General features: G+C 36.7%; 101 protein-coding genes (2 of these 101 only partly in view). 42 read left to right on the top strand and 59 right to left on the bottom strand.

Annotation, left to right across the window (positions count from 1 at the left end; translation table 11 throughout):
- The 5 genes from EG342_RS17895 to EG342_RS17875 all read right to left on the bottom strand — a co-directional run.
- Positions 1 to 144 carry the 5' portion of a DoxX family protein gene (locus EG342_RS17895; protein WP_103292446.1) on the bottom strand. 240 nt of this gene lie to the left of the window's left edge, so 144 of the gene's 384 nt are visible here — the first part of the coding sequence; it begins with the start codon at positions 142 to 144; its stop codon lies beyond the left edge, outside the window.
- 161 nt (positions 145 to 305) lie between these two features.
- Complete coding sequence (locus EG342_RS17890) at positions 306 to 809, bottom strand: TlpA family protein disulfide reductase (RefSeq protein WP_246008653.1); 504 nt, start codon at positions 807 to 809, stop codon at positions 306 to 308.
- Position 810: 1 nt separating this feature from the next.
- Entirely contained in the window at positions 811 to 1,239 is a 429-nt protein-coding gene (locus EG342_RS17885) for a rhodanese-like domain-containing protein (protein ID WP_103292448.1), read from the bottom strand.
- Positions 1,240 to 1,342: 103 nt separating this feature from the next.
- On the bottom strand, positions 1,343 to 1,609 hold the full coding sequence (locus EG342_RS17880) for a hypothetical protein (protein WP_103292449.1): 267 nt from the start codon (positions 1,607 to 1,609) through the stop codon (positions 1,343 to 1,345).
- Positions 1,610 to 1,674: 65 nt separating this feature from the next.
- Complete coding sequence (locus EG342_RS17875; protein WP_103292450.1) at positions 1,675 to 3,048, bottom strand: aldehyde dehydrogenase family protein; 1,374 nt, start codon at positions 3,046 to 3,048, stop codon at positions 1,675 to 1,677.
- A 164-nt stretch (positions 3,049 to 3,212) separates the two neighbouring features.
- On the opposite strand from EG342_RS17875, the gene EG342_RS17870 reads away from it, so the two are divergent.
- A complete protein-coding gene (locus tag EG342_RS17870) occupies positions 3,213 to 4,892 on the top strand; it encodes an FAD-binding dehydrogenase (protein ID WP_103292451.1) in 1,680 nt (559 codons plus the stop codon).
- 12 nt (positions 4,893 to 4,904) lie between these two features.
- On the top strand, positions 4,905 to 5,708 hold the full coding sequence (locus EG342_RS17865) for an SDR family oxidoreductase (protein WP_103292452.1): 804 nt from the start codon (positions 4,905 to 4,907) through the stop codon (positions 5,706 to 5,708).
- 144 nt (positions 5,709 to 5,852) lie between these two features.
- On the opposite strand, the gene EG342_RS17860 is transcribed toward EG342_RS17865, so the two are convergent.
- The 5 genes from EG342_RS17860 to EG342_RS17840 form a co-directional block, all read right to left on the bottom strand.
- Positions 5,853 to 6,662, bottom strand: a complete 810-nt coding sequence (locus tag EG342_RS17860) for a phosphatase PAP2 family protein (protein ID WP_103292453.1) — start codon at positions 6,660 to 6,662, stop codon at positions 5,853 to 5,855.
- 21 nt (positions 6,663 to 6,683) lie between these two features.
- Complete coding sequence (locus EG342_RS17855) at positions 6,684 to 9,101, bottom strand: TonB-dependent receptor domain-containing protein (RefSeq protein WP_103292454.1); 2,418 nt, start codon at positions 9,099 to 9,101, stop codon at positions 6,684 to 6,686.
- 43 nt (positions 9,102 to 9,144) lie between these two features.
- The gene (locus EG342_RS17850; protein WP_103292455.1) at positions 9,145 to 10,179 is read right to left on the bottom strand and encodes a sulfite exporter TauE/SafE family protein; all 1,035 of its coding nucleotides are present in this window, start codon (positions 10,177 to 10,179) and stop codon (positions 9,145 to 9,147) included.
- 95 nt (positions 10,180 to 10,274) lie between these two features.
- A complete protein-coding gene (locus EG342_RS17845) occupies positions 10,275 to 11,561 on the bottom strand; it encodes a sensor histidine kinase (RefSeq protein WP_103292456.1) in 1,287 nt (428 codons plus the stop codon).
- A 136-nt stretch (positions 11,562 to 11,697) separates the two neighbouring features.
- Positions 11,698 to 12,372 carry a response regulator transcription factor gene (locus EG342_RS17840; RefSeq protein ID WP_103292457.1) on the bottom strand — a complete coding sequence of 225 codons (675 nt, stop codon included), beginning with the start codon at positions 12,370 to 12,372 and terminating at the stop codon, positions 11,698 to 11,700.
- Between the two features lie 303 nt (positions 12,373 to 12,675).
- Here EG342_RS17840 and EG342_RS17835 point away from each other — a divergent pair, with 303 nt between their 5' ends.
- Together EG342_RS17835 and EG342_RS17830 are read left to right on the top strand one after the other, a co-directional pair.
- The gene (locus tag EG342_RS17835; RefSeq protein WP_103292458.1) at positions 12,676 to 14,277 is read left to right on the top strand and encodes a tetratricopeptide repeat protein; all 1,602 of its coding nucleotides are present in this window, start codon (positions 12,676 to 12,678) and stop codon (positions 14,275 to 14,277) included.
- Between the two features lie 103 nt (positions 14,278 to 14,380).
- On the top strand, positions 14,381 to 16,228 hold the full coding sequence (locus EG342_RS17830; protein WP_103292459.1) for a chloride channel protein: 1,848 nt from the start codon (positions 14,381 to 14,383) through the stop codon (positions 16,226 to 16,228).
- A 194-nt stretch (positions 16,229 to 16,422) separates the two neighbouring features.
- On the opposite strand, the gene EG342_RS17825 is transcribed toward EG342_RS17830, so the two are convergent.
- Positions 16,423 to 17,370, bottom strand: a complete 948-nt coding sequence (locus tag EG342_RS17825) for an aldo/keto reductase (RefSeq protein ID WP_103292460.1) — start codon at positions 17,368 to 17,370, stop codon at positions 16,423 to 16,425.
- A 345-nt stretch (positions 17,371 to 17,715) separates the two neighbouring features.
- On the opposite strand from EG342_RS17825, the gene EG342_RS17820 reads away from it, so the two are divergent.
- From EG342_RS17820 to EG342_RS25225, 6 genes are all read left to right on the top strand, one after another.
- Positions 17,716 to 18,192, top strand: coding sequence for an RNA polymerase sigma factor (locus EG342_RS17820; RefSeq protein WP_103292461.1), 477 nt, complete (start codon positions 17,716 to 17,718; stop codon positions 18,190 to 18,192).
- Between the two features lie 118 nt (positions 18,193 to 18,310).
- Positions 18,311 to 19,132, top strand: coding sequence for a FecR family protein (locus tag EG342_RS17815; protein ID WP_103292462.1), 822 nt, complete (start codon positions 18,311 to 18,313; stop codon positions 19,130 to 19,132).
- Between the two features lie 85 nt (positions 19,133 to 19,217).
- Positions 19,218 to 22,433 (top strand): SusC/RagA family TonB-linked outer membrane protein, encoded by a 3,216-nt coding sequence (locus EG342_RS17810; protein WP_103292463.1) that lies wholly within the window; start codon positions 19,218 to 19,220, stop codon positions 22,431 to 22,433.
- Positions 22,434 to 22,452: 19 nt separating this feature from the next.
- Positions 22,453 to 23,853, top strand: coding sequence for a RagB/SusD family nutrient uptake outer membrane protein (locus EG342_RS17805; RefSeq protein ID WP_103292464.1), 1,401 nt, complete (start codon positions 22,453 to 22,455; stop codon positions 23,851 to 23,853).
- A 10-nt stretch (positions 23,854 to 23,863) separates the two neighbouring features.
- Positions 23,864 to 24,751 (top strand): glycerophosphodiester phosphodiesterase family protein, encoded by an 888-nt coding sequence (locus EG342_RS17800; RefSeq protein WP_103292465.1) that lies wholly within the window; start codon positions 23,864 to 23,866, stop codon positions 24,749 to 24,751.
- A gap of 14 nt (positions 24,752 to 24,765) precedes the next feature.
- Entirely contained in the window at positions 24,766 to 24,909 is a 144-nt protein-coding gene (locus EG342_RS25225; RefSeq protein ID WP_164465202.1) for a T9SS type A sorting domain-containing protein, read from the top strand.
- A gap of 87 nt (positions 24,910 to 24,996) precedes the next feature.
- Here the strand turns inward: EG342_RS25225 and EG342_RS17795 are convergent, their stop codons facing one another.
- The 5 genes from EG342_RS17795 to EG342_RS17775 form a co-directional block, all read right to left on the bottom strand.
- Positions 24,997 to 26,805, bottom strand: coding sequence for a hypothetical protein (locus tag EG342_RS17795; RefSeq protein WP_103292466.1), 1,809 nt, complete (start codon positions 26,803 to 26,805; stop codon positions 24,997 to 24,999).
- Between the two features lie 426 nt (positions 26,806 to 27,231).
- Entirely contained in the window at positions 27,232 to 28,383 is a 1,152-nt protein-coding gene (locus EG342_RS17790) for an efflux RND transporter periplasmic adaptor subunit (protein ID WP_103292467.1), read from the bottom strand.
- A 7-nt stretch (positions 28,384 to 28,390) separates the two neighbouring features.
- Positions 28,391 to 32,728, bottom strand: a complete 4,338-nt coding sequence (locus EG342_RS17785; protein WP_103292468.1) for a CusA/CzcA family heavy metal efflux RND transporter — start codon at positions 32,726 to 32,728, stop codon at positions 28,391 to 28,393.
- 198 nt (positions 32,729 to 32,926) lie between these two features.
- Positions 32,927 to 33,289, bottom strand: a complete 363-nt coding sequence (locus EG342_RS17780; protein ID WP_123868130.1) for a hypothetical protein — start codon at positions 33,287 to 33,289, stop codon at positions 32,927 to 32,929.
- Between the two features lie 232 nt (positions 33,290 to 33,521).
- Positions 33,522 to 34,130 (bottom strand): hypothetical protein, encoded by a 609-nt coding sequence (locus tag EG342_RS17775; protein WP_103292470.1) that lies wholly within the window; start codon positions 34,128 to 34,130, stop codon positions 33,522 to 33,524.
- 221 nt (positions 34,131 to 34,351) lie between these two features.
- Between EG342_RS17775 and EG342_RS17770 the strand changes: the two genes are divergently transcribed.
- Positions 34,352 to 35,701: an MATE family efflux transporter gene (locus EG342_RS17770; RefSeq protein ID WP_103292471.1), complete on the top strand. Its 1,350-nt coding sequence runs from the start codon at positions 34,352 to 34,354 to the stop codon at positions 35,699 to 35,701.
- Positions 35,702 to 36,006: 305 nt separating this feature from the next.
- Here the strand turns inward: EG342_RS17770 and EG342_RS17765 are convergent, their stop codons facing one another.
- A complete protein-coding gene (locus EG342_RS17765; RefSeq protein ID WP_103292472.1) occupies positions 36,007 to 36,789 on the bottom strand; it encodes an AraC family transcriptional regulator in 783 nt (260 codons plus the stop codon).
- Between the two features lie 71 nt (positions 36,790 to 36,860).
- Here EG342_RS17765 and EG342_RS17760 point away from each other — a divergent pair, with 71 nt between their 5' ends.
- Both EG342_RS17760 and EG342_RS17755 read left to right on the top strand, forming a co-directional pair.
- Positions 36,861 to 38,066: a CynX/NimT family MFS transporter gene (locus EG342_RS17760; protein ID WP_246008652.1), complete on the top strand. Its 1,206-nt coding sequence runs from the start codon at positions 36,861 to 36,863 to the stop codon at positions 38,064 to 38,066.
- A gap of 103 nt (positions 38,067 to 38,169) precedes the next feature.
- A complete protein-coding gene (locus EG342_RS17755; protein ID WP_246008651.1) occupies positions 38,170 to 38,373 on the top strand; it encodes a winged helix-turn-helix transcriptional regulator in 204 nt (67 codons plus the stop codon).
- Positions 38,374 to 38,394: 21 nt separating this feature from the next.
- Here the strand turns inward: EG342_RS17755 and bioA are convergent, their stop codons facing one another.
- The 5 genes from bioA to EG342_RS17730 form a co-directional block, all read right to left on the bottom strand.
- Positions 38,395 to 39,678 carry an adenosylmethionine--8-amino-7-oxononanoate transaminase gene (bioA, locus tag EG342_RS17750; protein WP_213083888.1) on the bottom strand — a complete coding sequence of 428 codons (1,284 nt, stop codon included), beginning with the start codon at positions 39,676 to 39,678 and terminating at the stop codon, positions 38,395 to 38,397.
- A 302-nt stretch (positions 39,679 to 39,980) separates the two neighbouring features.
- On the bottom strand, positions 39,981 to 40,970 hold the full coding sequence (gene bioB, locus EG342_RS17745; protein ID WP_103292474.1) for a biotin synthase BioB: 990 nt from the start codon (positions 40,968 to 40,970) through the stop codon (positions 39,981 to 39,983).
- Positions 40,967 to 41,578 (bottom strand): dethiobiotin synthase, encoded by a 612-nt coding sequence (bioD, locus tag EG342_RS17740; protein ID WP_103292475.1) that lies wholly within the window; start codon positions 41,576 to 41,578, stop codon positions 40,967 to 40,969. The genes bioB and bioD overlap by 4 nt, the downstream gene beginning before the upstream one ends.
- Before the next feature lie 56 nt (positions 41,579 to 41,634).
- Positions 41,635 to 42,744 (bottom strand): aminotransferase class I/II-fold pyridoxal phosphate-dependent enzyme, encoded by a 1,110-nt coding sequence (locus EG342_RS17735; protein WP_103292476.1) that lies wholly within the window; start codon positions 42,742 to 42,744, stop codon positions 41,635 to 41,637.
- Positions 42,737 to 43,360, bottom strand: a complete 624-nt coding sequence (locus EG342_RS17730; protein ID WP_103292477.1) for a hypothetical protein — start codon at positions 43,358 to 43,360, stop codon at positions 42,737 to 42,739. The genes EG342_RS17735 and EG342_RS17730 overlap by 8 nt, the downstream gene beginning before the upstream one ends.
- Positions 43,361 to 43,425: 65 nt before the next feature.
- Here EG342_RS17730 and EG342_RS17725 point away from each other — a divergent pair, with 65 nt between their 5' ends.
- The 6 genes from EG342_RS17725 (at position 43,426) to EG342_RS17700 (ending at position 54,420) form a co-directional block, all read left to right on the top strand.
- Positions 43,426 to 44,913 (top strand): aminotransferase-like domain-containing protein, encoded by a 1,488-nt coding sequence (locus tag EG342_RS17725; protein ID WP_103292478.1) that lies wholly within the window; start codon positions 43,426 to 43,428, stop codon positions 44,911 to 44,913.
- Positions 44,914 to 45,216: 303 nt separating this feature from the next.
- Positions 45,217 to 47,448 carry a TonB-dependent receptor gene (locus tag EG342_RS17720; RefSeq protein WP_103292479.1) on the top strand — a complete coding sequence of 744 codons (2,232 nt, stop codon included), beginning with the start codon at positions 45,217 to 45,219 and terminating at the stop codon, positions 47,446 to 47,448.
- A 206-nt stretch (positions 47,449 to 47,654) separates the two neighbouring features.
- Entirely contained in the window at positions 47,655 to 49,172 is a 1,518-nt protein-coding gene (locus EG342_RS17715) for a pyridoxal phosphate-dependent decarboxylase family protein (RefSeq protein WP_103292480.1), read from the top strand.
- Positions 49,150 to 51,573 (top strand): GNAT family N-acetyltransferase, encoded by a 2,424-nt coding sequence (locus tag EG342_RS17710; protein ID WP_103292481.1) that lies wholly within the window; start codon positions 49,150 to 49,152, stop codon positions 51,571 to 51,573. Before EG342_RS17715 ends, EG342_RS17710 begins: the two co-directional genes overlap by 23 nt.
- 211 nt (positions 51,574 to 51,784) lie before the next feature.
- Positions 51,785 to 53,098 (top strand): lysine N(6)-hydroxylase/L-ornithine N(5)-oxygenase family protein, encoded by a 1,314-nt coding sequence (locus EG342_RS17705; protein WP_103292482.1) that lies wholly within the window; start codon positions 51,785 to 51,787, stop codon positions 53,096 to 53,098.
- Positions 53,074 to 54,420, top strand: a complete 1,347-nt coding sequence (locus tag EG342_RS17700) for an MATE family efflux transporter (RefSeq protein ID WP_103292483.1) — start codon at positions 53,074 to 53,076, stop codon at positions 54,418 to 54,420. Before EG342_RS17705 ends, EG342_RS17700 begins: the two co-directional genes overlap by 25 nt.
- A 169-nt stretch (positions 54,421 to 54,589) precedes the next feature.
- On the opposite strand, the gene EG342_RS17695 is transcribed toward EG342_RS17700, so the two are convergent.
- The 4 genes from EG342_RS17695 to EG342_RS17680 form a co-directional block, all read right to left on the bottom strand.
- Positions 54,590 to 55,402, bottom strand: coding sequence for an alpha/beta hydrolase (locus EG342_RS17695; RefSeq protein WP_103292484.1), 813 nt, complete (start codon positions 55,400 to 55,402; stop codon positions 54,590 to 54,592).
- A 248-nt stretch (positions 55,403 to 55,650) separates the two neighbouring features.
- Positions 55,651 to 56,229 carry a Crp/Fnr family transcriptional regulator gene (locus EG342_RS17690; protein WP_103292485.1) on the bottom strand — a complete coding sequence of 193 codons (579 nt, stop codon included), beginning with the start codon at positions 56,227 to 56,229 and terminating at the stop codon, positions 55,651 to 55,653.
- Between the two features lie 58 nt (positions 56,230 to 56,287).
- Entirely contained in the window at positions 56,288 to 56,809 is a 522-nt protein-coding gene (locus EG342_RS17685) for a GNAT family N-acetyltransferase (RefSeq protein WP_103292486.1), read from the bottom strand.
- Positions 56,810 to 56,824: 15 nt separating this feature from the next.
- Positions 56,825 to 57,406 (bottom strand): 5'-methylthioadenosine/S-adenosylhomocysteine nucleosidase family protein, encoded by a 582-nt coding sequence (locus EG342_RS17680; protein WP_103292487.1) that lies wholly within the window; start codon positions 57,404 to 57,406, stop codon positions 56,825 to 56,827.
- 155 nt (positions 57,407 to 57,561) lie between these two features.
- Here EG342_RS17680 and EG342_RS17675 point away from each other — a divergent pair, with 155 nt between their 5' ends.
- Positions 57,562 to 58,560: an alpha/beta hydrolase family protein gene (locus tag EG342_RS17675; RefSeq protein WP_103292488.1), complete on the top strand. Its 999-nt coding sequence runs from the start codon at positions 57,562 to 57,564 to the stop codon at positions 58,558 to 58,560.
- A 138-nt stretch (positions 58,561 to 58,698) separates the two neighbouring features.
- On the opposite strand, the gene EG342_RS17670 is transcribed toward EG342_RS17675, so the two are convergent.
- The 3 genes from EG342_RS17670 to EG342_RS17660 all read right to left on the bottom strand — a co-directional run bounded on the left by EG342_RS17670 (position 58,699) and on the right by EG342_RS17660 (position 61,576).
- Positions 58,699 to 59,400, bottom strand: a complete 702-nt coding sequence (locus EG342_RS17670; protein WP_103292489.1) for a DsbA family oxidoreductase — start codon at positions 59,398 to 59,400, stop codon at positions 58,699 to 58,701.
- An 80-nt stretch (positions 59,401 to 59,480) separates the two neighbouring features.
- On the bottom strand, positions 59,481 to 60,641 hold the full coding sequence (locus EG342_RS17665; protein ID WP_103292490.1) for an MFS transporter: 1,161 nt from the start codon (positions 60,639 to 60,641) through the stop codon (positions 59,481 to 59,483).
- An 8-nt stretch (positions 60,642 to 60,649) separates the two neighbouring features.
- Positions 60,650 to 61,576, bottom strand: coding sequence for an alpha/beta hydrolase (locus EG342_RS17660; RefSeq protein WP_103292491.1), 927 nt, complete (start codon positions 61,574 to 61,576; stop codon positions 60,650 to 60,652).
- A gap of 160 nt (positions 61,577 to 61,736) precedes the next feature.
- On the opposite strand from EG342_RS17660, the gene EG342_RS17655 reads away from it, so the two are divergent.
- Positions 61,737 to 62,114, top strand: a complete 378-nt coding sequence (locus EG342_RS17655) for a winged helix-turn-helix transcriptional regulator (RefSeq protein WP_103292492.1) — start codon at positions 61,737 to 61,739, stop codon at positions 62,112 to 62,114.
- 20 nt (positions 62,115 to 62,134) lie between these two features.
- Here EG342_RS17655 and EG342_RS17650 read toward each other — a convergent pair whose 3' ends face one another.
- Entirely contained in the window at positions 62,135 to 63,316 is a 1,182-nt protein-coding gene (locus EG342_RS17650) for an MFS transporter (RefSeq protein ID WP_246008650.1), read from the bottom strand.
- A gap of 223 nt (positions 63,317 to 63,539) precedes the next feature.
- On the opposite strand from EG342_RS17650, the gene EG342_RS17645 reads away from it, so the two are divergent.
- A complete protein-coding gene (locus EG342_RS17645) occupies positions 63,540 to 64,298 on the top strand; it encodes an NUDIX hydrolase (RefSeq protein WP_164465201.1) in 759 nt (252 codons plus the stop codon).
- A gap of 84 nt (positions 64,299 to 64,382) precedes the next feature.
- Positions 64,383 to 65,114: an MBL fold metallo-hydrolase gene (locus tag EG342_RS17640; protein ID WP_103292671.1), complete on the top strand. Its 732-nt coding sequence runs from the start codon at positions 64,383 to 64,385 to the stop codon at positions 65,112 to 65,114.
- 14 nt (positions 65,115 to 65,128) lie between these two features.
- Here EG342_RS17640 and EG342_RS17635 read toward each other — a convergent pair whose 3' ends face one another.
- The 5 genes from EG342_RS17635 to EG342_RS17615 all read right to left on the bottom strand — a co-directional run bounded on the left by EG342_RS17635 (position 65,129) and on the right by EG342_RS17615 (position 71,853).
- Positions 65,129 to 65,470 carry a helix-turn-helix transcriptional regulator gene (locus EG342_RS17635; protein WP_103292494.1) on the bottom strand — a complete coding sequence of 114 codons (342 nt, stop codon included), beginning with the start codon at positions 65,468 to 65,470 and terminating at the stop codon, positions 65,129 to 65,131.
- 554 nt (positions 65,471 to 66,024) lie between these two features.
- Positions 66,025 to 68,169, bottom strand: coding sequence for a DEAD/DEAH box helicase (locus tag EG342_RS17630; RefSeq protein ID WP_103292495.1), 2,145 nt, complete (start codon positions 68,167 to 68,169; stop codon positions 66,025 to 66,027).
- Positions 68,166 to 69,482: an ATP-binding protein gene (locus tag EG342_RS17625; RefSeq protein WP_103292496.1), complete on the bottom strand. Its 1,317-nt coding sequence runs from the start codon at positions 69,480 to 69,482 to the stop codon at positions 68,166 to 68,168. Before EG342_RS17625 ends, EG342_RS17630 begins: the two co-directional genes overlap by 4 nt.
- Complete coding sequence (locus EG342_RS17620) at positions 69,475 to 70,953, bottom strand: tellurite resistance TerB C-terminal domain-containing protein (protein ID WP_103292497.1); 1,479 nt, start codon at positions 70,951 to 70,953, stop codon at positions 69,475 to 69,477. The genes EG342_RS17625 and EG342_RS17620 overlap by 8 nt, the downstream gene beginning before the upstream one ends.
- Before the next feature lie 273 nt (positions 70,954 to 71,226).
- Positions 71,227 to 71,853 (bottom strand): chloramphenicol acetyltransferase, encoded by a 627-nt coding sequence (locus EG342_RS17615; protein WP_103292498.1) that lies wholly within the window; start codon positions 71,851 to 71,853, stop codon positions 71,227 to 71,229.
- Positions 71,854 to 72,008: 155 nt separating this feature from the next.
- Here EG342_RS17615 and EG342_RS17610 point away from each other — a divergent pair, with 155 nt between their 5' ends.
- The 3 genes from EG342_RS17610 to EG342_RS17600 all read left to right on the top strand — a co-directional run bounded on the left by EG342_RS17610 (position 72,009) and on the right by EG342_RS17600 (position 74,251).
- Positions 72,009 to 72,464 carry a PPC domain-containing DNA-binding protein gene (locus EG342_RS17610; protein ID WP_103292499.1) on the top strand — a complete coding sequence of 152 codons (456 nt, stop codon included), beginning with the start codon at positions 72,009 to 72,011 and terminating at the stop codon, positions 72,462 to 72,464.
- Between the two features lie 48 nt (positions 72,465 to 72,512).
- Positions 72,513 to 73,097, top strand: coding sequence for a Crp/Fnr family transcriptional regulator (locus EG342_RS17605; protein WP_103292672.1), 585 nt, complete (start codon positions 72,513 to 72,515; stop codon positions 73,095 to 73,097).
- Positions 73,098 to 73,183: 86 nt separating this feature from the next.
- Complete coding sequence (locus tag EG342_RS17600; protein WP_103292500.1) at positions 73,184 to 74,251, top strand: SDR family oxidoreductase; 1,068 nt, start codon at positions 73,184 to 73,186, stop codon at positions 74,249 to 74,251.
- 152 nt (positions 74,252 to 74,403) lie between these two features.
- Here the strand turns inward: EG342_RS17600 and EG342_RS17595 are convergent, their stop codons facing one another.
- The 3 genes from EG342_RS17595 to EG342_RS17585 are packed head-to-tail and all read right to left on the bottom strand — an operon-like array spanning position 74,404 to position 76,423.
- Positions 74,404 to 75,207: a helix-turn-helix domain-containing protein gene (locus EG342_RS17595; protein ID WP_103292501.1), complete on the bottom strand. Its 804-nt coding sequence runs from the start codon at positions 75,205 to 75,207 to the stop codon at positions 74,404 to 74,406.
- Between the two features lie 18 nt (positions 75,208 to 75,225).
- Entirely contained in the window at positions 75,226 to 75,627 is a 402-nt protein-coding gene (locus tag EG342_RS17590; protein WP_103292502.1) for a GlcG/HbpS family heme-binding protein, read from the bottom strand.
- 4 nt (positions 75,628 to 75,631) lie between these two features.
- Positions 75,632 to 76,423, bottom strand: coding sequence for an SDR family oxidoreductase (locus tag EG342_RS17585; protein ID WP_103292503.1), 792 nt, complete (start codon positions 76,421 to 76,423; stop codon positions 75,632 to 75,634).
- 185 nt (positions 76,424 to 76,608) lie between these two features.
- On the opposite strand from EG342_RS17585, the gene EG342_RS17580 reads away from it, so the two are divergent.
- The 6 genes from EG342_RS17580 (at position 76,609) to pdeM (ending at position 84,855) form a co-directional block, all read left to right on the top strand.
- On the top strand, positions 76,609 to 78,057 hold the full coding sequence (locus EG342_RS17580) for a S41 family peptidase (protein ID WP_103292504.1): 1,449 nt from the start codon (positions 76,609 to 76,611) through the stop codon (positions 78,055 to 78,057).
- A gap of 266 nt (positions 78,058 to 78,323) precedes the next feature.
- A complete protein-coding gene (locus EG342_RS17575; protein ID WP_103292505.1) occupies positions 78,324 to 79,346 on the top strand; it encodes a ligase-associated DNA damage response exonuclease in 1,023 nt (340 codons plus the stop codon).
- Entirely contained in the window at positions 79,343 to 80,923 is a 1,581-nt protein-coding gene (locus tag EG342_RS17570) for an ATP-dependent DNA ligase (RefSeq protein ID WP_103292506.1), read from the top strand. Before EG342_RS17575 ends, EG342_RS17570 begins: the two co-directional genes overlap by 4 nt.
- A 1-nt stretch (position 80,924) precedes the next feature.
- Entirely contained in the window at positions 80,925 to 83,381 is a 2,457-nt protein-coding gene (locus EG342_RS17565) for a ligase-associated DNA damage response DEXH box helicase (protein ID WP_103292507.1), read from the top strand.
- 147 nt (positions 83,382 to 83,528) lie between these two features.
- Positions 83,529 to 84,131 (top strand): 2,3-bisphosphoglycerate-dependent phosphoglycerate mutase, encoded by a 603-nt coding sequence (locus tag EG342_RS17560; RefSeq protein ID WP_103292508.1) that lies wholly within the window; start codon positions 83,529 to 83,531, stop codon positions 84,129 to 84,131.
- A gap of 79 nt (positions 84,132 to 84,210) precedes the next feature.
- Positions 84,211 to 84,855: a ligase-associated DNA damage response endonuclease PdeM gene (gene pdeM, locus EG342_RS17555; RefSeq protein ID WP_164465200.1), complete on the top strand. Its 645-nt coding sequence runs from the start codon at positions 84,211 to 84,213 to the stop codon at positions 84,853 to 84,855.
- A 109-nt stretch (positions 84,856 to 84,964) separates the two neighbouring features.
- Here the strand turns inward: pdeM and EG342_RS17550 are convergent, their stop codons facing one another.
- Positions 84,965 to 85,918 (bottom strand): nitrilase family protein, encoded by a 954-nt coding sequence (locus EG342_RS17550; RefSeq protein WP_103292510.1) that lies wholly within the window; start codon positions 85,916 to 85,918, stop codon positions 84,965 to 84,967.
- Between the two features lie 64 nt (positions 85,919 to 85,982).
- The gene (locus EG342_RS17545) at positions 85,983 to 86,780 is read right to left on the bottom strand and encodes an AraC family transcriptional regulator (RefSeq protein WP_103292511.1); all 798 of its coding nucleotides are present in this window, start codon (positions 86,778 to 86,780) and stop codon (positions 85,983 to 85,985) included.
- A gap of 214 nt (positions 86,781 to 86,994) precedes the next feature.
- Here EG342_RS17545 and EG342_RS17540 point away from each other — a divergent pair, with 214 nt between their 5' ends.
- Positions 86,995 to 87,501, top strand: a complete 507-nt coding sequence (locus EG342_RS17540; protein ID WP_103292512.1) for a pyridoxamine 5'-phosphate oxidase family protein — start codon at positions 86,995 to 86,997, stop codon at positions 87,499 to 87,501.
- Positions 87,502 to 87,606: 105 nt separating this feature from the next.
- Here the strand turns inward: EG342_RS17540 and EG342_RS17535 are convergent, their stop codons facing one another.
- Genes EG342_RS17535 through EG342_RS17525 form a run of 3 tightly spaced genes read right to left on the bottom strand, consistent with a single transcriptional unit; the run spans position 87,607 to position 89,223 of the window.
- Positions 87,607 to 87,840 (bottom strand): thioredoxin family protein, encoded by a 234-nt coding sequence (locus EG342_RS17535; protein WP_103292513.1) that lies wholly within the window; start codon positions 87,838 to 87,840, stop codon positions 87,607 to 87,609.
- A 6-nt stretch (positions 87,841 to 87,846) separates the two neighbouring features.
- Complete coding sequence (locus EG342_RS17530; RefSeq protein WP_103292514.1) at positions 87,847 to 88,731, bottom strand: dihydrodipicolinate synthase family protein; 885 nt, start codon at positions 88,729 to 88,731, stop codon at positions 87,847 to 87,849.
- Positions 88,732 to 88,767: 36 nt separating this feature from the next.
- Positions 88,768 to 89,223 (bottom strand): cupin domain-containing protein, encoded by a 456-nt coding sequence (locus EG342_RS17525; RefSeq protein WP_103292515.1) that lies wholly within the window; start codon positions 89,221 to 89,223, stop codon positions 88,768 to 88,770.
- Between the two features lie 101 nt (positions 89,224 to 89,324).
- On the opposite strand from EG342_RS17525, the gene pdxR reads away from it, so the two are divergent.
- On the top strand, positions 89,325 to 90,755 hold the full coding sequence (gene pdxR / locus EG342_RS17520; protein WP_103292516.1) for a MocR-like pyridoxine biosynthesis transcription factor PdxR: 1,431 nt from the start codon (positions 89,325 to 89,327) through the stop codon (positions 90,753 to 90,755).
- Positions 90,756 to 91,086: 331 nt separating this feature from the next.
- Here pdxR and EG342_RS17515 read toward each other — a convergent pair whose 3' ends face one another.
- Complete coding sequence (locus EG342_RS17515; protein ID WP_394338008.1) at positions 91,087 to 92,166, bottom strand: Atu1372/SO_1960 family protein; 1,080 nt, start codon at positions 92,164 to 92,166, stop codon at positions 91,087 to 91,089.
- Between the two features lie 198 nt (positions 92,167 to 92,364).
- Here EG342_RS17515 and EG342_RS17510 point away from each other — a divergent pair, with 198 nt between their 5' ends.
- The gene (locus EG342_RS17510; protein WP_213083887.1) at positions 92,365 to 93,165 is read left to right on the top strand and encodes an AraC family transcriptional regulator; all 801 of its coding nucleotides are present in this window, start codon (positions 92,365 to 92,367) and stop codon (positions 93,163 to 93,165) included.
- A 28-nt stretch (positions 93,166 to 93,193) separates the two neighbouring features.
- Here EG342_RS17510 and EG342_RS17505 read toward each other — a convergent pair whose 3' ends face one another.
- The 5 genes from EG342_RS17505 to EG342_RS17485 all read right to left on the bottom strand — a co-directional run bounded on the left by EG342_RS17505 (position 93,194) and on the right by EG342_RS17485 (position 98,018).
- Positions 93,194 to 93,694 carry a CinA family protein gene (locus EG342_RS17505; RefSeq protein WP_103292673.1) on the bottom strand — a complete coding sequence of 167 codons (501 nt, stop codon included), beginning with the start codon at positions 93,692 to 93,694 and terminating at the stop codon, positions 93,194 to 93,196.
- Between the two features lie 127 nt (positions 93,695 to 93,821).
- Positions 93,822 to 95,957 carry a catalase gene (locus EG342_RS17500; protein WP_103292519.1) on the bottom strand — a complete coding sequence of 712 codons (2,136 nt, stop codon included), beginning with the start codon at positions 95,955 to 95,957 and terminating at the stop codon, positions 93,822 to 93,824.
- Between the two features lie 64 nt (positions 95,958 to 96,021).
- The gene (locus tag EG342_RS17495) at positions 96,022 to 96,402 is read right to left on the bottom strand and encodes a hypothetical protein (protein ID WP_103292520.1); all 381 of its coding nucleotides are present in this window, start codon (positions 96,400 to 96,402) and stop codon (positions 96,022 to 96,024) included.
- Between the two features lie 13 nt (positions 96,403 to 96,415).
- Positions 96,416 to 96,718: a hypothetical protein gene (locus EG342_RS17490; protein ID WP_103292521.1), complete on the bottom strand. Its 303-nt coding sequence runs from the start codon at positions 96,716 to 96,718 to the stop codon at positions 96,416 to 96,418.
- Between the two features lie 415 nt (positions 96,719 to 97,133).
- On the bottom strand, positions 97,134 to 98,018 hold the full coding sequence (locus EG342_RS17485; protein ID WP_103292522.1) for a DMT family transporter: 885 nt from the start codon (positions 98,016 to 98,018) through the stop codon (positions 97,134 to 97,136).
- Positions 98,019 to 98,114: 96 nt separating this feature from the next.
- Here EG342_RS17485 and EG342_RS17480 point away from each other — a divergent pair, with 96 nt between their 5' ends.
- The gene (locus EG342_RS17480; RefSeq protein ID WP_103292523.1) at positions 98,115 to 99,527 is read left to right on the top strand and encodes an aminotransferase-like domain-containing protein; all 1,413 of its coding nucleotides are present in this window, start codon (positions 98,115 to 98,117) and stop codon (positions 99,525 to 99,527) included.
- Positions 99,528 to 99,530: 3 nt separating this feature from the next.
- On the opposite strand, the gene EG342_RS17475 is transcribed toward EG342_RS17480, so the two are convergent.
- The 5 genes from EG342_RS17475 to EG342_RS17455 all read right to left on the bottom strand — a co-directional run bounded on the left by EG342_RS17475 (position 99,531) and on the right by EG342_RS17455 (position 102,832).
- On the bottom strand, positions 99,531 to 100,127 hold the full coding sequence (locus tag EG342_RS17475) for a Crp/Fnr family transcriptional regulator (RefSeq protein WP_103292524.1): 597 nt from the start codon (positions 100,125 to 100,127) through the stop codon (positions 99,531 to 99,533).
- On the bottom strand, positions 100,127 to 100,504 hold the full coding sequence (gene ytxJ, locus EG342_RS17470; RefSeq protein ID WP_103292525.1) for a bacillithiol system redox-active protein YtxJ: 378 nt from the start codon (positions 100,502 to 100,504) through the stop codon (positions 100,127 to 100,129). The genes EG342_RS17475 and ytxJ overlap by 1 nt, the downstream gene beginning before the upstream one ends.
- Complete coding sequence (locus tag EG342_RS17465; protein ID WP_246008649.1) at positions 100,501 to 100,962, bottom strand: DUF1569 domain-containing protein; 462 nt, start codon at positions 100,960 to 100,962, stop codon at positions 100,501 to 100,503. The genes ytxJ and EG342_RS17465 overlap by 4 nt, the downstream gene beginning before the upstream one ends.
- Positions 100,956 to 101,492: a YfiT family bacillithiol transferase gene (locus EG342_RS17460; RefSeq protein WP_103292526.1), complete on the bottom strand. Its 537-nt coding sequence runs from the start codon at positions 101,490 to 101,492 to the stop codon at positions 100,956 to 100,958. The genes EG342_RS17465 and EG342_RS17460 overlap by 7 nt, the downstream gene beginning before the upstream one ends.
- Before the next feature lie 197 nt (positions 101,493 to 101,689).
- Positions 101,690 to 102,832 carry a DEAD/DEAH box helicase gene (locus tag EG342_RS17455; protein ID WP_103292527.1) on the bottom strand — a complete coding sequence of 381 codons (1,143 nt, stop codon included), beginning with the start codon at positions 102,830 to 102,832 and terminating at the stop codon, positions 101,690 to 101,692.
- Between the two features lie 202 nt (positions 102,833 to 103,034).
- Between EG342_RS17455 and pncA the strand changes: the two genes are divergently transcribed.
- Positions 103,035 to 103,640, top strand: coding sequence for a bifunctional nicotinamidase/pyrazinamidase (gene pncA / locus EG342_RS17450; protein ID WP_103292528.1), 606 nt, complete (start codon positions 103,035 to 103,037; stop codon positions 103,638 to 103,640).
- Positions 103,641 to 103,916: 276 nt separating this feature from the next.
- On the opposite strand, the gene EG342_RS17445 is transcribed toward pncA, so the two are convergent.
- Entirely contained in the window at positions 103,917 to 105,098 is a 1,182-nt protein-coding gene (locus tag EG342_RS17445) for a pseudouridine synthase (RefSeq protein ID WP_103292529.1), read from the bottom strand.
- Positions 105,099 to 105,199: 101 nt separating this feature from the next.
- On the opposite strand from EG342_RS17445, the gene aroB reads away from it, so the two are divergent.
- Positions 105,200 to 106,246, top strand: coding sequence for a 3-dehydroquinate synthase (aroB, locus tag EG342_RS17440; protein ID WP_103292530.1), 1,047 nt, complete (start codon positions 105,200 to 105,202; stop codon positions 106,244 to 106,246).
- 98 nt (positions 106,247 to 106,344) lie between these two features.
- Here the strand turns inward: aroB and EG342_RS17435 are convergent, their stop codons facing one another.
- Entirely contained in the window at positions 106,345 to 108,201 is a 1,857-nt protein-coding gene (locus EG342_RS17435) for a tail fiber domain-containing protein (RefSeq protein WP_103292531.1), read from the bottom strand.
- 557 nt (positions 108,202 to 108,758) lie between these two features.
- Between EG342_RS17435 and EG342_RS17430 the strand changes: the two genes are divergently transcribed.
- From EG342_RS17430 to EG342_RS17415, 4 genes are all read left to right on the top strand, one after another.
- The gene (locus EG342_RS17430) at positions 108,759 to 109,403 is read left to right on the top strand and encodes a porin family protein (protein WP_103292532.1); all 645 of its coding nucleotides are present in this window, start codon (positions 108,759 to 108,761) and stop codon (positions 109,401 to 109,403) included.
- A 251-nt stretch (positions 109,404 to 109,654) separates the two neighbouring features.
- The gene (locus EG342_RS17425) at positions 109,655 to 110,242 is read left to right on the top strand and encodes a porin family protein (RefSeq protein ID WP_103292533.1); all 588 of its coding nucleotides are present in this window, start codon (positions 109,655 to 109,657) and stop codon (positions 110,240 to 110,242) included.
- Between the two features lie 437 nt (positions 110,243 to 110,679).
- On the top strand, positions 110,680 to 111,393 hold the full coding sequence (locus EG342_RS17420; protein ID WP_103292534.1) for a porin family protein: 714 nt from the start codon (positions 110,680 to 110,682) through the stop codon (positions 111,391 to 111,393).
- Between the two features lie 401 nt (positions 111,394 to 111,794).
- Complete coding sequence (locus EG342_RS17415; RefSeq protein ID WP_103292675.1) at positions 111,795 to 112,505, top strand: porin family protein; 711 nt, start codon at positions 111,795 to 111,797, stop codon at positions 112,503 to 112,505.
- An 86-nt stretch (positions 112,506 to 112,591) separates the two neighbouring features.
- On the opposite strand, the gene EG342_RS17410 is transcribed toward EG342_RS17415, so the two are convergent.
- The 3 genes from EG342_RS17410 to purF form a co-directional block, all read right to left on the bottom strand.
- Positions 112,592 to 113,539, bottom strand: coding sequence for a glycerophosphodiester phosphodiesterase family protein (locus tag EG342_RS17410; RefSeq protein WP_103292535.1), 948 nt, complete (start codon positions 113,537 to 113,539; stop codon positions 112,592 to 112,594).
- Positions 113,540 to 113,722: 183 nt separating this feature from the next.
- Complete coding sequence (locus EG342_RS17405; RefSeq protein ID WP_103292536.1) at positions 113,723 to 114,658, bottom strand: NADP-dependent oxidoreductase; 936 nt, start codon at positions 114,656 to 114,658, stop codon at positions 113,723 to 113,725.
- 164 nt (positions 114,659 to 114,822) lie between these two features.
- Positions 114,823 to 115,343, bottom strand: partial view of an amidophosphoribosyltransferase gene (purF, locus tag EG342_RS17400; protein WP_103292537.1) — the end only. It continues 979 nt past the right edge of the window; 521 of the gene's 1,500 nt are visible here — the last part of the coding sequence; the start codon falls outside the window, past its right edge; it ends in the stop codon at positions 114,823 to 114,825.

The following is a 115,343-nucleotide window of genomic DNA, read 5'->3' as shown; positions in this document are numbered from 1 at the left end:
AAGATAAAGCCCTACCGGACTGAATCCTATCGTATCCAGATACTGACGCCCGAAATTAGAAACATCCCCACTGGCAATAGAAATAACACTGTGCATCAATAAAATCACTGATAGTGCAAAACGGAGGTAAAAGTTTTTTTTCATACAACCAAATTAAGCATCAGAATCAGTGTTTACATTAGATGGCCTATTAATAGCAATTAAATGTATATCAATGGATTATTCTTCTCTTAATTCCTGTCTGTTTTAAATAAAAAAAGAGCAGTAAAATAGTTACCGCTCTTTTCAAAAATATGTGCTAAGCCTTAATTCTGACTTAAATTTTTCTTTAAAAACTCTTCCAGCTCTTTACCATGAAGATTTTTGGCAAGAATAGTTCCCTGTCCGTCAATAATAACATTGAAAGGAAGTTCATCAACTTCATATGTCTTGGCAACAGGGCTTTTCCAAAACTTCAGATCACTGATCTGTATCCAGTTGATACCAAATCTCTCAATAGCTTTCTGCCAGCTTTCTTTATTTTTATCTAAAGAGACCCCAAGAATCTCAAACCTATTATTTTTCACCTGATGAGAATAGGTTTCATAAAGTTTTTTCAACTCCGGTTGCTCTTCCACACATGGAGCACACCACGTTGCCCAGAAATCGATGAGTACAAGTTTCCCTTGTAATGAAGAAAGTGAAAAAGAACTTCCGTCCACTTTGGACATTGTAATTTCAGGAACCTTTTTCCCTACTTCTATTTTGCTTTGAGAAAAAGCATATCCTGAAAACGCTATTAAAAATAATAAGGTAAAACGAATCTTCATATTAATCATTTGTAGGATAATCTTTGTCTAGCCAGTCTGTTTTAATATTTTTAGGAAGATTCAGAAGCTTGGCATTTTTAAAGCCCATCTCCATCAATAATCCAAAAGCAGGGCGGATATTAGGACATTTCACAAACGGACAGCATCCACAATAGATAACAATTTCGCTGTCTTTTGGAACATTTTTAAGATAATTTCTTAATTTTTCCAGGTTTTCAGGTTCATGAGTAGGTCCGATATCCACAGAGCCTTTAATAATGGCTTCAGGTCCCACAGAAATGATCACCAGATCTTTTGTTTTATTCTTTACAATACGGGACGCCAATAATGCAGGATCCATCAGCTGACTGTCTTTCCACGGATCTTGTTTTTGCTGTGCCTGACTAAAAATGGAACAGACAAAACAAGCAATGATAAACAAATACTTCATACTTCTATTTTTCACAAAGATAAAAAGTTGAAGGTGGAAAATTAAACGTTAAAAAAGTTAATTTGAATATTTTTAACTTCTCACCCCCAATTTCCCATTGAATTTATAATTTTTTAGGGGTAATATGAATAACATTAGCTGCTCCGGGTTCTATAACAAGTTGAGTTCCCGATGCTCTTTCATCTTCACGACCCTGAATGGCAGATCCTGTGGCCAACGTTAATTTTCCTTTGAAAACAGGGTGCGGCGGAAGCAGAGAGATCTCAATTTCTTCCTCATCCATCTGGATAATAATAGTTTCAGCTTCAATAGGATGTCGTGTGCCGTCTTTTGTAATAGCAAATGCCTGGTAAGGATTTATTTCATTCATTTTGTTTACTTTTTTAACAAAGATAGAAAAAGCGCCGTACGATGAGATATCGGAATTGCTGTTTTTTAACTAAATACGCTCAGGTTTTTAGCAATATCTTTTCCTGCATACGGAGGAAAAACATCCAGTTCCAGATCGGGATTTCCAATGAGCATGGCTTTGGTATTGCTTAATGCATCAAATCCGGCTTTCCCATAATATTTACCCATACCCGAATACCCCACACCTCCGAATGGCAAGCTATCTATCCAGCAATGTAAATTGGTCTGATTGATACACCCGCCGCCAAAAGATACCGCATTCAGGAAATAATCTATATTGTTCTGATTTTTACTAAAAATATAAGCTGCCAGAGATTTGGGTTTACGTTTAATAATATTGGTAATTTCTTTTAAATCCGAATATACCATTACCGGTAAAACAGGTCCAAAAACCTCCTGCTGTAATGCCGGATCATCCCAGGTACTCGGATAAAGAACAGTAGGTTCCACATATCGCTGAGAAACATCAAAGCGTCCGCCAATAACTACCTTTTCAGGGATAATATAGGAAGCCACCCGTTCTGCATCATGCTCACTGATCATTCTTGCGAGATCCGGACTTTCCTGTGGGTTCTCACCGTACATTTTCCGGATAGAAGCTTTCAGTTTTTCAATAAATTCATCGGCTATGCTTTCATGCACGTAGACATATCCGGGAGCAATGCACCATTGTCCTGAGATCGCATTGTGTCCCCATGCAATTCTGTCTACAGCGATGTCAAGATTCGCTGTTTCATCAACAATAGTAGGGTTTTGGCCACCTAATTCAAGAATAACCGGAGTTAAATTTTCTGCAGCAGCACGCATGACTACTTTTCCGACATTGGAACTTCCTGTAAAGAAAATAAAATCAAAGGGAAGCTTCAGTAATTCTGTGATTTCTTCTCTGCCTCCGGTAACGGCTGTAACCGCTTCCGGCTCAAAATATTGCGGAACAGTTTCCCGAAATAATTGAGCCACCGCAGGAGTGGTATTCGCAGGTTTTAAAATAACGGTATTGCCCGCTGCAAGGGCTGCGATGGCAGGGTCAAGTAATAACAATACCGGAGCATTGAAAGGGCCGATTACCAGCGTAACTCCGTAAGGTTCTTTATAGATCATACCACTATTCCCTGTCTCTTCAAGTCCTTTGGGAATCTCAACAGATTGAGGAGTCATTAATTGTTGCAGATTTTCCTTGTAATATTTGATCACACCCAGAGGAACTGTGATCTCAAATAACTGTTCGAAAGGAGGTTTTCCAAAATCTTTTTCAAGAGCCTTGCAGAAAGCTTCCTGGTTTTCTATGAGAAACTTTTCCATTCTGTTTAGCTGGTCCATACGCCATTCATACGTTTTGGTACCATCGCTGAAGAAAAATTCTCTCTGGGTATCGAAAATGTTTTGATACTTGTTCATAACCTTTGTATTTTTTGATGTTATCACAAAGTTATATAAATGAATATCTTACCTATGGTGTACTTTTCGGAAGTTTAAAAAAAGTATAAAACAAGATAAAGAACAAGCCCTAAATATTTTATACATTTATATAAAGTATTGTTGAATAAAAACATCCGATAAAAATGGGGGAAATATTCCAGCCTGATGCGATTATTGTAGGAACAGGATTGGCAGGGTTAACTGCTGCCATGGAAATAACCAATGCAGGAAAAAAAGTACTGCTGCTGGATCAGGAAACTGAACAGAATATAGGAGGACAGGCATTTTGGTCATTTGGAGGACTCTTTTTGATCAATTCCCCTCAACAAAGAAAAATGGGGATCAAAGATTCTTATGAACTGGCCTTGCAAGATTGGAAAGGGACTGCAGGATTCGATCGTGAAGAAGATTACTGGCCCCGAAAATGGGCGGAAGCCTATCTGAAATTCGCTGCAGCTGAAAAATACGAATACATTAGTAAGCTGGGAATCAAACTGATGTTCATGGTGGGCTGGGCAGAACGTGGTGACGGATCGGCTACAGGTCATGGAAATTCAGTACCCCGCTTTCACGTCAGTTGGGGAACCGGAACCGGAGTGGTAAAACCTTTTGTAGAAAAGGCTTATCAGGCTAAAGAAAAAGGATTGCTTCAAATGAAATTCAGGCATAGAGTTACAGAACTTGTGGTAGAAAACGGTAAAGTAAAAGGACTTAAAGGCGATCTATTAGAAAACGATACTCAGGAAAGAGGTGTAGAAACCAACAGAAATGTAATCTCTCAATTTGAATATAAGGCATCTCATATTGTTATTGCTTCAGGTGGTATTGGAGCAAATCATGAATTGGTAAGGAGAAACTGGCCGGAACGATTAGGAAATCCACCCGAAAATATGGTCTGCGGAGTTCCTGCATATGTGGATGGAAAAATGATTGGAATCGCAGAACATGCAGGCGCCGATATTATCAACCGTGACCGGATGTGGCATTATACTGAAGGCATACAAAACTGGAATCCAATCTGGCCAAACCATGGGATCCGAATACTTCCGGGACCTTCTTCCTTATGGTTTGATGCTAAAGGAAAACGACTACCAGCCCCTTTTCTTCCCGGATTTGATACTTTGGGAACCTTGAAATACATACAAGATACGGGATACTCTTATTCATGGTTTATCCTGACTCAAAAGATTATTAAGAAAGAATTTGCCCTTTCAGGATCCGAACAAAACCCGGATATTACCAATAGAGACTACGCTCTTTTTCTGAAGAGGATTTTTGGTAAAAAGGCTCCCGGTCCTGTAGAAGCTTTTAAAGAACATGGGAAAGATTTTATTGTATCAGATAATCTTAAGGATCTTGTGGAAAGAATGAATCTTCTTTCCGGTAATCATCTTTTAAATTATGAAAAAATAAAGCTACAGATCGAAGCAAGAGACAGAGAACTGGATAACAAATTTTCAAAAGACACTCAAATCAATTATATCCGGAATACCAGAAATTATCTTGGAGATAAACTGGGACGTGTTGCAACCCCGCATAAGATACTTTCTCCTGAAAACGGGCCTTTAATTGCGGTACGTCTTAATATTTTAACCCGAAAAACATTGGGCGGAATTAAAACCAATCTCAACGGACAGGTTTTAAAGGCTGATGACAGTGTCATTGAAGGGCTTTATGCAGCCGGAGAAGTGGCTGGCTTTGGTGGCGGCGGAATGCATGGCTACCGGGCACTGGAAGGAACATTTCTTGGAGGATGTATCTTTTCAGGATTGAAGGCCGGAAAATATATTGCGGGACTGAAAATAAATCAAACCAACTTATAGATAGATTAAGTAATGAGTACCTATTTTAATAATAAAGTAATCTGGGTTACCGGGGCATCATCAGGAATTGGAGAAGCTTTGGTAAAAGAACTGGCTTTAAAGACAAATGCTAAAATCATCCTTTCATCAAGAAAAGAAAATCAGCTGTATGAGATTGCCGAAAATGCCGGACTTACTGTGAATCGGTATGCCGTCATCCCTCTAGATCTGGTAGATTATAAAAAAATGCCTGATATCGCAGACCAGGCCGTAAAAAAGTTCGGAAAAATTGATATCCTTATCAATAATGCAGGATTATCACAACGTTCTTTGGCTATGGAAACAGATATAGAGGTTGATAAGCATTTAATGGATGTAGATTTTATCGGAACGGTAGCCCTTACGAAAGCTGTTGTACCTTATTTGATTAAAAATGGTGGCGGACAAATTGCTGTGGTGTCTAGTCTTATGGGGGTATTCGGTGCACCTATGCGCAGTGGATATGCCGCAGCCAAGCACGCCTTGCATGGATTTTTTGATGCTTTGAGAGCTGAATTATATCAGGATAAAATCTCTGTCACGATCATTTGCCCGGGTTTTATACAAACCCATATTTCCATTCATGCGGTTACTGGAAATGGTTCACAGCAAGGAACTATGGATGATGCCACCATGAAAGGAATGCCGGTAGATATTTTTGCGAAAAAAATGCTTCATGCCATCGAGAAACGTAAAAATCAAAAAGCAATTGGCGGTAAGGAGGTGTTAGGAATTTATCTGAAAAGATTTTTCCCCGGATTATTGGCAAGGATAGTTCGCAAGGCAAAAGTGGTTTGATATATTCGTGAATTCTTTAATATCAAGGGCTCAATTGATGCCTTTTTATCAGGAAAATTTATAAATAAAAAAATCGTCATTCATTGCTGAATGGCGATTTTCTTTTTGATCTAAAAATTCTATTTTTTTAAGTAAACTTTATCATTAAAAATTTTTTACGAGGCCGATTCCTACTGTTTTATTTTGGTAAAATGGCATCACCATTGTGGAGGACAGGGTATTTTTACTTTTATTTTTTCCGCGCAGCAAGTTATCAATTCTTGGAAATAACCAATAGGCCAGCTCTGTAGAAAGTATTCCAAAGCCGGTGCCCGCAACCACATCTCCCAGCCAGTGTTTATCATTCAACATCCGGTATACTCCTGTAAAGATGGCAAAAGGATACCCGGAAAGGCTTAACCAGAAATTAGTATCCTTATATTCCCTGAACATAAATTGTGCATTTGAAAATGCCGTGGCAGCGTGTCCTGAAGGAAAAGACATTGTATTTGAACGGTCCGGCCTTTCTTCTTTCACCATATACTTTAAAGGAAGGGTAAAAGCAGCGGCGATCAGCTGTGAAGAGGCATAAATAATGGTACGGTCTCTTAAATTATGTTTTCCCTTTACTCCTGCAAAGTTGAGCCCGTATACCATCAGTCCCGGAAGATATTGGGTGTAATCATCAAACTTTATCCGGGTAGGCTGATGCTCGTTAATTTCTGTTCTGGTAGAAAGGTTCAGCTGTCTCAGATCTTTGATTGTCAAACCTGCTACTCCATAGGTAATGAATGCGGCAGGAATGATCAGACTTTTATAGTTCAGGCTCGTTTTCTGAGCTACAGGACTAATAATACTATCCTTTATTGATTCCTGAACTGCAATCGAATCATTATTGTTTTGGGCATTGATTTTACTAACGGCTGAAGTCAAAACAAGTAAATAAATCAGCATTTTCTGACGGTGGTTTTTCATCCTTAATTATGTTTTTTTATATTAAAATTTATAACTGTATCCCAATCGTACGACCTGGGTTTCGTAATAATCATTGCTTGTATACGCGAATCCCATTCCCTGAATTCTTTTCTTCATAACCATAGTATTGAGTAAATCTGAGGCATTTAAAAACAGTTCGCCCTTCCCTTTCTGAATGGCTTTTTTCACTCCCACATCCATGGAGAATCTTGAATTCATTTTTCCCTGCGGAATAATATCCGGTGCCAGATAAACCAGCGTACACTGGGCATCCAATCCCTGACTAAAATGGAAAATATGATTCATTTTGATATTTCCGGAAATAGCAGATTGCCTGTCTGCAGAAAAAGTATTAGGTTCCGGATAAAGGTTCAATACTGAAAACGCATCGATCTGATTTCGGTATACATTTCCGTTGATATTGAGGGAATATATATCGGAAAACTTTTGATTCCATATCGCTTCCAGGCCGGTATTATAACTTCTCCCTGCGTTTTGAAAAATCGCATAGATCAAAGTACTGTCGGGTACAATACTCGAAATTCTGGTAATTGTTCCTGTGGCAAAACGATGATACAAAGCAGAATATAAGTATCCGTTATCCCAATTGTATTTATATCCAAGTTCAATAGAGTTGGTGAATTGCGGACGCAATGCCGGATTTCCTACCTTAATGATCTCGGCATCATCATATTTCGGAAAAATTCTGATATCAACTTCGTTAGGACGGTCTACCCTTCTGTTGTAAAAGATAGAGAACTTATTTCGGTCATTAAGTTTATAGGCTAAACGGAAATTAGGAAACGGTTGGGTATAATTGTATCCATCACTTTTGTAAGTAGGATGATCAGGATTTACATCATACTGAATTTTTACATATTCTAATCTCAGTCCAAGCTCAGCTTCCCATTTTTCATTTTCAAAAACATAATTTCCATAGATGGCAGGAATGAATTCTTTATAATCGGCTTTTCCGCCTGCAGAAGCATCCAACACGGAATTGGTTCCAGGGATAAAATTCATATTTGTAGGGATACTTCTGTTTCTCAGCTTAATTCCTGTTTCAATTCTACCATATTTCAGAGGTTTTATATAGTCTACATTGAAATCGTAGACCTGCTCGTCGGACAATAATTTGAAAGCATCGGTTCCTGTGGAAGCAGGTAAATAATTATCATAGAAATACTTTTCATCTTCTCTGTGAAAAGTATAGTTGAATCCTGCATTCAACACATGTCCGGCTTCTTTAAACTTATGCTGATAAGAAGCGGTCCCCATGATCGTTGTTTTTAATTCATCTTCAAGAAACTGCCAGAGACGAAGACGTTGCGAAAAATCTCCGTTAAAAAAGGGCTGATCTCCGCGGTCAATAATTTTTTCACTTCCATACATCCCTGAAACAGTTAATGTATTTTGAGGATCGATATTCCAGTCTATTCCCGCTTTAGTCGTAAAGAAATTGGTATTTCTATTCCTTTTCAACTGAGAATTAATTACGGTTCCGTTATCATAAGTACGTGTCACAAATTCGTTTTTATTCAGGGTTTCCGTATATAAATTGTCTGCCTGTAGAAATACATTGACTTTATTTTTCCGGTAATTAAGGGATAACGAGGGATTAATTTTTGGAGTTAATGTATACTGAGGTCTGATGGTTGGTAGATTTTCTTTTCTTACCCAAAGTGAACCCAGTCCGGTTGTAAATCCTATTTTACCATTCCAGCCGTTTTGTTTGTTCTTTTTCATGATAATATTGATAATCCCGGCATTTCCATTGGCATCATATTTTGACGAAGGATTGTTGATGATCTCAATTTTATCAATGGAAGAGGCAGGAATATTATCTAATCCTGTCTGGCTCCCGAAACCTGTAAGTGCAGTCTGTTTTCCATCAATCAGAACGGTTACTTTATCATTTCCTCTGAGCTGTACTTTACCTTCCTGCACGGTAATTCCGGGAAGGTTTTGCATGCTTTGGAGTACAGATCCACCACTTTGGCTGATGTTGTCTGCAACGGAATATGTTTTTTTATCAAGACGACTATCGATCTCATTCTTTTTGGAAGCAGTGATGGTAATGGCCTCTATTTTAGTTTCTTTTTCCTGCTTTTGTAAAAGTTCAATAGCGGGAATATCCAGAAACTCAGAAAGACTTCCGATGAAAACAGGCTGTATCAGGGTGTCATATCCTGTTATGGAAGTTTCCAGAAGATAATGATCAGGATGTATTCCAACGATAGAAAATCTTCCTTCCTCATTGGTAATCGTTCCAGCCACAAAAGCACTGTCCTTTTCCTTCTTTAAAATAATACTGGCGTAAGGCAATACCACTTTTTCCTTATTGGTGATTTTTCCGGATACCGTTACCGAAGTAGTTTGTGCAAAGGCTACCGAAGAGATAATGCTAATCGGAAAAAGCAGCAGTTTTTTTTTATTCATAGTCTATATATTATTTTTTATTTCCCAATCATTCGTTCAATCATTATGCTTTAAACTTGGTAAGCACATTGTCTTTATAACAATAGAATTCATGGATGGTTTCTTTCCCAAAAGCATATACTTTTTCTATTTGAACATCATCGTAATGTTCCATAAGCTGATCATATTTTTGCTTAAGGTTTCCTGATAATTCGTCCGGTTGTACCGTTTTTTCAATTTCTAGCCCTTTACTGGCTTTATATTCAACGACCAGGCGTGTGTTTTTCCATGACATGGTATACACGCTTTTATTTTTTGTGGAGGAACGATTGACGACAATCTGATCCTGCTGAACTATTTTCCCCGAAGTACTTGTAAATAAAGTAATACCGGATACTACCATCGCTGCATAGCCTATCTTTTTGAACATATTTTCACTCAGATGCGGTAGAATATATTTCACAGTATATGAAGATACTATTGCCCCTACCGCAATGGCAATACCCATCCATAATGCAGTATTGGAATATAACCCAAGTGAAATATAAATGATAAGCTTAATCAGGTGAAGAAATACCTCATTAGCAGCGCGGGTTGCTACAATTTCCTCTTTTTTAAGCCCGAATTTTAAATAGAACCTGTTAAAAAGAAGTCCCACGGCTCCAGTAATTCCCGAAATAAAACCAGCCAGGAAACCAATTAAAGCCAATGCTGACTTCGGATAAGGTTTTTCAGATTCTTCTTTTTTATTTTTTGATGCGAAAAGTTGCGGCAGATTGGCAATCAGAAAGAAAGCAACAAGCAGTTGCAGGTAATTAGGGTTTACATATTTAATCAAATAGGCTCCCAATAAAACTGCAGGAATAGAAAACGGGACAAACCATAAGAATATTTTCCAGTTGACATGTTTTTTAAATACTGCAATTCTGGAGGCTGAGCTGGTGAAAGTACCGATCGTCAGCGAAAAAGGGACAAGAGATGTGGGAAGTAACAGATTAAGGATAGGAATCAAAATAAGACTGGCACCACCCCCACAAATAGCGCTGATCCAGAATGCCAGGATTGTTCCTGCGAATAAAAGGACAATTTTTAAAATCATTTTAAATAAAATTTACACTTCAGTATGTTTTCGATACAAAGGTGCAATCCGATTTAGAAGAAATTTTGAATTGTTCTGTTATGGGTATTTTTTAACTATAATTTAACGGAAAAAATGTGGTGCTTATTTTCAAATCTGTAGCTAATCGTCCAATGATGAAATTTGCAGATTTCCTGAATAATAGAAAGTCCCAAACCACTTCCGTTGTTATCAGCAGAAAGTTTTGAAAACCGTTTAAACAATAAATCCGTGTTGAGCTTTTCCGTTCCCGAATTGGAAATTTCCAAAAGAGAATCTGTCAATTGGATGTCAATAGAGCCGCCGGGTAAAGTATGTCTGATCGCATTGATGATGAGATTGTTAATCATAATTTCAATGAGGCTGCTATTTCCCTTTATCTGAATATCAGGTGAGATTTTTTCGTGGACAGCGATATTTTTTTGTTCAAAATGCTCCTGAAGAATATCAATACTTTGTTGAAGCAATTCATCCAATGCAATATTTTCAGAGTTATCAAACTGGTTATTGTCTATTTTAGCCAGTAACAGCAGGTTTTTATTAATACGGGAACTTCTGGTCAGGGCTTTATTCATCTCTTCCACTATACGGTATTGTTTCTCCGTTAAATCTCTATCCTGCAATAGAAGATCGAGTTTATTTTTTATAATCGCAAGTGGAGTCTGTAGCTCATGAGAAGCATTTTCTGTGAACTCTTTCTGGGTTTTATAAACGGAAACGTTGTGCTCTATCAGTTTATAAAGGGATTGATTAAGTTCTTCAAATTCTGTGGTATCAGAAGCCGGAAATTCAATCCTGGTCTGGCTGCTGAGTTTAAATATCTTCAAACGATTCAAGGTGTCCCGGAATGGTTTCCATATGGATGCCGATAGCCTTCTGTTTAGATATAAAAGGCCTACAACAATCATTACAAAGAAAAATATGGTAATCATGGCAATCACAGCTATGGTCTCGTGTGATTCCTCAATATTGGTTTGTATAGTAAACAAATAAGGTCTATCATGTATATAAATTACCTTTTTAAGACATCGATAACGTTCTTTTTTATCTTCAGATATAAATGGAAGATGTCTTTCATTTGTATAAACACTATCTCCTTTTATCTGATTTTCAGAAATCCTTTCAATATTTGTTTCAGGCTGGATATGATTCCATAGTTCCAGACTTTTTTCCAACTGTTCATCAGACAGTTTCAGTTGGTTGAATTCATATGCTGTTTTCTCTACAATAATCTGATTATGCTCGTCCAGTTCATTTTTCCAGATTGTATCTACCACAAGATAATACACAGGAATGCTTATCATCAGTACAATAAGGACGTAGATAAGGAAAGGCTTGGTGGTTTTGCTGAGTAGAGGTTTCAATAGAATTATGTTTTAATAGAAAGTTTATGTTGTATCGGCAATTTAATAGTAATCAGATGATTTTTTCTTAGGATACTATAACCAATTCCCATCAATCATCATCAATCATCAATCATTTATCATTGATAACAAGGGGCTACATTTCCCATTTATAGCCAGTTCCATAAACCGTTTTAAGGTAATGTCCGGAGCCGGCATCATATAGTTTTTTCTTTAGATTTTTTACGTGGGCGTATACGAAGTCATGATTATCAAGCATGTCTGCAAGATCACCGGAAAGATGCTCTGCCAAAGTACTTTTGGAGATTACCTTATTTTTGTTTCCAATAAAATAAATCAGAAGGTCAAATTCTTTTTTTGTTAAAGAAATGACTTCACCATTCACAGAAACGGTCTTGGCCAGAAGGTCAATTTCAAGTTCATTCTGTGTTACCACATTGGAGCTGCTGAATTGTTTTCTTCGAATAATAGAATACACCCTTGCCATCAGTTCTGAGAGGTGAAACGGTTTGGTAAGATAATCATCTGCTCCCATTTTTAATCCTTCGATTTTATCATCCAAAGCATTTTTAGCTGAAATAATGATCACACCATCCTGTTTATTCTGCTTTTTTAATTCTTCTAAAATTTTAAGGCCATTTCCGTCCGGCAGCATTATATCCAGTAAAATACAGTCGTAATGGAACATCTCTATTTTGGTCATGGCTTCATTAAATGTTGAGGCACATTCACACAGATAACTTTCCTCAGAAAGATATTCGGAAATACTTTTGGCCAGTTCAGCTTCGTCTTCGACGATTAGAATTTTCATGCGTTAAAACTATAATTAAATTTTGAAGAAATTTTGAATTTCAATAGATCCGCTCAATAAATTTACTATATAAAATTAACAAGACTATTTCTTTTTTGAAAAGCTTTGTTAGTTTAAATAGAAGACCATAAAATTTATTAATGCATTGTTCGAATAAAAAATCATTTAACAAAGTAAACACAATGTATTAAATTGTAGTTACTTACATTGTTTATTAGGGTTAATAAATTCAGAAAAAATTACACATATCTTCCAATTTTTCATTAAATTATTCTTTTATTGCGGGTTCAAAAAATACACATAATGAAAAATATTGCTCTCTTTTTATGCGGTTTTATTTTCGGAATTTCCCATGCTCAAGTATCTACTACACGACCTACTACATCACAAATTGACATTGACATTAATAAGGCCGAAAAACTATCCTGGGGAGACCCTGCCAAAGCCATCACGCTTGCTAATGATATTTTCAATAATTCTAAATCTATAGGATATAAAAAAGGAATGTTAGAAAGCGGTTCCATACTGATGAGCAAATATTTTGATACCGGTAATTTTAAAAAAGTCATCAACCTCAGTGAAGAAGTCGGAAAACTGGCAGCAGAAAGTATGAATGACGCTGTATTATCAAATACTTACCGGTTAAAAGCTTCGGCTTATACAGAATTAGGCTTTAATGATGAGAGTGTGAAAGAGTTTAAAAAAGCTTTACAAATCGCCGAGAAAATAAAATCTTCCAATGAAAAAAATTACTTAAAAGCGTTGATATATACTGGAATGGGTTCTTATGCAGCTCATGTTAATTTGCCGCTTGACTCGGTGATCTATTATCAGAAAAAATGTCTGGAAAGCACAAAAAATATAAAAGACGATAAGGATTTTGGCGCCAAAAAAGAACAAATGCTCGCATTATCTTATATTAATTTAGGCAAAACAAGCGTTGCTTCTCACAAAATTAATGAAGCAGAAGCCTATTTTTCTCATGCTTTGGAGATTAGTCATGATAAAAAATATACATCAGATAAGCATTTGGAAGTGACCATCTATAACGAGTTTGCATGGCTGTATTACGATCAGAAAAAATATGCAAAGGTGATACCCTATGCGGAAAAAGCAGAAGCGTTGGAAAAACAGATAAGATTACCCTACATTCGCAGAGATATCTATGAAGTTTACTTCAAATCCTATGTAGAACTTGGAGAAAAAGAAGCTTCCAGGAAATATATGAATTTGTACACCAAACTCAATGACAGCCTCGTGAATGTGGAAAAGAAAACAATCAATATTCCCGTAAAAAAGATGATGGATGAGAAAGATCGTATCCATACCACAGATATTAAGAAAATTGCCATGTTATCAATTGGGATTCTTATGGTTTTTCTTAGTGGAGGATTGTTCTTCTGGAATAGAAATCAGAAAAAGCTTCACAAGAAATATGATACGATCATCAAAAATCTGAAAGACAGAAAAAGGAATGCAGATGGCAAAGATGAATCATCAAATATAACCCCTGAAAAAGGGATAGGGATTACAGATGAAACTACCAACACCTTATTGCTAAAACTTGAAAAATTTGAAAAATCTCAGAAATTTATTAAAAAAGAGCTTAGTCTAACTTCTCTCGCCAATGATCTGGGAACCAACACCAGATACCTTTCAGAAATTATTAAACAATACAAAGAAAAAAGCTATAATAATTACATTAACAGTCTGAGAATAAATTACATTACTACAAAACTTTATGAAAACCCTATTTACAGAGAATATAAAATAAGTTATCTTGCGGAAGCCAGTGGCTTTTCTTCCAGAGAAGTCTTTGCAGTAGTCTTTAAAAAGGAAACTGGTGTAACTCCCTCCTATTTTATCAATAATTTTAAAAAAGACGATCATAGCCCCGTTGTATAAGCATTCTTATAATTGATAGATCTGCGGATACCCGATAAGTTGAAAAAAAACCTTAAATTTACGCTGCTATATCGATTAAAGACTAGCGTAAAATTCTTCCAAAGTGAAAATTCACAACAAAAAAAAATACCTCAGTTTCCTTAAATTTAAAAGAGATTTCCAGAAATACGGACTAGAAAAAGCACGCAGTTATGAGCTTATTTTACATTGGCTGAACAATCGGCTAAGCAGGAATCAGTTTCTTGTGCTTTCCGGTATTCTTGTTGGATGTACAGCGGGTCTTGCCGGAGTTATCTTGAAAACCCTGGTTCATAACATCCACTATTTTATTACCCATAAAGTTCATTTTGAATATCAGATTTTATTTTACATTGTTTTTCCCTTTCTGGGCATTGTTTTAACTACTCTGGTCGTACTGACTTTGTTTAAAGGTCAGGATCGAAAAGGAATCGGGGCTATTCTTTATGAAATTGCTCAAAATTCAAGTATTGTAGCTTCAGTTAAAATGTATTCTCAGGTGATACAGAGTGCAATTACCGTTGGACTGGGAGGTTCTGCAGGATTGGAAAGCCCGATAGCAGTTACCGGTGCTGCAATTGGGTCAAATTATGCCCAAACGTACAGACTGAGCTATAAAGAACGTACCCTATTACTGGCAGCTGGTGCTACAGCAGGTATTGCCTCTGCGTTCAATGCTCCAATTGCCGGGATTATGTTTGCTTTTGAAATTCTGTTGACCGGCGTTGTTTTTACAGACTTTATTCCATTGGTAGTGGCTGCAGTTTGCGGAAGTCTTTTGTCGAGGATTTTGTTGCAGGAGGATGTACTTTTCAGATTTTATACCAGAGAAGCTTTCAATTACAAGAATCTTCCCTACTACCTTATTCTTGGCTTGGTAACCGGATTGTATGCCCGGTATTTTGTAGTTATTTCTCAAAAGGTGGAGCATTTTATAAAAGGACTTCAACTTTCAAGAATGCGGAAAGCGATGTTCGGGGGAGCTGTTCTTTCATTTCTTTGTGTTCTTTTCCCACCCTTATTCGGAGAAGGATATGATATTATAAAAGCCTTTACCAACGGGAATACTCAAACTATTATTGAAAACAGTTTCTTCAGATATTTTGAAATCGGAGATTGGACGATTATTATATTTTTAGTCCTGGTTTTATTGTTAAAAGCATTCGCAACCTCTTTTACCATTTTCAGTGGCGGAAACGGAGGTAACTTTGCGCCTTCCCTTTTTGCAGGGGGTACTTTAGGGTATCTGTTTGCGTTAATTTGCCAACATTTAGGATTTACGGATGTTCCGGTTACAAATCTCGTTCTTGTAGGAATGGCCGGTGCTATGAGCGGTGTTCTCTATGCTCCTCTTACCGCGATATTCCTGATTGCAGAATCCAGTTTCGGGTATGACCTGTTTATCCCACTCATGACGGTTTCCGTGATGTCTTACCTTATTGCCAAATGGTTCTCTCCTATTTCTCCTGAATTAAAATCGCTGGCCGATGAAGGAAAAATATTCACCAATAAGCACGATAAAAATCTTCTTTTTGCTTTAAGAACGGAAGATTTTATCGATAAATATTCCCAGGTTATCAATGAAAATGCTTCCATCACAGAACTTTTTGAGTTGGTGAAAAACGGAAATAAAAATATCTATGCCGTTGTAGATGAAGACCGAAAATTAAAAGGAATTCTTACTTTAGACGATATCAGACCTTATCTTTTTAATAAAGAAACAGACTCCTCTCAAACCATTCTTCAGATTATGAAAGCTCCGCCGGCCATTCTTCACAGAGAAAATAAGCCGTTGGATATCCTCCAGACTTTCGACGACACCGGAGTATGGAATCTTCCGGTTGTAAGTGCAAACAATGACTTTATCGGATTTATTTCAAAATCTTCAATTCTGATGAGCTACAGACAATTGCTGAAAGAATATTCTGATTAAGTTACAAACGAATTGAAGCACTGTGCTAATGTTATCATCGATACACAACACATTCCCCTCTGCTGGAGGGGTGGCAAAAATTTAAAAAATTTTTGACGGGGTGGTTTTATAAACACTCTCATTTCAAAATAAATAAACCCTCCGTTCAGCATTGAACGGAGGGTTTATTTTTATCTAACAATGATTTATTTATTTTAATATTGACTGGCTGTATTCAATAAATCAATATCTTCCTGATCTAAAACCAGTCTAGGAGCATTGAACAATGTTTCAAGCTGTGATGCACTGGTCGCACTCACAATAGGAGCTGTGATTAGCGGATTGGCCAATAACCAGGCTAATGCAACTGTACTCTGCTGACTATCATGTTTTTCACTTACCTGATCCAATGCTTTTAAAACCTCATGACCTTTAGGAGTTAAATATTTTCTGATTCCTTCTCCCCTTGCACTTTTGGCAAAATCTGCTTCATCTCTGTACTTTCCTGTTAAGAAACCTGCAGCCAAAGACCAGTAAGGAAATACACTCAGATCAAACTGTTCTACCAAAGGAGCATAATTGGTTTCAAAACCTTCCCTCTCCATCAGGTTGTAGTGAGGTTGCAATGCTACATATTTGGGAAGATTATTCTTTTCTGCGGCTTCAAATGAAGCTTTTAAACGTTCCGGAGAAAGATTGGAAGCTGCGATATAACGTACTTTCCCAGCTTTAATAATCTCGTCATACGCCGAAAGCGTTTCTTCTACAGGAGTTACTTTATCGTCGAAATGTGTATAATAAAGGTCGATATGATCAGTTTGCAGCCTTTGTAAAGACTCATCAACCGATTTTAAGATATGCTTTTTGCTGATGTCAAAACCGTGTTCTTTTGTTTCAGAACCAACTTTAGTGGCCAGTACAATATCTTTACGATTACCGCGTGCCTTCATCCATTTACCTATAATCTCTTCAGATTGTCCACCTTTTCCGTTTACCCACCAGGAGTAGGTATCTGCAGTATCTACAAAATTAAAGCCTGCTTCCGTAAAACGGTCTAATATATCAAAGGATTGCTTTTCATCCAACGTCCATCCAAAAACATTTCCTCCGAAATTGATAGGTGCTATTGTTAAATCGGTGTTCTTGATCTTTCTTTTTTCCATAAAAATAATTTATTATTATCCTATACTTAGGAACCTCTAAGGTAAGGAATATCGGACAGAAAGGGAGATTTAAAATACCCATTTCCACTATAGTTATTATGAATGGAAATACCTGTTCCGACTGGATTATTTGTGTACATGTAGGTAATATTTTCATGTTTTAAAAAAGATCATTTTAAAATTTTCTATCGTTTTAAAATAATGAAGTATTCTGCCTTCATTTACCAATGTGTTACCTGTTTTTTATCAGATCTCATCAAAATTAACATATCTTTAAACTGTTTAAAAATCTTTTTAAATAGTTTTATGGCATTATAAATTGTACTGTAAAGTTGTCTTTATCCAATGGACTCATTTGAGAAAATATATTCTGAATATAAACATAAAGTCTACTTCTTCGTTAAGAAATACATTCAAAAAGAAGAGGATGCAGAAGATATTGTCCAGGATATTTTCGTACACGTCTGGAAACATCTGGATGAAAACGCACAAATCGCTGTAGAAGCAATTGTTTTTAAAACCTGCAAACAAGAGGTTTCTAATTTCTATCGCAAAAACAAGCTGTTGTTTACCTTTTCTGAAAAGGAAGTCGTGAAAGCCGAGGAAGAAGAAATCATAGATGAAAAGTACTATGAAGAACAAGTTTCAAAGATTGAAAGTCTCCTCGAAAAACTTCCTTTGAAGACCAAAGACTTATTTATTCAACACAAAATTAAAAACATAAGCTACTCTCAATTAGCCAAAGAAAATAATCTTTCAAAAACAGCGATCAGCAAGCAAATAAACAAAGCTTTGAGTTTCCTGAAAGGGAATTTCCAATAATTTACCCTTTATCATTCAATATGAACAAATTGTTAAGTCTCTCCATGTGGGGTGAACGATTTGGCTTTTCCGCGTATTTATAATAAAATGATTTTACGAGAATCATAATACACGCTGTATGAGCTTAGAAAAAGAATTTGAAGAAACCTGGAAAACCGTTTCTGAAGAACAACATACAATGGATGAGACCACAGACAGAAAAATCTGGGGGAATATCAACGCCAGAATCAGAGAAAAAAGAAATGTGAAAAAATGGTATTGGGCCGCTGCAATTGTGGTTCCCTTTTTCATTTTTTTAATGGTATATAACGGATCCCGGAATTCTGTGACAGGAGCAGAACAAAAATATGTTTACGAAAGCTTTAAAGCTTCAAAAACCATCCGGCTATCCGATGGAAGTATCATCAAGCTCTTACCGTACAGTAAGTTGACGATAAGCAAAGATTTTGGGGGAAAAAATCGTGAAATACTATTTACAGGACAAGGAAATTTTAACATTGCGAAAGATAAATCCAAACCTTTCAGAATCAATGCAGGGGATTTTCATGTACAGGTTTTGGGAACTCAGTTTTTTTTAGACCAAAAATCAGAGGAGAAAAAAGTAGAATTGTTTGAAGGAAAAGTAAAAGTAGAGCATCTTGGAAAAGTAACCTATTTAATGCCCAAAGAAATTTGGCTCAGCAATACCAATCATCCTGATTATCATTATTACAATCAGGAAAAACAGATGAGTTTTACCTTTGATCATTCCAATTATTCAGAGGCTATACAGCAATTGGAAGCGGCCTATAATGTCAGAATATCCTATCCGGATTTATATAGGAATCATAAAGTAAGTGGTTCATTTACAGGGAATCTTAATGATATCCTTTCCATAATCAGTTATCCGTTTAATCTTAAAATTGAAAAATTGAATGAAACAGAAATAAAGCTAAAATAAAAATGCACCGATAATGGGGGTTATCGATGCGGATTTAATCAACTTAAAAACCTAAAGAAAGTTTAAAAATTAATATTGCGAATTTATGAAAAAAACAGCAATTAGTATTGCTATGCTTGGGAGTTTGTACCTTTCTCAGCCTTTATGTGCTTCAGAAATACATTTCAATCTGCATATAATCTACACATCTCCACCGCCTGTTACAAAAGTGTTGGAAAAACTGAGTAAGACAACCAAAACACAATTCTTTTACTCAGTTTCAGATCTTGAAGATATCCAGGTGGACGATAAAGATATCAATTACAATTCATTACATCAGACACTTGAATATCTTCAAAAAAACTATCCTATTGAATTTGTTATTCAAAATAATACGGTTACTATCAGAAGAACATCTAAAAAAGTTCAACGGAAAAACAATGTGATTGTCGTAAATAATACTGCTAAAAAAGATACCATTGCAGACCGGGAGAAAAAGATTGATGAAGTTGTTTTGGTAGGCTACGGAAAGCAAAATAAAAAAGATGTTTCCGGTTCTATTGCTTCGTTGGGAGAAAAAGATCTGAAAAGTGTAGCTACAAGTAATTTTGGAGAGATGATTGCCGGAAAAGCAACCGGTATTCAAACTACTTCCGCGAATTCAAGTCCCGGATCTTCTCCTAACATCCGTATCCGTGGGATCGGAACCTTAACGGCGGGAGCCAATCCTTTGATTGTTGTTGATGGATTCCCATTGACGGAGGGAACAAATTTAAATTCAATTGATCCGAATTCTATTGCATCTATAGATATTCTGAAAGATGCTGCCTCAACGGCAATTTATGGTTCAAGAGGAGCCAACGGAGTCATCCTTATTCAGAGTAAAGAAGGGAAAAAAGGAAAACTGGAGGTGGTATTGGATTCCTATTATGGAATACAAACAAGAAGCGACAACGAAAAGTTTGTGAATGCCTATGATATGGCGACTTTCATGAAAGAATCCCGGGATAACAACTACCTTTCAAAAGGAAGCAACAGGAGTATTTCTGACAATACCACGACGAGAATATCAAAAGGAGCGACACTTCGGGAGCTTGTACCGGATTATTTGATTCCCTACCTTAATAAACAACCGGGACTGATTGATAATGACTGGTATACAACCGTATTAAAACCGGCACCCATGAGCAATACTTCGTTAAATGTTCTGGGTGGAAGTGATAATACAAAATATTCATTCACCGGAAGCTATCTGAATCAAAAAGGGATTTTAATCGGAACAGATTATGAAAAATATTCAGGAAACATCAATCTTGCTACCCATATTACGGATCAGTTGAAATTTGGTGTTTCCATGTCTCCGTCTTATTCACAAGGAAGTCTTTTTGATATGGTAAATGGTGGAAGAACGTATAATCTTCTTCAAATGGCTACGACCATGTACCCATTCTTTGCGCCAAGAGATGCCAACGGAAACCTTATCATTTCTCAGCAAATTAAAGTAAATGGCCCCACAGACGGAGCTATGGTTGAAAATCCTGTAGCTATTGCAGAAATGACCAGGAGAAAATATACCTTATTTAAAACCTTTGGAAATATTTTCGGAGAATGGAAATTTTTAGATGATTTTAAATATAAAATTTCAGCAGGTGGCGACTATACCAGCTACGATTACAACTTTTTTGACCCATCAACTGTAGGAAGTTATCGTACTGCAGCACCGGATGTTACCACTGCAAGCAAAACAGAATATATTACCAAAAATTACCTGATTGAAAACTTGTTAACCTATGATAAAAAGATAGGAAATCATACTTTTAACGCAATTTTAGGACAATCTTATCAGAATGAAACTTCAAATCAAACCACTACCCTGGCAACAGGTTTTCCGGATAACAGTATTGAAAATATTTCGGGAGGTTCTTCATTTAAGGTAGATGTCAATCAGTATAAATGGACATTGATTTCATATTTTACAAGATTCAACTACACTTACAACAGCAAATACAGTTTGATGGCTTCTTACAGAAGAGACGGATCATCAAAGTTTGGAGCCAATTCGAAATGGGGCGACTTCTATGCTTTATCATTAGGCTGGACTGTAAGTAAAGAAAGCTTTTTTCCTTCCAATAAATGGCTGGATCCTTTAAAACTAAGGTTTAGCTTAGGAACAAACGGAAATAACCAGATTCCAAACTTTGGTTCATTATCCTTAATGGAAAAAGAGAATTATGTTTTCGGAGGAATGATGGTTCCCGGGTACAGATCGTCTACAGCCGCCAGCTTTGATCTTTCCTGGGAAAAATCGAAGTCCGTGAATGCCGGGATTGATTTTAGCTTGTTTAATAAATATTTAAATGTCTCCGCAGACTATTACATTTTAAACCGAAACGGTTTATTGCTGGAGGTTCCTGTTCCTCAGCAATCCGGCTATTCCACATTGCTTCAGAATATTGGTAAAATCAGGAATAGCGGTCTGGAAGTACAGCTTTCGGTAAAACCTCTTCATATAGGAGACGACTTTGAATACTCCAATAATTTCAGCTTTTCTTTCAATACCAATAAGGTACTGGCTCTGGCCAACGGACAGTCACAAATTGTAGCCGGTGCCAACAATTTTGCAGTCACGAAAGTTGGAGGTTCTATTGCTGAAATGTATGGGTACAATATTCTGGGTATTTATAAAACTCAGGAGCAGATTGATAACTCCCCTCACATCTCGGGAACATTAGTCGGTGATTATATTATGGAAGACCTTAATAAAGATGGCAAAATTGATGCTAATGATAAGAAAAGCTTCGGTTCGGGAATCCCTAAATATGTAATGGGATTCACCAATTCATTCCGGTATAAGAATTTTGATCTCAGTTTTACTTTGTACAGTGAGTTGGGAAAGAAAATTTATAACGGTGATCAGGTAAGTAGTACAGAATCAGGAGAAGGTTTTGGAGTGGCTACTCAGAACTATTTTGACAACAGATACAATCCGGTGACCAATCCTGACGGCATATATGGACTTCCCAATATGAACTTTTCCAATAACAGAAAAGAAGCAAGGACATCGAGTATTTTCTTTAAAAATGGAGACTATGTAAGATTACGATCTCTGAGACTGGCCTACAACCTACCTCAAAGTCTTGTTTCTGCCTTAAAGGTAAAATCAATCCAATTGTATTTTGTAGGAAATAATCTATTGACCATCACTTCCTATAAAGGTCAGAATCTTGATGCAACTTCAGAAAGTGTACTGACACAAGGCTATGATAACGGATATTATCCAGTGGCAAGAGTATATTCTTTTGGAATGAATATGAAGTTTTAATAATCCTAATCTCAAAAAAATGAAAAAATTATATATCCCTTTGCTTTCAATATTCTTATGGCAATCCTGTTCATCAGACCTTTTGAATACTTCTCCCGAAAGCATTAAACAAACAGATAATTTTTATAAAGATGAAGCACAGCTTGAGCAAGGCGTCAATGCGGTTTATGGCTCATTACAATATGTCGGACAGTATCAGCTGGCCATGTTGGCAATTGGTGAAATCCCTTCAGACAATACCTATGATGAAGTTCCCGCCAATGATAGTTTTACGTATGGAGAACTCGATTTTTTTACCGTTCAGCCCAATAATTCTTTGCTGGCAAGTACATGGAAAGAAAATTATATAGGAATTCAACAGGCCAATATTGTTTTAAACAGGATCGGAAATGTTTCTATGAGCCAGTCACAGAAGAATATAAGAACCGGTGAAGTGAAGTTTTTAAGAGCATTGATGTATTTTAATATGGTCCGGATTTTCGGAGATATTCCTTTAGTAACAAAAGAAAGTGTAAATGTTAACGAATATTTCGGACAAGGAAGAACCCCCGCTGAAACAGTATATACCTTCATCGAGTCAGAACTTAAAGATGCCATTACCTTACTGCCTGAAACGACCGCTCAAAAAGGAAGAGTTACCAAAGGCGCCGCATTGGGAATGTTGGGTAAGGTTTTAGTTACAAGAAACAAATACAGTGAAGCACTTCCCTATCTGAAACAGGTTGAAGGATTGAATTACAGCTTATTAACAGATGTAACCAAAATTTTTGATGTAACTAATAAAAATAATGCAGAGATCATTTTTGATGTACAATTTACTTCAGGATTAAATGGAAATACGGAAGGTAGCCAGGCCTATCAGATGTTTAGTCCCTCAGGGTTTTCTGCTGGTGCAAAAGGTCATAATCTTCCTACAAAAGAGGTTTATAATACCTTTGCTGCAACGGATAAAAGAAGAGATGCCTACATTGGTTTAACGACGAATGGAGTTCCTTATTCTAAAAAATTAACAAAGCCTACTACAGCTCCCGCAGACGGAGGAAGTAATGTCGTCGTTCTCCGTTTGGCAGAAGTTTACCTTCTTATGGCTGAATGCTATGCAAAAACCAATGATCCGGTTAATGGAAACCTGTATTTAAATAAGATTAAAAACAGAGCCGGACTTACTTCTGTTACGATCGCAGATTCAACTGATTTATTGGACGAAATCGCTCTGGAGAGAAGAAAAGAACTTATCGGTGAAGGCCACAGATGGTTTGATCTGGTGCGAACGGGAAAGGCCATTCAGGTGATGACAGCTCATTTTCAAAACACACCCGGATATGGAACAGCACAGATTCAGCCTTATAATCTGCTTATGCCTGTTCCGCAAAATCAAATCAATACTGATCCTGCTATTAAACAAAATCCGGGATATTAAATCTAATCTTATGAAAAAAACATTGTTAAAAATCAATCTATCTCTTCTACTGCTGTGTTCTTCCGTTGCAGCTTATTCTCAAATCTCACTGAATACATTTCCGGATGATAAAATTATGGTGGTGGCACATCGGGCAGACTGGCGTGAGGCTCCCGAAAATTCAATCATGGCCATCAAAAAAGCGATTGAAAAAGGAGTCAATATGGTGGAAATAGATCTGGCGCTAACCAAAGATGGTGTTCTGATTTTAATGCATGACAAAACGATTGACCGAACCACTACCGGAAAAGGAAGTCCTTCTGATTACACCCTGGAAGAGATTAAAAAATTATATCTCAGAGACGGTCTAGGGGTTCCGACTCAAATGAAAGTTCCTACTCTGGCTGAAGTTTTAGATGTCACAAATGGAAAAATTTTCATCAATCTGGATAAAGCTTTTGATTATTTTGATCTCGTTTATCCTATTTTAAAAGAAAGAAAAATGTTTGATCAGATCCTGTTTAAAGGCACTGCCACTTATGATGAATTCAATAAAAAATATGGCAAGATTAAAGATGAGATTCATTATATGCCAATTGTAAGATTGAATTCAGGAGAAGGCTGGATAAAAGTGAATGAATATTTAAAAAACTATAAAGTCTATGGTTTTGAGCTTACGTTAGGAAAAGATGAAAAGAATCTTATTGACTTTAAAGAGATCCGTAAGAAACATGTAAAAGTATGGGTTAATTCTTTATGGCCGGAACTTTCAGCTGGTCATAACGACGATAAAGTACTTGAAAATCCCGATATGTACCAATGGTATCCCGATCATCAGGTCAATATTATTCAGACCGACAGACCAAAAGAATTAATTGAATTTCTAAAAAAGAAAAATCTTTATTCTTTTAGTAGATAACTACCGGAGCCTTAGTGAAAACGATTAAAGACGGCACTCAGAGCAAAGGAACTTATAAAGAACCGTTGAGCACGTCCGGCTGGGCTTCAGGAGTGTATACCTGTATTCTTCAGGCTGAGGGAAAAACGATAATGGCTAAGAAAATCATTGTTCCGTAATTTTATATTATAAACAAAAAACTGATATTTATATGAACAGCCTTCATCAGATGAAGGCTGTTTTTATATTTAATAATAAAAATTCTACTATTTTTCGACCTGTGGTATCTCAATAGCATCAAGCAATAATTTATTTTCCAGCAACTGTTGTTGTAAGGTTTGCCCATCTGTTGTAAAGAAAGAAGAAGTATCAAATAATTTGTGATAGTACTCTATTCCCTCTGCTATATTTTTTTTAAATATATTCCATTTTTTTGTTTGAGAATGAGTAATGATCGCAGGTGAATTCGCGATTTCCTTTTTCAGATAGTCAATATACATTTTCAGTTCATTGATAAACATGTTTGGACGTTGGTTATCCGAAAGGATATTCCTGTTTCCATAAATGTGCTGTACCATTTCCGAAAGAGAAACTTCCTTATCAAAAAAGGCAATATTAGGCCCCGGACAGATCACAACACCTTGTTTTTCCCCTTTAATCTTAATATTCTGTTCCATGTAAGCAGAATTCACCAGTCCTACACACAAGCAGGCTTTATCTGTAATTTCAGACTTTCTTTTATCAAATTCTTTTACAGTTAATGTGCCTTGTTCAGCCTGAAGTTCTTTCAATTTAATATCCTGATATTTTTTTGAAGCAGTACATGTTCCTTCCGGTGAGAATTCCTTGGATAATGCCAGAAGTTTCTTTGGGCATGAACTTCCAAATTTATCTTTGGCTTCTTTTTCATGCTTCAGTTTTTCGTTGGAAGTTCCTTTTACCGTATTAAAAGGCACTCCCAAAGGCGAAATAGTACTTAGGTAAAGATCTTCTTCTTTAGATCGTACAAGAAGATTTCTGGTCTCGGAATCTACAGAGGTAGCTTCAGGAACCAACAAAAACGGAGAACCCCATCCTACACTATCGGCTGTATAATGCGAGAGTAAAAACTGATGTTCTTCGGAAGTACCTACTCCACCTTGTACGGTAATTTTCATCTCCAAAGGTTTTGAAACAACAGGTTTCCCTTTCTGTTCCAAAGCATTGATCATCAGCGTATGTGCAGACTGTACCAATTCTTCTTTTTTGTGTTTGAATTCCTCCATGATCGGCCCCAGAAGCATTCCATCTGTGGCAAATGCATGACCTCCACAATTCAGTCCGGATTCTATTCTGTATTCTGAAACCCACAGTCCTTTTTTTGCCAGGAAATTCCCTTGAATCATCGCCGAACGGAAGTCGCTTACCTTAAGAATAATCTTCTTCTTTATAACTCCGTTTTGATCCGGGAAAAAGTCATCAAATTCCTCCATATAGCTGTACAAACGGGGGTTCATACCTGCAGACAATACCATTGAAGAAGATAATTTACTGTTGGCAAATCCTCGGAGTGACGCGTGAGCATCATTATACATGACCGGAAGCTGTCGCTTTTTTTGATAATTGTCCTTATCAACTTTGGTCATGATATTGACATCAATATTTCCCGGTTTAAGATTGGATTCAATGAAATTTCTGATCTGAGTACCCCAATTACTCTTTTGATTAATAAAAGATTGAAGGCTGTTTTTTACATCAGAGGTATTGGGAAGCATGGCTATAAAGTCCTTCAAGGTTTCTTTATTTTTGCATACTTCCTGTTTGAATGATTCAAATTTTTCATTCACGATATCATCCACCATATCAAGATAGGCGGTGATTCTTTTGGCACGATAATCTTCTGTTTTCGTTGTAATTTCAAAGTAATCCAGATTAAACTTTTGGGTATAAAAGTTTTTCATTTTTTCCAGAATCTCATCATCGATAATAGAAATCACAGAAGATATTCCATATTGGGCAACACGAATCGGGCTGTCTATCGTATAAGCCAGTCCCATTACCGGAATATGGAAGTTGTGTAACGGTTTAGTTGTCATTATGTTTCAATAAAAGTTTTTACTTAATGCAACTAAAAATTCCTAAAAACTAATTCACGGCCTAAAACTATCATTTTTAAATTAATTATGCATTAAATAATATCCACAATATTCAAAAGATGTTAAATATCATTTTATACTGTTGAACTCATTGCGTGCCTAGAGTAAATTTTCTCGCTGATTAAGCAGATTACGCAGATTGAGATAAAACTCTGCAGAATCTGCAAAATCAGCGTGTGATAAAATAAATTAACAGCATTCAATTTTATCTCAGATAAAATCTTCGCACCTTAAAGATATTCTCATTTAAATACTCCTTTTGCGTCTTTGTGATAGACCAATAATAATAAAAACAGAGGCTTCATTTACTCATAAGTAAACAAAACCTCTGCTTTTAAAAATTATATGATTTCCGAAGAAAATCTACTACTCTGCTTTATTCTTAAGCATCATTAAAAGGCCATAAGCTCCTTTCTGGACAATCTTTTTTTCCTTCAGAAAATCTGCTTTTATAACTTCTGTAAACTGATCATCCGAAATACCTGTTGTTACGGGAATCATTTTATAATTTGATTTTCCGAGATCTTCAAAAACGTAATTTTTATTTTCAAAAGAAACTACAGCCTCGTTTGGCAGGCCTTGTGTATTCCGGCTGCTGATGTTTACTTCAGCATTGATGTACATTCCTTTTACAAAATCAGAATTAACGGACGATAACCTGGCTACCGCAGTGGCAGAACCTCCGGTTTCAATACTTGGAACGATGCTTACAATTTTTGCATTGGATTTCACGTCAGGATTCTGATTGTTGTAAACCACAATTTCCTGTCCCACTTTTACATCATTAATATCGTTTTCAAAGACTTTTAATTCCAGCAATAATCCGGCTGGATTGATCAGCTCAAATAAAGTATCCGCCGGGTTGATATATTGTCCGTTATTAACCAGAATCTTGCTTACAAATCCTGTAAAAGGAGCATAAACATTGATTTTACTTCTGATATTTCCGGTATTTAATCCTTTAACACTAATTCCTATGATTCTAAGTTTTTCTTCCAGCCCTTTTAAAGTGGCATTCAACGTGGAATAATCAGCCTGGGCCGTTTGCATGGTCTTATCGCTGCTTGCTTTGCTGGTGTTAAGATCTTTTTGACGATTAAAGTTCAGTCTTGCCGCTTCAAGCTGTGCCTTAGTTACCAGATAATCCTGTTGAAGCTGAATAAACTGCGGATCTTCAACTATTGCCAATACCTGTCCTTTGCTGAAATGACTTCCATTGATGACGGTAATGGACTTGATGTGCCCACCCATAATGCTTGACAGCGAGCTGATATGGGAAGGCGCAATTTCCGCTTTCCCATTGAGGCGAACCAGCTTCTCCATATTTCTGTCCTGAATAGTGGTGGTTGTAATTCCTACGGATTGAGCCTGCTTTTCGGTAAGATGAACCGTATTTTCCTTGTTTTTGGTAAATTTTGTATTTTCATATACCGTTTTTTCTTCTTCTTTTTTTCCTGAACATGAAGATAGAACGAGTGCTAAAGCAAGGCTGTATATTGATAATATTTTAAAATGCATGACGCTGTTATTTTGAAATTAAGAAATTAAGTTCCGCTCCGATCTGATTAAGTCTTTCCAGCTGATCAATATAATCAGCTTTTGTTTTTACCGCCTGATTAACGAGTATCACCCAGTTCAGGTAATCAATTTCTCCGACTTCCATTTGCTTTTGTGCTGTCTTTAAGATAATTTCAGATTTTGGAAGCTGTTTTTGCTCATAATTTTCAATGATTCTCTGCTGGTTCATATAATTGTTGAGCTGTTGTCCCAGCCTGTTTTTGAGTTCGATTTCTTTTCGTTGATATTGATTTTCAGAAATGGCAATTTTTGTCTGTGCTGCCTTTGCCAAAGCCCTCTGTCCTTTCGTAAACAATGGAATTCCCACACCGACCTGAACAGAATTGAAACGGTTATTATTAATATTTTTCATACTCTGATTCGTATATCCTATAAGAAGATCAGGAAGCAGTCTGCTTTTTTCCAGCTGTACTTCGGCCTCTCCCACTTTGATTTGTTGCTGCAGATATTGAAGTTCAGGATGCTGTTTCACCATTTCTTCTGAAATCTGTAACCCGACATTCATAATAGGCTGATCCGCAACAGGTTCATAAGGTTTTTCAGATTGAAGAAGGAGTTGTAGCTGAAGTTTCGCTATATTAAGATCATTTTCTAGGGCATTCAACTGCACTTTCATCTGTTCTTTCTGGATTGCGGCAGTAGATTCTTCCAGAATATTAGCCTCTCCTTTTTTAAGTCGTAAAGCTGCTTTTTCAGCAAAACTATCATACAAACGGCTGATATATTCCAATACTTTTTTCTTTTCCTGAAGGACTACAATTCTGTAAAAAACATCTGTAACTTCTTTAGTGAGCTGTATTTTGGTCAGTTTTTGATTAATCACACCGGCCGTCCATTCAGCATCCAGCATCTGTTTTCTTTTCGAATATACAGTCGGAAAGCTGAACTTTTGAGAGATTCCGAATGAATTATCCGTTTCTTCTCCCTGGATTTGCCCGAATCCTCCCGTTACTTCCAGTTGTGGAATATCCAGGTAGCTTGCTTTTAATTTTTCCTGATATTCTGAGATTAATTTTGAGTTTTTAAGGGTTCCGTTCTGTTGATACGCCTTTTCCAAAGCCTGTTCAAAAGTAATGCTCTCCTGAGCCTGGAAACTTCCGAAAGAGATCATCAGCAGGAAAACGGATAATTTTTTATAGTTTATTTTTTTTGAGAATTTCATTTTATCTTTATTAATATGTTCAAATAGGACGTACAGAATTGGAAGAACGAATAAGGTTAATAATGTCGCCAGCATCAATCCGCCAATAACCACTGTTGCCAGCGGTCTCTGAACTTCAGCTCCGGCTCCGTTGCTTAATGCCATCGGTAGAAAACCTAAAGAAGCCACAAAAGCTGTCATTAAAACCGGACGTAATCTGATCCTTGTTCCCATCAGTACAATTCTGCTGGTATTTTTTATTCCGTTCTTTTTTAATCGGTTAAATTCTGAGATCAAAACAATTCCATTAAGAACAGCAACTCCAAATAACGCAATGAAACCCACACCGGCACTGATACTGAAAGGCATTCCTCTGAGTGCCAGAAAATAAACTCCTCCAATTGCAGATAAAGGAATTGCAGTATAAATCAGTAAACTATGCTTTACTGAACCAAATGCGAAGAATAACAGCAGGAAAATCATTACCAGTGAAATAGGAACCGCAATTCCCAGTCTCGCTTTAGCTTCATTTAAATTTTCAAATGCACCGCCATACGAAATAGTGTAGCCCGGTGAAAGTTTTAATTCTTTGTTGGTTTTCTGTTGCAGCTCCTCTACAATGCTTTGAACATCCCTTCCTCTCACATTAAAACCTACCACAATTCTTCTTTTGGTATCTTCTCTTTGAATTTGATTCGGGCTGTTTTTAAGCTCTACTTTAGCCAGTTGAGATAAAGGGATTTGCTCTCCGGAAGCCGTAGGAATCAATAAATTCTGAATGCTGGTAATGTCTTTTTTATGCTCATTATCCATTCGGACTACGATATCAAATTTTTTCTCTCCCTCGTATAAAGCTCCCGCGGTCTGCCCGGCAAAAGCCATATTGATTACTCTGTTGATTTCCGCAATAGAAATATTGTAGCGGGAAAGTTCTGCACGGTTATAATCAATTACCACCTGTGGAGCACCTACGACAGGCTCTAAATACAAATCCTGAGCTCCTTTCACCGTATTGATGATGCTCCCCAGTTTTTTAGCATAAATAGCCAGACTGTCCAGGTCTTCTCCGTAAATTTTACAAACCACATCCTGCCTCGCTCCTGTCATCAATTCATTGAAACGCATCTGTACTGGAAACTGGAATCCGGTCGTCAGTCCGGGAATCACTTTCAATGCTTCACTCATCTTTTGTGAAAGCTCCGGAAAAGACTTTGCTGAAGTCCATTCTTTTTTAGGTTTTAATACAATAATCATATCTCCGGCATCCATAGGCATTGGTTCTGTAGGGATTTCAGCACTTCCGATTTTCGTGACTACTTTTTCTATTTCCGGAAATTGTTTTAATAATATATTGGCAGCCTGAGTAGTTACCTTTTTTGTTTCATTGATATTACTTCCCTGCAGAATCCGCATTTCAACAGCAAAATCTCCTTCTTCCAGAGACGGAATAAATTCTCCACCCATTCTGGAAAGGGTAAAAACAGCACCTGCAAAAAGAATCAATACTCCGAAGATGATTGTTTTTCTGTATTTAAGTGCTTTCATCAGGAATTTTTGATGCCCTACCTCTACTTTGGTCATCACCCTGTCTGAAATATTGTCTTTTACTTTTTTCTTTCTGCTCAACACTAGAGAACTCATCATGGGAATATAAGTCAGTGAAAGTAAGAAAGCGCCAATCAGAGCAAATGCAACTGTTTGTGCCATTGGCTTAAACATTTTACCCTCAATTCCCTGAAGTGTAAAAATCGGAAGGTATACGATAAGGATGATAATCTGTCCAAAAACCGCACTATTTACCATTTTAGTGGCAGAATCAGAGACTTGCCCATCCATTTCCTTTTTGGTAAGTGTATTGTCTTTTCCGAAATGCTTTTTATGTGCTAGCTGATGCAGAACAGCTTCAACAATAATAACTGCTCCGTCTACAATAAGTCCGAAATCAAGAGCTCCGAGACTCATCAGATTTCCTCCGACTCCGAAGATGTTCATCATGATAATGGCAAAAAGCATTGCTAAAGGAATTACGGATGCCACCAATAATCCTGCTCTGAAATTACCAAGAAACAAAACAAGGATAAAGACCACGATCAAAGCTCCTTCCATCAGATTGGTTTTTACTGTACTGATGGTATTGTTAACCATTTTAGCACGATCAAGAAAAGGCTCAATTACAACTCCCTCAGGTAAAGATTCCTGAATTTTTTCCAGCCGCTGCTTGATATTGGTAATAACTTCGTTGGCGTTCTCTCCTTTAAGCATCAGTACGATGGCTCCGGAAACCTCGCCGGTATCGTTATAAGTCATGGCTCCATATCTTGTTGCATAACCGATCTTAACCGATGCAACATCTTTAATATGTACCGGAATTCCTTCTTTTGTATCGGCAACCTGAATATTCCCGATATCTTCCGTACTTCCCAAAAGTCCCTCACTCCTGATAAAAAGGACTGTTTCCTTCTTTTCAATATAAGCTCCTCCCGTATTTTGGTTATTCTTCTCCAGCGCGGAAAACACATCGTTAATATTGATGTTAAATGCCTGGAGTTTGTTAGGATTAATAGCTATTTCATATTGTTTTAGTTTTCCTCCAAAGCTGCTGACATCAGCCACTCCTTTGGTTCCCAACAACTGTCGTCTGACTACCCAGTCCTGAATTGTTCTGAGTTCTGTTTCGTCATACACATTTTCGTAGCCCTTTTTTGCTCGTACCACATATTGGAAAATCTCTCCCAATCCTGTAGAAATTGGTCCTAGTTCGGGCTTACCGATACCTTCAGGGATATTCTCTTGAACAAGCTGTAAGCGTTCCTGAACCTGTTGCCGGGCCCAATACACATCCGTTTTATCATCGAAAACGACAGTAACCAGAGACAAGCCGAAACGGGAGAAACTACGAAGTTCCGTAATTCCACTGATATTACTGGTGGCCTGTTCAATAGGAAATGTTACCAGCCGTTCTATATCAGCAGCTCCATAAGAAGGTGCGGTGGTAATGATCTGAACCTGGTTATTCGTAATATCAGGTTGAGCATCAATGGGAAGTTTAGTAGTCTCGTATACCCCAAAAAGGACGAGCGCTACCGTAAACAGTGCAATGATGAGTTTATTCTTTACAGAAAACTCAATAATTTTATTTAACATGGAAAAATATAATTGATAAACCCGATACTCTTTAGCTTTTATCACAAAGGGTTGTAAACACTGTAGTATTTAAACTTTTTGATGCTAACAAATAAGCTTTTGTGATCAACTATAAGACGTGAGGGGCTAATTGATATGTAACAAGAATTGAGTGCTTCAAACAGCAGTTTAAAGCATTAATTTTCAATCAGAGATCAATCAGGAAAGCCGTGGAGGCTGGAAAATTCTGGAAAGATATAGGTGTGAGAAGTCTTTTTCCTGATAAAAACTATTTTTCTGCTGAATAATAATTTCTTTAGGTTTTTTGATTTCAAAATTGAGATCCGGAAGTTGGGCGTGTACCGTCAGCACAATAGGTGGATTGATAAACGGCAGCTTTTGGTCGGTATCCCAGTCGGAATCTTTTTTGTGATTGTCATAGTGTTCCATCACAAATTCGGATAAACTTCCATGGTATTCAATATAATGCTCTACAAACATCGGCACCTTAAATACTTCCCCCGCATTGGTGGTAGCAAGTGCATACATCATCGAGCATAATATGGAGAACCATTTTAACATTAATGCAAATATAAGGTTTAAATTTTTTCTAAAAAGAATCTGGAACATTAAATTTCTTTAAAATAGCGAGTTTCAGAGGGCTAAGAACAATGTTTCATCAGGCTAATCTGTGATTTTATTTTCATCAGAAAGCTAAATATCAATACAATGAAAAAAGATTTTCATGATAAAGTGTGAAATTAAATAGTTGATGTTTCCGGAACTTTTATTTAAGTCAAAAAAGAAGTAATATTTAATCAAAATCCAAAAAGCCATCGGCAAGCTCTTTCCATTGGATCTTAGCAATTCCCATTATTCCACCCGCTGCAACCACAAGATTCCTGATGACATCGATGAATTTTGCTTTGAAGTTTGGAGATTCATTTCGCCCATATACTGCAGCTTTCAAATGAGTAGGATTTCTATAAACCATAAAGGTAGATGTTGCTTTGGAACTGTAAAAATGGGCAATATTTCTGTTTTTTTTGTTTTGAGGATCCTGGGAAGGCCTGCAGGTCATCATGACACTTTCTGATGTATTGTCCAGAGAAAAACACATGTCGGTAATTTCTACCCAATCATAGCCCTTCGCTTCGATTTCTCCCGGTCCCGGAATATTGATTCGGATGAAATCTCCTTTTTGAGGTTCCCGCACAACGGGAATGCCTTTGGAATCGTAGAGTTTAAATTCCGCAAAAGCCTCTCCACAATAACTTTTCCATTGATTGATATCGAAAAATCTTTTCTTTAATATTTCAAATTTTATCGGGATAAGTTCTGTTTCAAATTGCTTTCTGGTTTCAGTATCATGAAAACCACCTGATTTTTGTGGAGGAACTCCTTTGATTTGTTTTGGTTTCATATAAACTGTTTTTAACAAATTAATGAAAATATAAGTCCATATTTTATGAGTACAGTCACATGTGAATTGATTATTATTTCTCCTTTTGACGGAGTATTTATTCCGTTTTACAGATGTTATTTAGAGAATTTGCAATGTAAGTTTGTACCCTGTTGATTACCGTTAATCGGAAAATAATGTCACGGTAAAAACACGTTCAATTATATTTAATATCAAAGCAAATGGAACAACAAAGACAGCTTATTTTAAATGGAAAAATGTACAAGGTTATGTGGCAGATGTCGTGGCCGGCAGTAATTGCCATGGTATTGTATGGTCTCAATAATTTCCTTGACGGGATTTTTGTAGGACATCTGATCAGCAATACGGCTTTAGCAGCTGTAGGTGTTGCCTATCCTTTGGCACAATTTGCACAGGGCTTCGGAACATTGATTGGTACAGGAGTTGGTTCGGCGGTCAGTATCTGGATCGGCGCTGATGATAAGGATAAATTAAACAGAGCAATGGGAACAGTCAATTTTCTTACCCTGCTGTTTTCGGTGGCTATCACCATTCCATGCTATATTTTTGCTAAAGAACTCGTGTATATGATGGGAGGAAGAGGTGAAATCCTGACGTTGGGAACAGAATATTTCAGAGCAACCATTTTGGGGAGTTTTTTCTGGATTCATGGTCTTGCGCTCAATATGCTGATCCGTGCAGAAGGACGTATGCAGACTGCTGCCTGGATGATTGCGGTAGGTCTGATTGTAGATGTAGCACTAAAGCCTTTATTTATCAATACTTTCGGATGGGGAGTAAGCGGTGCCGCATGGGCTACCAATATTTCAATGATTATTTATATGGTATTGGGTGTTTGGTATTATGCATCCGGAAAAGCATCTTTCAGTACCCGTTTCTGGTCTTTAAAGAGGGATAAGATCATTATTAAAGAAGCCCTTTCGTTAGGAATGCCCGGTTTTATTATGATGGTAATGATTGTGATTCAGAATATTGTGGTATTTAATGTCATTGCAAAATATGGAAAAGAAGTCGATGTTACTTTCTTTACGGCGGTCAACAGATTCTATATTCTATTAAACACCCCGCTTTGGGGACTCATGAGAGCTCTTCAACCCGTTTCGGGTATGAATTTTGGTGCGGAGAAATACGAAAGGAGCATCAAGGCTTACCGGCTTTTTTCTTTCACCGGATTGGTTATCCTGATTCCCTTTTGGTTTTTTGTCATGTATTTCCCTGCCGGCGTATTGTCTGTGATGATTCCGAATGTTACCTTTACTCCCAATCAGCTTATGGATTTTCGGATTTATATGAGTGTACTTCCGGCATTACCCTTTATTTTCATGGCTATGGTTTGGTTTCCATCGGTGGAGAATGCAAGACCGGCTACTGTTATCAGCATCCTCAGACAAGTCGTATTGTATATTCCTGCCCTGCTTTTTATTCCCATGATGTATGGAATCCGTAGTATTTATACAATAAGCGCGGTTATAGAATGGATCGTCTTTTTCGGGGTTATATACGCTGTGTGGTCGAATTCCAGAATCCTAAAGAAAAGCAGGATCAATTAAAGGATAGTTATTTTTACTTAAAATAAATAATATTTAAAAAAAATGCACATATAATGTCTCGCATAATATAATTTTTACTTATATTTGTGAATCGAAATAATTTTTTTTCATCATTTGTGTTTTTTTAAGGTCTCCATTCTAGGGGGCCTTTTTATTTTTATTAGTATCATAATTGATTATTTAGTGCTGATATGGAAAAATGACAAAAGTGTGAAATATAAATCACACAACCTTCAGAAAACATAGTGATAATAATATATTAAATCCAGTTCATTTAGCAATAAATCCCTTTTTGAGAAATAAAATTATTTCATATTTTTCAAAAAATCCGTAGGACGGAATTGCATCACAGATTGAAAACTTCTTGTATACGCCTGTACACTCTTATATCCTACTTCATAGGCTGTTTCTGAAATAGTAAGATCTTTTAAACTCAACAATTCAAGGCTTTTTATAATTCGCAGGACCTGTTGATATTTACTTAATGTCAGGCCGGTTTCTTTCTTGAAAATGCGTTCTAAGGAGCGTGAAGAAAGCAGTGCCGTTTCGCCCAAATCTTCCATTTTAATTTCTGTGTGATAGTGATCATGAAGATATTCAATAACGCCTGTAAGACGTTTATCCTTGGGAAGGCAGATGTGAAGCTTCAGTGAATGCTCTACAAAACGGGGAAGCTCGTTAAAAAGTGCTTTTAAAAATACATTTTCGTCATGATCTTTTGTAAGCAATTTTGACCATTTTTCAGCATATTTTATCATTTCCTTTAAAACCGGAGGAACAGAAAAGACGTTGACTTCATGATAAAATGATTCTTTTTTCTCAACATCAGCAAACATGATCATCAGTTTGATTTTCTCAGAATGCGAGTTGGTTTTATGAATGACATCCGGCGGAATCCAGACGGCATGATTCTGAGGAAGCAGATAAATTCTTTCCTGAATCGTGATGTATTGAAAACCACTTTCCACATAGACCAGCTGGCCTTTTTGATGCTGATGGAGAACATCATCATGAATCCAGTTTTCTTCAAACCATACAAAATAAGGCTTTTTTAATTCATCAATTTTAATACTGTCATTTGCATTCATGTCGTTTCAGGTTAAAACTTTGGCAAAATTAAACAAAATTACTACACTAATTTTGTGGAAATTTTTTTATCATGATGAAGAATGAAGTAAAAAAGAATGCTTCCTATGTTTTATTAATTATTAATGTTCTGGTGGTTATCCTGATTTCCAGTAATCTTCGCTCACCTATCGTTGCAGTTGCACCGGTACTTGGCGACGTTCGGGATGCCTTGAAATTAGATAATTTCCAGGTGAGTATGCTGACCTCTATTCCACTTTGTATGTTTGCCGCGTGTTCGGTATTGGTAAGCAGGTTTTCAAATAAATTCGGGATCAGTAAGCTTCTGATGTATTCTATAATCATTTTAAGTTTCGGATTATTTCTAAGAATAACGGGATCTCTATGGCTGTTATTTTTAGGATCACTATTTATTGGCCTGGGAATATGTATTGGGAATGTGGTGACACCGGGATATGTTAAAAATAACTTCCCAAAACAAATTGGCTTAATGACCGGTATTTTTGCTGTTTCAATGAATCTTACTGCGGCATTAGCTTCAGGTTTCAGTGTGAAAATCGGTGAATGGACAGGTTTCGGATGGCGTGGTTCTCTGGGAATCTGGCTGGTGATTGCAGCCTTAGGTTTTCTGGTTTTAATCCTGGAATTCATTTTGAATAAAAGAAATACGGATCAACCAAAAGCAGCATTAAGTACTTCAGATTTCAATATGTTCAAATCCTCTCAGGCATGGAATATCAGTATTTTCATGGGATTACAGTCATTATTTTATTACTGTCTGGTAGCCTGGTTACCGTCATTTCTGGCAGATTATAATATGCAGGGTGAAAGCTCAGGATGGGTGTTTTTTGTTATTCAGATTACCATGATTCCTGTCACTTTCTTTTGTCCGATCATTGCCAGCAAAATGAAAGACCAGAGACTGATGATCTTTTTTGTATGTGCACTGATGTTTGTAAGTACCATGATGTTTGTATTTCTGAAATCCCAATGGATCTATATAAATGCAGTAATTATAGGGATCGCCAACGGATTATCCTTTAGTTTATCAATTTTATTCTTTTCTACAAGAACCCGAAGCAGTATCAATGCTGTAAAAATCTCAGGGATGGCACAATCGGTAGGCTATCTGATTGCAGCATTCGGGCCTCCGGTATTTGGAAAGCTGCATGATTGGGATGTGACCTGGAACAGTTCATTTTATTTTATGAGTACTGCAGTCTTGCTGATGTTATTTTTCGGAATGAAAGCAGCGAGAAATAAATATGTGGAAGATTAATGTTTAATAAACTTGCATAAAAAATGAGGTTGTTTCTTATAAAAATAACCTCAAAAGCAATCGAAGGTCATCAAAGGTTAACCATATTGTCAAATAATATGCTTTGCGGAACTTTGGAGTAAAATGCCCAGAGTATCTAAAAGTACTTGCAGAGCAGCTTAAACAACTGGAAGAAGATCATATCATTCAAAGGATTGAAGGCTATAATTTTCCTCCAGAGGTTTATGATAAGCTGACAGAAAGAGGTCAAAAGCTTGGCCCCATTCTATCCAAGTTGCATTCCCGGGGAAATGAACTCAGCTCGTAGTGTGTTTTTTAGGCTGTTTAATTATATCTGATCTAGAACTTCAAGAATATTCTGATAGACAAACTCCAATTCCCCGGAAGTAATGCAATACGGTGGCACCAGATATATTACATTCCCTAATGGTCTCATAATAATTCCTCTTTGCAGAAATTCATGATAAAGCTGCTTTCCGACCTCATTAAAATAAGAAGTTCCCTGGCCGGTTCTGCAGTCAAAAGCTAAAATAGTTCCTATCTGGCGTGCATTTTCCACATGAGGATGAGATGAAAGCACTTTTACAAATTCAGAATGTTGTTGAGTGATGCGCTTGATACTTGTCTGCGTTTCTTCTTCAAGCAGCAATTCCATACTGGCTAGACCGGCAGCACAAGCTAAAGGATTGGCCGTAAATGAATGCCCGTGAAATAAAGTTTTATGACGGTCATCAGACCAAAATGTATTGTAAATTTCATCAGAACAGGTGGTAATTCCCATCGGTATAGTACCTCCCGTTAATCCTTTTGAAAAACACATAATGTCCGGTTTTTCCGTAAGGTGATCGGCAGCAAAAAGCTTTCCTGTTCTCCCAAAACCGGTAAAAACTTCATCCTGAATCATCAGGAGTCCCTGCTCTCTGCAGAATTTCATCAGGTTGTCAAGATCTTCCGCCTCATACATCAGCATTCCCGCAGCACCCTGAACCAAAGGCTCATAAATAAAACAGGCAGCTTCATCTGCATGATCTTTAATCTTAGCCTTTAATTGTTCCAGGTTTTCAGAATTGGGAGTATCAATGAAAACTACTTCAAACAGCATGCTTTCAAATGGTTTGGTCCAAAAGCTTTTTCCGCTTACCGACATCGCCCCGAAAGTATCTCCATGATAAGCATTTTTGAATGCTAAAATTTTAGTCTTTTTTTTACCCTGATTATGAGCGTATTGAATACACATTTTTAAAGCCACTTCTACCGCAGTTGAACCGTTGTCAGAGTAAAATACTTTTTCCTGATTATCCGGCAGCAGTTGTAAGAGATTTTCTGAAAGCTGTATGGCAGGTTCATGAGTAAAACCGGCAAAAATAACCTGCTCAAGGGTGTTTAGCTGTTCAAAAACCCGCTGGGCAATATAAGGATGTGAATGCCCATGTAAAGTTACCCACCATGAAGAAACGACATCCATATATTTTTTATTTTCCTGGTCATACAGATACAGACCTTTCCCCTTTACAATAGGAACGATATCATTAGCGGTCTTCATTTGGGTATAAGGGTGCCAGTTGACAGCTTTATCTCTCTGCTGAAGATGGGTTGATGTCATTGTTTTCATAATATTGATATACATTTTAAAAATGGTTATGAATTGATTTGTTTTAACACAAAACACACGAAATGTTCTCTTTTTGTATGTTTATTTTTAAATTTTCCAAGTAACTCACTCAGCAACCAAACGAAATTGGCCATTGCTTAATGAAAGCCTTTGTGAACAAGAATTACTAGGAGGATCGGAAAAACTCCCCGCGAACCTTAGCGTTTAAATATCTATACCCATATCCAAAATATCAGATATCAATATTGTAACCAACTCAAGAATACTTAAAATCCAATTCATAACACATTATCTTAGTTATTTTAACAGCATGTTTCTTTCTTCATCATCGGCTTCAATCCAAGGGTTTCCAGCATTTGCATGTCTTCAGAAACTCCCGGATTAGGAGTTACCAGCAACGTTTCTCTTTCTCCTGTAAAGATTGAGTTGGCGCCTGCTATAAAACACCATGCCTGCTCTATTTCGGACATTTCTATTCGCCCTGCACTTAATCTTACCATTGAAGAAGGCATCACGATTCTAGCAGTAGCAATCATTCGTACCATTTCCCAGGTATCAACTTTTTCATTATTTTCCAATGGTGTTCCTTCTACTCTTGCTAAAGCATTGATCGGCACAGATTCAGGATGTTTTGGCATCGTTGCAAGAGTTAACAACATAGAAATTCTGTCTCTATGAGTTTCTCCCAAGCCAATAATCCCTCCTGAACAAACTGTAATTCCAGCTTTTCGGACATTATTGATCGTATTGATCCTGTTGTCGAAAGTTCTTGTAGAAATAATTTCTTCATAATATTGCTCGGAGGTATCAAGGTTGTGATTGTAAGCATATAATCCGGCTTCCTGAAGTCTTACAGCCTGGTCTTCCGTTAGCATTCCTAGGGTGCAACACACTTCCAGCCCAAGCTCATTCACTCCCTTTACCATATCGATTACCCGGTCGAAATCCCTATTGTTACGAACTTCACGCCATGCTGCGGCCATACAGAATCTTGAAGATCCCGAATTTTTTGCCTTTTGGGCATGAGCAATTACCGTTTCAGTGGGCAGTAAAGCCTGTACTTTAATATTGGTATGGTAGCGTGCGGCTTGTCCGCAGTACGAACAGTCTTCCGGGCACCCTCCGGTTTTGATTGATAATAAAGTAGAAATTTGAACTTCCGAAGGATCGTGCCATTCTCTGTGTATGGTTGCTGCTTTATAAATCAGTTCCATTAAAGGTAAATGATAAATTTCTTCGATTTCTGCTTTTGTCCAGTCGTTTCTCAATGCTTTTGTGGTATCCGTTATCATAATTTTGTTATTGTTAATTGCTTTGCAGCAGTTTGTATCTGTTCCTTATCAGCGCTTTCTATTTCGGGAATCCTGATAACCTTTGTTTCTTGTTCGATAAAACTGCAAATCACTCTTTCAGTATCTTCCGGAAATTCTCCGTTAAGGATCAGATATTCCAGTTTAATATTTCTTTGTTGTAATGCCATAATCGACAATAAACTGTGATTGATGCATCCTAAATAATTTCTGACTACAAGAGCTGCAGGCAGCTGTAAAAGGTCGATAAGATCAATCATAAATCTATTGTCAGAAAGCGGGACCATTACTCCACCCGCTCCTTCTACAATCAGAGAGTTTTCAGTCTGAGGTAGCTGAAAATCGTCCAGATTAATCTGTCTGTTTTCCGCACGGGCAGACTGGTGAGGCGAAGCAGCCAGTTGAAGCCGATACGTTTCCGGGTGGCAGATAGTGTGATCAGTCCATGCTTCAATTTTATGGCTGTCGGTATAATGAAGATCTCCCGATTGTACCGGTTTCCAATATTCTGCTTTAAAATATTGAACCAAAACAGCTGAACAAACCGTTTTCCCTATTTCAGTTCCGATTCCTGTGATAAATAATTTCATGTGTGGTGTATGCTAAAAAGTAAATTTGCCAATCAGCTTATCTTACCTTTTTTATTTTAAATAATTTGTTTAATAATCTCAGCCAGTCTTACAATCTCTTCCTCTGTATTAAAACTGTGCAGACATATTCTAAGGCGTTCGGTTCCTTCCTTTACAGTTGGACTGTACACGGCATAGGTTAAAAATCCATTGTCAGACAAAGTATTTTGTATTGTTTTTAATTTTTGATTATCCGCAATGACAATAGCCTGAACAGGACTCGTTGCTGAAGAAGGAGATTTCAAATTTTGATTTCTGAAAATTGTAATATTCTCATGAAGTTTCTTTGCCGATTCAGGATGATCTTCTAAAAAATCATATCCCGTTCTGATACTCATCCATTGAATATCCTGAGCTGAAGTGGTATAAATAAATGCCGACGCAAAGTTGATCAGATAGGATCTTATCAAATGATTACTGAGTACGGCTGCCCCATGTGCTCCCAATGCTTTACCATAAGTCATCACAGCTGCACAAACCTTGTCCTGGAGCTGATATTTTTCAACCAATCCATATCCGAAAACCCCAAAGGCATGGGCTTCATCAATAATTAAGTTAGCACCATACTGTTCGGCCAGCTCAGCAATTTCCTCAACAGGAGCAAAATCCCCTTCCATGGAATACAGACTTTCAATAGCTATATAGCAGTGTCCATCCTGTTTTTTCAATATCCTATCCAGATCTTCAGGATCATTATGTCTGAATTTTAATTTCCTTGCATTTGACATTCTACAGGCATCATGAACGGAACGGTGAATTTGTTCATCCACAATAATTGTATCATGACGCCCCGGAAGTGTTGAAAATAAAGCAAGGTTAGCATTATACCCGGAAGGAAAAAGTAAAGCTGCCTGAAACCGGTGCTTTTCTGCAATATAAAGTTCAGTATCATTTGCTATAGCAGTATTCCCACTGATTAATCTTGATCCCGTACTTCCAGAAAGCAGCTGAGGATTAGAAATAACCGTTTGCAATAAAATATCCTGAAGTTGCTTATTTCCTGCAAATCCCAGGTAATCATTTGAATAAAAATCAATTCCTTCTGACCTAGGGTTTAAACTCCTCAATATTCCCTCTTCTTTCCTTTTGCAGAGTAATTGCTGAAACCTGTGATGATGATCAGGCATAATTCAATTGCACTACTTCTTCTCCTATTGCATTGATCCACTGTTCATGCAATTCTTTCTCAATAGTCAGAATATGGTCGGCATGAAGTTGCCAATCGGTAGAAAATTCATTCAATTGATTGATCATTTCTTCCAAATGACCTTCTTCCTCCAGGATAATAGATTTCACCATGATTTTGGAAGAATTTTTGGTAAGAATTTGTTGATAGACCGGGTAAAGCTCATCAGCACGAACTTCAATGGCATAGGTTACAAACAGGTATGCTGCATATTTCAAATCTTCTTTATTAAGCTTGAAAGCTTCCTGAAGATATCTGCAGGCCTTAATGTCTAAAGAATGAAGATAATGGCGCGTAGCCACCGGAGCCAGAAGCTCCTGACTTTCATAGGTTTTACAAAACTCAGGATCTATTTTTCCGATTTGTTTTTTAAGATAGTAAGCGTGGCGGTGTTCTTCCGCAGCGTGCTTCAATTGGATTTGAGTCACCAGAACCGGATGTTCACATTTTGATATTTTTCTTGCACCGGCATTTTCCATAAAAGAAAGTGTATTCAGCCATCGGGCATGAGTACTTCCATCCTGTACAATTCTTTTGAGCAGTTGATGAAACTCCATATATTTTTATTTTGAGTCAAAAGTAGTATATTGCCGGATGGTTACATGGTGCCAGTTTTGATATTATGGATAGTCCGGTTAAAATTCCTTACGAAAGTTTTATAAAAATTGATAGAAAATCAGATACTTCTATTTACCTGCAAATAGCGAATCAATTAATCAATGCGATTCAAAGAGGCTTTTTACCTTTTGGCACCAAACTACCGGGAACAAGAACCTTTAGTGAACTGCTGGAAATCCATAGAAATACGGCTGTAGCAGTATATGATGAACTTTCTGCACAAGGCTGGACTGAAAGTTTTCCCAATAAAGGAACTTTTATCATTGGAAAAGATCAGGAAAAACCCTTAAAGATGAATGATTTTAAACAAAATAATCTTCAAAACTATCCTGAAACAGTCGGCTTTTCATTCAAAACATCCAATATTCTGGATAATCCCTTTGAACATTCCGATTGCGAATATGTTTTTAATGATGGTGTTCCGGACATCAGACTAACGCAAATCGGCCAGCATTCCAGATTTTACAGCTCTATTCTTAAGCGAAAAGCCAATCAGAAAGTATTGGGGCATTATAATCATGACGGAAGTGAGTTTTTTAAAGAACACTTATCCCGTTATCTCAATTTATCCCGCGGATTGCCGATTTCCAAAAATAATCTTCTGATTACCCGAAGTACGGAAATGAGTATTTATATTGTTTCCGAGATTCTTCTTTCTGCCGGAGATATCGTCCTGGTAGGTGCACTAAGTTATTTTTCAGTAAATATGATCTTTATGAAGGCAGGGGTTCAAATGGTTTCGATTCCTATTGATGAAGACGGAATAATAGTAGAAAGTGTACGGGAAGCCTGCAAAAAACATAAGATCCGAATGCTGTATCTTACTCCGCATCATCACTACCCTACCACTGTGGCACTGAGTGCCCAGAGACGGCTCGAATTACTGGAACTGGCCAACGAGTATGGGTTTATTATTCTGGAAGACGACTACGATTATGAATTTCATTATGATAAAAGCCCGATTCTTCCACTGGCCAGTGCAGATACGAATGGAATGGTTATCTATATCGGATCTTTTGGAAAATCACTGGCACCGGGATTCAGAACGGGATTTATTGTGGCACCGGAAAACCTGATGGTTGAGATGAGAAAATATCTTGGGATTATTGACCGTCAGGGTGATATTCTGATGGAAAGAGCTTTAGGAGAAATGATTGAAGAAGGAGAAATCAACCGGTATCTGAAAAAATCTTTAAAGATATATCAGGAAAGACGAAATCATCTCTCAGACTTGCTACAGGAAAACCTAGGAGATCTTATTACCTTTCAGAAACCTTCCGGCGGATTAGCGATCTGGCTGGAATGGAATATTCCTATCAATCTGATGCAGCTAAGCCGTAAATGTGCTCAGGATAACTTATTTATTCCCAAAACATTACTCTACCAGAATAAAGGCATCACTGCAATCAGATTAGGATTTGGTGATCTGGATTCTGCAGAAATGGATAAAAGCATCGACATTTTTTCAAAAAATGCAAAATTACTGAGCTAGCTACCTATTTTGGGGATTTTTCGAACTATCATTGGAGTCTGTTTTCATCCTTTTTAGTGGGTTTTTATATTATTTTTTTGTTAATTCTAAACTTTATTTTCAACCATTTTCTTTCTTTTTGTCTCATTTTGAGATTAAATTAAACGGGGTTATAACGCCATTTTTTTAACAAAAATAATTCCCATTTAAGGGAATAATCAGGGGACGTTTCACCTTGATTTGAAATATGTGATAAATATCATTGTGTTTTTTTAGTCAATAATATTTTATATTTACTCCATTATTTTTAATTGTTCTAAATAAATGAAACGACAATATGCCCTTTCAGTCATTATATTGGCTGCCTTTACTGCACATACATCTGCACAAAACAAGCAGGATAGTGTTACTACCAAAGATATCAACGAAGTAGTTCTGGTGTCTTCACGTTCTCCAAAACAAATAAGCGACATTCCGGGAACGGTCTGGATTATTGGTGAAAAAGAACTTCAGACACAAATAAAAGGCGGAGCCGGATTGAAAGAAGTATTGGGAAATATGATCCCAGGTTTTGATTTTGGAAATCAGGGAAGAACCAATTATGCACAAAATATGAGGGGACGAAATGTTTTGGTGATGCTCAACGGAGTTTCTCTGAACAGCACAAGAGCAGCGAGCAGACAATTTGATGCTATTGACCCTTTCAATATCGAGAGAATTGAAGTTTTATCGGGAGCTTCAGCCATCTATGGAGGCGATTCAACCGGTGGAATTATCAACATTATTACCAAAAAGCCAACTTCTGATAAATTGGCTTTTGAAACATCTGTAGGGCTTAAAACAGGATTTCACAAAGATGATCTTGATAAAAGAATTGCCCAATCTATTGCAGGTGGCAATGATAAAGTAAAATTCAGGCTTGGAGCTGCATTTACGCAGAATGAAGGTGCTTTTGACGCCAACGGAAACCAGATTATCACCGATGTAAAGCAGGCAGATTTTCAGTACAACCGTTCCATTGACCTATTAGGAGGCGTTAGCGTTAAACTTAGTCCGGATCAGGATTTGAGTTTGGATCTTCAATATTACAATTCAAAAGTTAGAAATAAGAAATGGCTTTCTTTCGGGCCTGGATTTACAGGATTTACTACCAAAAATCCTGATTTAATCAATGTATTGGGTGGTGCAGACTCAGATGTAGTTCCGCGTACAGAACGGTTCATGGCGAATTTACAATACAGCCTTCGCAATATTTTAGGAGGCCACAACTTGCTTCTTCAGGCATATGGCCGAAGAGAAGAAGTAGACTTCGGGGCATCTTTTGCCGAGATTCCAAAACCTCCGGCTGGCGTTATACTTCCGGTTTTCCTGTCTTCGGGAAGAGGAAATACAGATGTGTACGGAGCTAAAGCTGTCTTATCAAAAAAATGGAACGCTTTTAATTTTACATATGGAACAGATATTGACTACGAAAAATTTAACGGTGATCAGGCTATTTTTAATCCTGCAAAAAGCAGTGAGTCAGGTGGATTGGTAAATAAAACAGACGCTTTTGTCGGTAGATATCCGGATACAAATATCTTTACCTTAGCCGGTTTTATTCAGGCAGACTGGAATATTACCAAAAAACTTACCCTTTCGGGAGGAGTAAGACAGCAGTTTATCAACGTAAAACTCGATGATTTTGTAGGCTTTAAAGAGCAGGTATACATGCATTTCGGATATGGAAACTCTGCAGATGTAGTCAAAGGTGGAAAAAACAATTATGATGTTACCCTATTGAATGCAAGTTTGCTGTATAAGTTTACCCCTGCATGGCAGACATGGTTTAATTTTTCTCAGGGATTTGCGGTTCCTGATGCTGCAAAATCTTATGGTTTCGGGAAATACGAATTGGTCAACAACCGTTGGAATCTTTTGAACAGTATGAATATTGCGGAACAGCCGTTAAGTGGAATTAAGACCGATCAGATGGAAATTGGTTTCAGACACAACAGAAGTTCAGAATCCGGTTTGTATGCTCAGGGATCTTTTTTCTATGCATTATCAAGCAAAACCTTGAAAATAGACAATGCTGCTTTTACGGTTTCATTACTTGATCAAAAACTTAGAAACTATGGTTTTGAAGGAGCTTTAGGTTACCGTTTTGCACAAGGACTGGAAATCGGAGGAAATGTTTTATTAATGCAATCGGAAACTAAAACAGTAGACAAAGGCTGGCAAAATCAGTCGGTATATACCACCAACCCTTCCAAGTTTATGGTTTTCACAGGTTGGAATGCTAAAAGATTTTCTTTGAGACTGCAAATGCAAAATTCTATGAATTATACTGATCTTGCCGATATGAAAATTACAGGATATACCCTATTCGATTTTATGGGCGATATCAAACTCAATAAAGGAACAATCAACTTCGGGGTTCAGAATATTTTCAATAAGCAATATACTTCAATCTGGGGACAACGTTCTGTATTTTTCTACGGAGCTCCTCAGAAAGCATTCGCTTATCAGGGCCGCGGAACAACATTTTCTGTAGGTTACACGATTACTTATTAAATTAAAAATTATTAATTACAAAAAATTTTGAAAGCCACCGATTTTTCCAATAATACAACTAAAGGCGGAAATATACCCTTCCTTCGGGAGGGGTGGCTGATCAAAAATTTGACGGAGGATAAAATAATTATTCATAAAATATATCATCAATCTTTAAATCCAAAATTTTCGATTAAGGAGTAAAAGAACACAAATTCACAATATCTATGAACACAGTCATTACCGAGCAGATTGCATCGGAAAAGGATAGTCTTTTCCCAAATCTGGAGAACTTATTCTGTGATATCAACATTCACGAATATCAAAATGCAATGCATAAAGCACAGCAGAGTGTTATCGCTTTTTTAGAGGAAACTCATCAGCCTTTCAGCGGAGTTTCTCCAAAAGAATTGAGGAAACAGTTTGAATATATAGATCTTAACGCTCCTCCCATAAGCTATGACGAGCTTTTTGATGAAGTGAATGATCTGTATACACAACATGCGGTTGCTTTTCATCATCCTAAATATGTAGCCCACCTCAATTGTCCGGTAGTTATTCCGGCGGTTGTGGCCGAAGCTATGATCAGTTCAATTAATTCTTCTCTTGATACCTGGGATCAGAGTGCCGGAGGAACTTTAATGGAACAGAAGCTTATTGAATGGACATGCAGGGAAATAGGATTTGATCAGTCATCAGACGGAATATTTACCAGCGGAGGCTCTCAAAGCAATCTGATGGGGATGCTTCTGGCAAGGGATCATTTTTCCATTAAATTTCTGAATCACAACATCAAAAAAGATGGATTACCTAAAGAAGCTCATCGTTTCAGGATTTTCGTTTCTGAAGCAGCGCACTTTAGCATTCAGAAAAGCGCATCTATGCTGGGGCTTGGCGAACAAGCTGTTATTAAAATCAAAACGGATCGTTCTTTCCGGATGAACAGTGTATTACTGGAAGACGCGGTAAGAAAGGAGATTGAAGCAGGAAATATTCCTATTGCAGTTGTAGCCACAGCAGGAACTACTGATTTCGGAAACATTGATCCATTGATCAACATTTCAGGAATTGCCAAAAAATATAACCTCTGGTTTCATGTTGATGCAGCGTATGGCTGTGCTCTGCTTTTAACAGAAAAACATCGTCATTTGATCAATGGAATCGAAGAAGCCGATTCTGTAACCGTAGATTACCACAAAGCTTTTTTCCAGCCGGTAAGCAGCAGTGGTTTTTTGGTAAAGGATAAAAATTATTTCAGATTGATCACTCATTATGCAGATTATTTAAATCCTAAAGATCACGATGAAGACGAAATCCCTAATCAGGTTAATAAATCCATACAAACCACAAGACGTTTTGATGCGTTAAAACTTTGGTTTACGCTCCGGATTATTGGTAAAAAAGGACTGGGAAGCTATATTGACAGAATTATTATGACGGCCCGTGAAGCAGTGGAAGCTCTGGAAAATGATCCGCATTTTGAATTATTAAATTCCTCGGATATTTCAGCACTGGTATTCAGATACTCTGCAGATCCTTTTAAAACATTTGACCTGAACAGAATCAATACATTTATCAAATCACAACTCTATAAACAAGGCCATGCCCTGACCGCCGGAACCAAAGTAAACGGACAATTCTATCTGAAATTCACCATCCTGAATCCATTAACAACAATTGAAGACATCACATCTATACTTAACACCATTAAAAAATACGGAAATGAATACATTAAAGTCAACTAATATCCCTGAATACGCAGAAAAGGTAAACTATACAGCACTTATCAACTGCTATATGAAAGAATTCAAGAACTGGAGCCGCTACCTTGGCATTCCTAAGTATGATGAGGGAATCGCAGCCTATCTTCAGGAAACACCTACCAATCTTCACATCAGAATCGATTTTTCTTCAATCGGATGTGATGTGTATGTTCCGGTACATTATTTCTCAGAAAGCGGAAGACATTTATTTGATTTTCCGGTATTGATGAGAGTTCTTGCCACTGATGAAGTTTCAGAATTGGATGTTTACGGCTTTATGACGCTGACGGCTGAGTATGCAAAAGGGATTTATCCTGGTATTGAAGCTTCCACAGTGATGGATAGATTGAACAACAGTATTGAAAACCTGACGGAATATCTGTACCACTCCGTACATGTGAAAAAGCCAATCAACGATCTCGAAATGTCATTCATTGAAGCTGAACAGTCACTTATTTTAGGACATATTCTACACCCGGTTCCTAAGTCTAAGCAAGGATTCAATGGTGAAGATTTATTGAAATATTCTCCTGAAACTTCCGGAAGATTCCAGTTGTTTTATTTTCTTGTGAACCCTGAAAATATGATTGAGAAAAATGCTGACGGTGAGTTGGTCAGTAAGGAATTAGGTGAAAAGATTTATCCTCTTTTAAATCCTGAACATAAAAAACTTTGGGATCAACACCCAGAATATCATATTTTACCAATGCATCCGTGGGAAGCAGATTATTTGCTGAGCCAGGAGAATGTACAAATCATGCAGGAACAGGGAATTCTTTTTGCTTTAGGGCATTACGGAGACTTCTTCACTCCTACTTCATCAGTAAGAACGGTTTACAATGAAGACAGTAAGTGGATGTACAAATTCTCTTTGCATGTAAAAATCACGAATTCGGAGAGAATTAATCTGTATCCGGAACTTCACCGTGGCCATGACATCAGCAATCTGTTGAAAACGGACTGGGGAAAGAATCTTCAGAGAGATTTTCCGGAAATTGATTTCATGGTAGATCCGGCTTTTATGGCAGTTACTTTTGAAGGAAAAATCATTAATGGATTTAATATAAGCATTCGAAGAAACCCTTTCCAGAGTGAAAATAAAAACAAAAATGTAACGCTTTTGGCCGCTCTTTGCCAGGATGGGATTCTGGGAAAACCTTCAAGACTTCAGAATATTATTACCAGCACGGCTGAAAAATTGGGTCAGTCATCAGAAAAAATTGCGCTGGAATGGTTCAAACAATATCTTCACCTTTGTGTAAGACCCATCGTAAGGATCCTGAATACTTATGGACTTGCTTGTGAATTCCATCAGCAGAATGTGATGATAGAGCTTGACAAAAAGGGATTCCCGGCGAAAATTTACTTTAGAGATAATCAGGGATTCTTTTTCAGAGAAGGAAGAAAAGAATTGGTTTCCCAGGCTCTTCCGGGAATTGCAGACGAAAGCCAATCTATTATTGATGAAGAATCTTTAGCTCCAAAATATACCTATTACCTGGTAACCAATAACATTCTTGGAGTTGTTAATGCTTTAGGTTGTAGCAAATTAGTTGATGAGAAAAAGTTAATTAATCTTGTTTATAAAGCATTTAAAGAACTTGAAAATGAAGACGAGACCGGATTGGTAAATTATATTGTAAACAAAAGAGACTGGTACACAAAAGGAAACTTGATCACCAGCCTTCAGAACATCAACGAAGCCGATGAATCTCTGGAATATCCGGCTGTTTTCCTTGATACGTCCAATCCTCTTACAAAGTATTTCTACAGTCATAAGCTGATAAAACCTGAAACGAAAGACACCGTGTATTCACGTCATTTTGAGGATGAAAATCTTACCATCAGCATCAGACCCTTTGATATTGACAACGATTTCGAAATGATCCATGAGTGGTTCAATATGGAACATGCCAAGCCTTATTGGAAAATGGATGGTCCGAAAAGAGATCTTGAGCTTTGGTTCAGAACCATTCTTCCGAGTGATGAACAGCATAGCTTTATCGGCGAAATCAACGGGGTTCCGCAATTCAGTTTTGAGCCTTACTGGCCTATGAGAGATGTGGTAGGTGCCTATTATGATTCTCTTCCGACAGATTACGGAACGCACTTTTTTGTTGCTGAAACACGTAAGGATAAAAAGTATTCTTTCCAGTCTTTCCAGGTGGCATTGGATTATATTTTCTCTCTTCCTGAAATTGGAAAATGTATCGGAGAAGCCTCTGTTGAAGCGGTTCCTACTGACAGACTGATCACAAAATTAGGCTATACAAGAGAAGGAGTTATCACCATGCCTCATAAAACAGCCTATCTTACTTTCTGCACCCGTGAAAATTACTGGGAAAAGTGTCCTGAAAGCAAGCTGGAAATAAATAATGCTTAAGACAAAAGCTAAAATTGAGGCTTTAAAGTCTTTATAATTAGATATTATTTCTCGCAGATTATACAGATAAGGCAGATGTATGCTAATTGCATCTGTTTGATCTGCGGGAATTAAATATTTGGGACTTTAACTCCACTCAGCCTGACAAATAATATATCATCAGGTTGTATCGAGTTAAAAGATTTTTTTAACATTTATAAAACAAAATACATTGGAAAACAATAAAGTATACGATATTATCGGGATCGGAATCGGCCCTTTTAACTTAGGACTGGCGGCACTTCTTGAGCCGGTAGACGAGATCTCTGCCCTATTTCTTGATCAGGCGGAAGGATTCGACTGGCATCCGGGGCTGATGCTGGATAATGCGACGTTACAGGTTCCTTTTATGGCAGATCTGGTAACGATGGCAGATCCAAAAAGTAAATTCAGTTTCCTTAACTTTTTAAAGGAAACTGACAGACTGTATAAATTCTATATCAGAGAGGATTTCTTTATTTTAAGAAAAGAATACAATCTATATTGTCAATGGGCAGCCAATCAGCTTAAAAGCTGCCTGTTTGGTAAAAAAGTGGAGAATATTAGTTTTGATGAAAGTCAGGAGGTATTTACCATTGATGTTTTAGATCTTAAAAATAATGATGTTACTCAATATATAACTAAAAAGATGGTATTGGGGACAGGTACACAGCCTAGTCTTCCAGCTTTTATGGAAGGCAAAGACTTTCCAAATGTCATTCATACTTCAGAATATCTGAATCATAAGGCAGATATCAAGAATGCAGGTTCTGTCTCTATTATCGGATCAGGGCAAAGTGCCGCAGAGATATTCCAGGATCTGCTTCCGGAAACTGAAGACGGAATGTTTATGAGCTGGTTTACAAGACCAGATCGTTTTTTCCCGATGGAATATTCAAAATTAACGTTAGAACTGACATCTCCAGAGTATGTAGATCATTTTTACAATATGCCGCCTTCACAACGTAAGGCAGTTCTTGCCAAGCAGCCACCGCTTTATAAGGGAATTAATTTTGATCTGATCAATGATATTTTTGACACTTTATACGGAATGAGCGTAGGAAACACGCCTCTTAATGTAGCTTTAAAACCAAGCTGCCAATTGGATAGTGTTTTACCTGAAGGTAATTCTTACGCCTTGAATTTTACTCATGTACAAGACAATGCAACCTTTACCCATGTTTCAGATTATATTATCCTGGCAACGGGCTATAAATACAAAGAGCCTAAGTTCCTGAAGGGTATTGAAAATCTTATTGAAAGAAATGAAGACGGATTATTTGACGTAAGCCGCCATTATACTGTAGATCGTGCAGAAAGTATTTTTGTTCAGAATGTGGAATTGCATACTCACGGTTTTGTAACTCCTGATTTAGGAATGGGAGCTTACCGAAATGCTTTAATCATTAATGCTGTTGCCGGAAAAGAGATTTATAAAGTAGAAAAAAGAATCGCTTTCCAGGAGTTTAATACCCAAAAGACATGGACCGCAAAACATTCATCCTAGAAGGTGATATGAAAAAGGTCATGTGGGAAACCTCATGGCCTGCCGTTGCGGCGATTGTCCTCTACGGAATCAACAATTTCCTGGATGCTATATTTGTAGGATATCTTATCAATACTCAGGCTTTGGCAGCGGTGGGAATGGCTTATCCCCTGTCTCAGATTGTACTGGGATTTGGAAGACTGGCCGGAACCGGAGCTGGAGCTGCTGTGAGCATCTGGATTGGAGAAAACAATAAAGAAAAACTGTACCGGTTGTTCGGAAGTTTTAATGTCCTTTGTGTATGTTTTTCTATTCTCTGTACGGTTCCTGCCTATATTTATGCCCATGAACTTATGGCCATGATGGGAGCCAAAGGAGAATTACAAACGATTGCTGTGGAATACTTCCGTGTTACCCTGATTGGAACGATCTTCTGGATCTATGGTCTGGCATTAAATATGTTGGTCCGGGCTGAAGGAAAAATGAAAACGGCAGCCATCATGATCACCGTTGGGCTTATTATTGATATTATTCTTAAGCCTATCTTTATTTCAGTATTCGGATGGGGTGTTGCCGGTGCAGCATGGGCTACCAACTGCGGTATGTTAATTTATTCTCTATCAGGATTTTATTATTATGCTAAAGGTAAAAGTTCCTTTGCCACCCAATGGAAATCCTTTTCATATGATCGGGAGATTGGAAAAAGAATTATAAAATTAGGTCTTCCTGAGATGATTTTGTCTGTAATGGGTGTGATCCAGAGTATCATTATTTTTAATGCTATAGCAGCTTATGGAACAGAAAGAGATATTTCGTTTTTTACGATATTGAACAGGTTTTTCCTTTTTCTGCTGACTCCTTTATTCGGATTGATGAGAGGTCTTCAGCCGGTAGTAGGAATTAATTTTGGAGCCGGACAGTTTAACAGAGCCGGAAAATTCCTCAGAACTTATATTCTTGCAGGTGTAGCTATTCTCTCACCATTTTTTCTGGTGGCCTTGATTTTCCCGAAAGAGCTGATTAGCCTCATGCTTCCCGGCTATGTTGCAGAGCAACATCAGATTCTGGATTTCAGACTGTTTTTCTCTGTGCTTCCTTTACTTCCGATTACGGTGCTGGCTCTTTCGTATTATCCTGCAATCAATCAGAGTAAAAAAGCCAGCTTTCTGGTCTTTCTTCGCCAGATCATTTTGTACATTCCTTTAATGCTGATCCTTCCTCATTATTTCGGAATTAAAAGTATTTATTGGGGAAGCGCTTTAATAGAATTGGTGGTTGGAGTCGTTACTTTATTTTTGCTTAAAAATTATAGGATGAAGGTAAATGAAGTTAGAATTAATTAGATTTATATTTTTATTAAACGGCCTGGTATGTTTTATATCAGGCCGTTTTTTATGTAATCTTCAGAATGTTTTTAAATTTTGGCTAAAGCCGATTGAATTTTTATCTAATTGATGAATGGGCTAAAGCCCATTCCTATTCAAAAAATCCCGCAAACTTTTATTTTAGTCATTATTGATTAAAAAATCTCGCGAATAAAGATAATTGTTCTGATAATGACCGACTCCAATATTCCGGGACATGCCCTCCAAGAGATTCAGTATATAGATGCTGAATCTTTGCTTCTGTGAGTTTTTTATGAAAATTTCTGTTCATTGTAATCATTTGGGTGTCATCTGTACCACAATCAAAAATATATTGCTGGTCTGCTCCGGACATTAATTTTATTTTGCTGTCGGTGAGGAAATTGGGGTTTAGAGACTCCAGTGGTCCTAATACTTTATTGACCATATACTTCTGATATCCTTCACCAAAAGAATTGAAATCCAGAGCACCACATGAACTTCCTACAATTCCAAAAGTTTTGTTGTAGGTAACTCCGATATTCGTGGCTCCATAGCCACCCATACTCCATCCGAGAATACCCCTGAACTTTTTTTCTGCTTTCACCGGATAGTTTTTATCAATGAACTCTACCAGTTCTTTTCCGATGAAAGTCTGATATTGTGAATCTTTAACCATAGGACTATCTGCATACCATGAACTGTAATTTCCATCCGGCAATACATAGATTGTTTTATATTCCTGAGCCTTTTTAACTAAATCCGGAATATCCTGTTTGATAATTCTTTCCGGATTACCACTGAATCCATGCAGAATATATACAGACGGATAGGTTGTATTAGGTTGTACATTGGGAGTAATGATAATTGTTTTGATCTTTTTATTCATTTTCGGACTGAAAATTTCCTGATGAATAATTTTTTGTGCTGATCCCTGAGCAAAGGCAGTCAGGATCAGAATAAAGCTGATTAACTTTTTCATGCTATAAAAATGTTTAATTAATAAAGAGCATAGTATCAGAGGACATCTAGTATAAATTTAAGGTGTTTTTATCTTACCTTAAAATAATTAAAGGGATTTTTAATGTACAACTCGTACTTTAAAATTATCCATATGCCATTGCCTCGATTCTATGACAGAACAAAGGTCTTGTACAAAAAGTTGAAAAGCCTCAACATATGTTGAAGCTTTTGTTTATTTTTTATTTTAAATAAGAGTATTCGGCAGCACTAATCCTGCATTTCCTTTTTTATACGGCTAAGCTGTGTAGGAGTTACTCCCAGATAAGAAGCGATTTGATGCTGTTTTAATCTTGTATACAAAGACTTATTTTCCAACAATTGCAAATAGCGTTGTTTTGCCGTTTCGTATTTTAGGGAAACTTCCAGTGGTTCTTTTTTCACCACCCAGTTCTTCTCTAAATAGTATAGGTGAAAAAGTGCAAGATCATGGTATTTCTCAAGCAGCTCTCGATATGCTTTCACCGGATATTTAATAACCGAACAATCTTCTAAAGCAATGATCGTGAATTCACTGGGTTCGTTTTTAATAACAGCGGCTGTAGAGGCAACAAAGCTATTTTCTTCAAAGAATATTTTATAAATAGAGCTTCCCTGCTCATCCACGGTGTAATATCCTATTAATCCCGATTCTACAAAATAATAATATCTGGCCATACTTCCGGCTTCCAGAAGAAGATCGTTTTTATTATATTTTTCTTCGGTACAAATATCCAATAATGCTTTAACAGTCTCATCGGATAGCGGATAATATTGATTGATTTGTTCTAAAAATATCGATGTATTCATTATGTTGGGAAAACGCTAGTTTATGAATTCTTTATGTTATCACCACCTATATTTACTATTAATCCAGTACTTTCTTCATCATTAAATCCGTCTGCTCCTCATCTCCAAGTCTGAAAATATGTTTATCAAATTCAACGAATCCATTTTTTTTGTAAAAATTCAATGCTCTTACATTTTCTTCCCAGACGCCCAGCCATACATATGATTTTTTGAGGCTACGGGCTGTTTCCAGTGCCTGGTTGTACAACAATTGTCCTACTTTTTTACCATGATGGCTTTTCTTTACATAGATTCGTTCAATTTCAAGACTGGTATCATCCTGTAACTCTGTCTGTGCCTTACCGGAATTCACTTTCAGATAACCCACGGGATTATCTTCTTCCCAGGCAATATAAAAATGAGAATTAGGATTATTAAGCTCAGATTGTACCTTTCCACTATTGAAACTTTCTTCCAGATACTTTTCCATAGCTTCTTCTGAATTATCTTCTGCAAAGGTTTCAGAAAAAGTCTGTATTCCCAGATTTTGTATAATTTCCCAATCTTCGGATGAAGTTTTGTTGATGATAAATGATGTCATGATAATAAAATAATGTTATGAAAATAAGATTTTCTTAAAAGCTTCAGAAGCCAGATGCACCTGCACACTCCAGTCGTCTGCAGCATCACTTCCTGCATCGTCAGAAATATATTTGAGGCATAAAAACGGAATATTTTCCTTTTGAGCGATCAATGCCAGCGGATAGGCTTCCATGTCTACAATATTATAATCTGTTTCCGAATGATTCATTTCAAAGCTGTCTCCACTTCCACAGATTCCTTCTTTCAAAGTCTCCATTTTAAGGCCATATTCCAGGATTGGTGGTACTCCGGATAGTGGCGTTTCATACATTTGGAAGCCAAGGCCTCTTACATCCATATCTCTCTGGATAAATTTTGTACAGCACACAACTTCTCCTTTATGAAATCCTTTACTTCCTGCAGAACCCAGATTCACAATCAATTTGGGCTTTCTAAGATGAACTTCTCTTGTCAGCTCAATCGCCGCATTTACTTTTCCGATTCCTGTTATTAATTTATTTTTATCGTCAAATACCGTCCCAGCCTCAGAATCCAGTGCAAACACAAAAAGGGTATCTGCAATTGGATAATGAATCTCTTTATTGATCTTTATCATTGAAATTAGATTTATGCAGTTGCTTGTACTGCTTTACAAAGATACAAGAGTTTTTATTTTAAAAATGGCTTCGTAAACTACTATTCCTTTTTTATTATCGGTGGGCAATAAAGTGTATATTTAAAAAAGAAATTCAACAGAAAAAATAATACGATATGAAATGTATATATTTACTTCTAATGCTGCTTGTAAGCAGTTCTGCATTTTCACAGACTGATTTATTTAAACATTATACACTTCATGATTCTAAACTTAAATCCTTTCAGGTACATTTACTGACATCTGACAGCACAGCAGTAAAACCATTATTGGTATACCTGGATGGTTCAGGAAACTTTCCGATATATTATAAAACAAAATCCGGAAAATATTCTACTTCCGTTCCCATTGATCTCAAAAAATATTCAAAGAATTATCACATAGTTCTCATCAGTAAACCCAGCGTGCCATTTAAAGATTCCTTACAAATGTCTCCTTCCGGCAGACGTTTTTACCCTGTAAGTAATAATTATACAATGTTATATAGTCTTGACTGGAGGGCTGAAACAGCATCTAAGGCCATTAATTTTTTTGTTAAAAAGCTTCCTGTTAATAAAAAGAAAATTGTTGTAATGGGGTATTCGGAAGGTTCTCAGGTTGCACCAAAAGTAGCGGTACTCAATAAAAAAGTTACAAATATTATTTGTATCGTTGGAAATGCCTTAAACCATTTTTATGATTTTTTAATTAATACAAGACTGGATGTTATAAAAAATAAAATCTCAGCGGAGGAAGGGCAAAAGACCATTGATTCTCTATACACTGATTATGAAAAGATATATGCGGATCCTTTATCTACAAAAAAAAACTGGTATGGAGAGACTTATTTAAAATGGAGCAGTTTTACCAGAACCACCCCGCTTGAAAATATGCTGAAGCTGAAAATTCCTATCCTGTACATTGCCGGTGGAAAGGATAATAATCAGACGATTATAGGAATGGATTATGCCAAATTGGAATTTCTGAGACAGGGCAAAAAGAACCTTACCTATAAAGTTTATCCCAATAGTAATCATTATTTTCAGGAAGAAGAAACTAAGGATGGGAAAACAATTACTGTGGACAGAATTGATGAGGTACATCAATTTGCTGTGGACTGGCTCAATACCCATTAAAATAACTCAGAGATGATCATTTACAAGAAGTAGCCACCAAATAAAGGAAACACCTTTCATTTGCCTGCTAAAATTGGAAAATGACACAAAAAATTAAAAACCCCAAAACAGATATTATCTACTTTGGGGTTTTTATTGTTAAATACTGCATCCGTCAGTATCGCAGGACGCTCCTTCATTACCGGATAAATCCTTAAACGGACTTACCGTTTCTTTATACGTTTGCTGAAGGGCATTTTCAAATACTTCTACCGGTTGTGCTCCTGAAACAGCATATTTCCCATTCAAAACAAAAAAAGGAACTCCGGAAACACCATTATTTCTGGCTTCCAGGATATCCTGATTGACTTCGTAATCCAATGCATCTGAAGTCACCGCCAGTCTTGCTTCTTCCTGATCAATTCCTAAATCAGTAGCCAGAGAAATTAAAACTTCAGGATCAGCTACATTTTTACCATCAATAAAGTGAGCGATAAACAGGGCTTCTTCCATCTCATTGGACTTATTGTGCTTTTTAGCCAGATGAAGCAATTTATGGGCACTGAAAGTATTGGTGATCAATGCTTTTTCAAAATTAAAATCAATACCTGCTCCTTTTCCCATTTGGGTAACCTGAGTCAGCATCTGTGCAGCCTGTGCTTCAGCAACACCTTTCTTTTCTCTAAAATATTCAATGGTATTCTGAGTTACTTTAGGATCTAAAGTAGGATCCAGCTGGAAACTCTTCCACTCCACTTCTACCTGATCTTTGAAAGGTAATTTTTCTAAAGCCTGTTCAAAATTATTTTTTCCGATATAACAAAACGGACACATTACGTCCGACCAGATTTCTATTTTCATTGTATTTAATTTTAAATCAAATTAATACTGCAAAGTTAGTGATAATTGATCAATGTAACAAAAATTGTTACAGTTTATTTCTAAGAGCATAAAACCGTTTTATTTCTTGTTTCAAGGCAGCTCCTGAGAATGATCGTTAAAAAAGCTAAAATTCCGAAAACAAGCCCGATCCAAGGCGTATATTGTACTCCATTACTAATAATAATCCATCCGCCCACAGTGGTTCCCAGCGTCACACCAAGGTTTCCAAATGAAGTCGCCAGACTGTTGGCAAACTCCAAAGAATTGGGAGCCGCAGAAATCATATAGGTTGAAGCATTGAGAAAGCTCGGAGAATACAGAAATCCCCAAATTCCGATGACCACAATTGTTGCTGGCAGATTTCCATCAGAAAAATATAAAAGTACCGGAATTAAAATGGTTCCCGAGAGAAAAAAAGAGATCGTTCCCGTTATATTTTTGTTGAGCATTTTACCGGCAATCCAATTCGCCAGAATCCCTATCACCCCAAATAAAAGTAACATATAACTGACCATCGCCGTATTCATTCCTTTAGCTTTATTCAGATAATCTGCAAAATAGCTATATGTTGAAAACCAGGCCGTAATCATAAAAAAAATGGTCAAAATACTTAAAACGAACGAAGGTTGTTTTAAAATCATCATCTGACTTCCGTAGGATTTCTTTTCTGCTACCGGCATGGATGGCAAAAGGAAATAGATGCACAGCAGCGCAATCAGACTTACTGCAGCCTGTATCATAAACGAATATTCCCATGAATAAAGTCCCGAAATCCATGTTGCCAACGGAACTGTAGTCACCATGGCAATAGCCACCCCATTGAAAACAATACTCATCAGCTCATTCTTTCTCTTTTTATCTGCTTTAGCAACCGCAACGGATAACGCTGTTGCAATATACACCGGCTGTAAAAAGGCAGGTAGGACTCTTACAACCATCATCATCCAAAAAGGAGGCGAAAGTGAGGAAACAATTCCGGTTATTAAAAACATAAAAATGGCCGCGAGCATTACCTTTTTCCGGTCAATTCCAGAGGTAATCAGGGTCATAAAAGGTCCCGTAACAGCGATAACCAGAGCAAAAGCGCTTAGCAAATATCCTGCCTTGTCTATGCTGATCTTGTAATATTCTGCCACCTGCGGCAAAATTCCAATGATTCCGAATTCTGTAGTAATCACTGCAATAAATCCCAGGCACCCTATATAGGCATATTTTTTCATGATACAGTCTACAATGTTTTAAAGTGTTGACGAGCAAAATCTGCCATTTCATTCACCGCCTGCTGTACCTCTTCCAATAGTTCTCCCATATGCATAAATCCGTGAACCATGTCCTGATACAAAGTTGTTGTAAGAACTACTCCTGCATTTTTCATATTATCAGAAAGCTTCTTCCCGTCATCAAGCAAAGGATCGTGCTCTGCCAACAGAATTAACGTCGGTGGAGTATTTTTAAAATCGTCTATCAACACCGGAATGGCAAGCGGGTTATTTTTTTCTTCCTCCGGTAAATATGATTTCCAGGCTTCGATGCCTCCCTGCTTGTTGAGAACCGGACCGGTTTCATAAGTTTCCCATGATTTCGAGTTGAGCTGATTGTCTGTCGCCGGATAAATCAATGCCTGAAATTTAAAGTGCTCTCCTATTTGTGTAGAAACAGCAGTAGCCAATGCTGCACCTGCGCTGTCTCCGATGATTCCAATTTGGTTTCGGTCAATTCCCAATGATTCAGCATGGTCTAATACCCATTTTGCAGCATCTATACAATCATTTAATCCTGCCGGAAAAGGATGTTCGGGAGCAAGCCTGTAATCAATGAAAATAATTACAGATTCCGTTGCATTGGCCAGTTTGCGAACTACAGCATCATGTGTTTCATAACCTCCGGCAATGAACCATCCTCCATGAATATAAATAATGGCTGATGTTGGTTGAACATCCTTTCCCTTAGGACGATATATTCTGATAGGAATTTGATGATTTTCCAAAGGAATATGTAAATCTTCAATCATTCTTACCGCTTCCTTTTTGCCACTAAGCTGAAGTGACATCACTTCCAGGTATTTACGGGCGTCATCCAATGAATCTTTTGCATTAAATGATTGAATTTTTTCTAAGTGAGTTAAAATCTGATTAATTTTAGGTGTTAACTGCATGTTATTTTAAGTTAAGTTAATATTCTTTTTTGCAGTGAACGTGAGCGCTATTGTTCATTCCTGCTGCATATTTTCTGCTTCTGTAGGGCAAAATTAAATCTCAAACCTTACATTTGCACTGTATACAGCTAAATGTATGGTACTAACAAATTTGTAAGTAATGGGAGCAATAAAAGAAAATTCAACGAATAATATCAACCGGCAATACATCCACGAATGTGACTTAACCTATGCAGTGTGCAAAATCGGAGGCCGTTGGAAGCTCCTGATTCTGGATAAATTAAAAGAAGGAAAAATGCGTTTCAGCGAGCTTAGAAAGTCTATTTCAGGGATAACAGAAAGAATGCTCACCCTTCAGTTGAGAGAGCTTGAAAAAGAAGGATTGGTGAAAAGAACGGTATATGCTGAAGTTCCGCCACGGGTAGATTATGAACTGACAGCAATTGCCAGAGAATTAATTCCCATCTGGAATGTGCTCAGCGAATGGGGTGGAAAGCACAGAGAACTAATCCAGAAACAGGAAGAATCTGAAGATTAGCCGGAAAATAAAAACCGGAATTACGCTTTATGATTTACTTTTCCACAAAACAGAACGTGGGCAATGAGTGCCAGTACACCAAATAAAGTTCCTACAAAGCATACTCCTGTCCACTGTGCTTTTTGCCATGCAACAGAAGCCAGCCAGGTACCAAGGGATCCACCGATAAAATAAGAAACCATATATACCGTATTCAACCTGTTGACTGCATTGGATTTTATCAGGAAATAATTGGTCTGATTCATAATGTGGCTTGACTGTACACCGAGATCAACGAGAATAACTCCTACAATCAGTCCCCAATATGTTTCTCCTGCAAAATAAGTAAAACCCCAGCTTCCGATGACAATTAGTAACGAATACAATATAATGCGGTTGATATCAAGGTACTTTTGCAGTTTTCCAACTTTAGCTGCCGCCAAAGCTCCAACGGCGCCAGCCAATCCAAAGCTTCCTACAACAGAAGATCCTGCATTAAAAGGGGGCTTCTCCATATGAAAAACCAATGTGGTAAACAATGCACACATCGAGCCAAAAGCCATCGCTCCACGGAATGAAGCCAACTGAAGAATAGGCTGCGTTTTAGCCAGATGAGCCACAGAACGCATCAATTCTTTATAAGTCCCTTTAAAATTGGGATGCAGTTCGGGAAGCATTGTATAAACGGCTATCCAAACTAAAATCATTAATCCAGCCGCAATACCGAACATCGCTCTCCATCCCCAGACTTCACCTACAATTCCGCCTACAAAACGGGAAAGAAGAATTCCCAGCAATAACCCGGACATTACCAAACCGATATTGGAAGATTTTTCTTTATCTGATGAGAGTTCAGCTGCAATCGGAACAAATAATTGTGGAATGACCGATGTCGCTCCAATTAATAAACTTGCAGCATATAACATCCACAACTGAGTAGCAAACGTCATCCACAATAAAGAGCCAAACACAAGAACAAGATCCATTAAAATTAATTTCTTACGGAAAAACTTGTCACCAAGTGGTACAATTAACAATAACCCTAATGCATAGCCGATCTGAGTCAGTACAGAAATCCTGCTTGCTGCACTTTCAGAGACATGAAGATCTTCAGAAATAAGAGCCAGTAAAGGCTGATTATAATAGTTATTGGCTACAACAAGTCCTGAAATAATGGCCATCAGCCAGATGACAGTACGGGAAATTCCGTTGGAAGCGCTCATCTGCATATGTAAAATTAGAGTTTGAATTGAATAAAAAGGGATCTAAACAGAGTATTAATCTATTTTCAAGAGCTCAAAGGTAGTTATTTTAATAAAAAATCAGGAGGTTGTGACATAGATTTAATAGAGAAAGATCATAGAAAAAAATCTCAGAACAACCTTGAATAAAGATTTTCGGAATACTATGATTTTATTTTTATATTTGAAAGAACACATGTAGAGTATGAATAATATAGATTCCAGAGAACAGCTTTTAAAAAGATCTGTTGAGGCTAAAGAAATTTACCTCCCTCATATTTCAGCTGATCCTGTTGTTTTCGGGTTTGATAACAACGAGTTAAGAATTCTTTTAACGAAAATGCATTACAGAAAGCAATGGCTTCTTCCCGGTGGTTATGTCATGAAAGATGAAGATCTTGATGATGCTGTGGTAAGGATTTTAAAGTCCAGAGCCGGAGTATCAGATGTTTTTCTTGAAGAATTTGGGATTTTTGGTAAGAAAAACCGGAGCCAATTATATTTTGAAGATTTTGATGATACCCTGTTTCAAAAGCAGCGATTCATTTCTGTAGGATATTATGCTCTCTACAATTCTTCCGAAATTAATCCTATTGCAGATGAAATCAGTGAAACCTGTGAATGGATCTATTTGCGGGAACTTCCGGATATTGATTTAGCGATGGATCATAAAGAAATCATTGAAAAAGCCCTGCTTACGTTGCGGGAAAAGATTTCATACAAACCTATAGGATATAATTTGCTTCCTGAGAAATTTACATTTCCGGAATTGCAAAAACTATATGAGGCTATATTGGGCAGGAAACTCAATCGTGGAAATTTTTACCGGAAAATCAAAACGTTAGGCATTCTGAAAAAGTTGGAAGAACAAAGACGTGGTGGTGCTCACAAATCTCCTGACCTCTACTCTTTTGATCAGGAAAATTATACAAAGGCCCTGGAAGATGGACTGAACAGCTGGTAGATATTAGCATCCGATTGTTTTTATTGATGATATTTATCGATGAAAAACCTTTCAGATATTGGAAATATTGAGGAAATTTGCATAATGAAAATCATTCCGCTTAAAGAAGGCAATTTCTCCGCAAGCAAAACCAAGGACTTTACACTTTTGACTGATGAAAATTTTAATACCATTGCTGGTATTAAAATGTCTGTACAGCCTTTTCTTATCATTACAGAAAACGATTATATCCTGCTGGATGCCGGGATCGGATGGAAAAATGAAAATGGGAAATCAGTGATTTCAGGAATTCTTGAAAAGGAAGGTATTACACCGGATCAGATCACGAAATTACTGCTTTCGCATCTCCACAAAGATCATATTGAAGGGGCCGTTACAGTTACAGAATCAGGTTTTGAGGCGACTTTTCCTAATGCTCAGATTTACATTCAAAAGCGTGAGCTGGGTTTTGCAATGGAAAATCAAGGAAACCCTTCTTTTGATTTCGATATTCTGGAGAAGCTTATCCAATTGCCCAATATTGTCTGGATGAATGAAGATAAGGGACAAATTACCAATGAAATTTCATATGAAGTCGTTGGCGGGCACACTCCTTTTATGCAGGTTTTCTGGATCAAAGACGGTGAAGAAACCGCTTTCTATGGTGCTGATGATCTTCCACAAGCTTCTTACTTAAAATATCACCTGGCCTATAAAAGTGATTTCGACGGAAGAAAAGCAATGGAATTGAGACTTACATGGGAAAAAGAAGCAAAAGACAATCATTGGAAGATTCTTCTGTATCATGATCTGGAAAAAGCTATTCTTGAACTTTAAATCAAAAAAATGGTTTAAAATTCATTAAACCATTTATAAATATCAAATTCAGAAGGAATATTGAGTTTCTTCCTGATCCTGTTTTTCCGATTTTGTATTGCTTTTGGCGTTACAAATATACAAGTGGCAATTTCCTTGGTGGTCATATTGAGCTTAAGATAAATACAGAAGATCAATTCAGAGTTTTTGAGGTTAGGCTGTATGGCAGATAACTTGTCAAAAAAATCCGGGTAGATCAATCTGAACTTATTCAACAGACGGGGAGAATTTGCTTTCGCTAAGGCCATAATTTCATCTTGTACAAGAATCTTTTGATTCAAATCTTCTAAGTTGGATTCAGTTTTTTTGTTTTTCATAATACGTTCTCGTCTCTACTAGTTTCTGATGTACATCCTTTATGCATCAGTACAAATCTTTTTTCTCTTATCCATTCATTATTGAAAAATCAACATGATGGACTAAATTATTTTTACGCCTTCCAAATTCCATTCGTTTTTCTACCATAAAGCAGCAGTACAACGCGTATCAGCTTATGTATATTGAATGGTTGTGCTAAAATATTCACTGTTAAATTTTATCACATTTTATACAAGGCAAAGAAAGAAAAAATGATTAAACTTTTATAAAAATGGCGTACCACATAGGTACCACGTTACATTTTTAGGGGAAATATCATAACACCTTTCTATAAACAGTTTTCAAATGTTTCTGTCATCATTTTAATTAAGGGTAAATGTAATGGCTTATCTTATTTACTTTTTATGATCCTGATCAATACTTTTAATTTATTGGAGGAGCAGGTTAGTAAAAAATCAAATCTCAGGGAAAGAGAAAATACCGTTGAGATAAAAGCAAGAAAATTTATTAGAAAATGGAAGCCAGGTATTGCATATACCTGGCTTTATCAGAATTAATTAATATTATTTTCAATCACTACCAATTGATCCAGATAGGCATAGCACCCTTTAAAGTCAAAATGCTTTTCTTTAAGTAAAGCAGCCTGATATTGAATAGGAAGGTATTTTCCCCACTTTGAAAAATCAATAATCTCAGGGATATTTTCCAGAAGTTCTGTTAATATTTGATCAATATTTTGATTCCGGTCTATATTTTTTAAAACGGCATTCAGTTCAGAAGCAGTAAGACTTTCTATTTTAAAGGTACTATCCTCGTCATCAAGGGTGTTTTCTATCTCTAATTGATCGAGAATAAAACGCAGTGTCTTATTGATCTTAGAACTTGTAAAGGAATAAAATGTAAGATGATCGTTGCTCACCAGTAAAGGCCTTTCTATTTTGAAATCGTTGATTTTAAATACAGAAAATTCTTTCCTTAAAGCTGCAATCACTTCCTTTCCTGTTTCATCCATAAAGCCGTAGTCTTCTTTTGACATAACAATTTCAAACATTTTTTCCCTGATCCGGAAGGCAATATTTGCCGCACTTCCATAGAACTTGGGTTTTCTGCCGTCCATAGCAGGAATTACTTCTATTTTTCTGGTTTGAAAATCAATATCAATGATACTCCAGATTTTTGCAGACAGGTAAATATTTTCATTCTCCCTTATCTGAGGCGATAACGGCAACTCGCCAATCTTAACCCCGTTACTTGCTACCTTGAAAAATACAGGAGTTTCAAAAAGGCTGTAAAAATCTCTACTATTAACCACTTCTTCTCCTTCAACTCCAATGATCAGTTCATGTCCTAACTTTTCTAAAAAATCAATGGAAATAAGATGGGTAATAATATCTTCAATTTCATCCGGTTTGATATATAAAAAAGTAGAATTTGTCGTTATTTCATTTAATAAATGAGGCAAAGAAATCCCGGAAGTTCCTTTAACTATGGACAGAATCTGATGCACCAAAACATCGTAAGGTTTTTCATTGACGGCAATGGGTTCTATATACTGCTCCTGATATAGCAGCCAGCAAGCCAGAGACTGCAGCAAGCTCCACTTTTCAGTAGCATACAGGAATAAATTACTGGCTTTTCCTTCCCTTCTTCCGCTTCTTCCTACTCTTTGAATCAGAGAAGCAATGCTGTGAGTAGCATCGATCTGTACAACCTCATCTACATTTCCAATGTCAATCCCTAATTCCAGAGTTGAAGTACAGGAAATGCAAAAATTCTGAATACTGGAATTTTTCGCAAAAAATTCAACATATTCACGAACTTCCTTATCTACCGAGGAATGATGGGAAAAGTAATTTTTATGACCGCCTACCCTTTCTGAAATTTGTTTCAGTTTCACGGCAACTTCTTCCACTCTCCCACGTGCATTTGGAAATATAAGGACTTTGCTGTCTCTTGTTCTTGTATACAGGTCTTTCAGGAGCGGCAAAGGCAGTTCTTCTACAGAACCTTCAAAATATTTAAAAACAACATTAATAGGCTTGGGAGTGGTATCCCTGATAATCCTGGTGCGGTCCTGATCTCCGAGAAAATCTTTAAGTTCAATATACTGATTGGTATCGCTTACTGTCGCAGAAAGTCCTACAATACTGAATTTCTTAGTATTAATCCGTTGAAGTCTGTTCAATAATGATTGTAAATGAGTACCCCGATCGGAACCCAGGAATGAATGAATCTCATCAATAACAACATACTCCAGCGTTGAGAATAAATGTTTGATATGATAAGGTTTATTGACAAACATCGCTTCCAGTGATTCCGGCGTAATCAGAACAATTCCTTCCGGGTTTTTAAGAAGTCTGTCTTTGGCTCCTTTTGCTGCTTCCCCGTGCCATTTCGTTACAGGAACATCAAGATATTCACAAAGGCTTTCAACACGTACAAACTGATCATTGATTAAGGCAATCAAGGGAGAAATATAAAGCACCTTCACTCCGGGTTCTTTAAAGTTGACCTTAGATAAAATAGGCAGAAAAGCAGCCTCAGTTTTACCTGAAGCTGTTCTTGATATTAAAATATAATTATAATCGGTTGGAATAATCCGTTGAATGGCAGCGTCCTGAATAGGTCTTAAGCTTTCCCATTTTTTATCCCGGATATATTTTCTGATAGGCTCAGAAAGAAGATCAAATGCTGTCATAATTCCTCAATACTATCTAAAAGAATAAGGTCATTCGGTCTTTCATCAGTAATTTCGATCTCTCCGAAAAGCCTGGTTTTATCGACTTCCGGATTTTGCCTGATGATATTGAGTATATTCAGAAAATCCCTGATCACTTCCCTCGGTGTAAGGAATTCTGCTGCACCCGGTTTATTGAACATCTCTTCCATAAAAGTGGAAATCTCCTCATCTGAGATATTCAATTCTGTTTTATAATTGTAATCAAAAATGTACTTTAGTTTTTTAAGCAAAACAAAAATTTCATTATGATTTAAAGGCATCAGTTTAATAACCGGTTGTGCAAAATCACGAAATTCCGAAGTTTCGAACCTATTTCCTTCCAATCTTGATTTTAATGCCTGATAACTAAAGAGCCCTCTCCTTTCATTTTCCAAAAACTCCTTTGTTCCTGCAAAATTGATAAAAAGATTAGAGACTTTACCCTGGAAACAGTCATTATAAATTGATAATATTTTCTCGTAATTTTTCTCACGCGATGCGGAAACGGAAATTTTATACAGATTAATGGCCTCATCAAGATTGATCATAAACCCACTGTAACCCATGCTCACAAAAAGCTTACAGAAATTCTTAAGCATGTCATAATAATTGGAGTCATTGATGATCTCTCGTATACCAAGATCTTGCCTGGCTTCTGTTTTGGTGGTGTACTCTCCTTTTAACCATTTCAGGGCGTTTCTGCGTAATAATTCATCTCCTTTGATGTAGCCTTCATAATATTTAACGATGGCAGAACCAAAATCAAACCCGCCCACTTCTGTAATCTCGTTTACCGTCTTCATAATAGAATTCTGAATCAGGTTCAGATACTGGTCAGTTCTGATCTCCATCAATGAAATATGGTTTTCTTCAGCTGTTTTGGCAATAACCTGTTCAATCCACTTTTCCAGTAAAGTCTGTAAAGCACCTCCTTCCGGTTTTGTCTGGATGGAAATATTATCCATGATCGCAGAATAGAGGATCACACTTTTACCATCATTGGCATAAAGCCTGTTGTCAGGAGTAAAATCTGCATTGGCAACTACAAATTTCTGTTTTAGAGCCACTGTATTCAAAAGATGAAGCATAAAAGATTTTCCGCTTCCAAAATCTCCGATCCAAAATTTAACAAGACTCAATCCGTTTTTCACATCTTCCAAAGAACCGATGAAAGCATTCACTTCTTCAGATCTTCCTACAGTAATATGTTGTACCCCAATTTTAGGCACGACACCGCTTACCAGGGAGTTGATAATGGAAGTGGCTTCTTTGGGTTTAATATTGTCAATCATTGTTTAAAAGTTTTTTATAATATTGGGTGTTAATAATAAAATATTCATCTTCTTCTTCAATCAGAACATCATCAAGACATTCAAAGCAACATTCATTAATAGAATCTATGGCAGAACCCATGAAAAGGCCTTTTGTTTTTATAAAAATTTCAAAATCACTTTGAAGAATATTGAAACTCTGTTTTTCAAATACATCCAGAATTTCTTTTTGAATGATTGTAAGATTCAGATCATCCAGATATTTTGATGCCTGAAGTTCTGAAATTTGTTGAGTGATTATAAGGTCTATTTCTTCCTGTTCCTCAAAAGATTCTTCTGGTTTTACCAAAATTCCCGCCTCTTCTTCATTAAGGATTTGTCCTAAAATATCAGCCGTTTCAGAATCGAGAGCCTGTATATTTTTAATAGCTTCCGGATCAATAGTAATTCTTTTTCTCTTTGGAAGATAAAGTTGATTTACCTTTTCAATCGCAGCTTCTATATTTCTGTCGGCAATCAATTCACTTAGAATTCTTTCAAAATCTGAAACTTGCTCTTTCGTAGAAAATAAAGTCTTCTGAATCGTTTTACCCAACTGCCTGTGATCAAATTTAGGTGAGTTCAGATCTTTATCCAGATAGTGAATATAAAGTCTTAAAGCACAGGTTTTATCGTGCTCTGCAACAAATTTTGAAGCCTCAAAGAATATCGCATCAACGGATGGATTCTTGCTGTTTACTTCCGCAAGCCTGAAAATTTCCCTTTCAAAAGCCAATGGATTGGAATAATCTTCTTTGATGAGATCAAATTTAATTTTCCATCGATTGGTATTGTTCTCATTGAGGATGATATTCGTCTTATAGTCTGCATCAAGGATCTGATATTGATTTTCAGTTAGAAAAACGTCCAGTTTAGAGACTATTTTTCTGTTATACTGATGCAGAATATCGGGATGATTGTAATTAAAATCGGCACCGATCTTTCTTTTAATTCCATAGACTTCTCTGACATTATTTTCACATAATTTCAGAATATGATTAAAGATTTCAGTCTGTATGGATTGATAGGTATAATTATAATTTAAGCTGTCTTTTCTGTAGTTATACTGAAGACATATAATAATTTCCGAAAGTTCATCAATCACAGTTGAATACGACTTATTCACGGGAATACAGTTCTTTTCAAGAAATTCTACTGCCCTTAGAAATTGTTTTATGATCTGGATCCGGCAGTATTCAATCTCATTAAAAACATTATCAGAAAATGAGATGTTATCCAACATCAAGATCTGAGGCTCGTTCAGGCTCAGTTTTCGGGCATACTTTTTCCCTGGTTTCAAGGAACCCGGATCATAAGATATATTCTGATGAGTATCGGCCGCTATCCTGTCGGAAACAGGGCGATCATTGTCAAAATGAATGGGAATATCCGTATTACCGGAAACATCAATAATAAAATCGTTGGAATGTATTGAGGGATTGTCGTTCAGCATGGCATCAGGGTTATTATAGTGTCATTGTCTCGTTTGAAGAGTCAATTGTCATATCTGCTGCCCCAAACCTGAGGAATGGTATCTCCGAATGTTCAAAATGGATCATCTTCATAATACTGAGTTATTGGTACACTAGTTTTGTTGATCGTAAATCAATTCCCTAATATAGTAATATTGGCTCAAATGTACTGAAGCATCCTCAATATTCTTTACGGTTTTCCGTAAGAAAAGTGGAAATACAATTTCGTGGATTTTAAAATATTCTCTACGCTGTTACTGATCCAGTTGCCGCTGAAATTCTTCCAGATATTTTGCAATATGAATTCCGTCTGCCAGTCCGTGATGAGCTTCAATGGAAACCGGAAGATATTTTCTGCCTTCACGGATATTGAATTTACCAAAAGAAATCTTGGGAACCGATTCCGAAGTATTAAAATCTGTGGGATGAAGGATGGCACTGAAAGAACTCCATGGGATTGTAGTATGTCTTACATGGTCTTTCCCCAATCGATTATTGCTAAGACGAAGCCCCGAAGACTGATGCACACCTTTGATTTCCTCCTGCAAAGCCGCATTAAATATTTCAAAATCTTCTGAAAAATGGGTAAATGAGAAACCAAAAGTTCCGTCCGGCCTTCCGATAGTACTTCCGGCATGCACCGTATCATACTGTATAATTTGTCCGTCGACGATTCTGATTTTGAGTTCATCAACCGTATTTACCGCAACCATCGACTTGTGAAAATAATAAGCAAAGAAAGAATACCCTTTTTCCTTAGCTGTTTGGTAAGCTTTTGTACAGTCTACTTCCGTTGTAAAACCGAAATAAGGACTTGCCATATTAGAGAAAAATTCAAAATGTTCCTTTCTGTTCCACTGCTCGAGGTCTACAATCTTCATTGATTCTTATTTTGCTGCAAATTTCAGCAATTTTTACCGGTTTTAAAACCTTTCTACAAAGAAATTACATAACAGCTCATTGCTTTTTTCGGGTAAAGCATAATTATTGCATTCACTCATGAGTTGTAACATCCAAAAGTACAAACCTATTCATTATGGAAGCTCAGAACCTTAAAGGAAATAACTGGTCGGCAAGAAAAGTCGATCACATCTATATTGTAAGTCTTAAGAACCATTCCAACATCGTGGAAACTTTAACCGATTTCGTTCAAAATCAAAATATCCGGGCCGGAGAAGTTACCGGTATCGGAGCTGTACGTGAAGCGACCTTACGTTTTTTTAATCCTTCAACAAAAAAGTATGTTGACAAAACCTTCAAAGAACAGATGGAGGTCAGCAATATTTCCGGAAATGTGTCTGAAATAGAAGATAAACTGACACTTCATCTTCATATTACTTTAGGAAGAGAAGATTATACGGCTTTAGCGGGACATCTTCTGGAAGCTGAAATTCAGGGAGCTGCAGAATTTATTTTCTATCCTTTAAATACCAGAGTCATAAAAATTAAAAATGAAGATGCAGGGATTAATCTCTATGATTTCGAGAAATAACACCTTTGTTGAAATTGAAAGTATTATTTTTGGTGAAATATGTATTTGATGTTTGAAGTCCTGCTTTCCCATATTCAAAATAAGGTTGATATCACCGATGATCAGAAAAAACTGCTGCAATCATTCTTTAGTCTTAAAAAGCTTCGAAAAAAGCAATATCTTCTTCAGGAAGGAGATATCTGCAGATGTTTATCTTTTGTAAGTAAAGGCCTGCTTAAATCATATTTTTTGGATGAAAAAGGAATTGAGCATATCAATATGTTTGCTTTTGAAGGCTGGTGGATCTCTGACTTCAACAGTTTTATCCATCAGGAAAAAGCTGTTTTGAATATCGATGCTGTGGAAGAAACCGAAGTCCTCATGATTACCATGGAAGATTACAACAGAATGCTGCTGGAAATCCCCGTAATGGATCGCTATTTCAGGATTTTATACCAAAACAGTCTGGTGACAAAAGACCACAGACTGATTGTTTCCAATAGTTATACGGCAGAAGAAAAATATCTTCAACTGGCACAGAAGAACCCTGAAATGGTCAAAAGAGTTCCCCATAATCTTATTGCGTCCTATCTTGGGCTTGCTCCTGAAACCGTGAGCAGAATCCGAAAAAAGATTTCTCTTAATAACACTTGATCCAGATCAATTCAAATGCATGATTCAGATCAAGTATAAAAAGCTGATACCATCCATAATTTTGTCAGATAATTTTTACAAGCCTTATGGAAAATATTGCATTGGTAGTAGGCGCTACCGGAATTACAGGGAGCAACCTGGCAGAAGAACTTATAGCACAGGGATTTACAACTTACGGATTATCCAGAAATCCTAAAGACAACATTTCTAATCTTATTCCCGTTCAAGCGGATCTGTTGGATGAAGAAAATCTGACACAAGCCCTGCAGGGAATTTCTCCTACTCACATTTATTTTACAACCTGGATGCGAACCGGAACAGAAGAAGAAAACATTCGGGTAAACAGTGCTCTGGTTCGAAATTTATTAAATGTTTTGTCTGCGAAAAAATCGGTAAAGCATGTCGCATTAGTCACAGGATTAAAACATTATTTAGGCCCTTTTGAAGCCTATGTTAAAGAAGGAATTTTACCGGAAACACCGGTCCGGGAAGAACATCCCAGACTTTCTCTTCCCAATTTCTACTATGCTCAGGAAGATGAAGTATACAAAGCATCCGAAAGAGACGGCTTTACATGGAGTATTCACAGGCCTCATACCGTGGTAGGATATGCCGTGGGAAACCTCATGAATATAGGCACGACCTTAGCAGTCTACGCCAGTATCAGTAAAGAAACAGCAAGAAAATTCATATGGCCGGGATCTGAAGCCCAGTGGAATGGTATTTCTGATGTTACGGATGCCAAAATATTAGCCAAACAACTGTTGTGGGCATCAAATACCGAATCGGCAAAAAACCAGGCATTCAATATTACCAATGGTGATGTATTCCGATGGAAATGGCTCTGGGAAAGACTGGCCAACTGGTTTGGAATAGAAGCCGAAGGATTTAACGGTACAGTAAGACCATTGGAAAAAGAACTGGAAAATGATCAGCAGATCTGGCAGAACATCGCCCGAAAATATAACCTGAAAGAGAGTAATCTCAATCATTTAGCATCCGCCTGGCATACAGATCTCGATCTCGGAAGACCTCTTGAAGTGATGTGTGATATGTCTAAAAGCAGAAAGTTGGGTTTTACAGCCTATAGCAATACAGAAGACTCTTTCATTGAAGTATTTGAAAGGTTAAGGAGAGAAAATATAATTCCTTAATTAATAAATTGTTGGAAGACGCAAAGGCACCAATGCTGTTTACATATCATTAAAAGACTGTACAGGCATTTGATGATGATAAACGAACTATTCCTTTGCGTTTTCCAACATAATTACAATTGTGTTTTTACCTTATTGGCAACTCATTTTTATCATATCTCTGATGTAGTAACTCCAAATTTTTTTTTAAATGAAAAATAGAAATGTGACAGATTTTCAAAACCCAGATCGAGGTAAATATCCGAGGGTTTTTTATCCTTATTTTTAATCAGATAATAAGCCTCCTTTAATCTTCTTTCCTTAAGCCATTGCTGTGGGTTCATAGTAAAGGTTTTATTAAAATCCCTCTTAAAGCCGGAAAGACTTCGTCCGGTGAGACGCGCAAAAGCTTCTATGGATACATTAAACATAAAGTTTTTATTCATAAACTCTTTCAGATCAATTTTGTGAGGTTCCGAAAAATCAAACAACAGATTTTTGATCTCCGGATTACTTTGAAGAACCAGTTCTATTGCCTCTTTAACCTTTAAAATAGCCAATCTTGACGGAATCTCCTTTGTTTTATGAACATAAGGAAGGAGTGATAAAAAATAGCTTTTAAAAAAATCATCAGGCTCAAAAAATAATCTTTCATGGTCAGGAAAAGGATGATCCATGACGATCTCATTTTCGGCCGAATATTGTCTCAGTGTTTCAGTATCTAATGCTATGGAAAGAAACTGGTATTTTTCGTTTTTCGAAGGATATTTGATTGTTCTGATCAGTTGATTTTTTCTAACCAGAACCACCGTATTCTCTTTGATAATGGTTTTACCCTGTTCATGAAAAGCATGAGTCTCCCCGGATATCTGAAACCCTATAAAATGATCAGGAATAAATTCCTCATGTCCTTTGTACGATTCAAAAGCGCAGGAATAAACCAGCTTGTCAAATATAATTTCAGTTGTATTTTCCATAGCACAAATATCTGAATTTTAAGCAATAGCAGAAGCACCGGCACCGGCAATTTCTTTATCCTGCTCAGGTGTTCCTCCTGAAGACCCGATGGCTCCGATATTATTTCCTTCAGAATCTTTGATGACCACACCTCCCGCAATCGTCAAAAGCCCTCCATTAGAATTTAACATTCCGTAACTATGAAGTTCCGCACCTGCGATAATTCCACCCATAATATCACTGTCAACGCCGAACATTACAGCAGTTCTGGCCTTTTTTACAGCAAATTCTATTACTCCGTATACACTGTCCAGCCTTGCAAAAGCAACCAGATGTCCGCCTGTATCTACAATCGCAATGCTCACCGGAATATTCATTGATTTTGCCTTTTGTATAGCCGCTTGCAGCGCTTTTTCCGCTATGTTATAACTAATTCCCATTCTACTAGCTTTTTGCTGTCCAAGCTTCTGCCTGAAGCTGTTTTACAAAATCTTCCGTTTCCTTCGGATGTACGTTTCTGAAATTGGAATTGTCATCCAATGCCACATTTACAATACATTCTGCCATTGATTGGGGATCAAGCTGATGTGCCAATGATTCTGCAGCCCCGTCAAAAGCAGATGAAGGTGTAAAGTTCGTTTCAGGATTATACCATCGGAAAATAGAATCTACTCCCCTGTCGTTAAACCCGGTTCCGAATACGCCCGGATTGCAGGTTGCAATTTTAATATTAAAGGCTGCCAATTCTGTCTTCAACCCTTCAGCGATAGCTTCCATAGCATGTTTTGAAGCACAATAAGCTGCAACATAGGGTACCGTCCATAATCCTCCCATCGACGTTGTAAATACTATTTTACCCGGTCTTTTTTGATCAATGAATTTCTTTACAAATCCCTGAGCCAGTTCCAGTCCGCCAAATACATTAACATCAAACATAGAACGGATCAGATCTATAGGTTGCTCAGCAATTGGCCCTCCTTCCATGATCCCGGCATTGCTGATCAGAATGTCGATATCATACTTTTTAAGGATGTAAGCAATATCTCGTGGATTGGTTACATCCAGTTTGTCAACTGTTAAATCAACTCCCTGTTCTTTAGCTTCACGGATTAAGTCACTCATCTGAGGGTAAACCTGTGCCGTGGCAATTACTTTATGCCCTTTTCGAGCTAAATCGAAAGCAGCAATTTTTCCGAATCCGCTTGCTGCACCTGTAATTAAAATAGTCTTATTCATTGTATTTTTTTTAAATGATAATACAAATTTCAATGATTTGCGGAGGAGTACTATTGGTAGAAAGTTCATTTTTATATTGCTGGAAAGTTCATCGCCAACAATCTTTAGTTAGAAATAACATCTTAAAATTTATATAAATTATTAGATTTGTACCTTTCAAAATATTTATAAATAAAAACTAAGCTATGATTAAAATTAAAACACTCATTTTAATTTTCACAACATCTTCAACTTTTGGCTTTTCTCAAAATTGTACTTGTGAAACTAACTATGAGTGGGTCAAAAAAACATTTGAAGAAAATGATGCAGGATTTCAATACACCATTGATAAAAAAGGTATTCCCGCTTACCAGGCACATAATAATACCATTCTCAATAAAATAAAAAATGTAAAGTCGGATACTGAATGTAGTCAAACCATTTATGAATGGCTTAAGTTTTTTAGATCAGGGCATATCTCTATTTCAAAAATTGAAAAGAACAACCAGGAAGTTCAGCCTGCTTCGAACGTAGAGCCGAAAACAGAAATCGTAAAAATAGATATTGAAAAATTTAAGAAAGAAATTCAGTCTAAAAAAGATTCTGACATTGAAGGTATTTGGGAAACCGAACCTTATACAATAGGAATTAAGAAATTCGGAGATACTTACAAAGGTTTCATCATCAAATCGGGAGCTGATAACTGGAAACCCAATGAATTAAAACTTTCCATTAATTCTGACAAAACAAAAGGTGTTTTCTATATGAAAAATAAATCCGGACAAGAAGTAAATAGTATTCAATTGATTGGAAAAAACTATCTTGAAATTGGAGATTTCGTTTTAAAAAGACTTTCTCCAAAATTTGAACCGGATGGAAATATTGACACCTATTTTGAAAGCATTCAGGCGCAGAAACCCTTTTTAAAACAGATCAATAAAAACACGCTCTTTCTAAGGATCCCATCGTTTAAAGGTTCTCTGAAAAAAGATATAGATAGCGTAATTGCGGCCAATCAGGCAAAAATAGAAAGTACAGAAAATCTCATTATCGATATCAGAGATAACGGTGGTGGAAGTGATAATAGTTTCGCTAAAATTATACCTTACCTTTATACCAATCCTATCAGAAGCATCAGGACACAACTTTATTCTACCAAATTGAATAATCAGCGAATGCTGGATCTTTATGAAAACTATCAAAAATATGGAATCGCAAAAGAAGACAGAGATTTCTTAAAAAGTTCCTATGATAAATTAAGTAAAAATTTAGGACAGTTTGTTTCCTTAAATGAGGATCCCAGTATAGTAGGTATAAAAACATTAGATAAAATTTTTCCCAATCCAAAAAACGTAGGAATAATAGTTAATAATGGAAACGGAAGTACTGCTGAAGAATTTTTACTTGCTGCAAGACAAAGTAAAAAAGTGAAACTTTTTGGAACTACAACAGCCGGAGTTTTAGATATTTCAAATATGTATTTTGTAAATTCTCCGTGTAATGAGTTTAAGCTCGGGTACAGTCTTTCAAAAAGCTTTCGCATTCCGGACATGGCAATAGATGGAAAAGGGATTCAACCGGATTATTTTATAGACAAAACTATTCCTGATTATAAATGGATCGAATTTGTAAACGGAGTACTTAATGAAAAATAAAAAACAGGCTGTTTCAAAAGTGAAGCAGCCGTTTTTTTATGAGGCCTATTGCTTTTCTTTCTGAAATAAAATTAATCATATTATTAAATCGGCTTGAGTCAAAATTGATAAAAGAGATTCCTTTCAACAATCCAATTTATAAAATTTGAATACAACAAATCATACCACATTCTGTGAAATTCCCGGTAGGTAATAGAAATAAAATCATTGATTTCTCGTAATTTGGTTAAGTTTTTGAAGCTTATTCTGCAAAACCAATCACACCATTGAAATTAATCACACTTACCCAAAAAGGAATTTACTGTCCGCAGGGAAAATTTTATATAGATCCCTGGAGGCCCGTAGATATGGCCATTATTACTCACGGACATGCTGATCATGCCCGTTGGGGAATGAAAAAATACCTTTGTCATCATTTTACCAAACCGATCCTTCATCAGAGAATCGGACCGGATATTGAATGTCAAAGTGTGGAATATGGTCAGAAAATTTTGATCAACGGAGTGCAGGTTTCTTTACATCCTGCCGGGCACATCATCGGTTCTGCGCAGATAAGATTGGAATATAAAGGATATATAGCCGTTATTTCAGGTGATTACAAGACTCAGAATGATGGCTTGAGTACCCCTTTTGAACTCGTACGATGTAATGAATTTGTGACGGAAAGCACTTTTGGACTTCCAATTTACAATTGGCTGGAAGTACCGGATTTAAATAAAAAACTCCAAAACTGGGTATTAAAAAACCAGGAGAATAGTAAAACTTCAGTATTTATAGGATATTCTTTAGGCAAAGCCCAGCGGATTATGAAAGCCGTGGAGGGATTAGGAGAAATATATGTCCACTATTCCATCGGAAAACTGAATGAGGCCTTTGAAACTGTGGGGATTGAACTTCCGAAGTATACCATTGCCGATTTCAGAGAACGCCCGAAAGAAGTTGAACATAAAATCGTTATTGTTCCTCCTGCTTTACTGGACAGCAATATTATCAAAAAGATTCCTGATCCTGCAACAGCAATTTGTTCAGGATGGATGCAGGTACGGGGTGCCAGAAGATGGCGAAGTGCTGATGCCGGATTTGCCATGAGCGACCATGCCGACTGGAAAGGATTATTGGAAACGGTAAAGGCAACAGAAGCCGAAATTGTACATGTTACCCATGGACAAACAGAAGTGTTTTCAAAATATCTGAATGAAATCGGAGTTCATGCAGATGTCATAGAAACCCTGTTTGGTGAAGATGAAGAAGAATCAGAAAAAGAAACCCTACAAAATCCGGAGCCATGAGACATTTTGCAGACCTGATCAACGCTTTGGAAACGACCAATAAAACCAATGCTAAAATTGATGCAATCCTTGATTATCTTGAACGTGCACCGGACGAAGATAAAGTGTGGTTTATTGCTTTATTTACAGGAAAAAGACCCAAAAGAAATGTCAACACCAATTATATGAAGGAATGGGCGTTGGAAATTACAAAGCTGCCTTTATGGTTATTTCAGGAGTCCTATTCTTCTGTTGGAGACCTTGGTGAGACACTTTCCCTGGTTCTTCCACCGCCTCAGGAAAAGATTGACCGTACTTTATCCCAATGGATGACTGATATTGTTGATTTAAAACAGAAAACCGAACCAGAGAAAAAAGAATTCGTTTTGTGCTCATGGAACGGTCTTGATTATACTGAACGTTTAATATTCAATAAATTAATCGGTGGCAGCTTCCGGATTGGAGTATCGGATAAAACGCTGATCAATGCGCTCACAAAGTTTTCAGGCCAGGAATCCAGTGCACTGATGCATAGTCTTATGGGAAAATGGCTTCCCGGCGAGGTTTCCTTTACAGAACTTATTTCTGCTGAAAATATTAATCCTGATAATTCAAAACCCTATCCATTCTGTCTTGCTTATCCTTTAGAAAAAGAGCTTGAAGAACTAGGTGAACCCGATCAATGGCTGGCAGAATACAAATGGGATGGAATCCGGGGACAGATTATCCGAAGAAATGATGAAGTCTTCATTTGGTCACGGGGTGAAGAACTGATCACCGGACAATTTCCTGAAATTGAGGAGACTGTAAAAGCAATGAAAGGCAACTTTGTTATAGATGGAGAAATACTTGCGGTAATCAACGGTAACGTTTTAAATTTTAATGAATTACAAAAAAGATTAAACAGAAAAACTTTAACCAAGAAAATGCTCTCGGAAATCCCTATTGAAGTTTTCGCTTATGACTTGCTGGAGCTTGAAAATAATGATCTGAGAGACAAACCGATTTCTGCAAGAAGAGCTATGCTGGAAGAATTACTGCTCAATGAAGCCCCTGAAAACATCAAACTTTCGAAGAGTATTGATTTTAAAAAATGGGATGAACTTAACAGCATCAGAGAGAATTCACGGACTGTAAACAGTGAAGGGTTGATGTTAAAACAAAAAGATTCTCCTTATCATTCCGGCCGAAAAAAAGGCGACTGGTGGAAATGGAAAATCAATCCGCTGACCATTGATGCAGTGCTGATCTACGCTCAAAAAGGAAGTGGTAGACGAAGTGCTTATTATACAGATTATACTTTTGCCGTAAAGAATGGAGATTCTTTGGTAACCATTGCTAAAGCCTATTCCGGATTAACTGATAAAGAAATCATGGAAGTGAGCCGGTTTGTAACCAAGAATGCTCTTGAAAAATTTGGGCCTGTGCGAACTGTAAAAGCTGAGCTTGTTTTTGAGATCGCTTTTGAAGGAATCGGATTCAGTAACCGTCATAAAAGTGGCGTTGCATTGCGATTTCCAAGAATTGTAAGATGGCGTAAAGACAAAACGGTTGATGAAATTGACGACCTTGAAGAAATCAAAAAATTAATACAATAATTTGGCTGCTTTTGAAAATACTAACGGATTTAAAATCATTCAGCAATGGATGACCGATAAAGGTATATCCCCTTTTAAATTCCAGATCGATGCCTGGCGGAAATTTGAAAACGGCTACAGTGGAATGGTAGTCGCTCCTACTGGTTTTGGAAAAACCTTTTCTGTATTTCTGGCTTTGATTGCAGACTTTCTCAATCATCCGGAAAGGTATAAAAAAGGATTAAAAATGATCTGGATCACGCCACTCCGCTCTTTGTCGAAAGATATTGCAAAAGCGATGCAGGAAGCAATGGATGAAATCGGCCTGGATTGGACGGTCGGCGTCAGAAACGGAGATACCGATCCCAAAGTAAGACAACAACAGGTACGGAATATGCCCGAAATACTTGTCGTAACTCCGGAAAGTCTGCATCTTCTTTTAGCACAAAAGAATCATGAAACATTTTTTCGTGAGTTGAGATGTATAGCAGTAGATGAATGGCATGAACTGTTGGGTTCAAAACGAGGCGTTATGGTAGAACTGGGAATTTCGCAACTCAGAAAATATGTTCCCAAAATGAAAATCTGGGGAATTACCGCAACGATCGGCAATCTGGATGAGGCAATGGAAATCCTTATTCCTTATGATATTAAAAAAACAAAAATTACAGCCAAAGAACATAAGAAAATAGATATTATACCTGTTTTTCCCAATGAAATTGAAATTCTGCCATGGGCAGGACATCTGGGCCATAAACTGGCAGATAAAGTAGTCCCCATCATCCTCGACTCAAAGTCAACCATTGTTTTTACCAATACCCGGAGCCAAAGTGAAATGTGGTACCAGCTTCTATTGGAGGCTTATCCTGATTTTGCAGGACAAATTGCCATTCACCACAGCTCTATTGATGCTCATTTAAGGATATGGATTGAAGAAAACTTAAGCTCCGGAAAATTAAAAGCAGTAGTTTCTACCTCATCGCTGGATCTGGGAATAGATTTTAAACCTGTAGATACTGTCATTCAAATCGGTTCGGCAAAAGGGGTCGCCAGATTTCTGCAGCGGGCAGGACGTAGCGGGCACTCCCCTTTTGAAACTTCCAAAATTTATTGTGTTCCCACTCATTCACTCGAACTTATTGAAGTGGCTGCACTAAAAGAAGCGGTAAAACAAAAAGTTGTTGAGCCTCGGGAGCCGCAGGTCTTGTGTTTCGATGTGTTGGTTCAGTTTCTGATGACTCTTGCCGTTGGCAACGGTTTTTATCCTGATGAAGCCTACGAAAGAGTCAAAAAGGTCTATGCTTTCCAGGAAATCATGGATGAAGAATGGAAAAGCATTCTTGAATTTCTTACGATTGGTGGCAGTGTTTTAAAAAACTATGAAGAATTCCATAAAATTGTTATTATGGAAGATGGGCTTTACAAAGTCACTTCAAGGAAAATTGCCATGCTCCACCGGATGAACATGGGAGTTATTGTGAGTGATGCCATGCTCAAGGTAAAATTTATTTCCGGAGGCTACATCGGTATGATTGAGGAATATTTTATTTCCAGACTCAAAAAAGAAGATAAGTTTATTCTGGCTGGCCGCACGCTGGAAGTCGCGATGATTAAAGATATGACAGTGTATGTAAGAGCTGCCAAAGGAAAAGCACTTGTCCCCAGCTATCTCGGTGGAAGGCTACCGCTGAGTTCTGATCTGGGACATTTTCTGAGAGAAAAGCTGTCACATGCTTTAAATCCCAAAGCATCGGAAAAAGAATTGAAATTTCTGCATCCTTTATTAATCAATCAGCAAGAGAATTCCCATATTCCTCAAGAGAACGAATTTTTGGTGGAAATGATTAAAAACCGGGAAGGTTATCATCTTTTTATGTATCCTTTTGAAGGGCGTTTGGTACATGAAGTAATGGCTGCTTTAATTGCTTATCGCATCTCAAAACTAGCCCCTATTTCCTTTTCAATGGCTATGAATGATTATGGATTTGAACTTTTCAGTGATAAAGAAATTCCGCTTAATGAGGAGAACTTACAACAAATTTTAACCCGGGATGACCTTATGAAAGATGTTATTGCAAGTATCAATTCTGCAGAAATGGCAAGAAGGAAATTCAGGGACATTGCTGTTATTTCCGGAATGGTCATTCAAAACTATGCCGGTCAGCAGCGGTCTAATAAATCTTTACAGAGTTCGGCAGGTCTTATCTTTAAAGTATTGGAAGATTATGACCCCAATCATTTTCTGATTAAACAGGCTTATACCGAAGTTTTCAATATGCAGCTCCAGGAACAACGGCTCGTGGAAGCTTTTAAAAGAATTGAAAAATCTAAAATTATTTTGAAACACTCCCGCTCTTTTACTCCCTTAAGCTTTCCCATAAAAGTAGACAGCCTGCGACAAACGCTTTCCAGTGAAGGACTCGATGCCAGAATTAAAAGAATGCTCAAACTATCAGGTATCAGTGATAAAGATAATTGATGCTAAAAAATTACTTTTCTAGGCACTTTTAATCTCAGTTTATACTTCTATTTCAGACCTCACTTTTTCATGTTAAAATCCTTTGAAAAATATAATAATCGCCGTAACTTAGAGTATCTTCTTTGAAGAATAAAATACAAATACACAATGACAAAATTGTTCTTAGTCCGCCATGGACAGTCACTCTGGAATCTGGAAAACCGATTCACGGGATGGCAGAATATCGATATAACTGATGCTGGAATTGAAGAAGCCAAAAAAGCTGGAATTGCTTTAAAAGGGCAGAAAATAAATATTGCTTTTACCTCAGTCCTCATCAGAGCTCAACATACACTTACTATCATCCTTGACGAAATGGGAAAACCTGATATACCGGTTATCATGGATAAAGCTCTCAATGAAAGATCGTATGGGGATCTGGAAGGTCTTAACAAAGCGGAGACAGCATTAAAATACGGAGATGAGCAGGTTCATGCCTGGCGAAGATCTTATGATGTGGTACCTCCCGGTGGAGAAAGCCTTAAAGATACCTACAACAGAGTGATTCCTTATTTTGAAAAAGAAATCGTCCCCTTATTAAGGAAAGATGAAAATGTATTGATTGTTGCCCATGGAAACAGCCTCCGGGCATTAATTATGTATCTCGAAAATCTTTCTCCCGATGAAATTCTGGAAAGAGAAATCGCTACAGGAGTTCCGATTACATATATTTTCGACGAGCACTTTCATGTGAGCAGAAAAGAAAACTGACCATTATATCCGGGAAAATAGCTGATACAGATTATTATAAAATTTTTAACTTTCATCTTAAATATTCAACTCTCTGAACGTGTTTATAGCAACCAAAGATATCTCCATTCAAAACGAAACTTTTACTTTAACCAATCAACGTGCATTGTTCTGGCAAAAAGAAAAGGCATTGATTCTTTCTGATCTTCACATCGGAAAAACAGCCCATTTCCGAAAAAACGGTATTGCACTGGCCAATCATATTATGAAAAGTGATCTGGAAAGACTTTCTGCTTTGATTGAATATTTTGAGCCGGAAAAATTTATTGTGGTTGGCGATCTGCTTCATGCAGGTGATAATTCTGATGTTGATGAGTTCTGCAACTGGAGAAATCAGTATCCTCATGTACAATTTTATCTTATTGAAGGAAATCACGACCGGATTTCAGAACCTTTGGAAAAAAAGCTTTGTTTGAATTTTAAAGCGGTTTCATTGGATTTTGATTCATTTACTTTGATTCATGATTTTAATAAAAAATTACCCGGATTTCAGATTACAGGGCATATACACCCGGGAATTGTCCTGAATTCTGCCGTAAAAAGTATCAGACTTCCCTGCTTCGCTTTGACAGCAAATCAATTATTATTGCCGGCCTTCAGCGAATTTACAGGACTGGATACCAAAAATCTGCCTAAGAATAGTACATTTTTTGTGTTTACCGATGCTGAAATTTATGAGATTTAATTGAAGAGAAGGATTTTTGAAGGATATCATAATTATTAAACCTAACAGGTTTTAGAAACCTGTTAGGTTTATTTAAGTCTTATATTCTAATCAAGATGACAACAGAAATTTATCCGTTTTTATCATCCAGCCAAACTACTTTCTGCTCAGAAGAATGTTCTTTTCCAATGATATCACGATATAATTCAGGTCTTCTTGCTTTAATATATCGGTATCCTCCGGCCTGGGTAAGTTTATCAGGGGTTATCACAGCTGATTCAAAACTATTATCAAAAGAATGACATTCTGCAATGACATCTCCGAAAGGATCAATTATCATAGAACAACCATTTTTCAATTGATCATCATCCATGCCGATAGGATTTGAAAAAACAATATAAGCTGCGTTATCATAGGCTCTTGCAGGAAGCCATTTCATCAGCCAGTCTCTTCCTTTCATTCCATTAAATTCTAATCGTAACGAAGTGGGATCTGTTTCTCTGTTTTCCCAAAGCAAAGGATCAACAAAACCTGCGCCCGGCCTTGTAGAAGGCGTACACATCGTAACATGAGGCATAAAGATAATATCGGCTCCAAGAAGCTTGGTTGCTCTTACATTTTCAATAATATTGTTGTCATAGCAGATCAGAATACCACATTTCCATCCCATAATATCAAATACGCAATATTCATTACCTGGCGTAAGGTTCGGATTGATAAACGGGTGAAGTTTTCTGTATTTGGCTTTCAATCCTGTTTTATCAACACATACATAGGCCTTAAAGAGGTTATCATGTTCATCTTTTTCAAAAAGTCCTGCCAAAATGGTAATGTCATATTGTAATGCAATCTGTTGTAATTTTTGGATACTTTCTCCTTCTGGGATACGTTCAGCAATATCCAGTAACTGTTCTTTGGAAAGCTTACGGGCAAAAGTATATCCTGTAACGGAACATTCATGAAAAGCAATTACATGAGAGCCTTGAGAAGCAGCCTGTGCAGCCAGTTTTTCTATCACAGAAAGATTATAGGCCTTATCTCCACTTTTGTTTTCAAATTGTGCGGTTGAAATTTTAATATTCATTGTTTTTTTCAGCAAAACTACAGTACAGCCATCCTGAAAAATTGTACAAATCCGACATTTTGATCTATAACTCAATAAAATTAACTGCCATTTTATTTTCAGTCTTTACATATTGTTTTGGAGTAAGTCCTACATTATTTTTAAAATCTCTGATTAAATGAGATTGATCTGCATATCCTGCCAGATAGGAAGAAGTAGTCATACTTTCAACGTTTTTGTTTTTATTCAAAAGACTTAAAAAGTAATGCAAACGGATAATAGTACTGTACTTTTTAGGAGAAATGCCCATAAAACCCTGAAATTTCCGCTCTAAATGACGTTCAGAATAGCCTGTAAATTTCTCAAGCTCGTTCGATGAAATACTTCCTTTATTGTGAAGAATATACTGCTGTACAGCAATTATAAACTGATAATCTGTATTAAATTCTTTAGATAACAGTTTTGAAAAGTAGGTATTTAAATGATCAATAATAAGTAATGGATTAATACTATTGAAAAGCATTTCCTGAAAAGGTCGGAATTTATCAGCCAAAACATCTTCAACAGAAATAATCTGATTGTTAATTTCTTTAGCGGAAGCTTTCAGAAGAATATTTAAAAAATATGGTTGAAAAACCACAGCAATCAGAGAAAATCTCCCTTTTGAATAAAAGTCTTTGTAGCTGCTCAATGTTCCGTAAAAAAAAGAAAGAGGCATTTGATTCCCCAAAATATCAGCATACAAATTCATGTCACCGGACAAAATAAGCCCCGTACTCCCATCTGTAAACAACCTCATACTCCTGATATCCTTTTGGGTGTTTTCCAAAAAAAGATAGTGCCTGATGAAAGGTGAGAGATGTTTGGGAGGCGAAATTTGCATAGTTCAAATTTACATAAAAATTTAAGTACTGGAGATCGTAGTGGAAAAATGTAAACTTGAATGTTTTTAATAAAAAATTAAACATAGATACCACACTTTATTCCCTTTTGGTCGGGTATTTGAATGTTTTAATGAATATTATTAGGTTTTACAAGATATTGTAATTCCTAGTATATTTTTTAAAATCATCAAACAATCACTAAAATAATATAGTATGTCAACACAAAATCTTACCCATCTGGAAGCGATTAAAAAGATCCAGGAATTATCGGAGAAAGCGAGAATATGTATGTTTTGCACAGAGCTGGAAACTGTTCCTGTGAATAGCCGGCCGATGTCATTGCAGGAAACGGACGATAGTGGCAATCTCTGGTTTATAAGCAGTGGAACCAGCAATAAGAACTTTGAAATCAAGGAAGACCGCAGAGTACAGTTATTTTTTATGAATAATGGCGATGCTCAGTATCTTTCCGTCTACGGAACAGCCTCGGTGTACAAGGATAAAGCTACAATTGAAGAAAAATGGTCTCCTTTGGCCAAAGCATGGTTTGATGGAAAAGACGATCCAAATGTTACCATTATCCGTGTAGAACCTGTAGAAACCTATTACTGGGATACCAAAGCCGGAAAGCTGGTGAGTCTGTTCAACTTTGTAGCTTCTGCTATTACAGGTCATAAAACAGATAATTCAGACGGCGTTGAAGGCAATGCAACCATTTAAATAAATGAGACAATTCATTAACCTGTGCTCTAACTTATAAAAAGAGGTTGTATCAAAGATCAACAATTTGACTTTTGATACAACCTCTTTACAAGATTAAAATTATTATTTCCTAACATCTTCCAGAGATGCTCCAAAGTTAATATGAAGTACATTTCCACCTGGAGTTACCAGAGCAGGTACAGACTTCACTCCTGCACGCTCTGCTTCATTGATTTTACTTTTTTCATTCCCTAAATGGATAATTTCTACATTTTCTGAACCAATAAGGTTAACAATATCATGCTCTGCACTGATGCAAACGGGGCATCCGGCATGATAAAAAATTGATTTTTTCATAGTATACTAATTAACAAGTGTTTTCATTATTCTTTTTAATTCTTCAACCTCCTTTTCCTGAAGAGGTTTAAGCGGACTTCGTAAGTTTCCACCCTCTTCACCTAAAATATGAAGTCCGGCCTTGACTGCCCTTGGCAACCCCTTATTGACAATAAATTTCAGGAGGTCAAATTGCTGGTAGAAAGCCTCTTTTGCCTTCTCAAGATTTCCTTCCTCAACAGCATGATAGAGTCTGTTGTTAAGCTCCGGAATAAGATTAGGAGCAGCCGTACACCAACCTCTCGCCCCAGCTGAAAAAGCAGCCAGCGCCAAAGGATTGGAACCATTATAAAATGCTACTTCTTCTCCCAATTCTCTTCTCAGATAATGCATTCTCTGAACATCACCCGAACTTTCCTTAATCATTGTAACATTCGGAATCTCCAATAATCTCTTTAACAATGCCGGAGACATATCTACACCACTGGTCGCCGGATTGTTATAAGCCATAATCGGAATTGAAATTTTACTGGCAACAGCATCATAATGAGCAACAATTTCATCGTCAGTAAGCTTCCAGTAGCTCATAGGAATAATCATCACGGCATCAGCGCCTGCTTTTTCAGCAAACCGGGCATGATGAATCGTTTTTTCTGTAGTGAGATTAGAAACGCCTACCAGAGTTGGTATTCTGCCTTTTACCTGTTGTATCGTAGCCTCAGTAATCGCTTCCTTTTCATCATCAGACAGATAAGGCATTACGCCTGTACTTCCCAGAGGTGCAATTCCGTGACTGCCGGAAGTAATCAGTCTTTCGACCAGCTTTTTAAAAAGTGGAATATCTACTTTTTCATTTTCATCAAAAGGCGTAATGGGATAAGCGATAATCCCTTTAAACGGTACATCTTTCATGTTGATTTTTTTAATTAAAAATAATTTATACCTGATTTAAAGATCTCTGCCCTCTTCTTCTCTCAAAGCAACTCCTAAATTCTGTAGCTGAGGAGCATTTTCACAGGCAATATACTTGGCAGGTTCTGTATCGCTCAGGTTTTGGTGCTTATGCCATGCCCATGACGGAATGTAAACGGCATCTCCGGCCTCCCAATGTACTCTTTCATCCTCTACTTCCGTCCAGCCTTTTCCTTCGATGACGAATAAAACGGTTTCGTAGGTGTGGCGGTGTCTGTTCGTTTGCTGTCCTGGCAGTAGTCCACCAATAGTCATACTTACATTTTTGCTCGGAAGATCTACAAAGAAAACCGGATGTTTCCTTTCTGTTGAAAATTGATTGTGTTCACCTGCATTTTCTACATTCTTGTGAATTAAATGGCTTGGTTTTGCATACTTTGGTCTTGCAAACGTTTCGTGGAAATCTTTTGAACTGAACTCTTTTTTGTCCATGACTTTAAAATTTTATTGGTTTTGTGCTTTATTGCATGACAAAATTATTTTATATTTGGACTGTTTTAATGATTCAGTTTTTATATAAATAGATAGTCCAGATGCTTCGACCTTGGAAATTAGAATTTGAAATTGATAAAAAGCTTGACAAAGCAATTTATTTACAGATTGCAGATACCATTATTGCTGATATTCGTTCAGGCAGATTGAAACCCGGAGATGCGCTCCCCGGCAGCAGAAACCTGGCGACTATGCTTACAATTAACAGAAATACTGTTGTAGAAGCATATCAGGTTCTGATCAATGAAGAATGGGTGATTTCCAAAGAACGTAAAGGAATTTTTGTTTCTGATCAACTTCCTGCTCTTCATAAAAAAAGAACAAATCATACTAAGGACGCTCAGGATCAATCAATCCTTCCAAACAGTGCTTTAATTAATTTTGATGATGGTCATCCTGACAGTAAAATTGCTCCTGTAACGGAATTGGCCAGAGCATACCGGCAGATTTTCAGCATAAAAGCCAAATGGCAGATGATGGGTTATGCAGATGAACACGGTGATATTGAATTCAGGAAAATGATTTCCCGGATGTTGAATCATCAACGGGGAATGCAGATTCATGAAAATGAAATCTCCATTACAAGAGGAAGTCAGATGGGAATGTTTTTAACAGCTCAAAGTCTTTTGAGTTCAGGAGATTATATAATTGTGGAAGATCCGGGCTATCAACCGGCATGGCAGGCTTTTGAATATGCAGGCGCACAGCTTTTGCCTGTTCCGGTAGATCAGGACGGAATTAATGTTGAAGAAATTGAAAAGCTTTTGCATCAACATCAAAACATTAAAGCTATTTACATTACTCCTCACCGGCAATATCCTACCACAGTTACTTTAAGTTTGTCCAAAAGGTTAAGATTGATCGAACTGTGTAATCAACATCACATAACCATTATCGAAGATGATTACGACAATGAATTTCATTTTGGATACCGTCCTATTTTACCCATTTCAAGCTTTCCGGAGCTCAATAATTATGTGTATATAGGAACATTAAGCAAAGTAGTTGCACCAGCTCTTAGAATTGGCTATCTGGCAACTAAGAACCAGGAATTACTCAAAAAAATTGGAAGTCTGAGAAAGATTATCGATGTACATGGAGATGTAATTATGGAACAGGCAGTTTTGCAACTGATTAAAGAAGGTGCAGTAAAAAAACACATCAAAAAAGCAACAGTTCATTATAAAAACAAAAGAGACTTTGTATTTGAACTTTTAAAAAAGAATTTCAAAGATATTGCTGATTTTACTTTGCCTGAAGGTGGTCTCGCTTTTTGGATAGTTCCAAAAACCAGATTAGACTGGAATAAAGCCACAACTTTACTGCTTGAAAAAAATATTAAAATTATTCATCCCAGTCAGTACAGCCGGAATGAGGTTAATGGATTCAGACTTAGCTACGGAGCTCTTTCGGAAGAACAACTGGAACAAAGTATACCGATTATTGCTGAAGTCTTTTCGCGGCTTTGTTAATGTAAGTCCTCGCTAATTATGTATTTCTTCTCCTGCAAATTTTAGAAATGCTCGCAGATTTGGCAGATAATGCAGATTCTATTTCGTATTTAATCATTTATATATTTTTCACTCAATCATCTGCGAAATCAGCAAGATCTGCGAGAGATTTATTACCACTCCCACAGATCTTATAGTTAAATTTAAAAGTGCTCGCAGATTATGCTGATTTCGCAGATTTTACTTTACACAGGATGATTTGTAGGGTTTTACCAATAATCATCTGCGAAATCAGCAAGATCTGCGAGAGATTTATTACCACTCCCACAGATCTTATTTGTTTGTTGTAAAGTTACTCAACTTCAAAAACAGCCTGGATCTCCACCGAAGAATTCACAGGAATAGAAGATGCCCCAAACGTTGCTCTTGCGTGCTTTCCTTTGTCTCCAAAGACTTCAACAGTCAGATCAGAAGCAATATTCATCAGATCAGCATGTTCGGTATAATCATCTTTCGTATTGAAAATTCCCGTTAACTGTACGCATTGCTTAACTTTTCCCAGGTCGCCTCCCACAGCTTCTTTCAGGACAGATAAAACATTAAGCATCGTTACTTTTGTAGCGTCTTTTACCTGCTGTTCATTCACTTCAACGCCTAGTTTCCCCGGATTAAGTATTTTTCCATCTTTCAAAGCCACCTGATTGATGAATACAAGATTTCCAGAACGGACAAACGGTTTATAGTTACCGGCCGGCTTTGGAACCTGCGGAAGAACAATATTTTTTTGTTTTAAAATGTCATTAAAATTCTGTTGATTCTCAACCACAGGAATTCCCTTTTTAGAGTGGGTATCTTTTAAAGCAAACGCTACTTTTGCAAAATGCTGTCCCTGAAGCTCTGCCAGACGTCTTTCTCCTTTGGTAGGTCTTTCCACATCTTTTAAAGAAGCCATACTAGTTACTCCGAGAACTGTGTTTCCTTGTGGAATCGATTTATTAAGTTCTTCTGTCCCTCTTATCCCGTTAGAAACCAATACCATTCCGTGTACGGCAAGGCTGTTCCAGAAGGCCTGAAGTGCCAGTTCTTTTCCGGCTCCGCTTCCTGCAGACATGAAAACCGTTGCAGGAACTCCCTCCAATCCATGGTTCGTCCAAAGCTGAACGGTTTTTGATAAAAATTCGCTCATTCCGGTGCTGATATTTCCGCAATAAACAGGTGACCCAAAGGCTATCCCGTCATAAGACGTAAGCTCGTCTACCGTAGCTACAGGCAGATCTTTGAGAGCAGGATTTTGAGATGCTTTAACCAGCTTGATATAGGAATTAGCATTGTTTTCACTTTCAATTCCTTTAGCAATTTCCTTGGCCAGTTCGTAGGTTCCACCATTGTCTGAATGGATAAGAACCAATATTTTAGCTTTATTTTGTGCCATGATGTTGGTGGTATTTAACAGTAAAAATAAAATAAAAAAAGAACATAGTTTTTTCATTCTGAATAAGATATAAGTTGATATTTTTTGTTTAATGTATGATAAAAAAGCAATGAATGAAATTATCTATTACATTGATGTTACAAAATTAGTATTGTCGTTTTTATTAAATTTGCCAAAAAATATATACAAAACGACAATATGAAATGTGGCCTGACTGAAGAAAAGCAGAACCTGTTTGTAGACACGATTGAAAAAGAAGCTTACGTATGGCGTGAAAACAACTGGAAACATGACGATTACGAGCATGTACATCAACGTGCTCAACTCACTTTTGTGGAAGACGGTTATCAGTACTTTCATATTGACCAGAGAATTTATCTGGTTCCTCAGCATCATGTGATCTGGATTCCTTCCGGAAAAGCGCATAAAATAACGTCAGAAGCAAAAACGGTAAACCTGATGCTTTTTTTATTCAAATCGGTTTTTGAAGATGATTTTTACCGGAATGTTCACGTTTTTTCGGTTCCTCCTGTTCTCAAAGAAATGTTGCTGTATGCTTCAAAGTGGAATAAATCCCTCATTGAGAATGAAGAACAGGATATTTTTTTCAAAGCGATTTTGAAAAGTCTTCCCAATTTCTGCAAAGAAAGCAACAGACTGGAAATCCCCGTCCCCGCAGACACCAGATTGATTCCCGTTTGCCAGGATATCAATTCTAATTTTAAATATAATCTGGACATTGATTCCTTAGCCGAAAAGGCACAAATGTCTGTGAGAAGTCTACAGAGAACGTTCAAAAATGAAACGGGAATTACCCTGCAAAAATATCATCAATTGACCAGAATTCTAAAAAGTATTGAGCTGATAGATGCTCAACAATATACTTTAAGTGAAGTAGCTTATAAAGTGGGCTATCAAAGTCTTTCAGCATTTACTTCATCCTATTTTACGGTCATGAAAACCAAGCCAAGATTAAATAAGAATCAAGCTGTTTCATGATAAATAGTGATGCTAATTTCCTCTGTTTTTATTTTAAAATTAAAAACCTGTTCAACTCACTTTTAAAGCATCCTAAAATAAATTCCGTGTAATATAGCTGAGCATTGAGGGCTTGTGTTTTGGGATGCAATTCCAGCTTTTTAGTAAGGATAATTTCGCCTTTGTATGAAAATGAGAAATAGGCAAAAATTTTATATCCGGAATTTCGGATCGGAGTACAGTATCCTGTAGTTGCGATGGACCAATCAGATTCATACAACTTGGCCACCTTTAATGCCATTGTTTCTGCGATATCTGAGGAGACACAATCATATTCTTCAGCTTCCAGTCTATTAACCTTTAGCAATCTCACTTTTTCCGGTAAGGTATAGGTCGTCATTCCGCCTTTGTAAAATAAAGAAGCATTCGGCATTTGCGAAAAGGCCAGCTGTAAGCATCCTGATGTAACGCTTTCGGCCATTGAAATAGTTTCGCCGGTGGTCATCAGTGATTGACTTATATATTCGAGAAGATTTTTTTGAAATTCCATAACTTTAAATTTAAAATCAATTAATATAAAACTGAAAATCAGAACGATAGTCTGATTGAAAAGCTGCTGAATAAACATAAACAGCAGCTTTTATATTGGTGGTGTAAAGGATATTTTGTTTTTGTGACTAAGTGTTTCTCTCCGTTTCAAGATCCCAGACTCTGTGCTTTTCTATAGCACTGATAAATTTATCCCCTGGAGTGGCATCTTCCCATGTAATGATCGCTGGATCATCATGTTTTTTGGTGGCAACATTACTGTTGTGATACAGATCTTCTGTATCGGTACCAAAGTAAATAGCTTTACAATGTTTATAGGCCTCATTAATAAAATGCAGCACAAGATGCCTGTTTTCAGGAACCATCAGTTCTTTCACAGCTTGTTTCCCGGAACCTATAAAAAGGGCATCAAAACATACGCTGGCTGTACTTGTAAGTGAATGTTTTGGGGTAAGCTCCGATCCGTCATCGGCTTTTACTTTAGCAAGACTTGGCGCAATTAATTCAACTTTTGCTCCATTTTGCTCAATTGTCTTTTTCAGCTGATTGATAGCTTTGGCATCACATCCGTTAGCTATGATAAACCCTATCTTTCGGCTTTTAATTGTATTCTTAACTGTATTTTGCATACTGAGTGTATCAGAAGCCTTGGTTTTAGGCTCTTTCTCTTCACTTTGAAGTTCTGCCTTATTGCTGTCTGCAGGGAGACTCTGATTAGGCCATTTCAGCTTTTTAACTTGAACTCCCAGTTTCTCGGCTACCTTCGATGCCAGAGAATTATTGATGAAGGCCAGCTGTCCTACTACCCTTTCTCTTACTTCAGGAATGGTCACTTTTGACAATTCAAAAACCAATGCGTTCTGAAGATGTTGTTTTTCAGGATTAGATTGGCTGTTGTAGAATAATTTAGCCTGAGAATAATGATCTACAAAGCTTTTACTTCTTTCTCTGATCTTTGCGCCGGAGACCCTTTCCTGATGAGAAGTAAAACCGCCTTCAGACATCATTGCCTGGAAAGGGCATCCACCCCCTGTTGAATTGGGATCATAGCTGCTTTTACCTTTTACAATCTGCTGCCTCATATGACCGTCCCGCTGATTATTATGAACGGTATTAACAGACCTGTTAATAGGAATTTCATGAAAATTCGGGGATCCTAATCTTGATAATTGAGTATCTGTGTAAGAAAACAATCTTCCCTGTAACAATGGATCATTGGAAAAATCAATCCCTGGAACAATATGTCCAGGATGAAAGGCCACCTGCTCTGTTTCTGCAAAAAAGTTATCAGGATTTCTGGTCAAGGTTAATGTTCCTACAATTTCTACGGGAACTTCATCTTCGGGAACCAATTTTGTAGGATCCAGGAGATCAAAATCGAATTGATGCTCATCTTCTTCAGGAATCAGCTGTACTCCGAAATCCCACTCGGGATAATCTCCGTTTTCAATAGCTTCCCAAAGGTCTCTTTTATGAAAATCGGAATCCACACCTGAAATAGCCTGCGCTTCGTTCCAGGCTACGGAATGTACTCCTAATTTAGGCTTAAAGTGGAATTTCACAAAATGTGCCTTTCCTTCTTCATTAATGAATTTATAAGAATGTACTCCAAATCCCTCCATCATCCTCAAACTTCGTGGAATAGCCCTGTCGCTCATCAGCCACATAATCATATGCATACTTTCAGGCATCAGTGAGATAAAATCCCAGAAGGTATCGTGTGCAGAAGCAGCCTGCGGTATTTCGTTATCCGGTTCAGGTTTTACAGCATGCACAAGATCCGGGAATTTCATGGCATCCTGAATAAAAAATACAGGCATATTATTACCAACCAGGTCATAATTACCTTCTTCCGTATAAAATTTTATAGCAAAACCTCGTACATCCCTTGCAAGATCGGTGCTTCCCTTACTTCCGGCAACGGTTGAAAATCTTACAAAAACAGGAGTTTCTTTATCCACTTGTGTTAGAAATCCGGCTTTTGTATATTCTGCAAGGTTTTTATGGAGTTTAAAAATGCCGTGCGCGCCGGAACCACGTGCATGGACAACTCTTTCAGGGATTCGTTCATGATCAAAATGCGTAATTTTTTCCCTAAGAATAAAATCTTCCAGTAATGAAGGCCCCCTTTCACCGGCTTTTAAGGAATCTTGATTATTATTAATCTTTAGTCCCTGATTCGTAGTTAATTTTTCATTGTCATTAGAAGTGGTGTGCAATTTCAGTTGATCAGCCTTTTCATTGTTTTGTTTGTTAGTTTTCATAATTTCTATTCTTTTAGTGGTTGGTGTATTGTAAAGCAATTAATAAGGCGTTTTAATAAACAAATTATTCAGTTTTACCGTTTTCCAGAACATGGAGTATTCTTGTAATATATTCTTCTTCTTTCAGTACTTTGTAATAAGCTGTTTTCGCATATAAAGTGAAAGAAGGTGATTCAAACCGTATTTCAGTATCCATTTCACTGATTTCTTTGGTATTATTGGTGTGAAAATCCCTGATATGAAGGATATATTCATTCATATAGGTATCAATCACTTTCTTGAGGATTTCACATTTTGCATTGTTTTTGATCTTTTCCAGAGATTTAATCAGGAAAGCAGTAACTCCGTAAGAGTTAATAATAACCGGAAATAAAGATTCATTCTCCAGCATATTATTTTTACCGCTCAATGCTGAATGTTGCAAAGTTTCATTTTCAAATATCATATATTAAAGGTTATTAGTTAGCAGATGCTTTTAAGTACTGTTCAAAATAATGGAGATCGTCCTTATCCTTGATAGAAAGGTGAAACATGATCTGTTCCGGCTTTTTTGACCCAATACTATTAAAACAGTCGAAATGAGCAATAAGTGCCTGAATGTTGTCAATATCAATATCTTTCAGGATAATGAATAATAAAAAGATATTTTCTTTTATTTCTTTGGCGTAAATCGCCGCTCCGTTTTCAAACCATTTACCATCATTTGCAACTTTTATAAAGTCCTTATGCTTCAGGGTTCTTATTATTTTTTGACAGTCCATATATTTTGATTTCAAGATTAAATAAGCCCTACAGAACAAGCTATTAGGGTTTATTGTAAGGAGAGTTTAGCCTTCTTATTCTACAGCCTATTCCGATTATATAGTTATGATCTGAAGTTTTTATCTGATATTTCAGAACGAGTTTCTTTTTAGTACATAAGAAACATTACTGATAATTAAGAAGTTAAAGATATGTTTAAATAAATCACTTTTTTATGATCTGAGTCATGTTAACAACCGGTAACTCCACTATTTCTATATGAAGTCCTGATTTCAAAAATTCCGCCGATAATTTTTTTCACAAAAGACAAAACCCGTCTACTATGAAGTAAAACGGGTTTTAAAATTTATTATGGGTACAATTGGTGTTTTTTATCTTTTCATTTTTAAATAATTTGAGATGATCCTTGATTACTTATTTCGCAAATTTCTTTGTTCCTACAACGCACAAAATAACACCGACAGTAACGCCTAGCATGCCCATGCTTACCTGTTCATGAAGAAGATAAGCAGCAAGCGCCAACCCAAAGAAAGGCTGTAATAGCTGAAGTTGTCCTACAGAAGTAATTCCGCCTTGCGCTAATCCTTTATACCAGAAAATAAATCCGATAAACATGCTAAAAAGTGAAATATATCCTAACCCGAACCACCCTTTAAAGCTTACGGTTTCGAGGTTGATTGGAAAATAAATAAAAAATAGGGGCAACATAATTGGTAAAGAGATCACAAGAGCCCATGAAATAACCTGCCATCCGCCAAGTGTTTTTGAAAGTTTCGCTCCTTCAGCATAGCCAAGTCCGCATAAAATAACAGCCAAAAGCATCAGAACGTCACCGATTGGCGAAGCCGAAATACCTTGAGAATAAGCGTAACCAATGACCAAAAGACTTCCAATCACAGAAAAGAACCAAAATACAGGATGCGGTCTTTCTCCTCCACGAAGGACTCCGAAAATAGCAGTAGCTAAAGGGAGCATTCCCAAAAATACAATGGAATGTGCGGAAGTAAGATACTGCAATGCTAATGATGACAGCAACGGAAATCCTATAACACAGCCAATCGCCACCAACACCAATGAAAAGAGCTGGTTTTTGACAGGACGCTTCTCTTTATAAATTAGTAAAACCGATAGCGCCAGTATTCCGGCAATAACGGCCCTTGCAATCGTTACAAAGATGGGATCCATTTCCATGACCGCCAATTTGGTGGCCGGCATTGAACCGCTAAAGAGCAAAACCCCTATAAATCCATTGATCCATCCGCTAACTGCCTGATCTTTTGAAATTGTATTTGTCATCATTTTTTAAAGTTTTAATTCTATGGAGCAAAATTAGAAAGGATAAATAGATAAACACAGTATCAGTTTTGTATATTTGCATGAGCACAGTTTAAAAAAATGAGTAAAGAATTTTTATACACAGATATTGCGGGAGGTATTGCCTCTCAGATCAGAAACGGAGTTTTAAAGGCCGGAGATAAACTTCCGTCCGTAAGGATGCTATGTCAGGAACATCAGGTCAGTATGAACACGGCCAAACGTGTTTTTCTGGAACTTGAATCCCTTTCTTTAGTTGAATCAAAGCCGCAATCCGGCTATTTTGTAAGTCAGTTATTGTCTGCAAAACTTCCGCTGCCTGAAGTGAGCCGCCCCTCACTCATGGCCAATAATGATGAGCCCAATGAGCTGATCAGTAAAGTGTATGAAAATATGGGCCGAAATGACCTTACCTTTTTTTCGATCGGAATACCGTCCGGCGACCTTTTGCCACAGGCAAAATTGAAAAAAGAAATTGTACATGCCATCCGCGAATTGAAAGAAGGCGGAACGGAATATGAAGAACTTCAGGGCAATCTTAAATTAAGAAGAATGATCGCAGTACGTTCCTTACAATGGGGCGGAAACCTGAATGAAAATGATCTCGTAACCACCAACGGAGGAATGAATGCGCTGTCATTCTGTCTGATGGCTTTAGGAAAACCGGGCGACACCATTGCTATTGAAAGCCCTTGTTATCCTGGGATTTTGCAGCTGGCCAACGGATTAGGATTAAAAGTACTGGAAATTCCGACCCACCCTACTACCGGAATAGAAATTGAAGATCTGAAAAAGGTAATTCCTAAAATAGACCTGTGTCTGTTAATTCCAAACTTTAACTCTCCTTTGGGAAGCTGTATGCCTGATGAAAACAAAAAAGAGATTGTAAAAATTTTATCAGAAAATAATATCCCTTTGATTGAAGATGATGTGTATGGGGATCTTTACTTTGGGTCTTCACGTCCGAAATGCTGTAAATCGTATGACAAAGACGGAAGTGTATTATATTGCAGCTCGATATCAAAAACTTTGGCTCCGGGCTATCGTGTAGGATGGATTGCTCCCGGGAAATATAAAGACAAGATTATGAAATTAAAACTCCTTCACTCAACTTCCTCAATTTCGATTGTGAATGAAGCCGTAGCCAATTTCCTGAAGTCAGGAAGATATGAGAAACATCTTCATCAACTCCGTAAAACATTACAAAGCAATTATCAAAATTACGTGCAAACCATTGCAGAATCTTTTCCGGAAGGAACGAAAATAAGTCGTCCGCAAGGAGGACTATCACTGTGGATAGAGTTTGATAAAAAAATCCGCACTACTGAGCTGTATGATCTGGCAATCAAACAAAATATCAGTATTGCTCCCGGAAGGATGTTTACCCTCCAGGAGCAGTTTGAAAATTGTATGAGGCTTTGTATTGGTCTTCCATGGACGGAAAATATCCAGACAAAACTCAGACAAATTGGTAATCTTGCTAAAAAGATTTGATTATTATTTGTTATCCGGAACGAAATTTTTCCTTGCTAGCTCCTTTCTTACACGGCTTAAACTCTCAGGAGTAATGCCCAGGTAAGAAGCTATCATCCATTGCGGAACTCTCAGCAATAAATCCGGATACATTTTAATGAACTTCATGTATCTTTCCTCTGCCGTCTCACCCAACAAGGAATTGATCCTGTTCTGAAGGCTTCGGATGTGTTTCTGAAGCAAGAAGTCACTGCGTTCAATACTGTTCGGAAACTGTTCTACTAATTTATTGAAGAAGTCCGGATGTAGAAACAGAATTTCAGAGTCTTCCACCGCTTCTATATAATAAATAGATTTTTCGTTAAAATAAAGACTGCTCCGGTCGGAAATCAGCCAGCTTTCAGGGGCAAACTGTATAATGTGTTCTTTTCCGTTTTTATCAATGGAATACATCTTTAAAAGCCCTTTCTCAACAAAGAATATATGCCGGCATATTTCTCCATACTGAAGAAGAAACTGATTTTTAGGAATTTTCTTTACTTCATAATGCAGGCTGCAGGTATTCACACTTTGAAGCGGAACATTTAAAACTTTAGCTAAATAATTATTAATATTCTTCATTATACTATCTGGCTTAAAGTAATATCCTCGTGCGAAGCACTGTTAACGGCCTTTCCGTTCTCGATGACAATCAACTGCGGGCTTTCATGTCTTACTTCCAGATCTGCCGCAATTTTACTTGAAAGAGGTCTGTATGCCAATAAATCAAGGAAGTATAAATTTACCTCCGGATGTAAGTTTTCAACTTCTTTTTCAAAATTTCTCAGCACAGTTTTGCTGATGAAACAACTTGTTGAATGCTTAAATATAGCTATTTTATGGTGGTAAGAATTCTCAATGGCTTTGGCCAGATCTTCTTCAGATTCTATCTTTTTCCAGAAAGATTTTTGATCAGGGGCATCGCTCTTTCCGCCGAATATTTTTTCAAAAAAACTCATACATTAAATTGTTTTAAATGATGATCAAGATGTTTATACTCTAAAAACTCCCAGTCTTTTTCAGTCATAGTTCCGAATAATCTGTGATGATCCGGCAGCGTTTTATTTTGACAGGCTGCCCGGAATTCCTCCAGCGTCTTCAGCAGATTGGTTTTTGATTCATCAAAATCACACTCAAAATTAACGATTAGTTTTTGAAAAGTAGGCATGTTTCTGGGAATTCCGTTATTGAAAACATACATTTCTACTTTGGTGATCACTCCTATCGTTTTAAAAACAGGATTAATGGGTGGAAGTTCTATTTTTTTTAATGCCACCTGAAGTACAAGATCACAATGCCTTAGCATTTGACTTACATCCATTTGACCCCACTTTTTTGGAGAGTCTTTGGTAAGTTTGGAAATTCTGTTTGTAATTTCCTGAAAATAGATCGGATTTTTAAAACTCTTTTTTACCAACCCTTTTCTTTCTTCAGATTCTCAATATGGGCAAAATGGTGATTACAATGCCAGGCGTATAAAGCAAGACTGTTTCTGAGATCGTAATTCCTGTTGTGCTCCGGATGATGAAATGTTCTTTCAAATTGTTTATTGGTAAGGCTCTTGAGAAGCGTTACCCATCTTTGATGTGTCCCTTTCAACATTCTCATCGCCGGTTTCACAGGCATATGAAAACTATCCTGAAGCTCAGCCCACTTGGCTTCATCATAAGGTTTAATGGTTGGATTATCTTCTGTAAGTGCCAGTTTAAAACGAATAAAACTATTCATATGGCTGTCCGATAGATGATTGACAAGCTGTCTGACCGTCCATCCTCCTTCCCGATAAGGAGTATCCAGCTGATCATCCGTAAAATGTTCAATGAGATTTTTTAATCTGCCGGGAAAATCTTTAATGACCTTAATATAGGTATCTAAGGTAGTATCACAGATATTTTCGGGAGCCTCAAATTGTCCTATCGGAAATTTCTTGTTCTCTAAATCACTCATTGTTCAGGTTTTAATTTTTAAATATTACTAATTTGTCCTCTAATTCAACTTTGAAAGAGTTTTTCAAAATTAGGTTTGTAAATTTATCAAAATTAACCAAATATGAATGTGAAAAAAGCGTTAATTATACAACTGCCATTCAAAATAAAAAAGCTTCAATCCTATAGAATCGAAGCTTTCTTTATTTTAATTATTGTTTAATAACCATGCAGATCAATACCTTCTGTTCTTTGTAAGGCTACTTTTCTACCCATTTTCTTTTGAATCACTCTGAAATGCTGTAATTCATCATCCGTTAAAATACTAATGGCAGTTCCTTTTTCGTTGGCACGACCTGTTCTTCCGATACGATGAATATAATCTAAAGGTGAACGTGGCAGTTCGTAATTGATGACACAAGGTAAAGACTCAATATGAATTCCCCGGCCAATTAAGTCTGTAGCCACCAAAATCTGAGCTCCATCTACTTTAAATTCCTCTAAATTATTTCTACGGGCACCCTGTGACTTCTGACTGTGGATAGCCACTGCTTTAATTTTATTCTTTTTAAGTTTTTCAACCAGATTATCTGCAGATCTTGTAGATGAAACAAAAACCAACGCTTTTTCAACTTTCTTTTCCTTAATTAAATACCGTAAAAAAGGTCCTTTATTTTCCGGAGAAACATGATACGCCAACTGCTCGATATTATCAATTTCAACTTCTTCTTTTTTAATTTCGATAATGGTAGGATTGATGGATAAACGCTCCTTCATTTCAGAAACTTTATCATTTAAAGTCGCTGAGAATAAAATGGTTTGTTTTACAACCGGCATAAGCGCAAAAAGCTTATTCATTTCTTCACCAAAGCCTAACTGAAACATCTTATCTGCTTCATCAATAACCAAATGCTTAATTCCTGAAATACTCAATGCATTATGATCAATTAAGTCTAATAAACGCCCCGGGGTTGCAATAAGAACTTCCACTCCAAACATTCCTTTCATTTGTGGATTGATGGAAACACCGCCATAAACTGCCATTGTACGAACTTCACGCTTTAAATTCTCTGTAAAAGCCCTGAAAACCTCATCAATCTGAATCGCTAATTCACGTGTCGGAACCAATATTAAAACCTCTACATTACGATCTTTTTTAACTTCTGCATTCTGCAATTTTTCTAAAATCGGCATCACAAAACAAGCCGTCTTTCCGGAACCCGTCTGCGCAATTCCCATCAGATCTTTTCCTTGCAAAATAACAGGAACAGCCTGCTCCTGAATTGGGAACGGTTTTAAATACCCCAATTTATTAACAGATCGAATAATATTGTGTGATAATCCTAAAGATTCAAATGACATAAAATACTTATTTCCTGCAAAGATACGCTTTTGAGATGTAAAAGACCGGAAGTCGTTATATCAGTAAAAGCAACTTTTCAGCTTCATGCTTCGCTACTCCATCCTTTTAACTTTTTATTGCCGATTTGTCCGATAATTTTATTTTGGACAAATTTTTGTGGATTAGTTTTGTAAATTTATCAAAAATTCGAGAATTGAAAATATGAAAAAAGCGTTAATAATAGTCGATGTACAGAATGATTTTTGTGAAGGAGGAGCACTTGCCGTTCCGGGATCTAATGAAATCATCCCTTATATTAATCTCCTGATGGAAGAAAATGAATATGACCAAATCGTTTTAACACAAGACTGGCACCCGGTGGGACACAAAAGCTTCGCAAGCAGTAATGGCAGAAATGTTGGCGAAAGCATTATTTTAAATGGAGTTCCTCAGTTTATGTGGCCGGATCATTGTATTCAGGGTACTTTTGGGGCAGAGTTTCACAAAGACTTAAACCGGGATAAAGTAACTCATGTTATTCAAAAAGGAAAAAATCTTGAAATCGACAGCTACAGTGGCTTCCAGGATAATAATCACTTTATGAAAACCGGCCTGGATGATTTCTTGAAATATCACGATATTCAATTGGTGGAAATAGCGGGATTAGCAATGGATTATTGTGTAAAGTTTACCGCACAAGATGCTGTATCCAACGGATATATCACCTGTCTTCATTTCAACGGAACCCGTGCTGTAAATGTAAAACCGGACAATGGTAGGGACGCAATCTATGAAATGATTGAAAAAGGGGTAACGGTACTGGGATAAAAAATATAAATGATAAATGACCTTTGATAATCGATGAGAGGAACACCTGCCATCAAATTATCATTTTTTATTTAAAATATAAATTAAAGCGCGGATTTTTCTGCGCTTTTCTTTTTTAACAGATCTGTAATTAACTTTTCAAACTTAAAAAAACAAAAGACGCTGAAATAAATCAACGCCTTTATATTCTTTACTTAAAATCAGCTTTTGAAAGAATGAAATAAATTACTAACCCGAACCTAAAAGTTCATTATTTGCAATTTTTCATTCGTTATTTTAAAGCATTTTAAGATTGTTAACTTCCAGTTCTGTAAGGATTCTCCAGTGTCCTCTCTTGATGTTCTTCTTCGTTAATCCGGCAAACATTACTCGGTCTAAAGAGTCTACTTCGTATCCTAATCTTTGGAATATTCTTCTGATCACACGGTTCCATCCGATATGAATTTCAATTCCGATCTCATTCTTAGGTTTTCCTTCGATATATGAAATCTGATCCACAACCGCTACTCCTTCATCAAGACGAATACCTTCTGCTATAAGACGTAAATCTTCAGCGGTAAGCTTCTTATCCAGCGTTACATGATAAATCTTTTTAGCATCAAAAGATGGATGCGTAAGCTTTTTCGTCATGTGTCCGTCATTGGTTAACAAAATAACCCCTGTCGTTGAACGATCAAGTCTTCCAACCGGGAAAAGTCTGTATGGAGAAGCATTTGCTACAAGATCCATTACCGTTTTTCTGGCTTTGTCATCTTTCGTTGTAGAAATATATCCTTTAGGCTTGTTCAAAAGTACATAAACAGGCTTTTCAGGAGTGATACTTTGTCCGTCAAATACAACTCTGTCCGTCTTCTGTACCTGATATCCCATTTCATTCACTACTTTTCCGTTTACCTCTACCAATCCCTGAGTAATAAGCTCATCGGCTTCTCTTCTGCTGCAGATTCCGGAATTAGCGATATACTTATTAAGACGGATGCTGTCCTTATGAACATCTTTTTCAATTTTGTTCAACCTTCTTTTCTGTACAAAAGATCTTGTCTTATCCTCATTTCTGTCTTCTCCGTTAGAAGGTCTTCTTCCGTATTTCAGACTGCCTCTTTCGTACTTATCTCTTGTATCGAAACTTTTTCCGCCTCTTTTAGGTTTTCCAAAAGATTTTTTCTCATAACTCTCACTTTTATTCGTGATATAAGCCCTGCTTTCAGATTTTGAACCGGCATCTTCATTCGAATGATCGAAAGAGTCGGTATTTTTTTTGAAAGGTTTCTTCTCAAATTTTGAGTTGGATGCTTTATGTTCTGGGCCTTTTTTCGCTCCGTCTCTAGAAAACGATTTGGTAAAAGGCTTTGATCCTGAAGAATTTCCAGATCTGGAAGCACGAGAATCATCAGAACTTTTCTTGCTTGAAATTCTTGGTCTCTTTGATCTGTCTGAATTATTATTATCTCTGCTCATTCTAAAAATTTTTGCAAAGATAGTAATTTAGTTACGAGTTAAAAATTAAGAATCATAACTTTGCAATATAGTTTACATTTTAACTTTACATACAATAGAAGATGATAACAATATTAAACGATAATTTTTCTCAGTTAAACAGCTTTCTTCATGACAAAACGTTCAGTAAGATTTTTATCCTTGTAGATGAAAATACACATGAATATTGTCTTCCCACTCTGCTGGCCAATATGGAAACAGATCTTGGGTTTGAAATTCTGGAAATTGAACCTGGCGAAGAAATGAAAAATATTCAAACCGCCAACCAACTTTGGGAAATACTTACCGAAATGCAGGCAGACAGAAAAGCGCTGGTTATCAACCTTGGCGGTGGCGTGATTACAGATATGGGCGGTTTTGTAGCATCTACTTATAAAAGAGGAATACAATTTATCAATATCCCTACTACCCTTTTATCGATGTGTGATGCTTCTATTGGTGGGAAAACAGGAATTGATCTGATGCACTATAAAAATATGGTTGGGACTTTTGCATTTCCTGAGCAGATTTTTATATATCCAAAGTTTTTAGGAACATTACCATTTAAAGAACTCAGAAGTGGATTTGCAGAAATGCTGAAACACGGATTGATTGCAGACAAAGCACATTGGAATCAGCTGATCCAGATTCACAAGCTCGATGTTGAAGCAGTGGTTCCTCATATCCAGACTTCCATGAATATTAAGCAGGATGTTGTAGAAAAGGATTTTCATGAAAGCAATATCAGAAAAACACTGAATTTCGGACATACAATAGGACATGCTGTCGAAAGCCTGTGCCTGCAGCAGGGAAACCCTATCCTTCATGGAGAAGCCGTTGCTATGGGAATGATTTCTGAAGCACATCTGGCTTATCTGGAAGGTCTTATTTCAGAAGAGGATTCTAAAATAGTGATTGAAAATGTTCAGCGTTACTATCCTTATCTTGATATCAGCGACTTTAAGGACGAAGACATCGCCGCACTCCTTTTAAATGATAAAAAGAATATTGACAGTAAAATCAATTTTTCTCTGTTATCAGGAATCGGTACATGCATCTATGATCATCAATGCACTCAGAAAAATATTCTTGCATCAATACATTTTTACAGAAAATTGAATGATGCATAATCAGGCTTTAAGAATAAATTATTTTTTTTAAAGCAGATAAATTAACCCTACTTAGTCAAATAAGTAGGGTTTTGTGTATTTTAACTGTTAATGATATCCTATTTTTTGGATGAAGTTTCTAAAAGCTTTAAACGTTCTTCGAAAATGGTCTGCTTGTGCAGTATTTCTAAATTAGTTTTTTTTAAGGCTTCATTTTCATTTTCTAAGACTTCTATTTTTTTTGCCAGTTCCTGAGTCGCAGAGATATTCAACATAGATAGAGCATCGTAATCTACAGTTCTCAGATCGGAGACTTCAGTACCATAAACAAAGATTTTCCCTTTAAGTTTTTTATTTGTCAGATTTACAGTGATACTGTTAGAGGTACTATTTTGTATTTCCACAGTGATTTCTCCTGTTTCATCATATATTTTAACAAATTGATCTTCTTTAGAAATAGCAATGGGCTTTTCAAAAGTAAAAACGGCCCCGTTTTGTTTTGCCAGTTGATAAATATTTGGAATAAAAGTCTTCACTCCACTTTTACTGACTGCCTGCGGATATACATTTTCTACCTCCTGGGCAATGACCTTTTTAAACTCCTTTCTGCCATACATCCCTTCATCTTTCATGCGATAATTGGTAATATTTAGCTTTTTTAAGGTTACCAAATCTTTTTCACTGTCTGATTTCCCTATGATACTTTTAATTCTTTCGTCGGAAAAAAGAGAAGTTTGTGCCACACTCAATTTTCCTACCGATATAATATTTCCGTCTGCATAAATAGAAGTGTTGGTATTAAAAGTACCAATATCATTGGTATAATTCGGATAAGTAGTTAATGTTCCGTCAACAGAACCTGAATCAGGGCTTATTCCATAATAGGTAAGACTTGACACGGGCAGAGGCCATACTCCAGTCTTTAGCCGGATGTCCAGTGGAAATTTTGGAGTATCGGTTCCAATACCAATGTTCCCGTTCTGATCAATATTGATTCTTCTGTTTCCGTCACCATCGGCAATGATGACATTATTAGAAAGGGAAGCCGGCAATCCGCTAACATTCGCTCCGATAATGGTATTTGATTTCCCGGAAACAAGCCCAGCCGCCGCCCGGAAACCAATGAATGTGTTATAATTATTTACGGTATTTAAACTATAGCCTGCAGATCCTCCGATTGCTGTATTTCCCCTTCCACCAGGAAGCTTACGGAAAGTATCTCCTCCTATTCCAATATTCTCATCCCCGGAAACAAGTTCCCTGATTGAGCTGGCTCCAATACCAACATTGCCTATTGTACTTTTAGCAGAAAAGAGTGAAAAATAGCCGTTTGCCACATTATTATTTCCGTCCAGATTCGAATACAAAGCCCGGTATCCATAGCCGGTATTCTGTATCCCAGATTTATTACTGCTCAATACATCTGAACCTATAGCCGTATTCATACTTCCCGTAGTATTGGAAATTAAATTATTAACGCCTACCGCAGTATTATTAAGCCCTATCGTATTAGCCGTTAAACTATTCACTCCAAAAATGGTATTCGTAGTATTTAATACACCAGACACAATATTATTTCTTTTAAAGATAACATCCACATTATCCGAAGTTCCTATATAATTAACACCGTTTACCATACCTGAGTTTCCGGTCAGGCTCCATCCTGTCATCACAATCGGTGTTAAATTATCCAGTACTTTTACCCATCGGGTCACAGCTGTATTCCAGTAATAATAGCCGGGAACAACATCATCTGCAGTAGCGGTATTGTAAATCATTAAAGAATTAGCCGGTGAAGGTATTGTCGTACTATCTGAACTTCCGGTCAGTGCAATTCTGGGAATTAGAAGACCTTTATTAAAACTCGCAACCTCTAACATAGAGGACGGATTAGGGGTTGTGGTGTTGATTCCCACCTGGGCGTGGAGATTGTTTTCAAAAAAAAGAAATAGCAGCAGCAGTGTGCATTTTTTCATGTTGTAGAGGTTAATGAATTCCTACAAAATCTTAAAAGTCATTTTGTAAGAGTATCAGGTTATCATTTTTATAAGCAATACAAAATTAGTAAAGCAAAATGAGATAGATAAGCTTTAATACTGCTCTTTTATAGAAATAAGGGGTAGTACGAATATATTCAGATAAGATTTTAATTAAAAAAAAACATCATGAATTCAAATGAAATGGTTCCAACTATTTTAAAGACACATTTGAAAACAACTCAAATTGGCGAATTTTTACAAAAAAAAGAATGATACATCAAATAATCTTGATTAATCATTCACCTTTTTAACCCTATTTTTGACAAAATTGTCAATTTAGATTTTTTCTAAACAAATGTTTGATTAAGTTTTTAACTAACTATAAATCAAATAAATAAATTAAAAATAAATATAATAAGGACCGTTTTTTTTATTGATTTTAATCATAAAAAATATTTTTGGCAAGTAATTTGAAAGATACTCTGCGTTCAACAGAAATGTGAACAGTAGTAAAATTTAAAATTAAGAAAGAGTAAAATTTAAAAATTAGAGTTATGAAAAAGTTAATTTTAGGATTGGCAGTAACTGCAGGTACGCTGGCATTTGCTCAGCAGACACCTTCAAGAGTAAGTTCAGCAACATTTGGGGTAAAAGGAGGAATGAACGTATCTTCCCTTTCTAACGGAGCTGATTTAAGTGATTCAAAATCTAAGATTGGTTTCAATGCAGGTGTATTTGCCAATATCCCGCTAGCTAGTTCATTTAGTGTACAGCCGGAGGTTATTTATAATGACTTAGGATCAAAAGTAACAAGAGAATATTCAGCATTGGGTAATACCTATAAAAGCGAATATTCAAGAAACCTTGGATATGTAGCAGTACCGGTAATGTTCCAGTATAACGCAACTCCGGAGTTTTTCCTTGAAGCAGGACCTGAATTTGGATTTTTGGTAAGTGCTAATGATAAGTTCAAAAGTTCTACCAATAATAATACAAGCTCTCAGATTGCTAGTCTTAACAAAGATGACTTCAAAACCTTCAACTTCGGTATTGGTATTGGTGCAGGATATTACTTCACTCAAAACTTAGGAATTACTGCAAGATATACGGCCGGTCTTACTGATATTTATAAAAACAATTCAGGAGATGCTGTAAAGAATAATGTATTCCAGGTAGGTTTAGCTTATAAATTTAAATAAGCACATCTTCATATCATTTAACAAATTTTGTATTCAATAAAAGGTCAGATTATATTTTAATCTGACCTTTTTTATATATAAGCTGTAGTAATTTAAACTGAAAATTATTACCACTTGCCCAGTTAATTGATTTAATACATTGTAAAGAGATGCTCATTATTAACAAATTATTAAATTAATTCATTTTTGGCACACTATTTGCCAATAAACAAAATGTTAAATAAAACTTAAAAACTATTAAATAAAAACTTATGAAAAAGATTCTTTTAGGCCTAGCACTTGTAGCAGGTACTTTCTCTTTCGCACAAAAGACTTCAACAAATACAGCATCTTCTTCTCCAGTTAGATTTGGATTAAAAGCTGGACTTAACATTTCTACTGTTTCTAACATGGATGCAAATTCAAAAGCTGGATTTTATGGTGGAGCATTCGCAAACATTCCGGTAGCTCAGGATTTCTCTGTACAACCAGAGGTATTGTACAGCGGAATGGGAGCTAAAGATAAATCTAACAGCAGTAACAAATTGAATTTAGATTATATCGCTGTACCGGTAATGTTCCAGTACAACGCGCTTCCTAACCTATATTTAGAAGCTGGTCCTCAATTCGGGTTCTTGATAAGTGCTAAAGCAAAAAATAATTCTGGATCTGTAGATGTAAAAGACAATCTTAAAACTTTTGATTTTGGTCTTGGTCTTGGTGCTGGTTATTACTTTACTCAAAACATTGGAGTTAATGTAAGATACGTTGCAGGATTAACTGATATCGCTAAGAATAGAATCGGAGGTGATTCTTCTAAAAACGGAGTATTCCAGGTTGGATTAGCTTACAAATTCTAAGCGTAATCTGATAACAAATTTTATAGCAATACAAGCCAGATTATAATGTAATCTGGCTTTTTTGTATATTAATTTTCTCAATTGAAATTTTTGGCAAGGAATTTGCCTCTTATGTACCGATTGTATCACTCCACAGCACTCCCAACTTGCACTTTCTGTATTTTTTATGAGATGTAGTTGATTTATTTCAATGATTATTTCAGAATCCTGATCAATCGGCTAATCCATGTTTTAATGAAAGAATTGCACTAAAGAGTTGGTGAGAATACACAGGTATGATTGCTGTGATTATTTTAAAATACATTTTGATTTCAATAGAAAAAGTCAGGTTTACTTGTTTAAGCCTGACTTTTTCGCTTTTACATATGATTTTTATCAAAATTTATATTTTGGCTGTAATTTTGCTGCGGTATGAAAATTAAATAAACTTTTTAATCATGAAGAAATTATTTTTGGGACTGGCAATCGCCGGAAACCTTTTTGTAAATGCTCAGGAAAGCACAAATACACAAGAAAAAAACAAACCATCCTCCCCTATTACTTTTGGAGTTAAAGCTGGATTTAATGCTTCTATGTACAATTCTGTATCAGATAATTATGGTGTTGATAACAATGAAAAGTTAAAACCTGGTTTTAATGCGGGTATATTTGTACATATTCCTGTAGCCGAAAAATTCAGTATTCAGCCTGAACTTCTTTTCAGTCAATTGGGTTCGAAAACCAAGGAGCGATACAGACACTACTCAAACGGATATGGCTTTGTCAGTGATGTAGATTATAAAAGCAACTTAAACTATCTTGTCCTTCCTGTTATGGTTCAATATAATATTCTTCCTCAATTATATGTGGAAGCAGGTCCTGAGTTCGGATTACTGCTGGGAGGAAGAATAAAAGGAGATCAAAAATCTACTGAAATATCGGGAAATAATTCATTTTCATATGCTGACCATTTTTCGAATAAAATTGAAAAAGACTTCTACCATACTTTCAATTTTGGAGTAGGTATTGGTGCCGGATATTATTTTACCCAAAATCTCGCTGCAACAGCAAGATTTACTGCCGGGCTAACAGGTATTTATAAGAATAGCCAATCAGATAATAAAGTAAGAAATAATGCATTTCAAATTGGGTTAGCTTATCAATTCAGATAGAAAAATGAAGTCATTAAAGATAAAAGGTGCATATTAAAATATCTGCCTTTTTTATTTGACAGCAGTGAGTTCTTATCAAAAAAAACAATTCCCATTTTATTAAAAATTAACATTGTGTTTATTTTTATTCATTATAAATCTCATGATATTTATAAAAAAGAATCAATTTAAATTATAAACATAAAACTGTATTTACTTGTAAATTGTTTCAAAAAAAATAGCATTTACAATATTTTATTTCATAAAAAAAGATTAAAAGTATAAAAAAAGCAAACATAAAAACCACCACAGATGCCCTTTGTAAAAGGATTTTTCAACTTTGGCAAGCAATTTGCAAAATAATTCAAGTCTGATTGAAAAATCGGAAAACTACAAATAGTAAAAAATTAAAAAATAAAATTATGAAGAAGTTATTTTTAGGATTAGCATTAACTGCTGGTACATTAGCTTTCGCTCAAGAAACAACAAAAACAGTAAATGCATCTCCACTAAAAAGTGATGTTCAACCGATTAGATTTGGTATCAAAGCAGGAGGAAACTCAGCGTATATCAGCGAGCAGAAATTTGGAATCAATTCTCAAAAAATCGGTTTTCATGCTGGGGTATTTGTAAATATTCCAATTTCTAAACAATTTAGCTTCCAACCAGAAGTATTGTATAACCAAATGGGTGCAAGAGACGTTGTCTCTTCAATGGATGTTCCTACTGCAACTGGTAGAATAAAAACTGAAGTACAGGATAAATTAACAATGAACTATATCTCTGTTCCGTTAATGGTACAAATGAGACCTTTCGAAAAGTTCTATATTGAAGCTGGTCCTGAATTCAGCTACTTTATCAACGGTAAAGAGAAAGGTGAAACTACTGTAACAACTACAGCATCTGGTGTAACTAACACTACAAAAACATCTCACTCTCAAGATATCAACAAAGACGATATCAATAAATTCAACTTTGGTTTAGGCCTTGGTTTAGGATATGACATCACACCTAATATCGGTATTAATGCAAGATATGTTAATAGCTTAACAAACATCAATAAAGAAAGAGCTGCAGGTGAAAATCCATACAATAACAGAGTATTTCAGTTAGGATTAAACTATAAGTTCTAATAAAAAAGAAACCAATTTTTTAACTCCCCATGTGGATTTTCTGCATGGTATAAAATAGCCGGAAGAATTTCTTCCGGCTATTTATTTTATTCAAAAATTCGTGGATCATCGCTGATGACCCCATCAATTCCCATATTTTTCAACTCTTTGAGTCTTTCTTTAGTGTTCACAGTCCATGGGATAACTTTCATGCCTAAAGCATGGCATTCCCGCAGTAATTCAGGGGTAACAAGATTATGTTCCGGGCTATAGATGGTTGGCGTAAAACTTAGAAATTTCATATCTCCTGCTACTCCATTCAAATGATCGGGATAAAGCTTAAATTTCTCTACGGGTATATTTTTAAAGTAAGCCTGCTGCTGTGCCATTTTTTTATCATCTACCTTTTCTACCAGTAAGGCTGTCATTATTTTAGGATATTCCTTATGAACGATTTCAAGTGTTCGGGGATCAAAAGACTGGATAATAACACGATCCTGAATCCCTTTTTCTATAATAATTTTCATCATCAAATCCACAAATTCTTTAGGTTCCGGATGGAAGATATTATCTGAAAAAGGACGGGTTTTTGTTTCTATATTATAATAAGGCAATGGTCTTTTCAACTCGCGGGCATAGCTTTCACATGCATCTATTATATCTGAGAAAAGGGGTTTCTGAACTTTCATTTTCTTCTGATCCGGATAATTGGCAAGCTTCTTTAAGCCTACGTCAAATGTCTTGATTTTTGAGTAAGACATATCATATATTTTGTAATAAAACCCGGAATCTTTTGGAATATAAGTTCCGTCAGGTTTCATAACCAATTCGGGAGAAAGAAAGGCATCATGGGACAGAATTACTTTCTTGTCTTTTGTTATTGCCAGATCCATTTCTAACGTGGTAACATTCATTTTCAGGGCATTCTTCATCGCCGGAATGGTATTTTCAGGATACAGAGATTTTCCGCCACGATGAGCTTGTTTATCGAAAGACTGAGCTGAATAAAACTGAGTACACACAAGAAAAATACTTGCCAGAAATGCGTTCTTCATAACCTTTAATTTTAATCTTATAAAATTAAAATTTACCTGTGAACGATATAATACTGGAATATTAAGCTTTTGATATATTTATATTACCTTATTAACTCTTGAAATTTTGAGAAAGTAGGTAAAGCTTTCCTCACATCCCAGAGGAATTTGATATCAATGGTTATTACCGCATGAATCATTCAGTTAAAGTGTAACCACAATTTTTCCTGCAGTACGTCGGGTTTCTACTTGTAAATGCGCTTCGGCCATAGATGTAAAAGGATAGGTTTCAGCGATATGAGGCTTTATGATACCTTTAGACATTAAATCGGCTAGTGCTCTCAGGTCATCTCCATTACACTGCATTCCCCATAAAGACAATTTCACCTTTTTACTTTCTGCTTCCATTTTCAAATCATCATTGGCAAGTCCTAAAATTGAAATAATTGTACCACCCGGTTTAGTTACATCAATCGAATGCGCCAAAGTTTCTCCGCCAATCGTATCAAAAACAAAGTCAACATCTTTAACTTTATCCCAAAAATTTTCGGTTTGATAATCAATATGTTTATCGGCTCCGAGAGACAAAACAAAATCACGATTTTTTGCTGAAGACGTTGCAATGACCTCGGCACCAAAATATTTGGCGATTTGCACGGCAAAATGTCCAACTCCGCCCGAAGCACCGTGAATAAGGATTTTGTCACCTTTTTTGATATTCATTCCGTGAACTAATGGCTGCCAGGCAGTTAAACCGGCCATCGGCGCCGCAGCGGCTTCTTCAAAAGAAATATTGCCTGATTTACGAGCCAACAATTCTATATTCACGGCGACAAATTCCGCATAACCACGGGCATTTTGTAAAAGTGCAAAAACAGCATCATCCATCTCAAATCCATCGGTATTCTGAGCTTTTTCAACAATTTCACCTGAGATATCCCAACCAATTATTGCAGGTCTCTCTTCACCGAACATAGCCGTGATAAATGTATTTGAATTGCGATAAAGCGTATCTGCCGGATTTATACCTATAGCTTTTACCTTAATTAAAACTTCCCCACTTTTTAAAATAGGTTTTTGCGCCTCACCCAGTACAAGTTTATCAGGTCCTCCGGCTTCGTATAATAAGTACGCTTTCATATGTATATTTTTATCCCTTACAAATTACAGAATTTTTAAATTTTACAATAGAAAATTAATTCTCAGTGGATATTTTATTTATTTTTGGTTTGCCTCCATAATGACATAATATAACAAAAAGAGCCAGGCAATATACCTGGCTACTCATTTTTATGTAAGAAATATTAATTGAATAATTCTACCTCCTCTCCTTTTCCTACCGGATATTCTTCCGTAAAACAGCCGAAACAGTGATTAGACGAACCTAAAATCTCTTTTAGGTTATCTATGCTTAAAAACTCTAAAGAATCTACTCCTAAATAGTTTCTAAGTTGTTCTGTAGACATATTTGCCGAAATCAGATCATCCTTTGAAGGGGTATCAATTCCTAAATAACAAGGAGCAATAATTGGTGGAGAAACACTTCTGAAGTGAATCTCTTTTACTCCTGCGTCTTTTAGAATTTTAACCAATCTCTTGGAAGTTGTTCCACGAACGATAGAGTCATCAATAATAACCACCCTTTTATCTTTCATTTCAGAAATAATAGGATTCAATTTTAGATTTACTACTCTTTCTCTCATTTCCTGAGTCGGAACAATAAAACTTCTACCAATATATCTGTTTTTAATCAATACAGGACGGAAAGGTATTCCTGAAGCTTTTGAGAAACCAATTGCAGCCGGAACTCCCGAATCCGGAACTC

The organism is Chryseobacterium lactis (assembly GCF_003815875.1).
GTDB lineage: Bacteria > Bacteroidota > Bacteroidia > Flavobacteriales > Weeksellaceae > Chryseobacterium > Chryseobacterium lactis.
The sequence above is the reverse complement of the archived record's forward strand: the minus strand, read 5'-3'. Positions and strand labels throughout refer to the sequence as shown.

What these genes read in the sequence shown, in the direction of transcription:
- EG342_RS17890 (WP_246008653.1), bottom strand. Translation starts at nt 809, where the DNA reads ATGAAGATTCGTTTTACCTTATTATTTTTAATAGCGTTTTCAGGATAT.
- EG342_RS17885 (WP_103292448.1), bottom strand. Translation starts at nt 1,239, where the DNA reads ATGAAGTATTTGTTTATCATTGCTTGTTTTGTCTGTTCCATTTTTAGT.
- EG342_RS17880 (WP_103292449.1), bottom strand. Translation starts at nt 1,609, where the DNA reads ATGAATGAAATAAATCCTTACCAGGCATTTGCTATTACAAAAGACGGC.
- EG342_RS17875 (WP_103292450.1), bottom strand. Translation starts at nt 3,048, where the DNA reads ATGAACAAGTATCAAAACATTTTCGATACCCAGAGAGAATTTTTCTTC.
- EG342_RS17870 (WP_103292451.1), top strand. Translation starts at nt 3,213, where the DNA reads ATGGGGGAAATATTCCAGCCTGATGCGATTATTGTAGGAACAGGATTG.
- EG342_RS17865 (WP_103292452.1), top strand. Translation starts at nt 4,905, where the DNA reads ATGAGTACCTATTTTAATAATAAAGTAATCTGGGTTACCGGGGCATCA.
- EG342_RS17860 (WP_103292453.1), bottom strand. Translation starts at nt 6,662, where the DNA reads ATGAAAAACCACCGTCAGAAAATGCTGATTTATTTACTTGTTTTGACT.
- EG342_RS17855 (WP_103292454.1), bottom strand. Translation starts at nt 9,101, where the DNA reads ATGAATAAAAAAAAACTGCTGCTTTTTCCGATTAGCATTATCTCTTCG.
- EG342_RS17850 (WP_103292455.1), bottom strand. Translation starts at nt 10,179, where the DNA reads ATGATTTTAAAAATTGTCCTTTTATTCGCAGGAACAATCCTGGCATTC.
- EG342_RS17840 (WP_103292457.1), bottom strand. Translation starts at nt 12,372, where the DNA reads ATGAAAATTCTAATCGTCGAAGACGAAGCTGAACTGGCCAAAAGTATT.
- EG342_RS17835 (WP_103292458.1), top strand. Translation starts at nt 12,676, where the DNA reads ATGAAAAATATTGCTCTCTTTTTATGCGGTTTTATTTTCGGAATTTCC.
- EG342_RS17825 (WP_103292460.1), bottom strand. Translation starts at nt 17,370, where the DNA reads ATGGAAAAAAGAAAGATCAAGAACACCGATTTAACAATAGCACCTATC.
- EG342_RS17820 (WP_103292461.1), top strand. Translation starts at nt 17,716, where the DNA reads ATGGACTCATTTGAGAAAATATATTCTGAATATAAACATAAAGTCTAC.
- EG342_RS17815 (WP_103292462.1), top strand. Translation starts at nt 18,311, where the DNA reads ATGAGCTTAGAAAAAGAATTTGAAGAAACCTGGAAAACCGTTTCTGAA.
- EG342_RS17810 (WP_103292463.1), top strand. Translation starts at nt 19,218, where the DNA reads ATGAAAAAAACAGCAATTAGTATTGCTATGCTTGGGAGTTTGTACCTT.
- EG342_RS17805 (WP_103292464.1), top strand. Translation starts at nt 22,453, where the DNA reads ATGAAAAAATTATATATCCCTTTGCTTTCAATATTCTTATGGCAATCC.
- EG342_RS17800 (WP_103292465.1), top strand. Translation starts at nt 23,864, where the DNA reads ATGAAAAAAACATTGTTAAAAATCAATCTATCTCTTCTACTGCTGTGT.
- EG342_RS17795 (WP_103292466.1), bottom strand. Translation starts at nt 26,805, where the DNA reads ATGACAACTAAACCGTTACACAACTTCCATATTCCGGTAATGGGACTG.
- EG342_RS17790 (WP_103292467.1), bottom strand. Translation starts at nt 28,383, where the DNA reads ATGCATTTTAAAATATTATCAATATACAGCCTTGCTTTAGCACTCGTT.
- EG342_RS17785 (WP_103292468.1), bottom strand. Translation starts at nt 32,728, where the DNA reads ATGTTAAATAAAATTATTGAGTTTTCTGTAAAGAATAAACTCATCATT.
- EG342_RS17780 (WP_123868130.1), bottom strand. Translation starts at nt 33,289, where the DNA reads ATGTTAAAATGGTTCTCCATATTATGCTCGATGATGTATGCACTTGCT.
- EG342_RS17775 (WP_103292470.1), bottom strand. Translation starts at nt 34,130, where the DNA reads ATGAAACCAAAACAAATCAAAGGAGTTCCTCCACAAAAATCAGGTGGT.
- EG342_RS17770 (WP_103292471.1), top strand. Translation starts at nt 34,352, where the DNA reads ATGGAACAACAAAGACAGCTTATTTTAAATGGAAAAATGTACAAGGTT.
- EG342_RS17765 (WP_103292472.1), bottom strand. Translation starts at nt 36,789, where the DNA reads ATGAATGCAAATGACAGTATTAAAATTGATGAATTAAAAAAGCCTTAT.
- EG342_RS17760 (WP_246008652.1), top strand. Translation starts at nt 36,861, where the DNA reads ATGATGAAGAATGAAGTAAAAAAGAATGCTTCCTATGTTTTATTAATT.
- bioA (WP_213083888.1), bottom strand. Translation starts at nt 39,678, where the DNA reads ATGAAAACAATGACATCAACCCATCTTCAGCAGAGAGATAAAGCTGTC.
- bioB (WP_103292474.1), bottom strand. Translation starts at nt 40,970, where the DNA reads ATGATAACGGATACCACAAAAGCATTGAGAAACGACTGGACAAAAGCA.
- bioD (WP_103292475.1), bottom strand. Translation starts at nt 41,578, where the DNA reads ATGAAATTATTTATCACAGGAATCGGAACTGAAATAGGGAAAACGGTT.
- EG342_RS17735 (WP_103292476.1), bottom strand. Translation starts at nt 42,744, where the DNA reads ATGCCTGATCATCATCACAGGTTTCAGCAATTACTCTGCAAAAGGAAA.
- EG342_RS17730 (WP_103292477.1), bottom strand. Translation starts at nt 43,360, where the DNA reads ATGGAGTTTCATCAACTGCTCAAAAGAATTGTACAGGATGGAAGTACT.
- EG342_RS17725 (WP_103292478.1), top strand. Translation starts at nt 43,426, where the DNA reads ATGGATAGTCCGGTTAAAATTCCTTACGAAAGTTTTATAAAAATTGAT.
- EG342_RS17720 (WP_103292479.1), top strand. Translation starts at nt 45,217, where the DNA reads ATGAAACGACAATATGCCCTTTCAGTCATTATATTGGCTGCCTTTACT.
- EG342_RS17715 (WP_103292480.1), top strand. Translation starts at nt 47,655, where the DNA reads ATGAACACAGTCATTACCGAGCAGATTGCATCGGAAAAGGATAGTCTT.
- EG342_RS17710 (WP_103292481.1), top strand. Translation starts at nt 49,150, where the DNA reads ATGAATACATTAAAGTCAACTAATATCCCTGAATACGCAGAAAAGGTA.
- EG342_RS17700 (WP_103292483.1), top strand. Translation starts at nt 53,074, where the DNA reads ATGGACCGCAAAACATTCATCCTAGAAGGTGATATGAAAAAGGTCATG.
- EG342_RS17695 (WP_103292484.1), bottom strand. Translation starts at nt 55,402, where the DNA reads ATGAAAAAGTTAATCAGCTTTATTCTGATCCTGACTGCCTTTGCTCAG.
- EG342_RS17690 (WP_103292485.1), bottom strand. Translation starts at nt 56,229, where the DNA reads ATGAATACATCGATATTTTTAGAACAAATCAATCAATATTATCCGCTA.
- EG342_RS17685 (WP_103292486.1), bottom strand. Translation starts at nt 56,809, where the DNA reads ATGACATCATTTATCATCAACAAAACTTCATCCGAAGATTGGGAAATT.
- EG342_RS17680 (WP_103292487.1), bottom strand. Translation starts at nt 57,406, where the DNA reads ATGATAAAGATCAATAAAGAGATTCATTATCCAATTGCAGATACCCTT.
- EG342_RS17675 (WP_103292488.1), top strand. Translation starts at nt 57,562, where the DNA reads ATGAAATGTATATATTTACTTCTAATGCTGCTTGTAAGCAGTTCTGCA.
- EG342_RS17670 (WP_103292489.1), bottom strand. Translation starts at nt 59,400, where the DNA reads ATGAAAATAGAAATCTGGTCGGACGTAATGTGTCCGTTTTGTTATATC.
- EG342_RS17665 (WP_103292490.1), bottom strand. Translation starts at nt 60,641, where the DNA reads ATGAAAAAATATGCCTATATAGGGTGCCTGGGATTTATTGCAGTGATT.
- EG342_RS17660 (WP_103292491.1), bottom strand. Translation starts at nt 61,576, where the DNA reads ATGCAGTTAACACCTAAAATTAATCAGATTTTAACTCACTTAGAAAAA.
- EG342_RS17655 (WP_103292492.1), top strand. Translation starts at nt 61,737, where the DNA reads ATGGGAGCAATAAAAGAAAATTCAACGAATAATATCAACCGGCAATAC.
- EG342_RS17650 (WP_246008650.1), bottom strand. Translation starts at nt 63,316, where the DNA reads ATGAGCGCTTCCAACGGAATTTCCCGTACTGTCATCTGGCTGATGGCC.
- EG342_RS17645 (WP_164465201.1), top strand. Translation starts at nt 63,540, where the DNA reads ATGAATAATATAGATTCCAGAGAACAGCTTTTAAAAAGATCTGTTGAG.
- EG342_RS17640 (WP_103292671.1), top strand. Translation starts at nt 64,383, where the DNA reads ATGAAAATCATTCCGCTTAAAGAAGGCAATTTCTCCGCAAGCAAAACC.
- EG342_RS17635 (WP_103292494.1), bottom strand. Translation starts at nt 65,470, where the DNA reads ATGAAAAACAAAAAAACTGAATCCAACTTAGAAGATTTGAATCAAAAG.
- EG342_RS17630 (WP_103292495.1), bottom strand. Translation starts at nt 68,169, where the DNA reads ATGACAGCATTTGATCTTCTTTCTGAGCCTATCAGAAAATATATCCGG.
- EG342_RS17625 (WP_103292496.1), bottom strand. Translation starts at nt 69,482, where the DNA reads ATGATTGACAATATTAAACCCAAAGAAGCCACTTCCATTATCAACTCC.
- EG342_RS17620 (WP_103292497.1), bottom strand. Translation starts at nt 70,953, where the DNA reads ATGCTGAACGACAATCCCTCAATACATTCCAACGATTTTATTATTGAT.
- EG342_RS17615 (WP_103292498.1), bottom strand. Translation starts at nt 71,853, where the DNA reads ATGAAGATTGTAGACCTCGAGCAGTGGAACAGAAAGGAACATTTTGAA.
- EG342_RS17610 (WP_103292499.1), top strand. Translation starts at nt 72,009, where the DNA reads ATGGAAGCTCAGAACCTTAAAGGAAATAACTGGTCGGCAAGAAAAGTC.
- EG342_RS17605 (WP_103292672.1), top strand. Translation starts at nt 72,513, where the DNA reads ATGTTTGAAGTCCTGCTTTCCCATATTCAAAATAAGGTTGATATCACC.
- EG342_RS17600 (WP_103292500.1), top strand. Translation starts at nt 73,184, where the DNA reads ATGGAAAATATTGCATTGGTAGTAGGCGCTACCGGAATTACAGGGAGC.
- EG342_RS17595 (WP_103292501.1), bottom strand. Translation starts at nt 75,207, where the DNA reads ATGGAAAATACAACTGAAATTATATTTGACAAGCTGGTTTATTCCTGC.
- EG342_RS17590 (WP_103292502.1), bottom strand. Translation starts at nt 75,627, where the DNA reads ATGGGAATTAGTTATAACATAGCGGAAAAAGCGCTGCAAGCGGCTATA.
- EG342_RS17585 (WP_103292503.1), bottom strand. Translation starts at nt 76,423, where the DNA reads ATGAATAAGACTATTTTAATTACAGGTGCAGCAAGCGGATTCGGAAAA.
- EG342_RS17580 (WP_103292504.1), top strand. Translation starts at nt 76,609, where the DNA reads ATGATTAAAATTAAAACACTCATTTTAATTTTCACAACATCTTCAACT.
- EG342_RS17570 (WP_103292506.1), top strand. Translation starts at nt 79,343, where the DNA reads ATGAGACATTTTGCAGACCTGATCAACGCTTTGGAAACGACCAATAAA.
- EG342_RS17560 (WP_103292508.1), top strand. Translation starts at nt 83,529, where the DNA reads ATGACAAAATTGTTCTTAGTCCGCCATGGACAGTCACTCTGGAATCTG.
- EG342_RS17550 (WP_103292510.1), bottom strand. Translation starts at nt 85,918, where the DNA reads ATGAATATTAAAATTTCAACCGCACAATTTGAAAACAAAAGTGGAGAT.
- EG342_RS17545 (WP_103292511.1), bottom strand. Translation starts at nt 86,780, where the DNA reads ATGCAAATTTCGCCTCCCAAACATCTCTCACCTTTCATCAGGCACTAT.
- EG342_RS17540 (WP_103292512.1), top strand. Translation starts at nt 86,995, where the DNA reads ATGTCAACACAAAATCTTACCCATCTGGAAGCGATTAAAAAGATCCAG.
- EG342_RS17535 (WP_103292513.1), bottom strand. Translation starts at nt 87,840, where the DNA reads ATGAAAAAATCAATTTTTTATCATGCCGGATGCCCCGTTTGCATCAGT.
- EG342_RS17530 (WP_103292514.1), bottom strand. Translation starts at nt 88,731, where the DNA reads ATGAAAGATGTACCGTTTAAAGGGATTATCGCTTATCCCATTACGCCT.
- EG342_RS17525 (WP_103292515.1), bottom strand. Translation starts at nt 89,223, where the DNA reads ATGGACAAAAAAGAGTTCAGTTCAAAAGATTTCCACGAAACGTTTGCA.
- pdxR (WP_103292516.1), top strand. Translation starts at nt 89,325, where the DNA reads ATGCTTCGACCTTGGAAATTAGAATTTGAAATTGATAAAAAGCTTGAC.
- EG342_RS17515 (WP_394338008.1), bottom strand. Translation starts at nt 92,166, where the DNA reads ATGGCACAAAATAAAGCTAAAATATTGGTTCTTATCCATTCAGACAAT.
- EG342_RS17510 (WP_213083887.1), top strand. Translation starts at nt 92,365, where the DNA reads ATGAAATGTGGCCTGACTGAAGAAAAGCAGAACCTGTTTGTAGACACG.
- EG342_RS17505 (WP_103292673.1), bottom strand. Translation starts at nt 93,694, where the DNA reads ATGGAATTTCAAAAAAATCTTCTCGAATATATAAGTCAATCACTGATG.
- EG342_RS17500 (WP_103292519.1), bottom strand. Translation starts at nt 95,957, where the DNA reads ATGAAAACTAACAAACAAAACAATGAAAAGGCTGATCAACTGAAATTG.
- EG342_RS17495 (WP_103292520.1), bottom strand. Translation starts at nt 96,402, where the DNA reads ATGATATTTGAAAATGAAACTTTGCAACATTCAGCATTGAGCGGTAAA.
- EG342_RS17490 (WP_103292521.1), bottom strand. Translation starts at nt 96,718, where the DNA reads ATGGACTGTCAAAAAATAATAAGAACCCTGAAGCATAAGGACTTTATA.
- EG342_RS17485 (WP_103292522.1), bottom strand. Translation starts at nt 98,018, where the DNA reads ATGATGACAAATACAATTTCAAAAGATCAGGCAGTTAGCGGATGGATC.
- EG342_RS17480 (WP_103292523.1), top strand. Translation starts at nt 98,115, where the DNA reads ATGAGTAAAGAATTTTTATACACAGATATTGCGGGAGGTATTGCCTCT.
- EG342_RS17475 (WP_103292524.1), bottom strand. Translation starts at nt 100,127, where the DNA reads ATGAAGAATATTAATAATTATTTAGCTAAAGTTTTAAATGTTCCGCTT.
- ytxJ (WP_103292525.1), bottom strand. Translation starts at nt 100,504, where the DNA reads ATGAGTTTTTTTGAAAAAATATTCGGCGGAAAGAGCGATGCCCCTGAT.
- EG342_RS17460 (WP_103292526.1), bottom strand. Translation starts at nt 101,492, where the DNA reads ATGAGTGATTTAGAGAACAAGAAATTTCCGATAGGACAATTTGAGGCT.
- EG342_RS17455 (WP_103292527.1), bottom strand. Translation starts at nt 102,832, where the DNA reads ATGTCATTTGAATCTTTAGGATTATCACACAATATTATTCGATCTGTT.
- pncA (WP_103292528.1), top strand. Translation starts at nt 103,035, where the DNA reads ATGAAAAAAGCGTTAATAATAGTCGATGTACAGAATGATTTTTGTGAA.
- EG342_RS17445 (WP_103292529.1), bottom strand. Translation starts at nt 105,098, where the DNA reads ATGAGCAGAGATAATAATAATTCAGACAGATCAAAGAGACCAAGAATT.
- aroB (WP_103292530.1), top strand. Translation starts at nt 105,200, where the DNA reads ATGATAACAATATTAAACGATAATTTTTCTCAGTTAAACAGCTTTCTT.
- EG342_RS17435 (WP_103292531.1), bottom strand. Translation starts at nt 108,201, where the DNA reads ATGAAAAAATGCACACTGCTGCTGCTATTTCTTTTTTTTGAAAACAAT.
- EG342_RS17430 (WP_103292532.1), top strand. Translation starts at nt 108,759, where the DNA reads ATGAAAAAGTTAATTTTAGGATTGGCAGTAACTGCAGGTACGCTGGCA.
- EG342_RS17425 (WP_103292533.1), top strand. Translation starts at nt 109,655, where the DNA reads ATGAAAAAGATTCTTTTAGGCCTAGCACTTGTAGCAGGTACTTTCTCT.
- EG342_RS17420 (WP_103292534.1), top strand. Translation starts at nt 110,680, where the DNA reads ATGAAGAAATTATTTTTGGGACTGGCAATCGCCGGAAACCTTTTTGTA.
- EG342_RS17415 (WP_103292675.1), top strand. Translation starts at nt 111,795, where the DNA reads ATGAAGAAGTTATTTTTAGGATTAGCATTAACTGCTGGTACATTAGCT.
- EG342_RS17410 (WP_103292535.1), bottom strand. Translation starts at nt 113,539, where the DNA reads ATGAAGAACGCATTTCTGGCAAGTATTTTTCTTGTGTGTACTCAGTTT.
- EG342_RS17405 (WP_103292536.1), bottom strand. Translation starts at nt 114,658, where the DNA reads ATGAAAGCGTACTTATTATACGAAGCCGGAGGACCTGATAAACTTGTA.